The 88,682-nt window shown below is 69.4% G+C and carries 82 protein-coding genes and 2 pseudogenes; 42 read left to right on the plus strand and 42 right to left on the minus strand.

Going from position 1 to position 88,682, the window contains the following annotated elements:
• From Acor_RS10625 to Acor_RS10635, 3 genes are all read left to right on the plus strand, one after another.
• Nucleotides 1-951 (plus strand): thioesterase domain-containing protein (locus Acor_RS10625; protein WP_155336423.1); only part of this gene is annotated, 951 nt, incomplete at its 5' end.
• Nucleotides 952-1,041: 90 nt separating this feature from the next.
• Nucleotides 1,042-2,583: a tryptophan halogenase family protein gene (locus tag Acor_RS10630; protein WP_155336424.1), complete on the plus strand. Its 1,542-nt coding sequence runs from the start codon at nt 1,042-1,044 to the stop codon at nt 2,581-2,583.
• Between the two features lie 209 nt (nt 2,584-2,792).
• On the plus strand, nt 2,793-3,602 hold the full coding sequence (locus Acor_RS10635; protein WP_155336425.1) for an SAM-dependent methyltransferase: 810 nt from the start codon (nt 2,793-2,795) through the stop codon (nt 3,600-3,602).
• Between the two features lie 49 nt (nt 3,603-3,651).
• Here Acor_RS10635 and Acor_RS10640 read toward each other — a convergent pair whose 3' ends face one another.
• From Acor_RS10640 to Acor_RS10655, 4 genes are all read right to left on the minus strand, one after another.
• A complete protein-coding gene (locus Acor_RS10640; RefSeq protein ID WP_155336426.1) occupies nt 3,652-7,017 on the minus strand; it encodes an NACHT domain-containing protein in 3,366 nt (1,121 codons plus the stop codon).
• A 9-nt stretch (nt 7,018-7,026) separates the two neighbouring features.
• Nucleotides 7,027-7,842: an SAM-dependent methyltransferase gene (locus Acor_RS10645; RefSeq protein ID WP_155336427.1), complete on the minus strand. Its 816-nt coding sequence runs from the start codon at nt 7,840-7,842 to the stop codon at nt 7,027-7,029.
• A gap of 104 nt (nt 7,843-7,946) precedes the next feature.
• On the minus strand, nt 7,947-8,324 hold the full coding sequence (locus Acor_RS10650) for a VOC family protein (protein WP_155336428.1): 378 nt from the start codon (nt 8,322-8,324) through the stop codon (nt 7,947-7,949).
• Between the two features lie 616 nt (nt 8,325-8,940).
• Entirely contained in the window at nt 8,941-9,582 is a 642-nt protein-coding gene (locus tag Acor_RS10655) for a MerR family transcriptional regulator (RefSeq protein ID WP_155336429.1), read from the minus strand.
• Nucleotides 9,583-9,827: 245 nt separating this feature from the next.
• On the opposite strand from Acor_RS10655, the gene Acor_RS10660 reads away from it, so the two are divergent.
• Complete coding sequence (locus tag Acor_RS10660) at nt 9,828-10,868, plus strand: thiolase C-terminal domain-containing protein (RefSeq protein ID WP_155336430.1); 1,041 nt, start codon at nt 9,828-9,830, stop codon at nt 10,866-10,868.
• On the opposite strand, the gene Acor_RS10665 is transcribed toward Acor_RS10660, so the two are convergent.
• Entirely contained in the window at nt 10,852-11,814 is a 963-nt protein-coding gene (locus tag Acor_RS10665) for an SIS domain-containing protein (protein ID WP_155336431.1), read from the minus strand. The two genes, Acor_RS10660 and Acor_RS10665, sit on opposite strands and share 17 nt — an antisense overlap.
• Nucleotides 11,815-11,898: 84 nt before the next feature.
• Nucleotides 11,899-12,972, minus strand: a complete 1,074-nt coding sequence (locus tag Acor_RS10670) for an aminoglycoside phosphotransferase (protein WP_155336432.1) — start codon at nt 12,970-12,972, stop codon at nt 11,899-11,901.
• A 121-nt stretch (nt 12,973-13,093) separates the two neighbouring features.
• Between Acor_RS10670 and Acor_RS10675 the strand changes: the two genes are divergently transcribed.
• The 3 genes from Acor_RS10675 to Acor_RS10685 are packed head-to-tail and all read left to right on the plus strand — an operon-like array spanning nt 13,094 to nt 15,787.
• Nucleotides 13,094-13,987, plus strand: coding sequence for an ABC transporter permease (locus tag Acor_RS10675; protein ID WP_246238561.1), 894 nt, complete (start codon nt 13,094-13,096; stop codon nt 13,985-13,987).
• Entirely contained in the window at nt 13,980-14,756 is a 777-nt protein-coding gene (locus Acor_RS10680) for an ABC transporter permease (protein ID WP_155336433.1), read from the plus strand. Before Acor_RS10675 ends, Acor_RS10680 begins: the two co-directional genes overlap by 8 nt.
• On the plus strand, nt 14,753-15,787 hold the full coding sequence (locus Acor_RS10685; RefSeq protein WP_155336434.1) for an ABC transporter ATP-binding protein: 1,035 nt from the start codon (nt 14,753-14,755) through the stop codon (nt 15,785-15,787). Before Acor_RS10680 ends, Acor_RS10685 begins: the two co-directional genes overlap by 4 nt.
• A 6-nt stretch (nt 15,788-15,793) precedes the next feature.
• Here the strand turns inward: Acor_RS10685 and Acor_RS10690 are convergent, their stop codons facing one another.
• Nucleotides 15,794-16,462, minus strand: coding sequence for a TetR/AcrR family transcriptional regulator (locus Acor_RS10690; protein WP_155336435.1), 669 nt, complete (start codon nt 16,460-16,462; stop codon nt 15,794-15,796).
• Between the two features lie 111 nt (nt 16,463-16,573).
• On the opposite strand from Acor_RS10690, the gene Acor_RS10695 reads away from it, so the two are divergent.
• A complete protein-coding gene (locus tag Acor_RS10695) occupies nt 16,574-17,941 on the plus strand; it encodes an NAD(P)/FAD-dependent oxidoreductase (RefSeq protein ID WP_281353201.1) in 1,368 nt (455 codons plus the stop codon).
• A 20-nt stretch (nt 17,942-17,961) separates the two neighbouring features.
• A complete protein-coding gene (locus Acor_RS10700; protein WP_155336437.1) occupies nt 17,962-19,359 on the plus strand; it encodes an aminobutyraldehyde dehydrogenase in 1,398 nt (465 codons plus the stop codon).
• On the opposite strand, the gene Acor_RS10705 is transcribed toward Acor_RS10700, so the two are convergent.
• A complete protein-coding gene (locus Acor_RS10705; protein ID WP_155336438.1) occupies nt 19,313-20,506 on the minus strand; it encodes an acetyl-CoA C-acetyltransferase in 1,194 nt (397 codons plus the stop codon). The genes Acor_RS10700 and Acor_RS10705 overlap by 47 nt on opposite strands.
• 121 nt (nt 20,507-20,627) lie before the next feature.
• On the opposite strand from Acor_RS10705, the gene Acor_RS10710 reads away from it, so the two are divergent.
• Entirely contained in the window at nt 20,628-21,323 is a 696-nt protein-coding gene (locus tag Acor_RS10710) for a TetR/AcrR family transcriptional regulator (RefSeq protein ID WP_155336439.1), read from the plus strand.
• The gene (locus Acor_RS10715) at nt 21,320-22,012 is read left to right on the plus strand and encodes a DNA alkylation repair protein (protein WP_155336440.1); all 693 of its coding nucleotides are present in this window, start codon (nt 21,320-21,322) and stop codon (nt 22,010-22,012) included. The genes Acor_RS10710 and Acor_RS10715 overlap by 4 nt, the downstream gene beginning before the upstream one ends.
• A 45-nt stretch (nt 22,013-22,057) precedes the next feature.
• Here Acor_RS10715 and Acor_RS10720 read toward each other — a convergent pair whose 3' ends face one another.
• The 5 genes from Acor_RS10720 to Acor_RS10740 form a co-directional block, all read right to left on the minus strand.
• Entirely contained in the window at nt 22,058-23,479 is a 1,422-nt protein-coding gene (locus tag Acor_RS10720) for a cellulose binding domain-containing protein (RefSeq protein WP_155336441.1), read from the minus strand.
• A 32-nt stretch (nt 23,480-23,511) separates the two neighbouring features.
• Nucleotides 23,512-24,801: a beta-N-acetylhexosaminidase gene (locus Acor_RS10725; protein ID WP_155336442.1), complete on the minus strand. Its 1,290-nt coding sequence runs from the start codon at nt 24,799-24,801 to the stop codon at nt 23,512-23,514.
• 18 nt (nt 24,802-24,819) lie between these two features.
• Nucleotides 24,820-25,644 (minus strand): carbohydrate ABC transporter permease, encoded by an 825-nt coding sequence (locus Acor_RS10730; RefSeq protein WP_155336443.1) that lies wholly within the window; start codon nt 25,642-25,644, stop codon nt 24,820-24,822.
• Complete coding sequence (locus Acor_RS10735) at nt 25,641-26,528, minus strand: carbohydrate ABC transporter permease (RefSeq protein WP_155336444.1); 888 nt, start codon at nt 26,526-26,528, stop codon at nt 25,641-25,643. Before Acor_RS10735 ends, Acor_RS10730 begins: the two co-directional genes overlap by 4 nt.
• Before the next feature lie 148 nt (nt 26,529-26,676).
• Complete coding sequence (locus Acor_RS10740; protein ID WP_155336445.1) at nt 26,677-27,948, minus strand: extracellular solute-binding protein; 1,272 nt, start codon at nt 27,946-27,948, stop codon at nt 26,677-26,679.
• A 136-nt stretch (nt 27,949-28,084) separates the two neighbouring features.
• On the opposite strand from Acor_RS10740, the gene Acor_RS10745 reads away from it, so the two are divergent.
• Together Acor_RS10745 and Acor_RS10750 are read left to right on the plus strand one after the other, a co-directional pair.
• Nucleotides 28,085-28,819 carry a GntR family transcriptional regulator gene (locus Acor_RS10745; protein ID WP_246238564.1) on the plus strand — a complete coding sequence of 245 codons (735 nt, stop codon included), beginning with the start codon at nt 28,085-28,087 and terminating at the stop codon, nt 28,817-28,819.
• A gap of 97 nt (nt 28,820-28,916) precedes the next feature.
• A complete protein-coding gene (locus tag Acor_RS10750; protein WP_155336446.1) occupies nt 28,917-29,375 on the plus strand; it encodes a hypothetical protein in 459 nt (152 codons plus the stop codon).
• Here Acor_RS10750 and Acor_RS10755 read toward each other — a convergent pair.
• Nucleotides 29,372-29,728 carry a hypothetical protein gene (locus Acor_RS10755; protein WP_155336447.1) on the minus strand — a complete coding sequence of 119 codons (357 nt, stop codon included), beginning with the start codon at nt 29,726-29,728 and terminating at the stop codon, nt 29,372-29,374. The genes Acor_RS10750 and Acor_RS10755 overlap by 4 nt on opposite strands.
• Nucleotides 29,729-29,916: 188 nt before the next feature.
• On the opposite strand from Acor_RS10755, the gene Acor_RS10760 reads away from it, so the two are divergent.
• The gene (locus Acor_RS10760) at nt 29,917-31,482 is read left to right on the plus strand and encodes a glycosyl hydrolase family 18 protein (protein ID WP_218034214.1); all 1,566 of its coding nucleotides are present in this window, start codon (nt 29,917-29,919) and stop codon (nt 31,480-31,482) included.
• Between the two features lie 30 nt (nt 31,483-31,512).
• Here Acor_RS10760 and Acor_RS10765 read toward each other — a convergent pair whose 3' ends face one another.
• Nucleotides 31,513-33,684, minus strand: coding sequence for a helicase-associated domain-containing protein (locus Acor_RS10765; protein ID WP_155336449.1), 2,172 nt, complete (start codon nt 33,682-33,684; stop codon nt 31,513-31,515).
• Nucleotides 33,685-33,875: 191 nt separating this feature from the next.
• Between Acor_RS10765 and Acor_RS10770 the strand changes: the two genes are divergently transcribed.
• The gene (locus Acor_RS10770) at nt 33,876-34,751 is read left to right on the plus strand and encodes a LuxR C-terminal-related transcriptional regulator (RefSeq protein ID WP_155336450.1); all 876 of its coding nucleotides are present in this window, start codon (nt 33,876-33,878) and stop codon (nt 34,749-34,751) included.
• 522 nt (nt 34,752-35,273) lie between these two features.
• Here Acor_RS10770 and Acor_RS10775 read toward each other — a convergent pair.
• Nucleotides 35,274-35,645 carry a hypothetical protein gene (locus Acor_RS10775; protein WP_155336451.1) on the minus strand — a complete coding sequence of 124 codons (372 nt, stop codon included), beginning with the start codon at nt 35,643-35,645 and terminating at the stop codon, nt 35,274-35,276.
• Between Acor_RS10775 and Acor_RS10780 the strand changes: the two genes are divergently transcribed.
• Nucleotides 35,638-37,488 (plus strand): hypothetical protein, encoded by a 1,851-nt coding sequence (locus Acor_RS10780; RefSeq protein WP_155336452.1) that lies wholly within the window; start codon nt 35,638-35,640, stop codon nt 37,486-37,488. The genes Acor_RS10775 and Acor_RS10780 overlap by 8 nt on opposite strands.
• A gap of 196 nt (nt 37,489-37,684) precedes the next feature.
• Here the strand turns inward: Acor_RS10780 and Acor_RS10785 are convergent, their stop codons facing one another.
• On the minus strand, nt 37,685-39,961 hold the full coding sequence (locus Acor_RS10785; protein ID WP_155336453.1) for a peroxidase family protein: 2,277 nt from the start codon (nt 39,959-39,961) through the stop codon (nt 37,685-37,687).
• Nucleotides 39,962-40,238: 277 nt separating this feature from the next.
• A pseudogene (locus tag Acor_RS44200) lies at nt 40,239-40,391 on the minus strand (DUF397 domain-containing protein); the annotation flags it as partial.
• A 137-nt stretch (nt 40,392-40,528) separates the two neighbouring features.
• Between Acor_RS44200 and Acor_RS46215 the strand changes: the two are divergent.
• From Acor_RS46215 to Acor_RS10805, 4 genes and pseudogenes are all read left to right on the plus strand, one after another.
• Entirely contained in the window at nt 40,529-40,969 is a 441-nt protein-coding gene (locus tag Acor_RS46215; RefSeq protein ID WP_155336455.1) for a winged helix-turn-helix domain-containing protein, read from the plus strand.
• Nucleotides 40,970-41,053: 84 nt separating this feature from the next.
• Nucleotides 41,054-41,530 (plus strand): annotated as a pseudogene (locus Acor_RS46220) (radical SAM protein); the annotation flags it as partial.
• A gap of 52 nt (nt 41,531-41,582) precedes the next feature.
• Nucleotides 41,583-42,023: a hypothetical protein gene (locus Acor_RS44210; protein WP_246238566.1), complete on the plus strand. Its 441-nt coding sequence runs from the start codon at nt 41,583-41,585 to the stop codon at nt 42,021-42,023.
• Between the two features lie 124 nt (nt 42,024-42,147).
• Nucleotides 42,148-42,969, plus strand: a complete 822-nt coding sequence (locus Acor_RS10805; protein WP_246238567.1) for a hypothetical protein — start codon at nt 42,148-42,150, stop codon at nt 42,967-42,969.
• Here Acor_RS10805 and Acor_RS10810 read toward each other — a convergent pair.
• From Acor_RS10810 to Acor_RS10820, 3 genes are read right to left on the minus strand one after another with little or no spacing between them, the layout of a single operon-like run.
• Nucleotides 42,966-43,499, minus strand: coding sequence for a class IV adenylate cyclase (locus tag Acor_RS10810; protein ID WP_155336457.1), 534 nt, complete (start codon nt 43,497-43,499; stop codon nt 42,966-42,968). The genes Acor_RS10805 and Acor_RS10810 overlap by 4 nt on opposite strands.
• A gap of 57 nt (nt 43,500-43,556) precedes the next feature.
• On the minus strand, nt 43,557-44,225 hold the full coding sequence (locus tag Acor_RS10815; protein WP_155336458.1) for a response regulator: 669 nt from the start codon (nt 44,223-44,225) through the stop codon (nt 43,557-43,559).
• Nucleotides 44,226-44,268: 43 nt separating this feature from the next.
• The gene (locus Acor_RS10820; RefSeq protein WP_218034216.1) at nt 44,269-45,852 is read right to left on the minus strand and encodes an ATP-binding protein; all 1,584 of its coding nucleotides are present in this window, start codon (nt 45,850-45,852) and stop codon (nt 44,269-44,271) included.
• Between the two features lie 178 nt (nt 45,853-46,030).
• Between Acor_RS10820 and Acor_RS10825 the strand changes: the two genes are divergently transcribed.
• The 5 genes from Acor_RS10825 to Acor_RS10845 all read left to right on the plus strand — a co-directional run bounded on the left by Acor_RS10825 (nt 46,031) and on the right by Acor_RS10845 (nt 51,976).
• Entirely contained in the window at nt 46,031-47,008 is a 978-nt protein-coding gene (locus Acor_RS10825) for a Bug family tripartite tricarboxylate transporter substrate binding protein (protein WP_155336459.1), read from the plus strand.
• Nucleotides 47,008-47,520, plus strand: a complete 513-nt coding sequence (locus Acor_RS10830) for a tripartite tricarboxylate transporter TctB family protein (RefSeq protein WP_155336460.1) — start codon at nt 47,008-47,010, stop codon at nt 47,518-47,520. Before Acor_RS10825 ends, Acor_RS10830 begins: the two co-directional genes overlap by 1 nt.
• Nucleotides 47,521-49,017, plus strand: coding sequence for a tripartite tricarboxylate transporter permease (locus Acor_RS10835; RefSeq protein ID WP_155336461.1), 1,497 nt, complete (start codon nt 47,521-47,523; stop codon nt 49,015-49,017).
• A 45-nt stretch (nt 49,018-49,062) separates the two neighbouring features.
• Nucleotides 49,063-50,409: an alkaline phosphatase D family protein gene (locus tag Acor_RS10840; protein ID WP_155336462.1), complete on the plus strand. Its 1,347-nt coding sequence runs from the start codon at nt 49,063-49,065 to the stop codon at nt 50,407-50,409.
• An 85-nt stretch (nt 50,410-50,494) separates the two neighbouring features.
• Nucleotides 50,495-51,976 carry a glycoside hydrolase family 3 protein gene (locus Acor_RS10845; RefSeq protein WP_246238568.1) on the plus strand — a complete coding sequence of 494 codons (1,482 nt, stop codon included), beginning with the start codon at nt 50,495-50,497 and terminating at the stop codon, nt 51,974-51,976.
• Here Acor_RS10845 and Acor_RS10850 read toward each other — a convergent pair.
• The 4 genes from Acor_RS10850 to Acor_RS10865 are packed head-to-tail and all read right to left on the minus strand — an operon-like array spanning nt 51,955 to nt 55,293.
• Nucleotides 51,955-52,995 (minus strand): NAD(P)H-dependent flavin oxidoreductase, encoded by a 1,041-nt coding sequence (locus Acor_RS10850; protein WP_155336585.1) that lies wholly within the window; start codon nt 52,993-52,995, stop codon nt 51,955-51,957. The two genes, Acor_RS10845 and Acor_RS10850, sit on opposite strands and share 22 nt — an antisense overlap.
• Nucleotides 52,995-53,726 (minus strand): CoA-transferase subunit beta, encoded by a 732-nt coding sequence (locus tag Acor_RS10855; protein WP_155336464.1) that lies wholly within the window; start codon nt 53,724-53,726, stop codon nt 52,995-52,997. The genes Acor_RS10850 and Acor_RS10855 overlap by 1 nt, the downstream gene beginning before the upstream one ends.
• The gene (locus Acor_RS10860; protein WP_246238584.1) at nt 53,723-54,505 is read right to left on the minus strand and encodes a CoA transferase subunit A; all 783 of its coding nucleotides are present in this window, start codon (nt 54,503-54,505) and stop codon (nt 53,723-53,725) included. The genes Acor_RS10855 and Acor_RS10860 overlap by 4 nt, the downstream gene beginning before the upstream one ends.
• 47 nt (nt 54,506-54,552) lie before the next feature.
• On the minus strand, nt 54,553-55,293 hold the full coding sequence (locus Acor_RS10865) for an enoyl-CoA hydratase family protein (protein ID WP_155336466.1): 741 nt from the start codon (nt 55,291-55,293) through the stop codon (nt 54,553-54,555).
• Between the two features lie 36 nt (nt 55,294-55,329).
• Between Acor_RS10865 and Acor_RS10870 the strand changes: the two genes are divergently transcribed.
• The 4 genes from Acor_RS10870 to Acor_RS10885 all read left to right on the plus strand — a co-directional run bounded on the left by Acor_RS10870 (nt 55,330) and on the right by Acor_RS10885 (nt 57,704).
• Nucleotides 55,330-56,055 (plus strand): SDR family oxidoreductase, encoded by a 726-nt coding sequence (locus Acor_RS10870; protein WP_155336467.1) that lies wholly within the window; start codon nt 55,330-55,332, stop codon nt 56,053-56,055.
• Nucleotides 56,056-56,222: 167 nt separating this feature from the next.
• Nucleotides 56,223-56,480: a hypothetical protein gene (locus tag Acor_RS10875; RefSeq protein WP_155336468.1), complete on the plus strand. Its 258-nt coding sequence runs from the start codon at nt 56,223-56,225 to the stop codon at nt 56,478-56,480.
• 56 nt (nt 56,481-56,536) lie between these two features.
• Complete coding sequence (locus Acor_RS10880) at nt 56,537-56,797, plus strand: hypothetical protein (protein ID WP_155336469.1); 261 nt, start codon at nt 56,537-56,539, stop codon at nt 56,795-56,797.
• Between the two features lie 88 nt (nt 56,798-56,885).
• The gene (locus tag Acor_RS10885; protein WP_155336470.1) at nt 56,886-57,704 is read left to right on the plus strand and encodes an ATP-grasp domain-containing protein; all 819 of its coding nucleotides are present in this window, start codon (nt 56,886-56,888) and stop codon (nt 57,702-57,704) included.
• Here the strand turns inward: Acor_RS10885 and Acor_RS10890 are convergent.
• The 4 genes from Acor_RS10890 to Acor_RS10905 are packed head-to-tail and all read right to left on the minus strand — an operon-like array spanning nt 57,690 to nt 61,003.
• Nucleotides 57,690-58,451, minus strand: a complete 762-nt coding sequence (locus Acor_RS10890; RefSeq protein ID WP_218034217.1) for an SDR family oxidoreductase — start codon at nt 58,449-58,451, stop codon at nt 57,690-57,692. The two genes, Acor_RS10885 and Acor_RS10890, sit on opposite strands and share 15 nt — an antisense overlap.
• Before the next feature lie 25 nt (nt 58,452-58,476).
• Complete coding sequence (locus Acor_RS10895; protein ID WP_155336472.1) at nt 58,477-59,250, minus strand: SDR family oxidoreductase; 774 nt, start codon at nt 59,248-59,250, stop codon at nt 58,477-58,479.
• Nucleotides 59,247-60,356, minus strand: a complete 1,110-nt coding sequence (locus tag Acor_RS10900; protein WP_155336473.1) for an acyl-CoA dehydrogenase family protein — start codon at nt 60,354-60,356, stop codon at nt 59,247-59,249. The genes Acor_RS10895 and Acor_RS10900 overlap by 4 nt, the downstream gene beginning before the upstream one ends.
• Nucleotides 60,353-61,003 (minus strand): flavin reductase family protein, encoded by a 651-nt coding sequence (locus Acor_RS10905; RefSeq protein WP_246238569.1) that lies wholly within the window; start codon nt 61,001-61,003, stop codon nt 60,353-60,355. Before Acor_RS10905 ends, Acor_RS10900 begins: the two co-directional genes overlap by 4 nt.
• A gap of 114 nt (nt 61,004-61,117) precedes the next feature.
• On the opposite strand from Acor_RS10905, the gene Acor_RS10910 reads away from it, so the two are divergent.
• From Acor_RS10910 to Acor_RS10940, 7 genes are all read left to right on the plus strand, one after another.
• Entirely contained in the window at nt 61,118-62,254 is a 1,137-nt protein-coding gene (locus tag Acor_RS10910) for a thiolase C-terminal domain-containing protein (protein ID WP_246238570.1), read from the plus strand.
• Entirely contained in the window at nt 62,254-62,628 is a 375-nt protein-coding gene (locus tag Acor_RS10915) for a Zn-ribbon domain-containing OB-fold protein (protein WP_155336474.1), read from the plus strand. The genes Acor_RS10910 and Acor_RS10915 overlap by 1 nt, the downstream gene beginning before the upstream one ends.
• Before the next feature lie 131 nt (nt 62,629-62,759).
• Nucleotides 62,760-63,998, plus strand: a complete 1,239-nt coding sequence (gene thrS, locus Acor_RS10920) for a threonine--tRNA ligase (protein ID WP_281353203.1) — start codon at nt 62,760-62,762, stop codon at nt 63,996-63,998.
• Between the two features lie 53 nt (nt 63,999-64,051).
• Nucleotides 64,052-65,287 (plus strand): aspartate aminotransferase type Ic, encoded by a 1,236-nt coding sequence (locus Acor_RS10925; RefSeq protein WP_246238571.1) that lies wholly within the window; start codon nt 64,052-64,054, stop codon nt 65,285-65,287.
• Between the two features lie 492 nt (nt 65,288-65,779).
• Nucleotides 65,780-66,535, plus strand: coding sequence for a GntR family transcriptional regulator (locus tag Acor_RS10930; protein WP_155336476.1), 756 nt, complete (start codon nt 65,780-65,782; stop codon nt 66,533-66,535).
• Nucleotides 66,536-66,801: 266 nt separating this feature from the next.
• Nucleotides 66,802-67,407, plus strand: coding sequence for a GNAT family N-acetyltransferase (locus Acor_RS10935; RefSeq protein ID WP_155336477.1), 606 nt, complete (start codon nt 66,802-66,804; stop codon nt 67,405-67,407).
• Nucleotides 67,408-67,469: 62 nt separating this feature from the next.
• Nucleotides 67,470-68,147: a copper homeostasis protein CutC gene (locus tag Acor_RS10940; protein ID WP_155336478.1), complete on the plus strand. Its 678-nt coding sequence runs from the start codon at nt 67,470-67,472 to the stop codon at nt 68,145-68,147.
• Here Acor_RS10940 and Acor_RS10945 read toward each other — a convergent pair.
• From Acor_RS10945 to Acor_RS10980, 8 genes are all read right to left on the minus strand, one after another.
• Nucleotides 68,133-69,275: a DUF6986 family protein gene (locus Acor_RS10945; protein ID WP_155336479.1), complete on the minus strand. Its 1,143-nt coding sequence runs from the start codon at nt 69,273-69,275 to the stop codon at nt 68,133-68,135. The genes Acor_RS10940 and Acor_RS10945 overlap by 15 nt on opposite strands.
• A 38-nt stretch (nt 69,276-69,313) precedes the next feature.
• A complete protein-coding gene (locus Acor_RS10950; RefSeq protein ID WP_155336480.1) occupies nt 69,314-70,408 on the minus strand; it encodes a helix-turn-helix transcriptional regulator in 1,095 nt (364 codons plus the stop codon).
• Nucleotides 70,405-70,842 carry a hypothetical protein gene (locus tag Acor_RS10955; protein WP_155336481.1) on the minus strand — a complete coding sequence of 146 codons (438 nt, stop codon included), beginning with the start codon at nt 70,840-70,842 and terminating at the stop codon, nt 70,405-70,407. The genes Acor_RS10950 and Acor_RS10955 overlap by 4 nt, the downstream gene beginning before the upstream one ends.
• Nucleotides 70,843-70,909: 67 nt before the next feature.
• On the minus strand, nt 70,910-74,845 hold the full coding sequence (locus Acor_RS10960) for an nSTAND1 domain-containing NTPase (protein ID WP_170316872.1): 3,936 nt from the start codon (nt 74,843-74,845) through the stop codon (nt 70,910-70,912).
• Between the two features lie 2 nt (nt 74,846-74,847).
• Nucleotides 74,848-76,164, minus strand: a complete 1,317-nt coding sequence (locus tag Acor_RS10965; RefSeq protein WP_155336483.1) for an FAD-dependent oxidoreductase — start codon at nt 76,162-76,164, stop codon at nt 74,848-74,850.
• A 32-nt stretch (nt 76,165-76,196) separates the two neighbouring features.
• Nucleotides 76,197-77,903 (minus strand): AMP-binding protein, encoded by a 1,707-nt coding sequence (locus Acor_RS10970; RefSeq protein WP_308805642.1) that lies wholly within the window; start codon nt 77,901-77,903, stop codon nt 76,197-76,199.
• 1 nt (nt 77,904) lies between these two features.
• On the minus strand, nt 77,905-78,924 hold the full coding sequence (locus tag Acor_RS10975; RefSeq protein ID WP_155336484.1) for a phenylacetate--CoA ligase family protein: 1,020 nt from the start codon (nt 78,922-78,924) through the stop codon (nt 77,905-77,907).
• Nucleotides 78,921-79,988, minus strand: a complete 1,068-nt coding sequence (locus tag Acor_RS10980) for an LLM class flavin-dependent oxidoreductase (protein ID WP_155336485.1) — start codon at nt 79,986-79,988, stop codon at nt 78,921-78,923. Before Acor_RS10980 ends, Acor_RS10975 begins: the two co-directional genes overlap by 4 nt.
• Nucleotides 79,989-80,228: 240 nt before the next feature.
• Between Acor_RS10980 and Acor_RS10985 the strand changes: the two genes are divergently transcribed.
• Nucleotides 80,229-80,606, plus strand: coding sequence for a hypothetical protein (locus Acor_RS10985; RefSeq protein ID WP_246238572.1), 378 nt, complete (start codon nt 80,229-80,231; stop codon nt 80,604-80,606).
• On the opposite strand, the gene Acor_RS10990 is transcribed toward Acor_RS10985, so the two are convergent.
• Nucleotides 80,603-81,541 carry an acyl-CoA dehydrogenase family protein gene (locus Acor_RS10990; protein ID WP_246238573.1) on the minus strand — a complete coding sequence of 313 codons (939 nt, stop codon included), beginning with the start codon at nt 81,539-81,541 and terminating at the stop codon, nt 80,603-80,605. The genes Acor_RS10985 and Acor_RS10990 overlap by 4 nt on opposite strands.
• A gap of 123 nt (nt 81,542-81,664) precedes the next feature.
• Here Acor_RS10990 and Acor_RS10995 point away from each other — a divergent pair, with 123 nt between their 5' ends.
• Nucleotides 81,665-82,348, plus strand: a complete 684-nt coding sequence (locus Acor_RS10995) for a hypothetical protein (protein ID WP_155336487.1) — start codon at nt 81,665-81,667, stop codon at nt 82,346-82,348.
• A 61-nt stretch (nt 82,349-82,409) separates the two neighbouring features.
• A complete protein-coding gene (locus Acor_RS11000; RefSeq protein ID WP_155336488.1) occupies nt 82,410-84,149 on the plus strand; it encodes a proline--tRNA ligase in 1,740 nt (579 codons plus the stop codon).
• On the opposite strand, the gene Acor_RS11005 is transcribed toward Acor_RS11000, so the two are convergent.
• From Acor_RS11005 to Acor_RS11015, 3 genes are read right to left on the minus strand one after another with little or no spacing between them, the layout of a single operon-like run.
• Complete coding sequence (locus Acor_RS11005) at nt 84,146-84,331, minus strand: DUF4236 domain-containing protein (protein ID WP_155336489.1); 186 nt, start codon at nt 84,329-84,331, stop codon at nt 84,146-84,148. The two genes, Acor_RS11000 and Acor_RS11005, sit on opposite strands and share 4 nt — an antisense overlap.
• Before the next feature lie 37 nt (nt 84,332-84,368).
• The gene (locus tag Acor_RS11010) at nt 84,369-84,875 is read right to left on the minus strand and encodes a ferritin-like domain-containing protein (RefSeq protein ID WP_155336490.1); all 507 of its coding nucleotides are present in this window, start codon (nt 84,873-84,875) and stop codon (nt 84,369-84,371) included.
• On the minus strand, nt 84,872-85,402 hold the full coding sequence (locus tag Acor_RS11015; protein WP_155336491.1) for a hypothetical protein: 531 nt from the start codon (nt 85,400-85,402) through the stop codon (nt 84,872-84,874). The genes Acor_RS11010 and Acor_RS11015 overlap by 4 nt, the downstream gene beginning before the upstream one ends.
• A gap of 106 nt (nt 85,403-85,508) precedes the next feature.
• Between Acor_RS11015 and rimP the strand changes: the two genes are divergently transcribed.
• From rimP to Acor_RS11030, 3 genes are read left to right on the plus strand one after another with little or no spacing between them, the layout of a single operon-like run.
• On the plus strand, nt 85,509-86,075 hold the full coding sequence (gene rimP, locus Acor_RS11020) for a ribosome maturation factor RimP (protein WP_155336492.1): 567 nt from the start codon (nt 85,509-85,511) through the stop codon (nt 86,073-86,075).
• 23 nt (nt 86,076-86,098) lie between these two features.
• Nucleotides 86,099-87,088, plus strand: a complete 990-nt coding sequence (gene nusA, locus Acor_RS11025) for a transcription termination factor NusA (RefSeq protein WP_218034218.1) — start codon at nt 86,099-86,101, stop codon at nt 87,086-87,088.
• Complete coding sequence (locus Acor_RS11030; protein WP_155336494.1) at nt 87,072-87,359, plus strand: YlxR family protein; 288 nt, start codon at nt 87,072-87,074, stop codon at nt 87,357-87,359. The genes nusA and Acor_RS11030 overlap by 17 nt, the downstream gene beginning before the upstream one ends.
• 268 nt (nt 87,360-87,627) lie before the next feature.
• On the opposite strand, the gene Acor_RS44220 is transcribed toward Acor_RS11030, so the two are convergent.
• Nucleotides 87,628-88,682, minus strand: a 1,055-nt coding sequence (locus Acor_RS44220) for a hypothetical protein (protein WP_246238574.1), incomplete at its 5' end; no start/stop codon positions are given.

Consider the following 88,682-nt stretch of genomic DNA (forward strand, 5'->3'; position numbering starts at 1 on the left):
GGCATCGGCGGGCACTCCCTCCAGGTGGTGCAGGTGGTGGGCAGGCTCAGAAAACTGGGGGTCACAGTAACCGCCCGGGAACTTCTGCAAACTCAGACGGTGGCCGGCGTGGCCGCACGCTCGGCAGCGCCGACGGCCTCGCAGTCGTCTCTCGTGGTGGAGCTGAACCCGGGCAAACTCTCCGAGTCGGCGAAATCGGTGTTCTGCCTACATCCCGGTGGCGGAAGCGCCCGCTGGTACATCCCACTCGCCGAGCAGATAGGCGCGGACGTCCGGATTTTCGGCGTGGAGGCAGTCGGCCTGCATGGCGAGGAGCCGCCGTTGCACGAGATCGGGGAAATGGCCGATCGATACTGGCGAGAAATACGGGCGGTCCAGCCTGACGGGCCGTACTTTGTCGTCGGATGGTCCTACGGGGCTATCGTCGCGCAAGAGATGGCGCGTCGGCACGGGGACCAGATGCAAGTCGTCATCCTGATCGAACCGCCGGTTCTTGAGGGTCACATTCTGCATCGCATGCACCAGATCATGGATGGCTACCAATCATCCATCGATCTGTGGGAGCGAGGCCAGACGACCATCGGGGCGGAACGTCACGAGATAGAGGAGAAGCTGCGCAGCCTGGCTGACAGGCTGGAAGTGCCACGGGAAGCCGTCACTTTGGACGAGTGGCTTCCGTACCAGACCTTGTGGCTTCTGTACAAGGCAGCGGTGGAGCACCGTCCCCGCCCTTCGAAGGCGAAGACTCTTTTGCTGGTCGGTGACGAGGTCCGTGGCTCCTCCGATGGTTCCGATTACAATCTCGGCACCTATCAGGATTACCTCGAGTACTGGGGCGACCTGTGCGTCGGCGAGTTCCGGGTGGTCGACGCGCCTGGCCCGCACCTGGAAATGCTCGCGTCCGGCCGTTCACTCGATGTCCTGATCCAGGAGATTCTCGACCTGCTGTGATCGATACCGGATCAATGGCGGTATCCGCGACTGTCGTCTTGCCAACAACCGTGGCTCACACGGACGAAGCGGCTGGAGCAAGGAGACCGAGTGATTACATCAGTGGTAATCGTGGGAGGCGGCACCGCCGGCTGGATGACCGCGACGTACCTCAAGGCGGCTTTCGGTGATCGAGTGACGGTCACGCTTGTCGAGTCGGACCGAGTGGCCACGATCGGAGTCGGCGAGGCGACGTTCAGCACCGTCCGCCACTTCTTCGACTATCTCGGCCTCGATGAGCGCGACTGGATGCCCCAGTGCTCCGGCTCCTACAAGCTGGGGATCCGGTTCGAGAACTGGAAATCCGTCGGGCATCATTTCTATCATCCCTTCGAAAGACTGCGGGCCGCAGACGGCTTCAGCCTTGCCGAATGGTGGCTCAAGCTCGATGAGTCCGGCACTGAGGAATTCGACCGTAGCTGCTTCGTCACTCCGTACCTGTGCGAGGCCAAGCGTTCGCCGCGAAACCTGGACGGGTCGTTGTTCGTGAGCAACCTCGACGGGTCGCTGGGGCGCTCGACGCTGGAAGAGCAACGTGCGCAATTCCCTTACGCCTATCATTTCGACGCCGCGCTCCTCGCTCGCTACCTCACGAAGCACGGCACGGCGCAGGGTGTGCGGCACGTGGTCGACGACGTGGTCAATGTCGGCCGGGACGAGAAGGGCTGGATCAGTCATATCTCGACTCGCGAGCACGGCCAGATCCAAGGAGATCTGTTCGTGGACTGCACCGGGTTCCGGGGTCTTCTGATCAATCAGACGCTGGGCGAGAAGTTCCAGTCATTCGAGGACGTTCTCCCCAACAACCGAGCCGTCGCGCTCCGGGTGCCTCGTGACCCGGAGCATTTTGAGATCGATCCCTATACGACTGCGGCCGCCATGGATGCCGGCTGGATCTGGACGATCCCGCTGTACGGGCGGAACGGAAACGGTTACGTCTACTCTGACGCGTTCTGCAGTCCGGAGCAGGCCGAGCGAACGCTACGCGATCACGTTGCTCCGGGGATGGACGACCTCGAAGCCAATCACATCAGGATGCGCATCGGCCGCAACAACCGATCATGGGTGAACAACTGTGTCGCGATCGGCCTGTCGAGCGCTTTCGTCGAGCCGCTGGAGTCGACCGGAATCTTCTTCATCCAGCACGCCATCGAACAATTGGTGAAGTACTTCCCCGACGATCAGTGGGACCGGACGCTCATCGACAGCTACAACGAACGCGTCGCGAATGTCGTCGATGGCGTCAAGGAGTTCCTGGTGCTGCACTACCGGGCGGCCGGCCGCGACGACACGCCCTACTGGAAGGAGGCCAAGGTACGCGCGATCCCCGACGGTCTCGCCCCGCGTCTCACGACCGCCACATCGGTGCTGCTGGATGACAACAGCATCTACCCGTCCTACCACGGGTTCGAGGTCTATTCGTGGAATACCATGCTGCTCGGTCTCGGCTACCAGCCGCGCGGCGCGAGACCGGCCCTCGCCCACATCGATCCGACGCGCGCGCGACTGGCCTTCTCAACGCTGAAGCGAGACGCCCGACAACTGGTTGATGGGCTGCCCTCCGTGCGTGAATACCTTAACTCCATCAACTGACACGCCCGCGAGTGATCGTTCGATCCCACCGCATCCGCTGACGGCCCCGTGGTTCAGAGGCCCAGCCCACGGCCCCAGGTCAGATCGCTGACCTGGGGCTTTGCCGCTGACCTGGGTTCCGGCCGGCGATAACTCTCTGGAAAGGCGATGAACCCTCACTTTCTTCGCTAAAGTTAAGATCGTCAACAAACGCCCAGGTAGGGGGATCGATGGAGTCCGAGCAGGCGCCAACTGGTATCGACCCGAACATTCCGAGCGTCGCCCGGATGTACGACTACCTGCTCGGCGGCAAGGACAACTTCGCCTCCGACCGCGCCGCCGCCCAGAAGATCATCGAACTCACGCCCAACGTGCGCGAGAGCGTCCAGGCCAACCGACGCTTCCTCAGCCGCGCCGTCAACTACCTCACCGACACCGGCGTCCGCCAGTTCCTGGACATCGGCGCGGGCCTCCCCACCCAGGAGAACGTGCACCAGGTCGCCCTCCGCGCCGCCTCCGACTCGCGCGTCGTCTACGTCGACAACGACCCGATCGTCCTCACCCACGGGCGCGCCCTGCTGGCCGACAACCGCCAGACCATCGTCCTCGACGGCGACCTCCGCGAACCCCTCGCCATCCTCAAGGACCCCCGCGCCACCGCCCACCTGGACCTGACCCGGCCCGTCGGCGTCCTCATGCTGGCCGTCCTGCACTTCATCCCCGAAGACGACCTGGCCGAGACCGTCGTCCACGCCCTCCGCGACCACCTCCCCGCCGGCAGCGCCATCGTCATCAGCCACCTCTCCTTCGGCGACCTGGACGACAACAGCCTCGCCGAAGGCACCGCCGTCTACACCCACACCACCGCCGGCGGCGTCCGCCCCCGCTCCCACGCCCAAATCCTCCGCTTCTTCGACGGCTTCACCCTCGTCAACCCCGGCCTCGTCTCCACCGACGACTGGCGCCCCGACCCCCGCACCCCCCGCCTCCCGGCCCTCCCCGGCGTAGACGGCTTCGTCGGCGTCGGCCTCCTCGACTGAGGCCGATCTCACCGTCGACAGGGTTTCGGTTCCGGCGAGCAGCGCCGGATCAGCCTGGCCAGACGAGCCGGTAGCGACCGCCGTCGGCGCGGATGATTCGTCGGGCACGGTGGAACAGATGAGGGTGGTCGTCTTCCATGTCGGCCATCTCGTCGGGGGACAGTCGGCGGACGACGTCGAAGGCTGTCACCGGGACTTCCGAGGGGTCGATCTCCAACTCCATGAGGGTTACCGCTGCCTCCAGGTATGAGGCCGGTGGCAGGTCCAGTTCGTACAGGACCCGGCCGAGAAGTTCCAGCTGTCCGCGATCACGGGCTACCAGGTCCAAAGCACAGGTGATCATCGCGTGGTGGAACAGATCCAAGCCGTTGCTTGCGTTGATGGCATTGAGGGCCCGATTGAGAAGCTGGGACACCTCCCAGGTAGTCAGGTTCGGCAGATGCGAGACGAGCCGATCCAGTGTCTCATCAAGGTATTCCCAAGGGAGTTCGTCGGGAAATGTGGCGAGCATATCGAACACTCGCTCGAAGGCTCTGATGAGCTGGGGGTGAGGGGATTCATCGATAGGGAGCCACAGATTGTTGAGGGCAGCGAGCAGAGAGGTTGAGTTCTCCTGTTCCGTGCTGGCGATGAATGTCGCCGCTGCCCCGACGTAGCCAAAGCCTGAGCCGAGGGCTTCGGTGAGCATCGCATGGTCGGCCCTGATGTCCAGGGACGTTTGCGCGGGCAAGGCCCGCCATTTCCGCTGACGTTCTGTCGGGGGCTGGTTGTACGCCCACGCGAGGGAGTCCTCGGCTTCCCAGATGATGGTGGCTCGACTGCCAAGGATGATCGCTAGATCGGATGTCCTGGTGCCCGGGTGGGCTCGATGGGAGCCCTTCCAGAACAAAGTCAACACTCGATCGTCGCCTCCCCAGGAGCGGGCGATTCCCAGCGTCGACACCAAACTGGACCATCCATCATGTTGTGTCCCGGCACGCCAGAGATCGACCAGGTGCTGCCACCGCCGGACTGCCTCTTCGCCCGCACCGAACAGCTCCGTGGCAGTCACCGGCCCGGCAAGGACTGTCGTCAGCAAGACGAGGTTGGCCGTCTGCCGGGCTATGCGCTCGACTGCAGACAAGGATTGCGGCTCATAGGCCGAGTTGATCGGCTCCGAGCCGAAGTAGATCTCCTGGAATCGGCGCAGGAGGAGGGGTTTGAGCTGGTGACCGGGTTCAGCGAGTTCATTGAGGAACTGCGGAATTGGCGCGCGGACCGATAGGACGGCGAAGGACAGGAGCGGAGCCAACGGGCCAGAATCCTGGCGGGTGGTGAGAATTCCACCCAGCAGGCCACCCCGGTCGAGTGCGTCACGCTCTGCCTCCCGTCTGAGGAGTTCGTGGACCAGGCGCGCGATCAGGTATTCGCCGAATGTGGCGTGCAGGAATTCGTAGGTGCTTAGCTCTTCGGAGTCCTGCAGAGCGCGGGCTTGATGGATGAAGAAGAATCGGCCGATCACGGTCTGTGCTGCGGTCAGCGGTCGCTGAAATCCGGTCCCGGCAGTGGGTGGGTCCGGGATCAGTGCGGTGAGATCACGGTCCAGGTCCTCACGGGTGACCCACTGCTGTCCCCGGTTGAACATGGCGAACGCGGCGACGGAGAGTCGGAGTAGCTCTCGTTGGATCGCTGCTTCACGCTGTTGTGGCGAAAGCCCGCGCTCGTGTTTGTCGACCTCCCGCGCGGCGAAGCGGTGCAGCAGCCGCTCGTACAATTCGCCGAGCCGAAGCGTGCTGGCTCCATGCAGCGCGCCATCGGTCGCGGGGTTCGACGGGAAGGCAGAGTCGGCGTCATACAGGGCGAGCATGAGGAGAAGCAGCGGCTGTTCGGCCAGGTCCTGGTGAGCGAGCACATCTTTGCTTGACAGAGGTGTGCGGCCCTGGCTGAGGAAATGAGCGGTGTTGGCCTTGTTCCAGATGTCGATCCACAGTTTTACCTGGGCGTTTGAGAATGGTTCCAGCCGGATTGCGATCGTTCCGGCGGGCAGGCGGCAGCGGTCGGATACTGCGGTCCGGGTGGTCACGATCACGACTACTGGGCGGCCGAGTTCGGCTTCGCGGGTCTGGAATTCGGCGGCCTGGATCAGGTAGTCAGCTCGGTTGACGCCGGTGGCCTGGAGGAGTTCGTCGAGGCCGTCGAGCATGATGACCGGGAGCGCGCCTTCGGTCGATCGGGCGAGGTCAGGCCACGTCATGGACTCGCCGGTGGTGACCCGGATGGCGGCCTCGATCTGTTCCTGGATGCCGGCGTCCGCCGGAACCTGACGCAGTGGGACGCGGACGGGGAGATAGTCGGCGGACGGGAGGCGGGCGGCGAGCATCTGGACGAGCACGGATTTGCCGACGCCCGGTTGCCCGAGTGCCAGCAAGGGCCATTTCGTCGCGGATATCGAGGTCACGAAGGCCGCCAGGAAGTGCTGCAGGTCGTCGCGGACGGGCTCGGCCGCCCATGATTCCTCCAGACTGAGATCGTTGCGGCGGTCCAGGAGCCGGAAACGCGGGTTTATGTATCCGTCGGCGAGGCTCGGCAGCGCTAGACCGTCAGGTAACTCGTCGCCAGGGCTGATCGTCCGGGCCAGGCAACCTTGGTTCAGGGCCAGAATGCTTCGCAGTTTGGCCGGTGGCACCCGCCCGGAGGCCACCGAGTCGAGCATGGCGGTCAGATCGGTCAGCCCGTGCTGGAGCTGGTGCTGAGTGGCGTGATGTTCGCCCTGATTCGTCCAGAAAGCGAATTCCGGGAACTCGACGGCCAGCTGACGGTAGAGCTCGTGGTAACGGCGGGCTGCGGCTTCGGGCAACACCTTGGTGATCTGGTCGCGGGCCTGATCCTTCTGCGTCGCGGTCAGTCCCTCCCAGACGGCCAGCCCCCGGACGAAGCGCAGAAGCGAGACGTTGGCCACGCGGTAGATCGATACCTTCGCGTGAAAAGGCGTGGGTGCCTGCGGAAGATCCGCGTCCGAGGAACTCGTGACGTCGCGGACTTCGAGCCGCGGGATGTCCGGGTTCAACTCCGGCAGGAGGGAGAGTTGCTCCGCGTAGGTGAGATCCAGGTCTTCGAGGCGGAAAGGGAGTTCGATGTCGTCGAGGGCCTCGAAGAACGCGGTCGCGGTGATGATCGCCTGGGCGGCGAGCAGGCGTTCTGTTCTGGTGTGGCGGGCGGTGCCGGTGACCTTCTCGCGGAGTGAGCCGATGAGGTGGTGGCCCAGTCGTACCGCCTCGGCTTTGGCGTCGAACAGGCTGAGAGCTAGCGCGCCCGCTCCTGGGAGGGCGGCGGCCCCGAGTAGCGCGCCGCCGAGGACCTTGTCGAGCGCTCGGAGCGTGCGGGTTTCGCCGCCGAGGATTCGTACCGCTTCCGCATAGCTGAACTGCTTGGCCACCGGAGCTCCTCAGCGGTCGACTGTGCCCACACCGCCCAGAACATAAGGCTTACCGGTGTCCATTCGCGGGGGAACCGGATGATCCGGTCGCCAGTCGTGTACGGGGACCAAGCCGGGCGGGAGCAGGGTCGTACCGGAGAAGAAGTCGGTGAGGCACTGGAGGGAGCGGTCGGCGACCGGGCCCGAGGAGGTGCGGGCGTAGATGGCACGGCCCGCGTCACGGTCGGCCTGTGACATCTCGCCGGCGTAGATGTGGCTGATCACGAGGTGGCTGCCGGGCGGGAGTGCGTCGCGGACGGCGGCCACCACGCTCAGGGCGTCGCGGTCGACGGTGATGAAGTGCAGGACGGAGAGCATCAGAACAGCCGTCGGGAGCTCTGGATCGAGGTGAACGGCCAGTTCAGGGTGGTCGAAGATGGATTTGGGCTCGCGCAGGTCGCCCTCGATCGCGATCGTCTGCGAATTCTCGACGAGTAGGGCGCGGGCGTGGGCCAGGACGACCGGGTCGTTGTCGACGTACACCACGCGGGCGTCGGCGGCGATCCGCTGGGCCACCTCGTGGGTGTTCTCCTGTGTGGGCAGCCCGGCCCCGATATCGATGAACTGGCGAATCCCGACCTTCGTCAGATGCTCCACGGCCCGGCGCAGGAAGGCCCGATTCTCTCTCGCGAGTTCCCGCACCCCCGGAACCAGGCGAATGACCTCTTCGGCCGCCTCCCGATCCGCGCCGAAGTTGTCCTTGCCCCCGAGCCAGTAGTCGTACATCCGCGCGACACTGGGAACAGCAGGATTGATCCCCGGTGATACCTCGTCCGATTCGCTCATATGCGCTCCTCGACCCCATGACGGAAGCCAATACTAGAGCGACATCGGCGATATGTGACGCGCCGATAGACCACAGGCGGAATGTACCTAACTACATCGCAGCATTAGTCGGTCAGGCGTCGGCGTAGCAGGCAGAACTCGTTGCCCTCTGGGTCGGCCAGGACGTGCCAGGATTCCTCGCCCGTCTGACCGACGTCGGCGGGCTTGGCGCCAATGGCCAGCAGGCGCTCAAGTTCGGCATCCTGGTCTCGATCGGTGGGACTCACGTCGATATGCAGCGGCAGTATGCCAGCCTTCGGCCTGTCGCTCGGACTGAAGACGATCGTCGGCTGGAGCCCGCCGAAGCCTTCGTCCTCAGGACCGATCTCGACGCTGCCCTCGACGCGACCGAGGACGACGTAGCCGAGCACGTCACACCAGAATGCGGCGAGGCGTTCGGGGTCTCGGCTGTCGATCACCAATTCACTGATACGGCACGCCATGCGGTTGTTGGTACCCGGCTCAACTCCCGCCATGCGCGCGTGGAGCGGCATCCGACACTGCGAGCCCGGCGTAGGTCTCCGGTCACAGCATCAGCAAAATATCCGTCGTCGGTCCAACACGCGTCGATGAACGAAACAGTCACCCTGAATGACGACGGCGACGGGTGATCGTGCCGGTCGAAAGCGGCGGACAGGAGGCGTCCTGACGTGCCCCGTCTCAGCAGCATTCCGCTGCAGTCGGTGGCTGAGCACTCCTTGAATTCGGTTGGGTCTTCCGACCAGCCCGCAGTCGCCAGACTTCGTGCGATATCGCGTTCCTTGGATTCGGGTGCCAGGACCACGTAGACCCAGGCGCCGCTGTTCGCGGAATCGCAGCCATTCGCCGAAGCAACCTCTACGACGGCTCCCGTCGGAAAAGCCGCGTCCGGAACCTCGGCACGTATCGCGGAGTTCTCCTTCTCGGCGGTAGCCAGACACCGCTCCATACGGGCCTGGCCGGACGACTCGGAGCATCCCGTGATCTGCGTCATCAGGATGGCGGCGAGCCCGGCGGCCAGAGGGCTGGGACTCAGCTTCTGCGTTCGCGGCCGTGGTCGTCGGCGGATCTGCTTCCACATCACGGGGTCTGGGGTGCCAGGATTCGGGCGGATTCTGATTCCTGGGCGAGGCGGCGGATGGTGTCCAGGACCCGGCCGTACATGACTGTGCCGATGATGTGGGCTTCCACGGTTGTTTCGCGTGGGGCGTCGAATGGGATTTTGTGGATTTCGTGGGTTTGGACCAGGGTTTGGGCGGCGGTGGCGTAGGGGGTTAGGTCGGCGAGGGTGGGGTCGGTGCCGAGGGTGCGGAGGGTGACGATGGTTTGGGCTAGTTCTTCGCGGGCGGGGGCTTTGGGCTCGATCTTCCAGTCGTAGTCGGCGATTAGTTGGTCGACCATTTCGCGGGCCTCTTGCCAGTCCGGGGATTCTTCGTGGGGTTCGACGCCGGGGCTGAGGGCGTAGTGGGCGGTGCCGAGCATCTGGTGCACGCCGAGGTTCTCGTCGTCCACGGCGTCGATCACTTTGCGGATGGAGGCCACGGGGAGGCGGCCGACTTCGAGCAGGGCGCGGATCAGGCGGAGGCGGCGGAGGTGGGCCTGGCCGTACTCGGCGCGGGTGGCGGAGGTCTGTTCGCCCTGGGGGAGGAGGCCTTCGCGCAGGTAGTACTTGATGGTCGGGATGGGCACCCCGGATTCGGCGCTGAGCTGGGAGATCCGCATGAGAAGAGGGTACTCGTTGGTTGGACAGTAATGCTATCCAACACATAACCGAGCAAGCGCTTGCCTAAGCATTTTGGGCGGGTTAGCGTGGCGAGCGTCCCGCCGGGTCGGATCGCGCCCCGTCCCGGCGGGTCTGGGAGGGCATTGCGGGACTTGACACGACACGATCGCGCTCCGTCCCGGCGGGTTTGGGAGGGGATGTGCGGCAGGAGTTGGGTGGGAGGGCTGCCGTCGCGGGGGTGGGGATGACCGCGTTGAGCAGGGGGTCGGGGCGGTCGGAGTTGGAGCTTGCCGTTGAAGCGTGTCGGGGGGCGCTGGCGGATGCGGGGGTGGGTACGGCCGATGCCGTTCTGAGCTACCACATGAACGATTCCGTGGGTGCGGTTCAGGTGGCCAGGGCGTTGCGGATTGAGCCGGTGGGGTGGCATAACGACATCAGCGGTGGGGGGACGCAGTGTGCGTCGATCCTGGGGGACGCGGCGATGTTGATTGCGTCGGGTGTTGCCCGGACTGTGTTGATTTATCGTGCGATGAACGGTCGGTCGGGGAAGCGGATGAACGTGGCTTCCATCGGGCCGCAGGAGGCTTTCACTGTTCCGTATGGGATGGCGGGGCCGATTCCGCTTTTTGCGTTGGCCGCGCAGCGGTACCTCTATGACACGGGGCTGACGGAGGAGCATCTGCACGCGGTTGTGGCGCAGTCGCGGGACAACGCGGCCGGCAATCCGCGGGCGCTCCGGCGCGAACCGCTCAGTCTGGAGGACTATCTGGCCGCGCCGTTCGTGTCCACGCCGCTGCGTAACGTCGACTGCTGCCAGGAGACGGACGGCGCGTGCGCTCTCGTCGTGACCGGCGTGTCCAGGGCGCCCGACGCGCCCCGGATCCACACCGTGGTCAGGGGTGGTGGTTCCGGGTGTTCGACGATGGACGTCGCCGACGATGTCACGCGGATCTTCTCCGGGTATGTCGCCCCGCGATTGTGGGATGAATCCGGAATGTCCCCTGGGCAGGTGGACGTGCCGGTGCTGTATGACGCGTACTCATGGTTGGTGCCCCGGCAGCTCGCGGACTTTGGGCTGGCCGAGCCCGGGGACATTGGTGATTATCTGCTCAAACGGGCGCACGCGCGGGTGAACCCCCATGGTGGGCTGCTCTCCGAGGGGTACGTGCACGGCCTGAACAATGTCGCCCAGGCCGTCCGTGAGCTAAGGCGAGCAGGCGGAGTCGCGCTCGTCACCGGGTTCGGCGGTTCCTACGGCAGTGCCGCGCTCATTGAGCGTTCTTGATCCAGAAGGACGCGGCGACCAGTTCGGCGACCAAGGTCTCGGTGAGCAGGGCCACGTCGGGGTCGTCGTCGTGGCGGTAGCGGATCGAAGCCGCCTGCCCGTCGAGTTCGCCGCCGACCGTGAGTACGGCGGAGTTCCGCTGCCGGATCCACTCCATCGCCTGCTCGTCGTATCGGGAACCGGGGAAGACGAGCGCGCGGTAGTCGTATGTTTTCGTGAGGTATACGTCCACGTGTGACCAGTCGCCGGTCTCGCAGGCGTCGGCCTGGCGGCGGGGGCCCTCCCGGAACATCAGCGCCGACTGCTGCGCCGACGACAACCGTCCGGCGGGCGCGATCGTGTACACGCCGTGCGGCCCGTCCAGCACCGAGATCGCCTGATCAAGCCACTCAGCGCGCCGATCGAGCAGATCCGCGCTCCCCTCAGCCGCCCGACGAACAAGTCCGGAAATATCCGCACCTGCTCCCGTGAGCCGATCGACCAGCCCCAGCAGCAGCACCAGTGTGTGCTGAAATGTCCGGCAAGCGACTCCGCCGGCCTCTTCCCCGGCCACCATGGGCACCACGAAATCCGCGCCCTCCGTGACCGCGGACCCCGGCTTGTTGGTCAGCGCCACCACCCGCGACCGGCCCCGATACCGCGCCACCGCGTCCAGCGTCTCCCGGCTACCCCCAGACGCCGAAATCGCCACCACCAACGTCGCCGGATCAGCCGGATACCCCACATCCGCCGACGCGTACTCCGCCACCGCGTCGATCCCCGCCGCCCGCAACCGCAGCGCCGCGACCCCGGCCGCGTACCGGGAACTCCCCATCCCCAGAAAAACGACCCGCCGCGCATCCACCGGCACACCACTCAGCAGCCCACCGGCCTCCCACGCGTCGGCGAGCGCCGCCAACGCCTCCGGTTTCGCTTCCAAATCAGCCAGATACCGCCCAGCGTCCATCAGAGACCTTCCACTCTCGAACCAGTCACACCGCCACCGCTGCGGACATCGGCCTGCCGCAGGCGCCGGGCGGCGTCTATCGATCTAAAACCAGCTACGCAGAACGCCCATCGGCGCGTACCGCCACCGCGGCAGATGCCGTGCCGCGTAGATGAGCTCCCGGCACTCCTGCTCGACCTCGAACGGCCGCACCAGCGACCGATCCAGCAACTCCGACCGCCCCGCCTCCGCCAATGTCGCGACATATGCCGTTTCGAGCGCCTCCCGCGTCATCCACGCCCACGCCACCATGGCCTGCGGATCGGCCTCCCGCCGCTTCACGGCCACCTGCGCCACATGCTCCAGACTGGTCGCCAGCTGGGCCAGATCCCGCGCCGCCGGCTGGTACGGCAAAGCCTCCGTAACCGTCGGATTCCCATCGAAGTCCACCACCGCGAACCCATCCCGCCACCGAAGCACCTGCCCCACATGCAGATCCCCGTGAATCCGCAACACCGGCGTCTCCCCAGCCACCGCCAGCGGCGCCAGCTCCCGCCGCAGATCCCCCTCATGCGCCGCCAGCCAGGCCGAATCCTCCGCGTCCTCGGTCACCCGCAACGCCTCGGCCAGCGCCTCCCCGGCCCGCCCGAACCAGGACCCCGCCGCCATCCGGACCGGCTCCGGCCACACCGGCGACGGCGTCGCCATCGCCACGTGCAGCTCGGCCGCGATCCGCCCCAGCTCCCCGGCGAAAGCCGTACCCCCGGAGACGGCCTCGTCGACGCACCACTCCCACCCGTCGGTGGCCTCCGGCAGATACGCGGTCACCAGCGCGAGCAGCGCCTCCCCGCAGAACACCGCCGCGTACGGCTCCGCGATCCGCCCGAACCCCACCACCGCCAGATGCGCGAACAACTCAGGTGCGGGCGAATCATCAGAAGGCCTCGCAAACCACTTAACCACTACGGTTTCACCTACGATCACCGAGTGGTTGGTCTGATCGGCCGGAATGACCCGCTCCCCGGCCGGGATGGGTGGAAGGGGCCGCATGAGCCGTACGGCGAAAGGCTCCGGCGCGTCGGACAGCGCGCCGAGCAGCCGCTCCGACAGCCCCGGTTCGATCGGGAGCCCCGGGATCAGGGTGGCCGCCGGCGCCAGCCGCCACTGGGGAGTGTCCACGTCTGCTCCTGAACGTCGCTTCAACTAGAAACACAAATGTAAAGCTCACCGTGCTCAGCAAAGTCTTGTCTAAGTTGAGTTCTCCTGCAACACTCGCGAATCATCAGGAAGGGAGCGCCGCTTGTCCGGAGATCTCACGAAGGCTGCTGAGACTTCGCGGAGGCCGCGCGGCTGGGGTAGAGCCGCCGCGTCGGTGTTCTTCCTCGCGCCGGGGCTGACCCTGCTGATCGTGCTGGCCATCGTGCCCATGATCCTGATGCTGACCTACATGTTCTTCCCGCGCGGGCGCTTCGGCGGGGTGGTGTACGAGTTCACCCTGGAGAACTTCGCCCGCCTCAACGACCCCCTCTACCTGGGCGTCATCGGCGACTCTTTCGTCATCGCGGGCACGGTCACCCTGCTCGCGCTGGTGATCGGCTACCCGACCGCGTACGCGATCGCGCAACTGCCGCAGCGCTGGAAGACCATCGCGCTGCTGGCGATCATGCTGCCGTTCTGGACCAACTTCCTGATCCGGATCTACGCCTGGATCGTGCTGCTGTCCGGGCCCGGCCTGGTCAACAGAGCGCTCATCGGCATCGGGCTGATCGACGAGCCGCTGGCGTTCCTCTACAACGAGGGCACCATCGTGCTCGGTCTGCTCTACGGCTACCTTTCGCTCATGATTCTGCCGATCTACTCGGCCGTGGAGCGGCTGGATCCCCGGCTGCGGGAGGCGTCCGCCAACCTGGGCGCGACGCCGGTCCGCACCTTCTTCAGCGTGACGCTGCCGCTGACCCTGCCCAGCGCGCTGATCGGCGCGGTGCTGGTGTTCGTGCCGAGCTTCGGCAACTACGTGGTGCCCGAGCTGCTCGGCGGCGGTAAGGCGATCATGCTGGGCAACATGATCAGGGACCAGTTCCTGAAGGCCAGGGACTGGCCGTTCGGCGCGACCCTGGCCCTGGTCATGATCCTGGTCACCTGCGTGCTGCTCATCGCGCAGGCCGTGGTCTCCCGGAGGGTGCGCAATGCGTAGGCGGAACCGCGCGGTCTACGCGCCGCTCTGGCTCACCTACCTGTTCTTCTACACGCCGATCGCGGTCATGGTGGTGATGTCGTTCAACTCCAGCGACGCGCCGTTCGTCTTCGAGGGCTTCAGCCTGAAGTGGTACGGCGCGCTGGCCGAGAACGAGAACGTCCTGCACGGCCTGGTCAACACGCTGATCGTGGCGGTGGGCACGACGGTCGTGGCCACCGTCGTCGGCACCATGCTCGCGGTCGGGCTGGCCCGCCACACCCGGTCCAAGGTGCTGGAGGCGCTCGGCACGCTGCCCGCCATCCTGCCGGAGCTGATGCTCGCGGTCGGGCTGATCATCTTCTACTCCGCGGTGCAGTTCACCCTCGGCCTGCACTCGATTCTGCTGGCGCACCTGACCTTCGGCATCCCGCTGGTCGCGGTCGTGGTGCGGGTCCGGCTGGCCTCCATGGACATGTCCCTGGAGGAGGCCTCCCGCGACCTGGGCGCGGGGGCGGTGCCCACCTTCCTGCGGATCACGCTGCCCGGCCTGATGCCGGGCGTCGCCGCGGGGGCGCTGCTGGCGTTCACCTTCTCGCTGGACGAGTTCGTGCTGGCCTTCTTCACCGCGGAGCCGACCGAGCCGACGCTGCCGATCGTGATCTACTCGATGATCCGGTTCGGCGTGACCCCCGACATCAACGCCCTGGCGACGATCCTGCTGGCGGTCAGCTGCACCGCCGTGATCGCCGTCCAGCGGATGACCAGACTGACGGAGTCCTTCAAATGACGCTGCTTTCCATCGAGGGAGTCTCCCGGAAGTTCGGGGACGTGATAGCTCTCGACGAGGTCAGCCTCGACATCCGGGCGGGCGAGTTCTTCGCCCTGCTCGGGCCGTCGGGCTGCGGCAAGACCACGCTGCTGCGCATCCTGGCCGGCTTCGAGTGGCCGGACCGGGGGGCGGTCCGGCTGGACGGCGCCGACCTGCTCCGGCAGCCGCCGCACCGGCGGCCGGTCAACCTGATGTTCCAGTCGTACGCGCTGTTCCCGCACATGACCGTGGCCAAGAACGTGGCCTACGGGCTGGAGCGGGAGGGCCTGCCCCGCGAGGAGATCAAGAAGCGGGTCGGCGAGGTGCTGGCGAAGGTCGGGCTGGACACGATGGCCGGGCGGCGGCCCAGCCAGCTGTCCGGCGGCCAGCAGCAGCGCGTCGCGCTGGCCCGCGCCATCGTGAAGCGCCCCCGCATGCTGCTGCTGGACGAGCCGCTGTCGGCGCTGGACAAGAAGGTCCGCGCGGAGATGCAGCTGGAGCTCAAGCGGCTGCAGGTCGAGGTCGGGATCACCTTCGTGGTGGTCACCCACGACCAGGAGGAGGCCATGTCGCTGGCCGACCGGATCGCGGTCATGGACAACGGCAGGATCGAGCAGGTGGACGCGCCGATCGCCCTCTACGACAGGCCGCGCACCCGCTTCGTCGCCGACTTCATCGGCGCCAACAACCTGTTCACCGGCACGATCACCGGCAACGGCTTCGAGGTCCCCGGCCTCGGCTACCTGCCCTGCAAGCCCGAGCTGCCGAACGGGCTCGCGGTGCTGGCCGTGCGTCCCGAGCGGGTACGGCTCGGCGATCCCGGCCGCGGGGCCGCCGACGGGATCGTGGCCGACGTGAGCTTCTTCGGCGGGATCTCGCACATCGCGGTGGACGTGTCGGGGCACGACCGTAAGGTGCTGGCGGCCACGCAGGGCGCGGCGCGGATCACGCCCGGGGCGGCCGTGGGGCTGTTCTGGAACCCGGACGACGCGGTGCTCGTGCCCGCCTGAGCGTGTTCAGGCGCTTTGGGCGCGTGGGGTGGCCGGGCGGCGGGCAGCCGTCGTCCGGTGCGGGGCCGCGGTCAGTTTTAGGGCGTGGCCGGTGGCCAGGCGGGCGTAGCCGAGGATGAGTTCCACGGCCTCGTCGGCGCCGATGCTGTGGTGGCGGGCGACGATGCGGTAGCCGTACGCGTCCTCCAGGGCGACCAGGTTGCGGCCGATGGTCTCGGAGTCCTGGGCCAGGGTGAAGGCGTTGTGCGCGGCGCCCACCTCCAGGATGGTCTGGTACATGGCGACCTGGCGGTCGTAGAGGGTGGTCAGCAGCGTGCCGTACACCCGGTTGCGGCCGGCCGCGCCGCCGAGTTCGCAGAGCAGGCGCACGCCCGCGTCGTCCGGGCCCTGGGGCAGGCCGGAGCGGATCGTGACGATGAGCTTCTGGGCGGGGTCGGCGATGCCGGTGATCTTCTTCATCCGCTGCTCGTAGAAGCGCTCCATGCCCGCGTGATGCGCCTCGATCAGCAGATCCCGCAGGTCCGGGTAGTGGTAGAGGACCGCGCCTGAGGTAAGGCCCGCCTCTTCGGCGATCTGGTTCAGATGCACCCCCTCCGCGCCGTGCTGGATCATGGCGCGCCGGGCCGCGTCGATCAGCTCGATCCGCCGATCTGCCTTGCTCTTGCGCTGCGTCATGACACCCGTCCCAGTCTGAACGATCTCACAACTAGTCTCGCAGGTCTTGACGTAGGAACTCGATGGGTATTTGAATCACGATTCAACAAACATGGGCGAGAAGGAGACGCGGTGCTCAAGGATGCGGCTCCCCGGGTCTTCTGGACGGCTGACCAAACTCTTCCGGCATACCCACCTTTGCACGGACGTACTACTGCGGATTTGCTCGTCGTTGGCGCGGGTTTTACGGGATTGTGGGCGGCCGTGCTCGCGAAGCGGGAGAACCCCGCGTGCGATGTCGTCCTGGTGGACGCGCACACCGTCGGGTTCGGGGCGACCGGGCGGAACGGGGGCTTCATCTCCGACTCGCTCACGCACGGGCTGACCCATGGCGTGCACCGCTGGCCTGGGGAGATGGAGCTGCTGCTGGCGCTGGGGCGGGAGAACCTGGCGGAGATCGCCGCGTTCGTGGCCGAGCACCGCATCGACGCCGATCTGCGGCTGGTCGGCAAGACCAATGTCGCGGTCGAGCCGTACCAGGTCGACGATCTGCGCAGAGCGGAAAAACTCCATCGGGAGTACGGCGAGGACGTCACCTTCCTCGGCCGGGACGAGATGCGCTCCGACGTGGACTCGCCCACCTATCTGGCGGGGCTGCGGATCCGGGGGACCGGCGGCGTGGTCGATCCGGCCAAGCTGGCCTGGGGGATGCTGCGGGTCGCGGGCGATCTGGGCATCCGGATCTACGAGAACACCACGGTCACCGGCCTGGACCGGGCCGGACCGGCAGTCAGGGTGACCACCGGGACGGGCGTCGTGCAGGCCCGCCAGGTCCTGCTGGCCACCAACGCCTTCCCCGCGCCGCTGCGGCGGCTGCGGCACTTCGTGCTGCCGGTGTGGGACTACGTGCTGGTCACCGAACCGCTGGACGCGGGACGGCGGGCGTCGCTGAACTGGCCGGAAGGGCAGGGGATCACCGACGCGGGCAACCAGTTCCACTACTACCGGCTCATCCGCGACCAGCGCGTCCTCTTCGGGGGGTACGACGCCGTCTACAACTTCGGCGGGGCCGGCAGCGACCAGCGCGCGGGTTCACACCGGCTGCTGGCCCGCCATTTCTACGAGACGTTCCCCCAGCTGGAGGGCGTGCGCTTCACCCACAGGTGGGGTGGCATGATCGACTCCACCAGCCGTTTCACCCCCTTCTTCGGCACCGCGATGGGAGGCCGGGTGGCGTACGCGCTCGGCTACACCGGTCTCGGCGTCGGCGCGTCCCGGTTCGGCGCTCTGGTCGGCCTGGACCTGCTCGCCCGCAGGAGCACCCCCAGAACCGGCCTGCGCATGGTCCGGCGGCACCCCGTGCCGTTCCCGCCGGAGCCGCTGCGCTGGCCGGTGGTCGAGTTCACCCGCCGCGCCCTGGCCCGCGCCGACGAGAACGAGGGCCGCCGAGGGCCCTGGCTGCGCGTCCTAGACCGATTCGGTATCGGTTTCGACAGTTGAACAGGTAAGGAACCACCCGGATGACCATCCTCATCAACCCCGCCACCGGAGAACCCGTCGACGAGGTACCTGACAGCACTCCCGAGGACGTCTCGGCGGCGGTACGCGCCGGGCGGGACGCCTTCGAGCAGTGGAAGGACACCACCCCCGCGGACCGGGCCCGGTTGCTGCTGCGCCTGGCCGACCTGGTCGAGGCCGACGCCGAGGAACTCACCCGCCTGGAGGTCGAGGAGACCGGCAAACCGGCCGCCGTCTTCCGGGACGGCGAGCTCCCCTTCGCCATCGACAACCTGCGCTTCTTCGCCGGCGCGGCCCGCTCCCTGGACGGCACCGGCGCCGGCGTGCTCAGCTCCGGTTACACCTCGGCGCTGATCCGCCGCCCGATCGGGGTGATCGGCTCGATCGCGCCGTGGAACTTCCCGTTCATCATGGGCGTCTGGAAGGTCGGCCCCGCGCTCGCCGCCGGCAACGCGGTGGTCATCAAACCGGCTCCCGCGACCCCGCGCAGCACGCTCCGCCTGGCCGCCCTGCTGGCCGAGGCGGGCGCTCCCGAAGGACTGCTCCAGGTCGTCACCGGCGGCGCCGACGTCGGCCAGGCTCTGGTCACCCACCCCGGCGTCGACATGGTCGGCGTCACCGGCTCCACCGCGACCGGCCGCGCCGTCATGAGGGGCGCCGTGGAGGGCCTCAAACGGGTGCATCTCGAACTGGGCGGCAAGGCGCCCGCCCTGGTGTTCGAGGACGCCTCCATCGAGGACATGGCCTTCGGGGTCACCATGGGCGCGACGTACAACACCGGGCAGGACTGCACCGCCGCCACCCGCGTCTACATCGCCAGATCCCGCTACGACGAGGCCGTGGAGGCCCTGCACGCCGCGATGGAGCAGGTCCGCCCGGGAGATCCCTGGTCCGAGGAGACCGACATCGGCCCGCTCATCTCGGCCGCGCACCGCGACCGGGTGCACGGGTTCGTCACCCGCGCCTCCGGCCGGGTCGTGTTGGGCGGCAAGCCGATCGAGGCGCCCGGCTTCTTCTACCCGCCGACGCTGATCGCCGACGCCGAGCAGGGCAGCGAGATCGTCCAGGGCGAGGTCTTCGGCCCCGTCCTGGTGGCGCTCCCGTTCGACGACGAGGACGAGGCGATCCGCCTGGCCAACGACACGCCCTACGGGCTGGCCTCCTCCATCTGGTCGACCGACGTGGCCCGCGCGCTGCGGGTGGCCCACCAGCTCGACGTGGGCGTCACCTGGATCAACGACCACCTGCCGATCGCTTCAGAAGCGCCGCACGGCGGCGTGAAGGGCAGCGGGTTCGGCAAGGACATGAGCCAGGAGGCCGTGCAGGAGTACTCCGTGGTCCGCCATCTGATGATCAAGCACGCGGCGCCCGAGGCGCGTGACTCGTTCCGGCCGGCCTGAGGTTCTCGATGATCGTCACGTTGGCCTGGCCGCCGCCCTCGCACATGGTCTGCAGGCCGTACCTGCCGCCGGTGGAGGTCAGTTCGTGGATGAGGGAGGTCATCAGGCGGGCTCCGGTCGCGCCGAGGGGGTGACCGAGGGCGATGGCCCCGCCGTTGGGGTTGACCCTGGCGGGGTCGGCGCCGGTCTCCTTGAGCCAGGCGAGGACGACGGGGGCGAAGGCTTCGTTGATCTCGACGACGTCGATGTCGCCGATCTTCAGGCCAGATTTGGCGAGGGCGCGGGCGGTGGCCGGGATGGGGGCCGAGAGCATCATGATCGGGTCGTCGGCGCGGACGGAGAGATGATGGATTCTGGCGAGCGGAGTGAGGCCGTGGGCGCGGAGCGCGGCGGGGGAGGCGATCAGCAGCGCGGCGGCGGCGTCGGAGAGCTGCGAGGAGACGGCGGCGGTGAGCCGGCCGCCTTCGACGAGCGGTTTCAGCGCGGCCATCCGGGCCGGCGAGGTGTCCCGGCGCGGGCCTTCGTCGATGGTGACAGCGTTATACGGGGATATTTCGTCATCGAAGCGGCCGGTGTCGATCGCGTGCAGAGCCCGGCGGTGGGATTCGCAGGCGTACGCCTCCATCTCCTCGCGGGTGATCTCCCAGCGGTCGGCCATCAGCTCCGCGCCGCGGAACTGCGAGACCTCCTGGTCGCCGTACCGGGCGGCCCATCCGGACGAGCCGTGGAACGGCGTCGCGAAGCCGAGCTGCTGCCCGGCCGTCATGGCGTATCCGATCGGGACCATGCTCATGTTCTGCACGCCCCCGGCCACCACCAGATCGGCGTTCCCGCTCTGTACGGCCATCGCCGCGAAGTGCACCGCCTGCTGCGAAGACCCGCACTGCCGATCCACGGTCACCCCGGGAACCTCCTGCGGCAACCCCGCCGCCAGCCAGCACGTACGGGCGATGTCCCCCGCCTGCGGCCCCAGCGCGTCCACACAACCGAAGACCACATCCTCGACCGCCGATGGATCGACCCCGGTGCGATCCATCAACGCCCGGAGCGCGTGCGCCCCCAGATCCGCCGGATGGACCCCGGCCAGCCCCCCGCCCCGCCGCCCCACCGGAGTGCGGACCGCCCCGACGATGAACGCCTCCGTCATGACCCCTCCGCCCAGAACCTTGTTCCGAAGAGTAGCAAGCGCTTGGTCGCACATGGAACATGGGATGAGCAGGCGACTCACCGCAGGGTTACGTGAACAAGCCATTGCTCGGAGGCTCATAATGGAGCATGTGAACACGCGAAAGAACTCCGGCACGACGACCCCGGTGAAGCGCCAGACCGGCGGCAAGCGGGGGACCAGCACGGCCGGCACCGCCTCGGAGCGCCGCGACCACCTGGTGAAACTCGCCGCGGAGCTCTTCGCGCGCAAGGGCTTCCAAGCCACCACCGTCCGCGAGATCGCGGAAGAGGCGGGCATTCTCTCCGGAAGTCTCTACCACCATTTCGACTCGAAGGAAACCATCGTCGACGAGGTGCTCCGCACCTTCCTCGAAGACCTGGTCGCCCGCTACCGCGGCGCGCTCCAGACCGAGAGCGACCCGCGCACGGTCCTGTCGGAGATGGTGCGGATCGGCTTCGGCACCCTCGAACCGCACCGTGCCGCGATCACCGTCATGCAGAACGACTGGAGCTACCTGCGCTCGCTGCCCGACAACCGGTTCGACTACCTGGTGAAGGCCGAGGACGAGGTCGAGCGCATGTGGGTCGAGCAGATCAAGCGCGGCCAGGCCCTCGGCCAGTTCCGCGGCGACGTCGACCCCAAGCTGACCTACCGGATGATCCGCGACACCATCTGGGTGGCCGTGCGCTGGTTCCGGCCCGGCGGCCGGCTCAACACCACCGGGCTGGCCGAGCACTACGTCACGGTTCTGTTCGACGGCCTCGCGACCGGAGAGCGGACCAGCCAGTCGGCATGAGCCACCAGGGCAAGAGCCTCGTCGAGGCCGTCAGGTCGGCGCTGGTCGAGGTCGCCGACCCGGCCAAGGCTCCGGCGATGCGCGCGTACATGAAGTCGGCGCTGCCGTTCCTCGGCGCGCAGTCGGGGCCACGCAAGACCGCGTTGCGCAAGGTGTTCGCCCAGCATCGGCTGGGGTCGGCGCCGGAGTGGCGCAAGGCCGTGCTGACGCTGTGGCGGGAGGCCGAGTACCGCGAGGAGCGGTATGCGGCGGTTGAGCTGACCGGGTCGCGGCTGTACCGCGACTGGCAGACGCTGTACACGCTGCCGATGTACGAGGAGATGATCGTCACCGGGGCCTGGTGGGACCTGGTGGACGAGTTGGCCGTGCACCGGATCGGCACGCTGCTGCGGCTGTTCCCGGAGACGATGAAGGTCACCATGCTGGAGTGGGCCCGCGACCCCGATCTGTGGAAGCGGCGGACCTCGATCCTGTGCCAGAACACCTTCAAGGACAGGACCGACCTCGGGCTGCTGTACGCGTGCGTCGAACCGAGCCTGTCCGACACCGACTTCTTCGCCAGGAAGGCGATCGGGTGGGCGCTGCGCGAATACGCCAAGACCGACCCGCGGGAGGTCGTGCGCTACGTGAACAACCACGGCATCAGCGGGCTGTCCCGGCGTGAGGCGCTCAAGAACGTGGCGGAATAGGAACGGCTCGCGCGCCCCGAATACGCGCGAGCCGTACCGGATGGATCAGGCGTTGGGCACGGTGTCGACCCAGCGGGTGGAGGCGGTCCGGTAGGAGTTGACCCGATTGAGGACCTCGGTGGGCGCGACGACCTCGTTCTTGGAGTGGTAGAACCAGTCGACCTGCTGCAGGTAGGTGCGGGGGGTCGAGCTGCCGAGCAGGCCGCCGCTGATGAACCACAGGTTGAAGTTCACCGACTGGACGGTCTCGGGATAGTAGATGTCACCGTGGGTGGCGAACAGGGCGCCGTCGATGTAGTACTTGATCTGGCCGCCGGAGACCTGGAGGACCAGGTCGTGCCAGCCGTCGTAGCTGATCCGGTTCTCGGTGTGCACGTTCACGGCCAGCCAGGGCTCGTTGCGGTAGGTCTCCCAGGATGTGGCGTACATGATGTTGGCTGGCTCGCCCCAGCCGCCGTTGGGCAGGTACTCGAAGTCCTGCTCGCTGTAGTTGGGGTCGAGGTCCTGGTTGAGCGGGGTGATCGTGAAGAAGGTCTGCACGATGTGGTCGCCGTCGGGGCCGCTGGTCGGGGCGTCGGAAAACTTGACCCTGGCCGCGTAGGTGCCCTCCAGGAACTTGCGCTGGTGCAGCACTTCGGACTGCTGGGTGCCGGCCGAGGTTCCGTCGGTGACCGACTTGAGCTGAAGCGCCTTGTTGGTGCCCGAGACGACGGGGAAGGAGATGTTGCCCTTCGGCCAGGTCGCGCCGGGGATGCCGGGGCCGCCCTGGTTGGTGCGGATCGTCCAGTTGTGTGAGGCGATGCTGGTGTCGTTGGCGTCGACGTAGCTGAAGTCGTCGAACACGACGCCGGAGCCGCCGGGCGGGGGGCCGCTCGGGGACGGCGACGGGGACCCGCCGGTCGGCGACGGCGACGGGGACGGGTTGCCGCCGGTCGGGGCGGTGCCCCAGAGCAGGGCGCCGTTCTGGTAGACGGTCACCTTCGTCCAGTCGGCGTAGGAGGTGCTGGTGCCGAAGGAGTAGTCGTCGCTCTGGGTGACGCGCTGCCAGTCGGCCCGGTAGAAGCGCAGCTGCATGTCACCCGACTGGGCGCCGGCGGCCAGGCTGCCGGCGGTGAAGCCGACCTCCAGGTAGCGGTCGGCGGTGGCGGTGCCGGGGGAGATGGCGCCGAAGGCGCCGGTGACCGTGGAGCAGGACACGACCGCCCAGGAGCAGGCGAAACGGTACTGCTGGGCGGCCGAGTCGGCCTTGAAGTAGTAGCGGATCTTGAGGCCGCTCAGCGGGATCGCGGTGGTGCCGTTGTTGATCAGGTTGAACCACGGTTCGGCCTGGTCGGCGGTGGCGCCGGAGGCACTGGTCTTGTACTGCAGCCGGACCGATGTCGCGGCGTTGGCCGGCAGGGCGACCAAGCCGATGAGGGCGAGGGCGGACACCAGTCCGCCGGCTAACCACTTCTTTCTGGACAACATTCTTCCTTTCGATGGAACGAGTCCCCCGAGGTCTAGGGAATGAGCGGCCCGATCCTGATCCCCTGGGCGGCGAGCCTGGACAGGTGGGGGGTGAGCCGCTGAAGGAAGTCGGGATAGTCCCGGGGCGAGCCCCAGGCCACTTCGGCGAAGGCGCAGAGCCGGGGGAAGGTCTGGCGCTCGACGTCGGCGGGGGTGGGCATGTACTCGGTCCAGAGCTGGGCCTGGACGCCGATGATCCGGCCGGTCGCCTGGGGTGGGGCGGGCGGGGGGTCGAAGTGGTACGTCTCGGCCAGCGGCAGCACCCGGTCGGGGGCGAAGGGGCCCGGTTCCGGCTCCACGGGGTAGTCGAGATATGTCCGCATATGTGGGGCTAGGACGACGTCGCGGCCCTCCAGGGCGGCCAGCGGGCCGCTCTGCTCGTCGAGCCAGGTCATCGTGGTCGCGCCGGGCGGGCCGTCGGCCTTCTCGTGCCAGTAGACGAGCCGGCGGCCCCGGCGGTGCAGGTGTTCGGCCATCCGAGCGGTGATCCAGGCGCGGGCCGCGTGCGCGCCGGGCAGTCCCAGTTCGCCGATCCGCTGCTGGGCGCGCGGGGTGCGCTCCCACTCGCCGGGACGGCATTCGTCCCCGCCCACGTGCACGCACTCGTCCGGAAATATCTCGATTACTTCGTCTAGGACCTCCTCGAAGAAGGCGATCGTGGACTCTTCCAGGTTGAGGGTGTGCGGGCTGATCCCCCAGGTGTCCCAGACGCCCAGCTGCCGGGTGGGATCGTTGCCCAGATGGGGGTACGCGGCGAGCGCGGCCTGCACATGCCCCGGCAGCCCGATCTCGGGAATGATCCGGACGTGCCGCTCCGCCGCGTACGCGACGATCTCCCGGATGTCGTCGTGCGTGTAGTGCTCGCCGGACACCTCGGTCAGCCGGGGATGACGCTTGATCTGCAACCGCCAGCCCTGGTCGTCGGTGAGATGCAGCTGCAGCACGTTCAGCTTGTGCAGGGCGAGCAGGTCGACCATCCGGAGGATGAATTCCTTCGGCATGAAATGCCGGGCCACATCCAGCATCAGCCCGCGCCACGGGAAGCGCGGCGCGTCCTCGATCGTGCCGAGGGGGAGCGCGTCGCCGTACAGGGCCAGGGTCTGCCGTCCGTAGAAGCGGCCCGCCTCGCCGCCGGCGGTGAGGTCGATGGCGTTGGGCGAAATGTCCAGCCGGTAGCCCTCCGGGCCGAGCGCCGGATCATGCGGGGCCAGCCGGACGAGCTCAGGGTCGTACGCGACAGTGCCCCCGAGGACGGCCAGTTTCCCGGGCCGCGGAATTATCACGTGAAGATCCCTTCAGGGTCAGCCCTTGATCGCGCCCGCGGTGAACCCGGAGGTCACCCGGCGCTGCAGGACGAGGAAGATGAGCAGGACGGGCAGCATGAAGAGGGTGGCGGCGGCCATCGTGGCGCCCCAGTCGGTGCCGAAGATGTTGCTGAAGGACGACAGCCAGACCGGCAGCGTGCGGTCGTCCTGGTTCTTGATGATCAGCGCGTTCGCGAACGCGAACTCGTTCCACGCGGTGATGAACCCGAACAGCGAGGTCGACATCAGGCCCGGCGCCAGCAGCGGGAAGACCACCCGGCGGAACGCCACCACCCGGCTCGCGCCGTCCATCTGGGCGGCCTCCTCCAGCTCCGGCGGGATGGCCGCCAGGAAGCCGCGCAGCGTGACGATCGTGAACGGCAGCGTCGTCATGAAGTAGATGAGGCTGAGCATGGACAGCTTGTCGAGCATGCCGGTGTCGCGGGCGATGATGAACATCGAGATCAGCAGCGCCTCCCAGGGCGCCATCTGGGCGATGAAGACCATCAGGATGAAGCCGCGCCGCCCCCGCCACCGCATCCGCGCCACCGCGAACGCGGCGAGCAGCGCCACGGCCATCGCGGCCAGCACGGCGCTGACCGTGACCAGCAGGCTGTTGCGCCAGAACAGGCCGAAGCCGTCGGCGCTGATGGCGGTGGCGAAATGGTCGAGAGTCGGATGACTGGGCCAGAACGTGGGGGTGTCGGCCTGGATGTCCCTGGTGGGCTTGAACGCGGTCAGCACCATCCAGTAGACGGGGAAGACCGAGACGATCAGGACAGACAGGGCGGCCAGGGTGAGCGGGAGGCGCCGGAGTCTCACAGCTGGTCTCCTTCGTGCCGGAGCATCCGCCGCAGGTGCGTGATCAGGGCGGCGACCAGGATCAGCACGGTCAGCGTGGAGATGGCCGCGCCCAGGTCGTATTTGTGCAGGGATTGGGCGACCTGGAAGGCGTACACCGGCAGGGTGGTGGTGGCGCCGTCCGGGCCGCCTCGGCTGATCGCCCAGATCTGGGCGAAGCACTTGAACACCCAGATCACCTCCAGCGAGGTGATCAGCCCGAACAGGGGCCGCAGGATGGGGAAGGTGACGTTCCTGAAGATCTGCCAGCCGGTCGCGCCGTCGATCCTGGCCGATTCGTAGAGCTCCGCCGGGATGGTGGTGAGCGCGGCGTAGAGGGTCAGGGCCGCGAACGGCACCGACTGCCAGACCACCAGCACGACCAGGATGACGAAGGTGGACGTGCCGTCCGCGAACCAGGTGTAACTCCGGAAGGACTCGAGACCGAGCGTGGCCAGCAGCCAGTTGACCACGCCCAGCCTCGACTGGAACAACCACTGGAAGATGGTGGTCGCCGCCAGGACCGGCGTCGCCCAGGTGAGCACCAGGCCACTCATCACGGCCAGCCGCAGGCGTTTCCGCAGCCGGGCGATCATCAACGCGACGAGGGTGGAGATCACCATGATCAGCACGACGTTGACGGCCGTCCACAGGAGGGTCCGCCACACCACCGACCAGAACTCGCCGCTGCCGAGGACCTCCTGGTAGTTCTCCAGACCGACGAAGGCCGCCCCGCCACGGATCAGCTCGCCGGTCCGGAAGTGCTGGAAGGAGATCACCACACTGCGCAGCAGCGGGTAGAGCAGGAGGTACGCGGCCCCGAGCACGGTGGGGGCGACGAGCAGGTACGGCCACAGCCCGGGCATGCGAGGACGTCCCTGCCGCCTGCGGGAAACGGGCGGCGCTGGACTTTCCTGGCGGGGAGCGACCACGGGAGGTGCGGACACGGGCTTCCTCGGGAGGTCGTGCGGAGGCCGGCCCGCCACGCTTCAGGGGCGGGCCGCGCTCCTACGGCTAGGACTTGGTGTTGAGGATGTCCGTGATGACCTGGGAGGCCGCGGTGGACTCGGCCGCCGCGTCGCCGCCGGTGAGAACCTTGGTCAGGTATTCCTTGATGACGTTCTTCGCCTCGACCGCCGCCCAGTTGGCGGAGTTCGGGGTGGCGTGCCCGTTGGTCGCGCCGATCGCCATCGCGGCCGCGCCCTCGCTGCCGCTCAGCACGCCGGCGAAGGACGCCTTGTTCGGGACGTACGACATCTCCTTGGCCATGTCGAGCTGGAACTTCTCGCCGGCCAGCGCCTTGATCACCTCGTACGCGGCGTCGGGGTTCCTGGACGCCTCCGGGATGATCAGGTCGGAGCCGCCGGTGAACACCGCGCCCGGCTTGTCGGCCGTCTTCCCGGGAATCGGGAAGAAGCCCAGCTTCCCGGCCAGTTCCGGATTGGCCTTCTCGATCGCGGTCGCGCCGCCCGGGGAGGAGATCAGCTGCGCCACGTCGCCCTTGGCGAACACGTCGGCCTGCGGCGGCTTGGCCTCGTCGGAGTCACGCGGCCCCTCGCCGAGCGCCTGCAACCGCTGGTAGAAGCCGATCCCGGCGATCGCCTGCGGTGTGTCGAGGGCGCCCTTCCACTGGTCGCCCTCCTTGACGGCCAGGTCGCCGCCCTCGTCCCAGATGAATCCGGCCAGGGTGTACCAGTTCTGGCCGGGCAGGTAGATGCCCTGGGTGCCGCCCTTGTTGAGCTTGGTGGTGACCTCGATCCACTCGTCCCGCGTCTTCGGCGCGGCCGTGACGCCGGCCTTCTCGAACAGGTCCTTGTTGTAGATGACGACCCGGTTGGCCGCGTACCACGGGATGCCGTACTGCCGTCCGTCGATCTTGCCCGGTTCGGCCAGGCCCGGGATCCAGTCGGTGCCGCCCAGTTCCGCGACCTTGTCGGTGAGGTCCTTCACGCCGCCGCTGGCCGCGTACTCGGCCACCTGGGTGTTGCCGACCTCGATCACGTCGGGGGCGTCGTTGCTGGCCAGGGCGCTGGTGACCTTCTGGCCGATGCCGTCCCACTCCTGGATCTGGATGTCCAGCGTGGTCCCCTGGTGGCTGGCCTCGAAGCCGGTCTTGAAGCGGCTGATGACCCCGTCGGTGAAGCTATCCCGCATGACCCAGACGGTCAGTTTGACCGGATCCGCGGCGGCGTTCGGAGTGGTCGTGGATTCTGGTGTGGACCCGCACGCGGTCAGCCCGGCGGCAAGCGCCAGCACCGCCGTCGCGGTAAGGAAGCGGGACGTCATCGGTACTCCCGGTGGTCAGATATTGGTAAGCAATCTGCCTGCTGCGAGTAGAGTGGTCTTAACCAGTTGGCCCGTCAAGAGCTGTTATCAACCGTTAACATGGGCGTACTGGTCAATAGCTGGTAAGGTCGAGGATGTGACTCTGAACATGCGGGCCGGGCTGAAACGCGACCGGGTGCGTGACTTCTTGCTCGACTTCATCGCCGACAAGAAGCCGGGCGAGGCCATCCCGTCAGAACGCGACCTGTGCAAGGAGTTGGGTGTCTCCCGTCCCACTCTCCGCGCCGCCATCGACGATCTGGTCCGCTCCGGCCACCTCGTCCGGGAGCACGGCCGCGGCACCTTCACCGGCCCCCAGCGCGTCACTCAGGCCCTCGCCGCCACCCCGAGTGGCTCGTTCTACGCTCCGCCCGCCGAAGGCCACTGGGCCAGCCGCATCCTGGAGTTCGGCTCCGCCCCCGCCGGCCCCCAGCTGGCCAGCCGCCTCCAGCTGGCCCCCGCCGCCCCGGTCCTCCGGGTGGTACGCCTCCGTGTCGTCGACGACGAGCCGATGGCCATCGAGCGCCTGCACCTGCCGCACGTGCTGGTCGACGGCCTGGTTCCCGAGGACATGGAGTCCGGCTCGTTCTACCGTTTCCTGCGCGAGCGTTTCGGCATCGACGTGCGCAGCGCCGTCCAGACCATCGAGGCGACGGTGACCGACGAGACGGAGGCCGAACTCCTGCACGTTCCCGAGCATTTCCCGGCATTGATGGTGGAGCGCACCACCAGAGATGTGAACCACAGAATCGTGGAGTTCACCCGGTCCATCTACCGGGGCGACCGCTACCGCGTCACGTCGGAACTGAACTTCGACGCCGATTCCGGCTGACCTTGTTTTGGTGAAACAGCCGTGAACGTGTCGTTACCCGGACATTATGGGGGGTCGATGTAAGGGCCGAATGCCGGAGGGGCAGATGACGCGTCGCGTGCCACGGATCTTGTCGATCGCTGTTTTCGTCGCATTCGTACTGTCCGGATGTGGGGATAACGCCCCTCCGTTACCGACCTCGACCGAGGCCGGCCAGGTACTCAAGAGCCACATCGACCGGACTTTCCGGTATGCGCTGGCCAAGGAGATAACGATCACTGACCCCGGCGGCAGGGACGTGCCCTGCGGCGACGGCAAGTACCGCCGCACCTACTCCGTCGAGGCCGTCGCCGGAGAGGGCCCCGGCGATTCCCAGAAAGTCGCCACCTCGCTCATCAGCGCGCTGAACGGGGTGGCCAAGTACCAAATGACCGAGGTGCCGGGCACCCTCGCCATGCGGGTGGCCGTGAGCACCCAGTTCCGGACGAGGATCGCGATTTACTCCCCGTCCAAAGGCCGGATGGCGGCACGAGGCGAGACGGAGTGCCTGGCCTTGAAATCGGATTCGGCCGTTTAGCCGTTCAGGTTGATCGGGCCGAACAAGTCACCGGCCTGAATGACGGTGCCCTGAATGCGGGCATTGCCGCTGATGGTGTTGGACACGTTGTGGCTCTGCTGGATGACGCGCGTGGTCGTGGCCGCCCACGACGTCAGCTCTTCGTCGAACCCGGCATCGGACTGGGCTCGCTCGGTCAGGACGGCCGTGATCTCCGGCGCCGACTCGCTGTCCAGCACCGCCAGCTCGGCGGAGTCCTTACCGAACCGCTGCCGCACCAGCGAGGTCAGCGAAGTCCAGGCCCCCTTGCCTGCTTCCCCTGCGGCCCCGCCCAGCACAGCGGAGATGAGCGCCACGAGCACGGTCGGATCCATTTCTGCGTCTCCTAAGTCGGGTCCTCGAATTATCCGCTGCCGGAGTTCGTTATGGACATTAACCATGATCTTGGAAGATAATCCGAGGAACTGTTGCTCGCGAGCCTCAGTCACCGTGGCCTCGCAACCTCATCGCGATGTCGATGCCCGGTGACTTGTCATGCCCCCGGGCGACAGAAGGGTTTCTCATGAAGCGAACCCCCCGGCTGCTGACGATGGCAGTCTCCTTACTCCTGGCGGCCTTGGGCGTCCTGGCGTCCCAGACGTCGGCCTACGCGGCCAACCTGCTGGCCAATCCGGGTTTCGAGACCGGATCCCTCTCGCCGTGGTCCTGCACCGGTGGGCTCGGGTCGGTGGTCAGCACGCCGGTGCGCACCGGCACCCGGGCGCTCTCGGGCGCGGCGAGCGCGTCGGACAACGCCAAGTGCACCCAGACGGTGAGCGTCCGGCCGAGCACCGCGTACACGGTCACCGCGTGGGTCCGCGGCAACTACGTCTACCTGGGCGTGAACGGAGGACCCGCCACCTGGACGTCGGCGGCGGCCTACCAGCAGCTGACGCTCTCCTTCACCACCGCGGCGGGTCAGACCACAGCGCAGGTCTACGTGCACGGCTGGTACGGCCAGGGCACCTACAACGCCGACGACATCAGCTTCGACGGCCCCGGCGGAACGGCATCGCCCTCTCCCTCCCCGTCCCCGTCGCGGTCCCCGTCTCCCTCGCCGTCCCCGCCCGTCTCGCCCTCGCCCTCTCCTTCGCCGTCCGTCTCCCCGTCGCCGTCGCCCTCCCCGACGGGCGGCACCTGCGCCGTGAAGTCCAGGCCGACCGGCAAGGTTCTCCAGGGTTACTGGGAGAACTGGGACGGCGCGTCGAACGGCGTGCACCCGCCGCTCGGCTGGATCCCGATCACCGACGCCCGGATCAAGGCGCACGGCTACAACGTGATCAACGCCGCGTTCCCGGTCATCCGCTCTGACGGCACCGCGCTCTGGCAGGACGGCATGGACGCCACCGTCAAGGTCGCCACCCCCGCCGAGATGTGCGCCGCCAAGGCCGCGGGCGCCACCATCCTGATGTCCATCGGCGGCGCGACCGCGGGCATCGACCTCAACTCCAGCACGGTCGCCGACCGCTTCATCGCCACCATCGTGCCGATCCTGCGCCAGTACAACTTCGACGGCATCGACATCGACATCGAGACCGGCCTGACCGGCAGCGGCAGCATCACCCAGCTGTCGGCGTCGCAGGCCAACCTTATCCGCATCATCGACGGCGTACTCGCCCAGATGCCCGCCAACTTCGGCCTGACTATGGCTCCCGAGACGGCGTACGTCACGGGCGGCAGCGTGGTCTACGGCTCCATCTGGGGCGCCTACCTGCCGATCATCAAGAAGTACGCCGACAACGGCCGCCTGTGGTGGCTGAACATGCAGTACTACAACGGCTCCATGTACGGCTGCGCGGGAGACTCCTACTCGGCCGGCACCGTGCAGGGCTTCACCGCCCAGACCACCTGCCTCAACAACGGCCTGGTCATCCAGGGCACCACGATCCGGGTCCCGTACGACAAGCAGGTGCCCGGCCTGCCCGCCCAGTCCGGCGCGGGCGGCGGCTACATGACGCCGTCCCTGGTGTCGCAGAGCTGGAACGCTTTCAACGGCAGCCTGAAGGGCCTGATGACCTGGTCCATCAACTGGGACGGTTCCAGGAACTGGACCTTCGGCGACAACGTCAAGGCGCTCCAGGGCCGGTGACGTCGCGCGGTGACCGCTCCGGGGGAGCGGTCACCGCCGGGCCGGGGCCCGCAGCCGGGCGGGCCGCTCGATGACCGTCGCGCCGGTCTCGGCCTCCAGGACCGGCGTGTAGCCGGCGCTCCGCAGTCCGGCGAGGGTCTCCTGCTCGCCGGCGGAGCTGATCAGAACCGTGGGCGCGATCTTGCGCAGGCCGAGTTTGGCCAGGACCCGGGTTCGCGCCAGTTCGTCGATGAGGGTCTCGTCGTCGGAGCGTACGCAGCAGCCGGAGCGGACCACCCGCATCCGGCCGTGGGTGCGGCCCACGTCCTTGATCAGGTATTCGAGCGGCTGCGGCAGCGCGGAACCGGACACCGCGGCGAGCCGGTCGAGCAGGTCGCCGGCCTCGCGCCCGTTGTCGAGCGCGCGGCGCACGGTCGCCGGGCCGAACCGCCAGACCACCGCGTGGCCCTCCGACTCCCGGTCGGCGCTCTCGTCCAGCAGGGCGGCCAGTTCGCCGGTCGGCAGGCCCCGCACGACCGCGGTCAGGTCGGCCTGGAACAGGACGGTGTTCTGCGGCGGCGGTAACGTCGCGGCCAGCGCGGCGGTCAGCGCGGCGTCCGGCGCCGTCCACGCCTGGCCGGATCTGAGCAACTCCAGGACGGCACGGCCGACCTCGGTGAGCGTGCCCCCGGCGACCGCCCCGAGCAGTTCCGCCTCCCGCAGGACGGCGGTGAGCTGCGCCTCCACCTCCGGATGGGCGCCGTGCGGTCGGTGCCAGTTCGCGCAGGCGATCAGGTACGGCATCGCCCGCGCGCCGCCGCCCTTGCCAGGCGGCAGCGCGGCCAGCGCCTCCAGCAGGGCGTAACGGGTGCCGACCGCGTACGGGTCGTCGGGTTCTGTGAGGGCGACGGGCGTCTCCTCGAAGGGCCAGTAGATGTAGGTCGCCGGGATGGTGGCCCAGGTGGCGATGATCGGGACCAGCCGCTCGGCCGGAGGCCGCTCCAGCCAGGTGTCGTACGCGCGGGTCGGGAGCAGGTTCACGATGGGGTCGGGCAGCTTGCCCCGGTGGCCTTTGGGGCGTTTGACGGCTTCCGCGTGCAGGCCGAGGAGCCGGGCCTGGGTGGCGAGATCCAGCCAGAACCTGGCAAGGTCCTCCGGTATTCCGGCGGCTTTGGCGGCGCGTTTGGTGTCCCGTACCGCCACGCCCCCGGACTTGCGCAGGGCGAGCGGCTGGTCGGCGCAGGCGGCGAGCAGCCGCTCGATCTGGGAGACCGCGGTGGTGGCGGCGGCCTGGGCGGAGCCGTCGGCCCGGGGCGCGTCGGCCAGGCCGGTCGGCGGCTGCGGCGGCCGGGGGTGGAACGGCACGCGCGGGCCGCCGAGCACGGCGGTGGCGACCTCGATCGGCACCTCGGCCAGGTCCTCCGTCCCGGCCGGAAGCAGCAGTCCCCGCACGGCCAGCCAGTCGGTGTCCGGGCTGCCCGAGCCGCCGTCCCGGAATCTGATCTTGGGATTCGGGAGGTAGCCGTAGGAGCCGTGATAGACGTGCGTGCGGACCCGCGATCCGTGCCGGATGATGTCGTTCAGGTGCGCCAGGACGGACGCGGGAGCTTCGTCGAGCAGGGCGCGCACCCGGACGGGATCGGCCAGCAGCCCGACGATGTCACGCTGGGCGTTGTCCCGCAGCGACGCCTTCGGGAAGCCCAGCGCGACAGCGATCCGGTGCACCTCGGGGGCGTTGAAGTGCGCCGTCAGGAGCTGGGCGGCCGGGCGGCCCAGGCCGGCCGCGTCGGCCAGGCTCAGCTGCACCCCGGCGGGCACGATCACCTGTTTCCCGTGCGGCGGGAGCACCAGCGCCAGCTCGGCCAGCGCGTCCAGCGTCGCCTCGGCTTCGGTCCGGAGCTCCCGATCGGCCCCGGCGAGCAGGTCGATCACCTCCGATCGCGGTACGGCGCGGTCGGCCGGGTCCCCGTCGTGCCAGTGATAGCCGCGCTGCGCGCCGTGATGGTGTTTGGCCAGCCAGGCCACGGCCGCCAGCGTCTGGGTCTGGGGCAGCGTGCAGAACCTGACCAGCGCGAGGGTCATATGGTGCTGGAGCAGCAACCGGGCGAGCTGGTTCGGGGTGACATCCGTCTCGCCGGGGAAACCGGCCCGGGTCAGGAACAGCCGGAGCTCGGCCGCGCTCTTCGCCTTCAGCCACGCGGCCAATCGGCGCTCTGTGCTCATCGCCGCAGCCTAGCCAATCCGCGTTGAGATCAAGGCCCTGTCCCGTTCCATGGTTTCGCGGACCTCTTGGTGACCATGAAGCGTTCATGGATCTTCGCAGGTCGATGTTGCGCAATGACCCCAGGACTTGACACGAGTCGGCATAGGCGTCAGTTTCCAGCTGGTCGCATCCCAGGGGTCGGGACGTGCACATGGACAGGACGTTGGAAAAACCGGGAACCGAGGTCGCGATGACCTCCTCGGAGCTGACGGTGCTCAACCTGCTCGGGTCGGGGCTGAGCACGGCGCGGATCGCGGCGTCGCTCGGCGTCACGACCTGCGCGGTGGAGGCGTGCAAGCGCGGGATCTACCGGAAACTCGGCGTGGTGAGCCAGGCGCACGCGGTCGCGAAGGCCATCTCGCTGGGGTTCTTCGATCATCATCGGCCACTGCCGGACAACGGCCGTACCCGGCCTGAGGTGGTGATCGTGCACGCGCGCCCCGGAGCCGGCCGGGATCGGGTGGCCGAGACGCTGGTCGGCTGCGGGCAGTCCTTCGCGGTGCTCCGGGACGCCGCGGGCGCGCACTGGCTGCAGTGGCGGCGGGGCACGCTGGCGGCGGTGCTGATCGACCCGGACCCCGGCGACTGGCGGCTGCCGGCCCAGCTGGGCGCGCCCACGCTGGTGGTCTGCTCGGCGCCGCCGGATCTGGCGGCGGTCGGGGAGGCGGTCCGGCACGGCGCGCGGGCGCTGGTGTGGCGGGAGGACGTGCCCGAGGATCTGTGCGGGATGTTGTCGCTCATGTGCCGGGGCTACTTCACGATGACCGCCCTCTGCCTGGACGCGTTCACGACCGGCATGCCCGCGCATCCGCCCGAGCTCACCGCCCGGGAGCGGGACGTGCTCAGCTCGATCGCGCTCGGCCACACGATCGGGCAGACCGCGCGGCGGCTGGGCATCACCGCGAAGACGGTGGAGAGCGTGCAGGCCCGCCTGTTCCTGCGGCTGGGGGCTCGGACCCGGTCGGAAGCGCTGATCATCTCGCATCGCCTCGGCCTGGTGGAGCGCCCCCGCGACGGAGCCTCCTGACCTGGGCGGCGGGTTCTCGGCGCGAACTATCACCACGGCAGTAGGTCCGTCGCCGTTCGGGCCGAAGACCATGGGGTGGATATCGGGGCCGTGAGTCACTGGGGGTTCGCGACATGTCGACGCCGTACGAGCCGCAGAAGAGAAAGCTGCTGGAGCCGGACTTCCTGGGAGGGCCGCTTTCGACCGGGCCCAAGAAGTCATCCCGATACGAGAAACGCAAGCCCGCGGAGGGTTCCGGACGACTGTCCAGCCTTTCCGAGTGGCCCGCCAGGCCGGGCCCGCCGGAGCCGTCCCCGCTTCGGGTGGAGTCGCCGCGTTCGTCGCGGCCGTTCGGGCTGGTGGCGCCGAAATACCGGACCCAGCCGACGAAGCAGCGCCAGAGGCGCAAATCGAAAGCGCCGACCGGCCGCTACACCCCCTTGACGCTGGTCCCCACCACCTCGGCACCGCCACCTCCGCCCTTGCCCCCCAGGCGCATGACCATGACGCCGACCTCCCGCAGCCGCTACGCCCCACTGCCACTCATCCCGGCCCCCAGCCTCCCAGCGCGAGAGGACCCCCCATCGCCCGTCTTCTCCCGAACGGCTGCCCCACGACCCCTTGGGACGACGACTTCGAGGTCATTCCCGAATCCCCACCCGACAAGTTCACGCCCGGGATACCCAGAGACTCCACGAGCGACTTCACGTTGCGCCCGTCCAGGAGCTCCAGGAGCGACTTCTCGATCGGTCCGCCTAGGAGTTCCACGACCGATTTGTCCATCGGTCCGTCCAGGGACGTCACGGCTGGCTTTGGCGAGGACTCCACGACCGATTTCACGTTGCGCCCGTCTAGGAGCTCCAGGAGCGACTTCTCGTTCGGTCCGCCTAGGAGTTCCACGACCGATTTGTCCATCCGTCCGTTCAGGGACTGCACTACCGGCCTTGGCGAGGACTTCACGACCGAGCCGGCCGGAGACGACGACGTGAGCCGGGACGGGCCGTTCCGTCTCGTGTCCGCAGGCCCCCGGCCATCCGCAGTCCGGCCCCGGTATCAAGCGCTGCGAGAGCATGGGCCGTTCGCGAATTTCGCCGACTTCGTGGATTTCACCACCCGAAACGAGGAGCTGACGGCGGATCTGCTGGAAGCGCCCGCGTCTCCGCACTCCCCGGACGCGCCGATGGCCCAGTACTGGCTCGCCCAGGCCCGCAGGGTCGCCTCCGACTCACTGGCCGACCTCGGCCCGCTGATATGGCAGTCCGCGACCCTGTGGCGGGCCATCGGCAGATCCCTGAACCTGACCGAGACCGACAGGGCCAACCTGCTGGCCGAGCTCTACTGGACGAAAGGCCGCGACAACGAGGCGTTCGACGAGGAACTGGTCCCATTGGACGCCCATCTGCGGAAGGCAGGCCTGTTCGAGGACTTCTACATGCAGCTCGCGATGCTCCGGGACGGGCAGGCATTGCCGGACACGGCGCCCATCGAGATGGCGACGACGAAAGCCGCCGGGTATCGCGACTACCGGCAGGCGGCCGCAGCGGCCACGAAATTCATGGAGAAGCGGGTGAGCGACCTGCAGACCAGGCTCCTGCGGGAACACCGCTCCCACCAAGAATGGCTGAGAGAGATGGCCGGACTGCCGGAGCTCGACTACGACCGCTCGCTCGACCGGCTGGCCGACGTGCTCACCTCGCTCAAGGGCGACCGAGTGTGCGTCGCGATACTCACAAAGGCCGCGAGATCGGGCATCACCGCCAACCGGCCGGACGGCCTCATGGCGGAGGACCTGGAGGCCCTGCTGCGCGCCTCCCGGGCCGTGGGCTCGGCCGCCGAGGCGCAACTGGCGGAACTGACGCGGCTGATGACGTCCCGCCTGAGCCCCGAAGCCCAGCCGACCAGCCGGGCGAAAGCCCGCTTCCAAGCCCGGCTGCGCAAAACCGTCGCCTTCCTCAGAACGCTGGAGCAGAGCCAGGGCCGAATCCGGGTCATCGGCTACAACAGCGCCCTGCCAGTGGCGGGGGACCAGGATCACGAGCAGGAGATGCATGCCGAAATGCAGGCGCTGGCCATCTCCCTCAACCACCCGAAAGGCGCCAAGCTGGGCGTCGCAAAGCTCTGCCGCATCAAATGCTGGATGGTCCTGCAGGACGTGTGGCCGGGAGTCTTCGACCGCATGCTGGCCACGCACATGACCACCTACCCATGGCCCCCGCCCCTGTTCCTGGCCAAGAAGGAGCCACTCACCCGGCTGTACGGCGGCAGCCTGACCGAGCGGCCGAAGGAGGTGGAGGCCGCGTTGGCCCACCCCGTCGGCCTGGGACCACTGATGAACGCCTTCGCCCACGTGAAGGGCCGCAAAATCACCGACGACACCGGATACGCGTCGAGCGGGGACGACGCGGAACCGCTCCCATCCTCACCCGTGCCGCCACCGGCCGGCCCAGACCAGGATTTCCAGGACTATCTAGGCACGGGCGTGCAACTGACATCGGCCGAAGAACTGGCGGCACAAGGCCCTGCGCGGCCGTCACCCATCTCCGGCGCCAGCGCTCGGAAGGTCACGGAGAGCCCGCTCACGAAGGTCAAGCGCAGCACTTCCGTCATCTCGCCCGTACCCGTCCCGACCCGCCCACGGTCCAGCACGACCACCACCACCTCGACCACGACCAGCACGACCCCACGCGTCCCCGACAAACCGCCGACCATTACCACGTCCAGACGCAGCAGCTCATCTCAGCGCAAAAAGTCCAGGTAACCGTGACTGCCGACTCAGCCCCCGTCCGCCTGGAGGTGCGAGAGGAGCAGGCGGCTCCGGGCCTCGTCTACGGCGACCACGGCACCTTCCCATGATCGGCGACTGGAGCGGCGACAACCTCGACACCCAGGGCGTCGTCGGCTGACCCGCTGACGAGACCGGTCACGCGTGTGAACCCGTGACCGGTCTCTCAGGTTCAGACGGTCGCGCAGCGGCGGTTGTTGAGGGTGAAGTTGGGTGGTTTCGCGTTGGTGAAGTTGTCGCGCTGGGCGTTGAAGCCGATGCCGTTCCGGCTGGCTCCCGGTGCGATCGTGCCGTTGGTGGCCGCGTTCGTGACGGTCACATTCCGGCCGCTCTGGCTGACCACCCCGTTCCACAGTTCACTGACGGTCTGCCCGTTGGCCCACTCCCAGCGCAGCGCCCATCCGTTGATCGGCGTCGTGCCGGTGTTGGTGATGGTCATATTGACCTGGAAGTTGCCGGGCCACTCGGTGGTCTGGGTGAAGCTCACCGTGCAAGTCGGCGCCGGCAGATCGGCTTCGGGGACGAGGAACACGTTGGGGGCCAGGTCGGCCGCGGTCAGGTCGGTGTTCAGATCGATGATCTGGCCGAGAGTGCGGCGGTAGTCGATCCCGTAGGTGTTCTTGATGTACGTGAGCCCCTGGTCGTTCCCGTAGAAGAACCGGTCACCATCACGGAGAGCCTGGAACTGCCGAGCCCACATGGCCAGCTGCAGCTCGCCGAACTCACTACCGGGCACATGCTGTTCGGCGACCATGCCGACGAACGCGTCGACATTGTTCACGTTGCCGTAGAGCGCGCGCAGCCGGGCGGCCAGCGTGGTCCGGCGGACCTCGCGGGTGCCGGTGCCCTCGACCGCGTCCTCGTCGTTCAGGTCGACCGGGTTGCCGTCGATGTCGAACAGCTGCAGGACGTCCAGACTGTCCGGATCGTTGATCTCGTTGCCCGCGGTCAGCTGCGGGTCGGCGGGGAAGAGCTCGGTCCCCTCACCGGTGATCGCGGTGAAGGAGGTCTTCACCGGCAACCCGAACGCCTGCCGCATCTGGTTGTACGTCGGCATGCCGTGGTCACGACCACGCTCGATGTCGATCGCACCCAGGTCCACCACTCCGTTGAAGCACGTCGGCAGCCCTTCGCCGTCCAGACATTCCGGGTTGCCGGAGACCGGGATCTGGAACAGCACGCTGCGCAGCTGGTTGTCGATCTGCTCGTCGTTCTTGTACTCCGACTCCAGGCCGAGCGCGAGCAGCATCGGGCCGAGCTGGACCTGCTCCAGCAGGTCGGGGTTGAAGAAGGCCAGGTTCAACGGGATCGCGATCTCGGCGTCGGCGCCGTCCACCACGACCTCGACACCCTGCGCGGTCATCGCGTTCAGCGTCGCCTGCGAGTACCGGGACGCGTTGGTCTCCAGCTCGAACTCGCCGTGGATCATGCTGTGCGCGCGGTACCCGACGGTCGCGAACTCGTTCCCGAGGTTGGCGTTGACCCCCGCGTTGTAGCCGGTGTAGCGCGGCAGCGCCACCCCGAGCGAGGGCAGGAACTCGTTGTAGGTGATGTACTGCTGCTCGGCCATGATCACCCGGCGGGCGATCTGGAACTTGTCCTCCTCGCTCAGCGAACCCGGCAACAGCCCGACGATCCGGTTGTGCTCACGCGCGAACAGGGTCTGGGTCGCGGTCAGTGACAGGTTCTCGTTCGCCCGCACGTCACCCGCCACCATCGCTCGCGCCGGCTGCCCGATCAGCCGGCCGTTGAGCTCCATCACCGGCGCGGCCCCCGCGTTGCCGCGAGCGTCCCGCCGCGGCAGATACCCGTTGGCCATCAGTAACGAGGCACTGTTGTTGGCCAGGTTCCCGTCCACAGGACCGGTACGCAGCCACTCCAGCCGGGTGTTGTCCGGCCCGTATACCGGGAACCCGTTGAGGTAGGAACTGTTGGTGTTGGTCTGCTGCCGCGGATTGCTGACCCCCGTCCCCGGCGCCGGATTCGACCGGACGAACGGAATCACCCCCAGCGTGCTGGTGAAACTCTCCAGCGGATCGGACGCCACGAACGGAATGTTCGCCGTCTCCCCCTGCGGATCACCCGGCTCCCGCCCGTCCCGCAGCCCGAAGGTGTGATCGATGAACTGCCCCCAGGTGAACCCCCACTGGGTCACCCGCCGCTCGGAGAACAGATTCTGGTTGACGTCGTTGTGAACCCGGTTGCTGATGTTCCGCACATTCGGCCCCCCGAACGGCTGACTCAGATTGTTGACGTACCGCGCCGGCCCGACCCGGCTGTACGCCGTCCCCGCCTGCCCCCACGTCGGATTGCCGACATTGTTGCCGCTCCCATTGAGACTCTGCACCGTGAATGGCACCACAGCATGGGCGGCCGGAGTCCCGGTCAACGTGACCGCACCAGCGACCACGAGCGCGACGCCCAGCCGCGCGGCTCGATGATATGACATCTTCTGCTCCCTAACCGCCGGACCGAAGACCGTGTACGTCCGGCGCGTGGCGCCAGACTCGTCCCGAGCCGAATTACCGTCAATGGAACAGATGAGACGTATACCCCTTAAGGGAAATAAACCCCTAAGGGTATTTGGAAGATGCATGCCATCGATGCGGCGAAACATCAGAAAATTTCATCCGGTTCACCGTCGCGATCGTTACCGGAATGAACTCATATTCCCTACATAGGGTATGGTGTCGCTGGTAGCGCAGCGATCTCGCATGCCAGCTGAGCTAGGCGGGAAGGTCGAACTCGCCCAACCTGACACCGCCAGCAAAAGCGCGCCACTCACCCGGAGCGAGATCAGCACAGGACCATCGGGATTTCTTACTGTCCCGCACCACGACTCGACCGCCGACAACGGCCACCTGCACACACTGCCCATTGGCACCACTAAACTACTGGTCCGCCACTAGGCGTCGGAGAGATCAAGTCCCTGTTTCATCATGCCTCACTACTTCTTATATTCTGCCAGCGCCCCGGAAATCAGGTCACGAGTCTGTAAAGAAGTCATCTCGTTGTTATGGTTGACCTGCTGGTATGCGAGCGTATCCAGTGCGTCTCGCGAAGAACTGCGAATAACGGCAGAAGTCTCTCCGCTCGATACCCACTCCACCGTGAGCTGCGCGACCGCGGCCTGGACCACACCGTCCCCGGCGAAGGCAGCTACGTCGGCCTTCCCGGCACCCCCCGCGCCGACCACCTCACGCCCGTCTACCAGCAGATCGCCGACGATCTCGCCACCGAGATCCGCACCGGAATCATCCTCACAAACCACCCCATCCCCAGCGAACGCACCCTCCTGGATCGGTACGGCGTCGCCAAGGCCACCATCCGCCAAGCCATCGGTCAACTCCGCGCCCAAGGCTGGGTATTCACCGTCCCTTACCGAGGCTCATACGCCGCGCCTTCCGGAAACTGGCCACCAATACACCGCCCCCAAGTTGATCCATCTGCCGAGTAGTAATCGGTTGCTTTTAGGGATTGCGAAGCTGATCAACGGGGAAGTGCAGATTCAGGGTTCGGGTCGCACGAGTGAGGAGCCATCGTGAAGCGTTCGCTCGTCATCGACAGTCACGCGAGTTCCTGCTATTTCAGGACCTCGGTTGAGGGAGCCGAGCGTAAGGCGCTCATTCAGATTACTGAGCGCTGCAATCTTCACTGCGCTCACTGTTTCGTCTCGTCTGGGGACTGGGGACACCATATGAGCCTGACCGATATTACGGGCGCGGTGATTCCCCGGCTCCTGCGGGCGCGAGTCGAGAGAGTGACGCTGACAGGGGGTGAACCGTTCGTCCAACCCGAGTTGATGGAGATCTGCGAGGCCATCGTCCGTGCCGGGTTGCCGGTCGGCATCTGCACGAATGCCACGCAGACCGTCCCAGGCCAGATAGAGACGCTGGCCAGGATCGGCAACGTGCATATCAACGTGAGCTTCGATGGGTTTCGGCCGGAAAGCCATGGCAAATTCCGGGGGAGTATCGCTTCGTTCGCCACCACGCTGGCCACCACCCGCGCGTTCGCACAGGCGGGGCTCCTGCAGGGTCTGCTGTCTACTCCGCAATGCGCTCACCGAAGTGGCGGAGTTCGCCGCGTTGTGCGAGTTCGCGGTCGAAGTCGGTGCCGAGTACGTCTTGATGAATCCACTGTCGCCCTTCGGTCGTGGCGTCAAGAGTCATGGCAGGTTGGCGGCCGATTCCGGGCGGATGCGCGCCATCGCCGAGGTCACCGCACGGTTCCGAGAGCAAGGTATCGATGTCGTGCATATCCGCTTCCCGAATGACGGCAAACCGCTGGCCGGATGCGACGCGGGCAAACTGATCTATGTGTTCGCCGACGGTCTGACCGCAGTGTCCCCTATCTGGTGTTCGCGGCTCGCACACCACAGTCACGGCACTCGGATCGAGAGTTCACCGTCGGCAACATTCTCCGCGAAGAGGTGGCTGGCGCCCTGGACGGCTACGACCTCGCCGGGAAGCTCGCCATGGGCGCCAATCCCACCTGTGGGGGTTGCCTGATGAACAGTGCCTGCGGGAAGGGATGCCCGGCGGCGGTGATCGCGGACGGCCGCCACGTGGGGGAGATAGACCTTGAACAATGTCCGGTCGTTCAGATCACCACCCGCCCTGCGGACGGATCCTGATGGATGGGTTGTTCATCGCCGTAGAGGGGCCCAATGGCGTGGGGAAGTCGACCACGGTGAACCGGCTGGCATCGAGGCTCCGGGGGCTTGGTATGGCCGCGCACCCCACCACCGAACCGACGGACACTCCGTTGGGGCGCCTGATCCGGACCAGTGAATCCACGCTGACCGGTCGTGCGATGGCCCTGGCGGTGGCCGCCGACCGTACGCAGCACGTCGACAAGGAGGTTGAGCCGGCGCTGGCCGCAGGGCAGGGGCGGCCACCGGCGCTCGACCAGGTGAGCATCCCCGGGCGGGTCGCCGTAGCGGTCCTGGACACTGATCCTCGGACCTGGTTTCTCAGCGTCTATGTGCCCAGCCGGGATCGTGGCGCGGACAAGACCACGCGCAAGGAGATGTTCGTCGGCTCGCTCCTCAAACTCCTGGCCGAACTCCCGGCGGGACCGCATGACCACCTGGTGATCGGTGGCGACTACAACGTGATCCCCGCCGATCACGACCCGCTCCACCCGGGATTCCTGCCGTTCGAGTTCGGCCTGCTCGACACGCTGCACGCCCGTGGCTTCGTGGACGCTCACCGGCACTGCGCCCCCGGAGTTCAGGCATACAGCTGGATCGGCAGGACCGGGGCCGGATACCGCTATGACTACTTCCACGTCGGGTCCGCTCTGAGCGGCCGCATTCAGGCTTGCGAATACCTGCATGAGCCTCGCGAGCTTGGACTGACCGACCACGCCGCCGTCCGCCTCGACCTCGATATTCGGGCCGTGCGGCTGTCCTGCCGGAACCCGGCCGAGCCGGACGCCATCTCCTTGTTCTAGGTGGCCCGGACCAGCGAGTCATAGGTTTCGGTGGTCCGTTCAAGGTCGAGACCCAGCGAACACGCGAACGCGTGGAGTTCCTCTTGTACGGCGAGGCCGTTCTCGTCGCCGTGGACGGTGCGTTCGATTTCCACGAAGGAGCCGGCGTGTTCGACCTCGTCGACGCAGATCGTCATGTTCTTGAGGGTGGAGGTGCGGCGGGTCTTGACGATGCGGACGGTGGGATAGAAACCCATGGCCACGATGGCGGAGTGCATTTCGGCCCGGTCGGTCACCTCGGTTTCGTGTTCGAAGCAGGCCATCGCGTTGTCGAGTGGTCTTTTCACGGTGAACAGGTGTCTGCCCTGCTGGGTGCGGAGCCGGGCGAAGGTGACGCCGAGTTTGCTCTGGCCGTAGGTCCAGCCTTGTTCGGCGTACGCCTGGTCGTCCTGGTGGGCGGGGGGCGAGAGGCGTACGCCGCGGTGGAGGAGGGCGGCCTCCAGGGCGGCGAGGTCGCGTACGCGGTATTTGACCTCGATCTCACGGGTCACAGTGGCCTCTCCAGTCTCCGGCGACTGGGGGAATCTACCTTGGGGCGGCGGGTGGCGTCAGCCGGTCCAGCGGTAGCGGTGTTCTGGGCGGCCGGCGGTGCCGTAGCGGGGGCGGAGTTCGGCGCGGCCGGAGGCGCAGAGGTATTCGAGGTAGCGGCGGGTGCTGACGCGGGAGAGGCCGGTGAGGTCGGCGGCTTCGGTGGCGGAGAGGTCGGTGCCGGTGCGGCGGAGGGTTTCGGCGACGAGGGCGCAGGTGGTCTGGGAGAGGCCCTTGGGGAGAGGTGAGGTGCCGCGGGTGGAGCCGAAGAGGCGGTCCACGTCTTCCTGGCGGGCTTCGACGCCCAGGGCGGTGAGGTGGCGGCCGGTGTCGGCGTAGCGGCGGAGGCGGTCGGCCAGGGCGGCGGCGGTGAAGGGTTTGATCAGGTAGTTGACGGCGCCGCCGCGGAGGGCGGCGCGGACGGTGCCGATGTCGCGGGCGGCGGTGACGACGAGGACGTCGACGGGGGAGGCCAGGCCGCGGAGGGCGCGGAGCACGTCGAGGCCGGACATGTCGGGTAGGTAGATGTCGAGGAGGACCAGGTCGGGGGTGTGCTCGGAGACGGCGGCGATGGCGGCTCGGCCGGTGTGGGCGGCGGCGACGACCGTGAAGCCGGGCGTCTTGGCGACGTAGCCGGCATTGACCCGGGCCACCATGAAGTCGTCGTCCACGACGAGCACGCGTTTCATCGGCGGGCCGCCAGGTGGTCGTCGTTCAGGACGAGAGCGTGTTTCATCGGCGGGCCGGTGCCGGGGGGAGGAGGGCGGTGAAGACGGCGCCGTTGGCGTTGTGGACGCGGACCCAGCCGCCGCGGCGGAGGCAGGTTTGGCGGGTGAGGGCGAGGCCGAGGCCGCGGGAGCCGGAGTGGGCGATTTTGGTGGTGAAGCCTTCGCGGAAGACCTCTTCCGCGAGTTCGGGGGTGACGCCGGGGCCGGAGTCGCGGACGCGGACGTGCAGGCCGGCGGGGTCGGTGCGGACGAGGACCTCGACCACGCCGCCGGTGCCCTCCAGGGCGTCGATCGCGTTGGCGACCAGGTTGCCGACGACGAGGACGGCGTCGCGCGGGTCTTCCAGGTCGCCGTCCACGTGGGAGTCGTCGGCGACCACCAGGGATGCGCCGCGTTCGGCCGCCTCGGCGGCCTTGGCCAGCAGGAGGGCGGCGAGGGTGGGGTCGGCGACGCGTTCGCGGATGCCCTGGGCGTACTGGCTGTAGGCCTCGGTGGTCTGGGTGATGTAGCGGACGGCGGCCTCGTGTTCGCCGAGTTCGAGCAGGCCGACGACGGTGTGCATGCGGTTGGCGAACTCGTGGGCCTGGGCTCGGAGGGCGTCGGTGGTGGTGCTGGCGTCGTCGAGTTCGCGGGCCAGCTGGACCAGTTCGGTGCGGTCCCGCAGGGTGACAACCCAGCCGCGGTGCTGGTCACGTACGGACACGGGGGTGCGGTTGAGCACCAGCACCCGGCCGCGGTGCAGCACGATGCGGTCCTCGCCGGGGTCGTCGCCGCCGAGCACGTCGCGGACCCGGTCGGAGAGCGGCATCTCGGTCAGATCGCGGCCGACGGTGTCGGAGGACAGGTCGAGCAGGTCCTTGGCGGCGTCGTTGGCCAGGGTCACCCTGCCGGCCAGGTCGAGGGCGAGCACGCCTTCCTTGACGCCGTGCAGGACGCCTTCGCGCTGCTCCAGCAGGGCGGCGATCTCGATGGGCTCCAGGCCGAAGGTCTGGCGGCGGACCCGGCGGGCGATGAGCGCGGCGGCCAATGAACCGGCGACGAAGACGGCCAGCACGGTCCAGATGAGCGGCGGGAGCGCCGCCCCGAGCTGGTCGGCGACGGTCTGCTCCAGCACGCCGACCGAGGTGAGGCCGATCACCTGGCCGGCCTCGTCGAAGATGGGGGCCTTGCCGCGGACCGAGCGGCCGAGGGTGCCGGTCTGGAAGCCGGTCCAGGTCTGGCCGGTCTCCAGCACCTCCGAGCCGTCGGTGGAGAGGCGTTTGCCGATGAGGTCGGTGTTGGGGTGGGCGTACCTGATCTGGTCGCGGTTGGCGATGACCACGTAGTCGGCGCCGGTGGCGAGCTGCACGCCCGCGGCGATGGGCTGGAGCAGCACTTCGGGGCGCGGGTACCTGAAGGCGTCGCGGACCTGGGGGAGCCCGGCCACGGACTGGGCGATGGCCAGGGCCCGCTGGCGGTACTGGTCGTCGAGCTGGTTGCGGGTGTGCTGGGCCCAGACGGTGGCGGTGCCGCCGACGGCGAGCAGGACGATCACCATCTGCAGCACGAACAGCTGGGTGCCGAGGGAGGCGGTTGTCACTCGTCGCACGGCCTCTCACCTCTCCCGGTTAACTGCCCCGAAATATAGTCATGGGCGGGTAACGCCCCGGTCGCGGAGGCTGTGACCAATACCACCAATACGACGGCAAGCACGGGAAGCATCGACACCGCGGGTGACCGGCGCTCACGATCCTCACCACATTCTTTCTCACGGTGTTGGAGTGATCATGCGTCTTCGCAGGCTCGCCGTACTGACGGCGGTGATCGCGTCGGTGACGGCCGCGACCGCGTGCGGTGCGGGATCGGATACGGCGTCAGGGACCAGCGCGCTGCGCATCATGGCCCCGGCCGCGCCCGGCGGTGGCTGGGACCAGACCTCGCGTACGGCGGAGCAGGCGATCAAGTCGATCGAGCCCGCCAGGAAGGTGGAGGTGTTCAACGTCCCCGGCGCGGGCGGCACGATCGGGCTGGCCCAGCTCGCGGGCGACAAGGGCAACGGCGGGGTGCTGATGACCATGGGCCTGGTCATGGTCGGCGCGGTCGAGCAGAACAAGTCCGCGGTGACGCTGGCCGAGGTCACCCCGATCGCCCGGCTGACCGAGGAGTACGAGATCGTCGTGGTCCCGGCCGAGTCCCCGCTCCAGACGCTGGCCGACCTGGTCGCGGCCTGGAAGGCGGACCCCACCAGGATCTCGGTGGCCGGCGGCTCCGCGGGCGGCACCGACCACATCGTGGCCGGCCTGATGGCCAAGGCCGCTGATATCGATCCCAAGCAGGTCAACTACATCGCCCACTCGGGCGGCGGCGAGGCGCTGAACGCGCTGCTCGGCAACAAGGTGTCGATCGGCATCTCCGGCATCGGCGAGTTCGCCGAGCACATCAAGTCCGGCAAGCTGCGCTCGCTCGGCATCACCGCTCCGGCCCGCATCCCGTCGATCGAGTCCCCGACCCTGAAGGAGGGCGGCCTGGACGTCGAGCTGGCCAACTGGCGTGGTTTCGTCGCGCCCCCCGGCCTCGACGAGGCCGCCACCAAGTCCCTCACCGACCTGGTCACCAAGATGCACGACGGCCAGGCGTGGAAGGACGCGGTCGCCAAGAACGGCTGGGTCGACTCGTTCCAGACCGGGCAGCTGTTCGCGGACTTCCTCACCTCTGAGCAGACGCGGGTGAAGGGCATCATCGCGGAAATGGGACTCGTCTCCTGATGTCCTCCACCGATGAGAGAGAGGGGGTCAAGCCCCGCCGGCGGCCGGAGCTCGCGCTCGCGCTGATCGTCCTCGGCCTCGGCGTCTTCGTGATCGCCGGGACCGCGGACGTGACGGCGGCGGCCTCCACGCTCGGGCTCGGCCCCCGTTTCTTCCCGCTGCTGGTGGGGTCGGCGATGATCGTCATCGGCGTCTGCTACGTGGTGGACGTGCTGCGCGGCGGGCACGGCGACCCGGAGGAGAGCGAGGACGTGGACGCCAGGGCCCCGGCGGACTGGCGCGGGGTCGGCGTGGTCAGCGTGATCTTCCTGGCCTTCGCCGGGCTGCTGGACCTGCTCGGCTGGGTGATCGCGGCCGCGCTGCTCTTCTTCGGCCTGGCCGTGGCGCTCGGCGCGCGGGACCGGCTCAGGGCGGGCGTGGTGGCGATCATCCTGGGGGTCGCGACCTACCTGGCGTTCGTCAAGGGGCTCGGGGTCACCCTCCCCGCCGGGCTGCTGTCCGGGGTGATCTGAGTGGATTCGCTGAACCTGCTGCTGGACGGCTTCGCCACCGCCCTCACCCCGGTCAACCTGCTGTACGCGCTGGTCGGCGTCACCCTCGGCACCCTCGTCGGGGTGCTCCCCGGCATCGGCCCGGCGATGACCGTGGCGCTGCTCCTGCCGATCACCTTCAACGTCCCCCCGGCCAGCGCCTTCATCATGTTCGCCGGGATCTACTACGGCGGCATGTACGGCGGCTCCACCACCTCCATCCTGCTCAACACCCCCGGCGAGAGCTCGTCGATGATCACCGCGCTGGAAGGCAACAAGATGGCCAGGCGCGGCCGGGCCGCCCAGGCCCTGGCCACGGCGGCGATCGGCTCGTTCGTGGCCGGCACGATCGCGACCGGCCTGCTGGTCGTGGCGGCCCCGCTGGTGGTGGAGTTCGCCATCTCGTTCGGACCGGAGGACTACTTCGCGCTGGCGATCCTGGCCTTCACGGCGGTGTCGTCGGTGCTGTCCCGCTCGGTGGTCCGGGGGCTGGCCTCGCTGGTCCTGGGCCTGGCCATCGGGCTGGTCGGGATCGACCAGCAGACCGGCCAGGCCAGGCTCACCCTGGGCATCCCGCAGCTGCTCGACGGCATCGACGTGGTGATCGTCGCGGTCGGCCTGTTCGCGCTCGGCGAGGCGCTCTACGTGGCGTCCCGGCTGCGGCACGCGCCGCCGGAGATCGTCCCCGTCGGCCGCGCCTGGATGGGCCGCGCGGACTGGCGCAGGTCCTGGCGTCCCTGGCTGCGCGGCACCGCGCTCGGCTTCCCGTTCGGCGCGCTGCCCGGCGGCGGCGCGGAGATCCCCACGTTCCTGTCGTACGCGGCGGAGAAGCGCCTGGCGCGCGGCACCGCCAAGGAGGAGTTCGGCAAGGGCGCGATCGAGGGCGTCGCCGGTCCTGAGGCGGCCAACAACGCCTCAGCGGCGGGGACGCTGGTGCCGCTGCTGACGCTGGGCCTGCCCACTTCGGCGACGGCCGCCATCATGCTGGCCGCCTTCCAGCAGTACGGCCTGCAGCCGGGCCCGCAGCTGTTCGACCACAACCCGGCCCTGGTGTGGGGGATGGTGGCGTCGCTGTTCATCGGCAACACGATGCTGCTGGTGCTCAACCTGCCGCTCGCCCCGGTGTGGGCGCGGGTGCTGCGGATCCCCCGGCCGTATCTGTACGCGGGAATCGTGCTGTTCGCGGCGCTGGGCGTGTACGCGCTGAACAACTCGTGGGTGGACCTGATCGTGCTCTACCTGCTGGGACTGCTCGGTTTCGCGATGCGCAGGTTCGGCCTCCCGGTGGCCCCCGCCGTGATCGGCCTGATCCTCGGGCCGATGGCGGAGATCCAGCTGCGCCGGGCCCTGGCCATCGGCGCGGGCGACGTCAGCACACTGGTCGCCAGCCCGGTCGCGGGCGTGCTCCTGGTGCTCTCCGCGCTCGCCCTGCTCACCCCACTGCTCAGGAAGCTGCTCAGAAAGGTGCTCGCCCGCTGACCAAATCGCTACGCAGTCGTCACTCAACTGGATAAAGATCCCCTTATGGCGAAATTAGGGTTTCCGTTCACCCTTGGGGTGGCTTCGGGGGAACCATCCGCTGACGGGGTGATCTTGTGGACGCGGCTCGCCGTCGAGCCGCTGCACGCGAGCAAGACGGGTGGCATGCCGAACCAGGCGTTCTCGGTCAAGTGGGAACTGGCCGAGGACGCGGCGTTCAGCCGGATCGTCCAGTCCGGCGCCGCGCCCGCCCAGCCGGACTGGGCGCACAGCGTGCACGTCCGGGTGAGCGGGCTGCGTGCCTGGACGGAGTACTTCTACCGGTTCAGCGTGGACGGGCACACCAGCCCCGTAGGGCGTACCAAAACAGCACCGGGCCCCGACTCGACCGAGCCGATCAGAATCGGCGTGATCTCCTGCCAGCGATACGAACACGGTTTCTTCACCGTGCTCAAACACCTGGCCGCGGAACGGCCGGACGTGATCTTCCACCTGGGCGACTACGTCTACGAGTACGGCAAGCCCGCCAACCCGCAGCCGGGCCGCTACCTCCGGCCGCTGGAGTCGACCGAGGAGTGCAAGACGCTGGCCGCCTACCGCCGCAGGTACGCGCGCTACCAGCTGGACAAGGACCTCCAGGCGGCGCACGCGGCGGCCCCGTGGATCGCGATGCCGGACGACCACGAGGTGCGCGACAACTACGCGGGACTGCTGCCGGGGGACGGTTCCAGCCAGGCGGCGTTCGTGAAACGGCGGAACGCCGCGTACAAGGCGTATTACGAGCATCTGCCGCTGCGGGTCCGGCCGGTCGGCAACAACCTGCAGTTCTACCGCTGGCGGCCGTACGGCAAGGTGGCGGATTTCCTGTTCGTGGACGCCCGGCAGTACCGGAGCGGCCGGAACATGCTCGGGACCGAGCAGCAGGAGTGGCTCACCACCCGGCTGACCGCCTCCACCGCGCGCTGGAAGGTGCTCGCGCAGCCGCTCTTCTTCGCGCCGCGCAAGTTCCCGCTGGAACCGCCGAGCGCCGACGCCTGGGACGGCTTCCCCGACTCGCGGGCCAAGGTGCTGGCCGCGGCCACCGGCGACCTGGTGGTGCTGAGCGGCGACGTGCACAACGCCTGGGCGGCCGAGCTGGGCAACGGGGTGGAGTTCGTGACCAGTTCGGTCACCAGCCGCCCGCCGAGCACGGACGGCAGCGCGACGCTCGCGCTCAACCCGCACCTCAAGTACTTCGACGGCAGGCGCGGCTACCTGATGGTCACGGCGAGCATGACCGACTTCACGGTGGACTACCGAGCCGTCGCGTTCGTGGACCAGCCCGGCGCACCGGTGGTGACAGCAGCGGGGTTTCGTGTCCTCAACAACAAACTGCAACGAACCGATCTGTGAAATAGGAGGTCAGCCCCCTAGCGAATAGGAAAGTTTCCTATTAGATTTCGGGCATGTCCAAGTGCGGTGCCGCATGACGCGAAGCATGGAGCTGTTGCGTCTGGCAGACACGGTCCTGTTCCCCGGCTTCGAGGGAACCACGCCCCCTGACTGGCTGCGGCGTCGCCTCGGCGACGGTCTCGCCGGGGCGGTCCTTTTTTCCCGCAACGTGGACACGCCCAGCCAACTGGCCGAGCTGACGGCCGCGCTGCGCGCGGAGAACCCGGACATCGTCCTGGGAATCGACGAGGAGGCCGGGGAGGTCACCCGGCTGGAAGCCAGGACCGGCAGTTCGCGGCCGGGCAACTTCGCGCTCGGGGTGGTGGACGACGAGGCGCTGACCGAGGCGGTCGCCCGGGACGTCGGGTGGGACCTGGCGGCGGCCGGGGTCACCATCGACTTCGCGCCGGCGGCGGACGTGAACTCCAACGCCGACAACCCGGTGATCGGGCTGCGCTCCTTCGGCGCGGATCCCGAGCTGGTGGCGCGGCACACCGCCGCGTGGGTGCGCGGGCTCCAGTCGGCCGGGGTGGCGGCGTGCGCCAAACACTTCCCCGGGCACGGCGACACCTCGGTGGACTCGCACTACAGCGTGCCGGTGGTGGCCGGCAGCCGCGCGGACCTGCACGAGGTCGAGCTGCGGCCGTTCCGGGCGGCCATCGCGGAGGGGGTGCGCTCGATCATGACCGGGCACCTGCTGGTGTCCGCCTACGACCGGGAGCTGCCCGCCACGCTGAGCCCCAGGATCCTGACCGAGCTGCTCCGCCACGAGCTCGGCTTCGAGGGGCTGATCGTCACCGACGGCATCGAGATGGCGGCGGTCTCCGGCCCGTACGGCATCGGCGGCGCCAGCGCGCGGGCCATCGCGGCCGGAGCCGACGCGATCTGCGTGGGCGGCGAGCACGCCGACGAGGCCATCGTGGAGCACATCAGGGACGCCATGGTGGACGCCGTGTTCGAGGGCTGGCTGCCCGAGGAACGCCTGGCCGACGCGGCGGAGCGGGTCAGGGCGCTGGCCGCCTGGCGGCCGTCGCGGGTGCCGCCGGCGACGCGCGAGCCGGTCGGGCTGGCCGCGGCCCGCCGGGCCATCCGGGTCAGCAGGGACGACGGCACGGTGCTGCCGCTGGTGGTCGCGCCGCACGTGGTGGAGCTCTCGCCGGTGATGAACCTGGCGATCGACAAGGGCATGCCGTGGGGGGTCGGGGAGCCGCTGGGCAAGCTGCTGCCGGGGACCACGGTGACCCGGCTGCACGAGCCGGAGCTGGCCGACGGGCTTCCCGGCGACGTGCTCGCCCAGGCCGCGGATCGGCCGCTGGTGATCGTGGTCCGGGACGCGCACCGGCACGCCTGGCAGATGGACGCGCTGGCGCACCTGCTGGCGCGGCGGCCCGACGGGGTCGTGGTGGAGATGGGGCTGCCGGGCCGTACCGACCTGGGCGCGGTGCACGTCGCCACGCACGGGGCGGCGCGGGTCTGCGGGCAGGCGGCGGCCGAGACGCTGACCGGTCAGGTCGCCGCGTTCTCCTGACCCAGCCGGGCCAGTACGGCGGTCGCCTCGGCCATGATCCGGTCGATGAGTTCGGCGCAGGACGGGAGGTCGCCCAGCGTGGCGACCACCTGGCCGGCGGCGAGCACGCCCAGGTCAGCACGCCCGTCGACCATCGCCGAGCGGAGCATCATCGGGGTGTTGGCGGCTTGCAGGACCTGGGCCCAGGTGAGGTCGCGGCCGTGGCGCATCCTGCGTCCTTCGCGGAGCATGGCCGCCCAGGACAGGCCGGAGAGGTCGCGGAGGCGGGCGGCGTTGAGGAGGGCGCGGAGCAGGCGGCCGCGTTCGAGCTTGTCGATGAACGGGGTGCGCAGGACGCGGTGGGGGACGCCGTCGACGCGGGTGGTGACGACGGTGTCGGTGGCGGCCTGGTACTCCTTCTTGACCTCGTCGGGGACGGGGGAGTCCGAGGTGAGCAGGAAGCGGGTGCCCATCGCGATTCCGGCCGCGCCGTAGGCGAGGGCGGCTACCAGGCCGCGGCCGTCGGAGAAGCCTCCGGCGGCGATGACCGGGATGTCTACCGCGTCGACGACCTGGGGGAGCAGGACGGTGGTGGGGATCGGGCCGGTGTGGCCGCCGCCCTCGCCGCCCTGGACGATCACCGCGTCCGCGCCCCAGGCGGCGACCTTCTCGGCGTGGCGGCGGGCGCCGACGGAGGGGATGGTGACGACTCCGGCGTCCTTGAGGCGGGCGATTAGTTCGGGGCGGGGGGCGAGGGCGAAGGAGGCGACGGGGACGCCTTCGCGGATCATGATCGTTACGCGGTCGGAGGCGTCGTCGGCGTCGGCGCGGATGTTGACGCCGAAAGGGGCGTCGGTGCGGTCGCGGACTTCGCGGATGGCGGTGGTCATCTCGTCGGTAGTGAGGGTGGCGGCAGCGATGATGCCGAGGCCGCCGGCTTTCGACGTGGCGGTGACCAGGCGGGCTCCGGCGACGTAGCCCATGCCGGTCTGGACGATCGGGTAACGGCAGCCGACCAGGTCCGTCAGGGCGGTTCTGATCACGAGGGGACCTCGCGGGCACGCTGGTTCCGCGGGTCGAGGCTGGTGAGCACGCGCAGTTCGTCCTCGGTCGGGAGCCTGGTCTGATGGACCTCGTCAGGGACGGTCAGCGGGAAGCCGGTGTTCTCCAGCACGTCGTTCACCGTCACGCCCGGATGCACTGAGGCCAGGCGCATCGAGTGGTCCGGGGTGGCGAAGTCGAGGACGGCGAGGTTCGTCACGACGCGGCGGAGGTCGTGGAAGCGGCCCCGGCCGGGGCGGTCATAGCCGACGCCGCTGACCATGTCGACGCGGGGGACGAAGACGCGGGGGGAGTGTTTGGGTATCCAGTAGCTGGTCGGGTTGTTGACCGTGTTCCCGGGGACTCCGCGTACCCCGAGGAGCTGGGATTTCGGGCGGGACCAGTCGCCGACGCAGGAGATGTTGCTGTTGCCGTACCGGTCGAGCTGGGAGGCGCCGAGCAGGACGTGGCGGCGGCCGTGCAGGACCAGCCAGAGGTGGTCGCGGAAGGGGAGCCATCCTTCGACGCCGCCGGGATCGGCGCCGAGAGCGGGCACGTCGGCGGTGAGCAGGCAGGTGCCGTCGGTGGTCAGCAGGTCGGGTGCGAAGGTGAGCCGGGCCAGCCGGGCGGCCAGGACCGTGATCGCGCCGCCGATGCCGGCCGCGAGGATCTCCCCGTCGCCGCGGAAGGTCTCCGCGCAGGCGACCACGCAGACGTCGGCGCGGCTCATCCGGCCACCGCCCGCTGGTAGTCCCCTTCATCACCGGACAAGTAGCGCTGGGCGAAATTTCGCCAGGAGTCGGCGGATGTGGTGGCTTCGAGGTAGGCGCGCTGAAACGCCTCGTCCCGGCCGTAGTCCGGCTCGCAGCTGGTGAAATGGGCTCCGCCGGGGGTTTCGACGACCCCGGTGACCATGGAACGGCTGATCAGCAACGACTGCACCGGGCCTTCCTTGAACTCGGTCACCAGGCGTTCGCAGGAGACGTAGCAGCGGGTGGCGGCCTTGGCGTACAGGTCGTCGAGGTAGGGGTCGGGGCCGAGGTACTGGGCGTTGCCGCGCTGGTCGGCGCGGTTGAGGTGGAGCAGCGCGACGTCCATGGTGAGCGCGGGGACCGCGACCAGTTCCTCCCCATCCGAGTACGGCGAACGCACGGTCCGCAGATCCGGATTTATCGTCATTACGTCGGACCCGAGCCCGGCCCTGGTCGGCAGGAACGGCAGCCGGTGCGCGGCGGCCAGCAGCCCGAACATGAACATGCCCTCGTCGTACTCGGTGAACTCGATCAGCCCGCGCTGCCGGGCGATCCGGAACCACGGCTCCAGCGGGATCGAGTCCAGCGTGACGAAGGGCGCGATCACCCGCCGGACCTTGCCGAAGGCGCACAGCAGCCCCACATCCGGGCCGCCGAACGAGATCACCGTCAGGTCCCGCAGGCTCGACCGGCAGATCGCCCGGACCAGGGCCATTGGCTTGCGCCGCGACCCCCAGCCGCCGATCCCGACGGTCATGCCGCTCTCCAGCCCTCCGACGACGTCCTCGATCGCCAGAACTTTGGTCACGAACCCTCCAGGAAACGATCGCGATGCGCGTCACCCGCGCCCATCAGGTTGAGCTCGAACGTGAACCCCTGCTCGAACCGGTAACTCCGCTTCACGTCGACGGGATCGATCCCGTTCAGCGACTCCTTGGCGCGCCGGATCACGTACGGATCCTTGGCGGCGATCACCCCCGCCACCCGGAGCGCGGCCTCCCTGAGCCCGTCACTCGGCACGACCTCCAGCACGGAACCGAACGCGTGCAACTCCGCCGCCGTGACATTCCGGCAGGTGTAGACCATCGCCCGCATCAGGTGCTGCGGCACCAGCCTGGCCAGATGCGTGGCCGCCCCCAGCGCCCCCCGATCCACCTCCGGCAGCCCGAAGTAGGCGTCCTCGCTCGCCACCACGATGTCCGCGTTCCCGGCCAGCCCCACCCCGCCCCCCAGGCAGAACCCGTGCACGGCCGCGATCACCGGCACCTCGCACTCGTAGACCGCCGCGAACGCCGCGTAACACCCGCGATTGGCGCCGACCAGCGCGGCGTGTCCCGGCGTCCGCTGCAACTCCTTGACGTCGACGCCGGCGTTGAACCCGCGCCCTTCTGCCCGCAGCACCACGACCCGCGTGGCCGGATCCCGCCCGGCCTCCTGGACGGCCGCCGCCAGGTCGAACCACCCCCGCACGCTGAGCGCGTTCACCGGCGGCGCGTCCACCACGACCTCCGCGATCCCGCCGTCCACCCGGGCCGAGACTCCCATATGGTTACCTAACGCTTGCTTGGTACGGTAGGCCCCATGGTAAGCCACGACTACGCGGGCCGAGTCGTCCTGGTCACCGGTGGGACCAAGGGCCTGGGGCTGGGGATCGCGACCGCGTTCCGGGACGCGGGGGCCCGGGTGGTCGTGTGCGCGCGGACGGAGCCCGATGGTGTCGTTCCCGGTGAGTTCGTGCCCGCAGACGTGCGCGAGGCCGCCGACGTGGATCGGTTGATCAGCGCGATCGAGGCCCGGCACGGGCGGCTGGACGTGCTGGTGAACAACGCGGGCGGCTCGCCGTACGCGCCGGTGGCGGGGACCTCGCCCCGGCTGCACGCCCGGGTGATCGAGCTGAACCTGCTCGCCCCGCTGCTCGTCACGCAGCGTGCCCATGCGCTGCTGGAGGCCGCAGCCGGGGCGGTCGTGATGATCGGCAGCGTCAGCGGCTCCCGTCCGTCGCCCGGCACCTCGGCCTACGGCGCGGCGAAGGCCGGGCTGCGTCACCTGGCCGCCTGCCTGGCGGCCGAGTGGGCGCCGCGCGTGCGGGTGAACACCGTGGTCGTCGGGCTGGCCGCCACCGAGGCCGGGGCCGGGCACTACGCCCAGGGCGCGCCCGCCACGATCCCCGCGGGCCGGCTGGCGAGCCCGGCGGACGTGGCCGCCGCCTGCCTCTGGCTGGGCGAGCCCGGCTATGTCACCGGCGCTGAGCTGCTGGTCCACGGGGGCGGCGAAACTCCGGCCTGGCGGACGCTGAAGTCCGGCTGAGGATCCAGAGCAAAGTTCTGATTACGCAGAGCTATCATTTGACCACGCTCAGCTATATGCTCGCTATTGCTTTGACCGGCCAGATCAACCGGGAGTCAGTGAACGTGGATGGCAGGGCCCGTCGTCCATGTTCCCGCTCACGGCTCTGGCGTACCCCAAGGAGCAAGATGTTCAAGAAGATCGCCGTGACCGGTGCCATCCTCACCGCCGCCTGCGGTGCGAGCCTGATCGCGGCCCCGGCACACGCCGACAGCTGGACCGACAACTGGAGTGTCAACCGGGACTCCGCACAGTCGGGCAACAACTTCGGCTGGGTGGTCGCCCGGAACGCCGGCTCCGGCCGCTCCACCAACGTCAACAACATCAACGGCATCGCCGCGACCGCCACGGGCGGCAGCGTCACGGTCACCTACATCTTCCACTAGGTCCGACGCACATCGCATGGCCGTACGACCCCCTCAGAACTGACGAAGGAGACGAGATGTTCAAGAAGATCGCCGTGACCGGTGCCGTTCTCGCCGCCACCTGTGGCGCCGTCCTGATGGCGGCCCCCGCGCAGGCCGACACCTGGACCAAGAACACCAGCCGGAACAGTGACTCCGCCCAGTCCGGCAACCACTTCGGCAACATCGCTGCGACCAACATCGCCAGCGGCCGCTCGACCAACGTGAACAACATCAACGGCATCGCGGCCACCGCGACCAGCGGGGGCACCATCGGCCTCTCCTACCGGTTCGACTAACCGGAGGAACGCGCGCGCCGGGACCCGGAAGGGCCCGGCGCGCGCCGCTGTTGTATTCATGGGCATCGTGAGTACAACGAGGAGATCGATGAAGGTCGCTTACGTCACCTGGAACGGCCCCGACGACGAGCGTGAGGTGATGCTCACGGCGTGGCTCGGGCTCGACATCGAGGGCACCCCGGTGCGCTGGGACGACCCGGAGGTGGACTGGTCCTCCTTCGACGCGGCCGTGGTCCGCTCCACCTGGGACTACATCCACCGCCGGGACGAGTTCACCGCGTGGGCCCAGCGGGCGGGGGCGGCGACCAGGCTGCTCAACCCGGCCACCGTGCTGACCTGGAACACCGACAAGACCTACCTGCGGGATCTCGGCGTGCCGACCGTGCCGACCCACTGGAGCTCGATCGGCATCCCGGTCTGGGACGACTACGTGATCAAGCCGGCGATCTCGGCCGGCGCCAGGGACACGATCAGGACCCGGGACCGGCAGCAGGCCGAGGCGTTCGCGGTCGAACTCGAAAGCCAGGGCCGGACCGTCATGGCGCAGCCCTACCTGGAGACGGTCGAGCACGAGGGCGAGCTCTCACTGATCTACTTCGGCGGCCAGTTCAGCCACGCGGTGCGGCGGAACCCGATGCTGGCGCACGGCACCGGCGAGCTCATCTCGGAGAACGCGAAGTTCAGCCTGCGCGACCCCGACGACGACCAGTTCGAACTGGCCGAACGCGTGCTCGGCCAGGTGGCGGAAGAGCTGCTCTACGCCAGGGTCGACCTGGTCCGGATGCCCGACGGCGAGCCGGTGCTGATCGAGTTGGAAGTGACCGAGCCGTATCTGTATCTGAAGGCCGAGTTCGACGCCCCCGACATGTTCGCCAAGGCGCTGGCCGACGCGCTAGCCGTGGGTTGAGATGCCGCCGTCCACCGGGATGACCGCGCCGGTGAGGTAGGCGCCCGCCCGGGAGGCCAGGTAGATCGCGGCCCCGGCCATGTCGTCGGGGCGGCCGATCCGGCCGAGCGGCACCTGGCCTTCGATGGCGGACCGCAGGGCCGGGTCGCCGAGGGCGAAGGCCATCATCTTCGACTCGAACGGGCCGGGCGCGATCGCGTTGACGGTGATCGATTCGGCGGCGAGCCGGTGCGCGAGGTGGCGGGTCATCATGTGGACCCCCGCTTTCGCTGCCGAGTATGCATAGTTCTCCACCTCGGGCACCCGCAGGCCGTCGACCGAGCCGATGTTGATCACCCGTGCCGGATTCTCCGGGCTGGCTGAGGCCCGCAGCAGCGGCAGGAACCGCTGGGTGAGGTAGAAGACGCCCTTCACGTTGATGTTCCAGAGCTTGTCGAAGGCGTGCTCGGGGTAGTCGGCCAGCGGCGCGCCCCAGGTCGCGCCCGCGTTGTTGACCAGCACGTCCAGCCGCGACTCCCGGGCGGTCACCGCCTCGACCAGCGCGCCGACGCCGTCAGCGGTGGAAAGGTCGGCCTGGACTGCGACGCAGCCCAGCTCGGCCGCCGCCGCGTCGAGCTCGTCCTTCTTCCGCGCCGAGATGTAGACCGTCGCCCCCGCGTCCACGAACCCGGACGCGATCATGCGGCCGATCCCGCGCGAACCCCCGGTCACCACGACCGTCTTCCCTGCCACCGAGAACAGACTCATGGCCGACAGCATACCGACCAGTCGGTCAGGGGTGCTGGCTGGACACGGACACCACCTCGCCGGTCATGTACGAGGCGTACTCACTCGCCAGGAAGACGATCACGTTGGCCACCTCCCAGGGCTCGGCCGAGCGGCCGAACGCCTCCCGGGCGGTCAGCTCGGCGAGCAGGTCGTCGGTGGTGACCTTGGCCAGGAACGGGTGCATGGCCAGCGAGGGGGCGACCGCGTTCACCCGGATGCCGTGCGGCGCGGCCTCCATGGCCACACACCTGGTCAGCGCCATCACCCCGGCCTTGGCGGCGGCGTAGTGGGCCTGGCCCCGCTGGGCCCGCCAGCCGATCACCGAGGCATTGTTGACGATCACTCCGGTCCGGCGCGGGATCATGTGCCGGAGCGCCGCCCGGGTGCAGCGCATGGTCCCGTTCAGGGTCACGTCCAGCACCGTGGACCACTGCTCGTCGGTCATCTCGGCGAGCTCCGCGGTGCCGCCGAGCCCGGCGTTGTTGACCACCACATCGATCCTGCCGTACGCCTCCAGGGCGGCGTCGAACAGGGCGAGGACCTGGGACTCCGAGGTGACGTCGCAGGGGACGGCGAGCGGTTTGACGCCGGTGATCGAGGTCAGCGCGTCGGCGGCCGCCCCCAGCCGTGGTTCGTGCCGGTCGGAGATGACCACCGTGGCGCCCTCCTCGGCGCAGCGTTTGGCGGTCGCGAAGCCGATTCCGGCCCCGGCGGCGGCCGTGACCAGGGTGACCTTTCCGTTGAGCAGACCGTGCGCAGGTGGATACGACGGTGTCATCTGGGCAGCCCCAAGGTGCGCTCGGCGATGATGTTGCGCTGGATCTCGCTCGATCCGGCGTAGATCGTGTCGGCTCTGCTGAACAGGTACAAGCGTTGCAGATCCGACAGCCCACCGTCCGTCACCAGACCGTTTCTGCCCTGTACGGCCATGGCCAGCTCACCCAGCCGCCGATGCCACTCCGACCAGTACAGCTTCATGATGGACAGTTCCGGCCCGGGGCTGTCCAGCAGCCGGAGCGCGTTCATGCGCATGATCTCCAGCTCCAGCCAGGACCGGGTCAGCCGGTCCCGCAGCAGCGGATCGTCGATGGCTCCGCTGCGCCGGGCGGCTTCGAGCACGGCGGCCAGCTCGCGCCGGAACGAAAGCTGCTGGCCGAGCGTGGACGCGCCGCGCTCGTACCCGAGGGTGGCCATGGCGATCCGCCAGCCGTCGCCGGGCGAACCGACGATGTTGCCGGCGGCCGTGCGGGCGTCGTCGAAGAAGACCTCGTTGAACTCGCTGGTGCCGGTCAGCTGGACGATCGGCCGGACCTCGACGCCGGGCTGCCGCATCGGGATGAGTAGATAGGAGAGCCCTTGGTGGCGCCGCGAGCCCGGTTCGGTCCGGCACAGCGCGAAACACCAGTCGGCCACGTGGGCGAGCGACGTCCACACCTTCTGGCCGGTCACCACCCACTCGCCGTCGGCCAGGCGGGCCCGGGTCCGCACCCCGGCCAGGTCGGAGCCGGCGTCGGGTTCGGAGTAGCCCTGGCACCAGAGTTCCTCGCCGCGCTGGATCGGGGGGAGGAAGCGGGCGCGCTGCCCGGGGGTGCCGTGTTCCAGGATGGTCGGGCCGATCAGGCCCTCGCCGATCAGGCCGACCCGGGCGGGGGCGTCGGCTTCGGCGTACTCCTCGTGGCAGGCGACCTGGTCGGGCAGGGTGGCGGCGCGTCCGCCGTACTCGGCCGGCCAGGCCAGGCAGGTCCAGCCGGCCGCGCCCAGGCGGCGTTCCCAGGCCGCGCGCAGGTCGTGGCCCTGGTGTTCGCGGCCGGGGCCGCCGAGGCCGCGCAGGTCGTCGGTGAGGTTGGCGGCCAGCCAGGCGCGCAGCTCGGCGCGCAGGCTCACGGCTGGAAGCGGCCGTACCCGCCGCGGAAGAAGACCAGCGGGCCGCCGTCCTCGTGCTTGTCGAGGCCGAGGACCCGGGCGACGATGATCATGTGGTCGCCCGCCGGGTGCTCCGCCTCCAGCACGCAGTCGATCCAGGCCAGCGCGCCGTCCAGGACCGGGCTGCCGCCGGGGGAGCGCTGCCAGGCCAGGCCCGCGAACTTGTCGCCGCCGCGGGCCGCGAGCTGGGCGCAGACCTCGCGCTGGTCCTCGGCCAGCACGTTGACGCAGAGCGTGGGGGCGGCGCGCAGCAGGGGCCAGCTGGTGCTGGTGTGCGCGACGCAGAACGCGACCAGCGGCGGGTCCAGGCTGACCGAGGTGAAGGAGTTGGCGGCCAGGCCGCGGGGGTCGCCGGTCTCCGGGTCGATCGCGGTGACCGCCACCACGCCGGTGGCGAACCTGCCCAGGATGGCGCGGAAGTGGGCCGGGCCGACCGCACCGGGCAGGGCTGGGAACTCGGCGCCGTTGACGGCATCACGGTTGACGGCATCACGGTTGACGACATCACGGTCGACGGCGTCGCGGTGCATGGCGGCTCCGGTTACCAGGCCGATCCGGGGGACGGGGGCGTCACGACCCGCGATCGATCGAGCCGCGTGGCTGCCCATCGTGCGCCGCCTCCTCCGTGCTGCTTTACCAAGCGCTTGCTTGGACGATACGGGGGCGCGGGAATCGGTGTCAATTGTTTGACACTCGTGTTCACCGAGGTCTAGCGTCGAGTTGTGACCAAGCGCTTGCTGGGTTTCCGTGATCGCACGGCCGTCGCCGGGGTCGGGTACACGGCATTCAGCAAGAACTCGGGCGTGAGCACGCTGACCCTCGCCTGCGAGGCGGTGCTGGCCGCCCTGGCCGACGCGGGCCTGACCGCCGACGACGTGGACGGCCTGGCCACCCATCGGGTCGGGGATTCGGCCGCGCCCTCGCTGGTCGGTCCCGCGCTCGGGCTGAGGGCTCCGGCCTGGTATCTGGACCAGTTCGGCGGCGGCAGCGTCTCCCACTCGGTGCTCGGCCAGGCGGCGCTGGCGGTCGCCGCCGGGCTCGCGGAGACCGTGGTCTGCTACCGGGCCATCAACGCCCGCTCCGAGTTCCGGATGGGCCAGGCCCCGAACCCGTCCCCGGAGGCGCAGTACCAGGTGCCCTACGGGTATGCCGCCCCCGTCCAGATGTACGCCATGTACGCCCGAGCCCACATGCTGAAATATGGCACCAAAGCGGAGCATTTCGGGGAGCTCGCGGTGGCGCAGCGGGCCTACGCGGTCAAGAATCCGCGCGCGATGATGCGGACGCCGATCACGCTGGACGACTACCTGGCCAGCCGGTGGATCGCCGAACCGCTCCGGCTCTTCGACTGCTGCCTGGAGACCGACGGCGCGTGCGCCCTGGTCGTCACCACGGCGGAACGCGCCCGCGACCTTCGTCACCCGGCCGTCCTGATCTCCGCCGCGGCCTGGGGCGGCGGCGAATCCCCGCTCTCCTCCACCGACGTCACCACCACGGCCGCCGCCGAACTCGCCCCCCGCCTGTACGCCCAGGCCGGCCTCGGCCCCGCGGACATCGACGTCGCCGAACTCTACGACTGCTTCACCTACTCGGTGATCGTGCAACTGGAGGACTACGGCTTCTGCGCCAAAGGCGACGGCGGCCCCTTCGCCGCAGCGGGAACGCTTCCGGTCAACACCCACGGCGGCTTCCTCTCCGAGGGCTACGTGCACGGCATCAACCACATCGCAGAAGCCGTCTCCCAGCTGCGCGGCACGGCGGCCGACCGCCAGGTCCCCGGGGCCCAGGTCGCCCTCTCCACCGCCCAGCCCGGCTACGTCCTGCCAGCCACCTCGGCGCTGATCCTGCGGCGGTCCTGATGGCCGACCGGGACTCGGCGCAATGGTGGGAGGCGCTCCGGCGGCACGAGTTCGTCGTCCAGGGCTGCGCGGACTGCGGCCGGCTGCGGTTTCCGTCCCGCGCGTACTGCGCCGGTTGCCGGTCGCGCTCCTGGCGCTGGCAGGCCGTCGAGCCGCTGGCCAGGATCGAGAGCTGGATCGTCACGCGGGGACACACGGTGGTGATGGTCCGCCTCGAAGCCGCCGCCGACTGCGTCCTGTACGGACACTGGCGGCAACCGCGCGCCCCCCGGCCCGGCGAGCAGGTCCATGTCGCCTACGAGGACGCCGACGACGTCACGGTCATCGAGTGGCGTCCCGGAAATACGCTCGCGGGTGGCCGGGGTTGGAACTAAGGTGAGCCACATGATCAAGCGTGCCGCTGTGACGACGACGCCGGAGGTTGTCCCGGCGCGCTGATTCCTGATCTGCAGAAAGCCCGGGGCGACGCCCCGGGCTTTCGTGTTCCCCGGTCGCCTCGCCCCTTTTGATCCCCAGCGAGGAGACCGTCATGTACGACCACCGCAAACTCGGCCGCGAACTCGACCTGTTCGACACCGACCCCCTGATCGGCTCCGGGCTGCCGTACTGGCTGCCCGACGGCGCAAGCATCCGGCTGGCGCTGGAGGAGTACATCCGCGACGTCGAACGCCGGGCCGGATACCGGCACGTCTACTCCCCGGTCCTCGGCAAACGCGAGCTGTACGAGATGTCCGGGCACTGGGCGCACTACCACGAGGACATGTTCCCGCCCATGGACCTCGGCGCGGAGCAGGTGGTGCTGCGGCCCAGCCTGTGCCCGCACCACGCGCTGATGTTCCGCGCCCGCGGCCACAGCTACCGCGAGCTGCCGCTGCGGATGGCCGAGATAGGCGGCATGTACCGGGCCGAACTCTCCGGCGTGCTCGGCGGGCTCACCCGGGTGCGCGCGATCCAGCTCAACGACGCCCACATCTTCTGCACCCCCGGCCAGGCCGTGGACGAGGCCCGCTCGGCGCTCGGCCTGATCGCCGCCGCCTACGACGCGCTGGGCATCGAGCCGGTGCGCTACCGCCTGTCCCTGCCGGGGCCCGGCGGCAAGTACGTGGCCGACCCGGAGCTGTGGGAACGGGCGAGCGCGCTGCTGGTGGAGGTGCTGAAGGAGGCCGGCGTGCCGTACCAGGCGGAGGAGGGCGAAGCCGCCTTCTACGGGCCCAAGATCGACGTCCAGATCGCCGACCACGCCGGGCGCGAGTCCACCCTGTCCACCGTGCAGATCGACTTCTACCAGCCGTCCCGCTTCGACCTGCACTACACCGGCGCGGACGGCGGGCGCCACCGCCCGGTCATGGTGCACCGCAGCATCATCGGCAGCGTCGAACGCGCGGTCGCGCACCTGATCGAGGTCCACGGCGGCGCGTTCCCGGCCTGGCTGGCCCCCCGCCAGCTGGTCGTCCTGCCGATCTCCGAGGCCGAGCTTCCGGCCGCCGAAGCCGTGGCCGCCCGGGGCCGGGAACTCGGCCTGCGCGCCGACGTCGCCGATCAGGGCTCGCTGTCGGCGCGGATCCGCGCCGCCCACCTGACCCCGTACCAGGCCATCGTCGGCGCCCGCGAAGCCGCCGCCGGCACTCTCTCGCTCCGGCTGCGCGACTCCCGCACCCTTCCGCCGCTCCCCGCCGCCGAGGCGCTGGGCCGGATCGCCGCCCTGGTCGGCGCGCACCGGGTGGACTTGTGGGATCAGAGCTGAGCCCGGCGGACTATCCTCTGGTACGAATCAGCGGCTACGGGCGGAGGCAACCGGTGGAGATCGAGCGGGCGCGGCGGGAGTACGAGGAGCTTCGGGGCAGAAACCTCAAGCTGGACCTCACCCGGGGGAAGCCGTCGTCGGCGCAGCTGGATCTGTCGGCTGAGCTGCTGCGGCTGCCGGGGGACGACTACACGGCGGCGGACGGGACCGACACCCGCAACTACGGCGGCCTGCAGGGGCTCCCGGAGCTGCGGTCGCTGTTCAGCGAGGCGCTCCAGGTCCCGCCGGGGCAGCTGATCGTCGGCGGGAACTCCAGCCTGGCGGTGATGCACGACTCGATCGTGTACTGCCTGCTCGGCGTCCCGGTCGGCGGCGAGCGCCGGTGGACGGACGAGGAGCGGGTCGCCTTCCTCTGCCCGGTGCCCGGCTACGACCGGCACTTCGCGCTCTGCGAGCGGTTCGGGATCGAGCTCATCCCGGTCCCGATGACCCCTGCCGGGCCGGACATGGACGAGGTCGAGCGGCTGGCCGCGGCGGACCCAGGGATCAAGGGCATCTGGTGCGTGCCCAAGTACAGCAACCCGGACGGGGTCAGCTACAGCGCCGAGACCGTGGCCCGGCTGGCGTCGATGCCGACGGCCGCGCCGGACTTCCGGATCTTCTGGGACAACGCGTACGCGGTGCACCACCTCACCGACGAGCCGGTGGAGATCGCCGACGTGCTCGCGCTGGCCGCCGAGGCGGGCAACCCGGACCGGGTCTTCGTGTTCGGGTCGACCTCGAAGGTGACGCTGGCCGGGAGCGGGGTGTCGTTCTTCGGCTCCTCGCCCGCCAACGTGGCCTGGTTCCTCGGCTTCCTGAGCAAGGGCACGATCGGCGCGGACAAGGTCAACCAGCTGCGGCACGTGCGCTTCCTCCGCGACGAGCGGGGCCTGCGGGAGCACATGCGCAAGCACGCCGAGCTGATCCGGCCGAAGTTCGAGGCGGTGGACCGGATCCTGGGCAAGGAGCTCGGCGGGACCGGGCTGGCCAGCTGGTCGAGCCCGGCGGGCGGCTACTTCATCACCTTCGAGGTGCCGGCGGGGTGCGCCAAGGAGGTCGTCAGGAAGGCGGCCGAGGCCGGGATCGCGCTGACGCCGGCGGGGGCCACTCATCCGTACGGGGACGACCCGGCCGACCGGACGATCCGGATCGCGCCGACGTTCCCGGAGCTGGACGAGCTGGAGGTGGCGATCAGCGGTCTGGCCACCTGCGTGCGGCTGGTCGGCGCGGAGCGCGGGCTCGGCTGACCCTGACCTGAACTTGATACGACGACGGCTCCTCTCCCAGTGCACGGGAGGGGAGCCGCCGTCATTTGTGCTAACGGACACGTGTCCTGGCGGGCGTGGGGGACCCGCCAGGACACGCACCGCCCCGGCGTGGCGCGTACGACCCCGGCGAGGGATGGGGTCGTCCGAACCGTTGGTCGCGCGGAGTCAGCGGGGTCGGATCGGCCTCGGCAGACACGATCTGACCTCGGATGTGGCATTGGTCTTGGTGGTGGCAGTGTTGGTGAGCCTGGCGATGTAACGCGTAGCGCAGTAAACGCGTTGCCTCTCCGGGATCGCGCGACGGCAGGCCGCACCTGCCCGCACGGACCGCCAACACGGCCCCACCCCCATTGGATGGATTTGTACCAACGTTTGGATAATGCGCGGATCGCACCGTCAGGTCAAGTGGTTGTTCCAAGTCAGACCGAGATCGTCTAGATTTGTTGGCACAAAAGGGTGGATTGAGGGAAAATGGCACGATCGTCGCTCTACCAGCAGGTAGCCTCCGAACTCCGGCGGGCGATCTACTCGGGCGAATTCGGGCCCGGCGATCAGATCCCCACCGAGGCCGAGCTGATGGAGGGCCATCAGGTCAGCCGCAACACGGTACGGCTGGCCCTGGGCGAGCTCGAGAACGAGGGTCTCATCCTCCGTATGCGCCGGCGCGGGACCTTCGTCCGGGAACGCCGTCCGCTGCTCATGCGCCCGCAGGACGAACTGTTGCCCCGTGGCGACAGCCGTCCCCGATTCGACTCGTTCGTGTACGCGGTCACGTCCGAGGGCCGCCAGGCCGACCAGAACATCGAGGTTCAGATCGTCCAGCCGCCGGAGGACATCGCCACCCGGCTGGAGCTCGTCGAGGACCGGGCGCTGGCCGTGGTACGCCGGCGGCTGCGGTTCGTGGACGGGCAGCCGTACAACACCAACGACTCCTACTTCCCGCTGAAGCTGGTGAGCGACTCCGAGATCGTCCGGCCCGGCGACATCAAGCGGGGCGCGAACCGGGTGCTGGAGGAGCTCGGGCACCCCCAGGTGCGCGTTGTCGACGATATTTCGGCGCGCATGCCGACCCCCGATGAATCCGCGCGCCTGCAACTGGAACCTGGAACCCCAGTTGTGGTCTACGTCCGAGTCGGATACGACGAGGAGGACGTGCCCGTCCGCGTCGCCGTGTCCGTGTTGCCCGCCGACAAACACCTGATCAGGTACGAGCTGGAACGTCATTGACGGAACACGGGCCGCTTCGATACGGCGGCCCAACACGTGGTGCCGCCGCGAGCGACCCCCTGGCCGCGCTCGGGGCAGCGGTGACGTGTGCCAGAAACGGCGTCATCGCCGTTACCATGCCCGCCTTCTCGCCCGCGGGCGCTCTTTCCGGTCGCCCCTAACGACCCGCTGAACCCCCTCTCGCCGCCGTCGGCTGGAAGCCGTGCGGCGTCAAATGGTGACTCTCCGTAATCACAACGACACCCGTAGCAACGAAAGGACCTGTCATGCGCTCTGACACCCTCAACCTCTCTGCAGAACTCACGCTCCGCAGGGCAACCCTGGGCGACCTTTCGGGCGTGCTCGCACTGCTGGCCAGTGCCGCCGGCTGGCTGAACGGGCTCGGCGTGCGGCAGTGGCCGGTCGGCGGCTTCCCCGCCGCCAGGATCGAGCCGCTGATCAGCGACGGGGTCCTCTACCTGCTCGAAGCAGAGGACGTCACGGCGGGCGTGATGGCATTGGACGACAACGCCGACGCCGAGTTCTGGACCCCGGCCGACCGTCCCGAGGCGGCGATGTACGTGCACAAGCTGGCCGTCAACCGGGCCTACTCCGGCCTGGGCGTGGGCGAGGCGCTGCTGGACTGGGCGGGCCTGCGGGCGCTGGCCGCCGGCTGCCGCTTCGTCCGGCTGGACTGCTCCAAGGACAACGCCCGGCTCCAGCGCTACTACCTGGGACAGCGCTTTCGGCACGTCCGGACCGTCGACCTGCCGCACCGGGCCTCCGGCGCCTTATTCGAACGTCCCTCCGGTGTGCGCGGGGGCTTCATGCCGGCTCGTGTGCACGATATGACCACGTATGTCCCGAAGCAAAAGGCTCTGCTATCACACTGACTCGGTGCTGAACAGGGCGGATGCCGTACGGCCCCGCAAACGGACCCGATAATGTTCGGTCCATGACCGGATCGCTGCTTGAAGTGATCGCGCTGGACGTGCGCGATGCCGTGGCCGCCGAGGAGGGCGGCGCGGACCGCTTGGAGATCGTGGCGGACATGTCCGCCGACGGGCTCACGCCGGCCCCGGAAACGGTCGCCGCGATCTCCAAGGAGTGCACGCTCCCGCAGATGGTGATGCTGCGGGCCAACGCCGGGTTCACGGTCGGTCCCGACGAACTCGACCGGCTGCGCCGCTCCGCCAAGGAGCTGTCCGAGGCGGGCGCCGCCGGATTCGTCTTCGGCTTCCTCGACGAGGAGGGCGCCGTGGACCGCAACGCCACCGAGGCGCTGATCCACGCGGTCGCGCCGCTGCCGTGGACGTTCCACCGCGCCGTGGACCACGCCGCCGACGTACAGGCCGGGTGGCGGGCGGTCCGGCTGCTGCCCAACCTGGCCACCGTGCTGTCGGCCGGCTCCCCGAAGGGCGTGGGCAGCGGGCTGCCGATCCTGCGCACCCGAGCCGAGGCCGGGGACGGCGCGCTGATCATGGCGGGCGGCGGGCTCCGCCGCGAGCACGTGCCGGTGCTGCACGACTACGGCGTCAAGGCGTTCCACGTCGGGGGCGCGGTGCGGGACTCCTGGCAGTCGCCGGTGCAGCGGGCCAGGGTCGCCGAGTGGCGGCGGCTACTCGACGCCTAGGCAGTGGTCGGCGCGTCTCAGCGCCGCGGTCATGGTCTTCACGGTGGCGGGTTCGTCCATGACACCGCCCTCCTGGCGTTTCTCCTGCCAGGCCAGGACGCGGGATTTGTACTCGTCGTAGTGGCGTAGGTGGAAGGCGTAAGTTGTGGCGTAGCGGCTGACCAGGTGGGATGGGTGCATGTCCCAGCCTTGGTAGAAGCCGTGGGCCAGTGAGTGCCTGACTAGTTCGGAGTGGCGTCGCCATAGGGCGCGCACGTCCGCGCCGTCGTCGGAGGCGGGGGAGGCGGCCAGCGAGCCGTCGGACAGCTCGATCCCCTCCGAAAGCAGCGTTGTCTGCATCAGATGCCGGGCGTGGTCACAGGCCGGATGGTCGAGCCGCTGCTCATGCGGCGGCAGCCCACAGGCGGCGGTGTAATCGAAAACCCCGAAATGCGCGGCCCGGAGCCGCCCCCCGGACAACCCCACGGCATCCCCGAGAAACAGCACAGTCTGCGGCGCCTCCACTTGCATCTCAAATCCCAGACTCTGATACGGCAAGCCAAGCCCCTGCTCAATTTCGTCCAGATATGTCGTGAATTGTCCGAGATAAGCAGACATAAGCACTTTTGGGAAGGTGACAGTGAAGCCCGCCGGGAGGTATCCGATATTTCGGATAACGCCCGTGAGGAAGCCGTCCAAGGTCCGGGTCGAGCGCCCCGGATCGCCGTCCGCGAAGGATTTCACCCGCAGCCCCCAGCGACGGGGCAGCGCGCCGTCCGCGTGCATGGCGGCGATGGCGGCGGCGGCGCGTTCGGTGTCGGCGTCCTCGTCGGGGCGCACTCCGTAGCCGTCCTCGAAGTCGACCCGCAGGTCCTCGATCGGCTCGCTGGCCAGCTTGGCCGCCACTCTCGGAAGGCCGTCATGGCCGAACACGGCGGCGAAAGCCTCAGGGGTGGTGATGTGGCGGTCCAGCAGCTCCGCGGCGGCCCGGCCCCAGTCGGCGGGCGTCGTCGAAGTCAGCCGGTCGGCGGGGACGTAGACGGTGTGCACGGGCTGCCAGGAGAGGTTCGGCGCCGGATAGCGGGCCTGCTGTTCGCCGTGGGTCTCGGCGAATCCCGCGATCTCCACCGGGCCCAGGGTGGTGTCCATCCGGCGATCCTGGCAGATCGGGGGCGAGCGGCGAAACGTCAGCGCGGGAACGTCAGCACCTCGGCGAGGTGCGTCCGGTCGTTGACGCCGACCTTGGCGTACAGGCGGTGCAGGTGGTTGCCGACGGTGCGGTGCGAGACGCCCAGCCAGTCGGCGATCTCGCGGTTGGTGAGGCCCCAGGAGGCCAGCTGCCCGACCTGCTGCTCCCGGTCGGTGGTCGATCCGGTGCCGGCGGGGGAGATGCGGTAGACGTGGTGGCGGGCGCGGAGCGGGCCCACCCATTCGCGGACCACGGCCTGGTACATCGGGTGCGCGAGCCGTACCAGCAGGGAGCCGGCGCGGGGCTGGGTGGCGATGAGGCCGCGGCGTTCGAGCCGGTGCACCGCGCCGGGGCGGCCGGAGGCGAGCAGCCGGTCGGCGTCGATGGACTCGTGCACGGCGACGAGTTCGAGCACGTCGCGCTCGTCATCGTCCAGGTCGCCGATCTCGGTCTCGACCAGCTCGCGCAGGTACGGGCTGAGCGGCAGCCGCCCGCGCGAGCACCAGACGCCGTCCAGCCGGGCCAGCGCGCCGGCGGCCTCGGCGGCGGTCACCAGTTCGCGCAGGAAGCGCAGGTCGCCGCCGGCGGCCCGCCAGAACCTGCGCACGGTGGCGCCGTCGACCCGGTCGCCGAGCGCGGCCGTGAGCAGGCGGGCGGCGTGCTCCTGCCGTAGCGGGGTCAGCTCCAGCCGGGCCAGGCCGAGCGCGCGGAGCGGCTCGGGGACCTCCGCCTCGGTTCTGGCCACCACCACGACCGCCGCCCCGGCGCGGGTCACCAGGTGGTGCAGCAGCGCGGCCGAGGTGTCGTCGAGCCGGTGCGCGTCGTCGGCGACCAGGGTCAGCCGGGGACCGAGCCGGTCGGCCGCCCAGGCGAGCAGGTTGGCGTGCGGCGGGTCGACCGGCAGCAGGTGCGCGAACGCGCCCAGCGGCACGCCCCGGCCGGTGCCGCGCAGCCGCACCCCGTCGGCCCGGTCGGCCAGGGCGGTCTTGCCGACGCCGTGCGGGCCGAGGAGCAGCAGCCCGCCGCCGGGCCGCAGCGCGGCGGTGACGGCGGCGTGCTCTTCGTCGCGGCCGGCGAAAGGCCATCTGATCATGAGCCCACCACGAACTTCCAGCTGCCGCAGCCCGGGCTGCTGGAGGTCTTCGGCTTGTCGCAGACACGGATCTTCACATACCGGGGGGAGCGGAACTTGGCGATCACGCGCTGGCTGCCGGGCACGCCGACCCGGTCGTCGCCCGGGTCGAAACCGAGCCAGCTGGAGCGCGGGCTCCAGGAGATATACAGGTAGGCGGAGGAGCCCTCGCCGTGGCGGTCCTTGAGTGTGCCGTCCAGGGTGCGCAGGCTGCCGTCCTTGGTCAGGGTGCCGGCGAAGTCGTCGCGCTTGAGCGGCGCCCCGGAGGTGAGGCGGACCCAGGCGGAGTACGCGGTGACGGAACGCTGCTGCGCCGAGTCGGCGTCGGAGGCGTGGGCGGGCTGGGCGGAGAACGTCAGTGATGCGGCCAGTAACAGGCCGAGAGTCGTTCGCATGGTCCCAGTGCACTCCGCCGGGCTTGCCAAACGCTCACCGGACGCTTGTCCCGCGCTTGCCCCCAGGTCAGGCGCACTGCCGCTGGTACGGATAGCCGCGCAGGAACGAATCCCACTCGGCCGGGTCGAGGTCCCGCCCGGCGACCGCGCAGACCCGCCGCCGCGCCGACTCCAGGTCCAGATCCCACCGGTGCACAGAACGGTCACTGGACACGCTCAGCAGCGCGCTCCCGCGAAAGGTGAGGAATCTGGAGGTGTTGTCGTAGGGCCCCGGCGTGGTGCCGATCAGCAGCCCGGTCGCCTGCTCGTGCAGCGCGATCCGCCCGTCCTCCTGGCTGCTGGCCACGAACCGGTTGTCGGGCGAGATCGCGATACTGCGGTACGGCCCCGGCCTGGTCCTGGTCAGCACCCGCCGGGCGGCCCAGGTGTCCGACGTCCACAGCGAGAGCTGCCCGTCGTCGGTGCCGAACGCGACCAGCCCGTCCCGCCCGAACGCGATCGCGGACACCTTGGACTCCCCCTTGGCCACCTGGAGCGGCGGCCGCACCGTCCGTCCCGCGGCGTCCAGCACGGCTACGGTGCCGTTCACCAGCCCGGCCAGCAGGACCCCGCCGTCCGGCGCGTACGCGAGGACGGACGCCCGCGCGGGCAGCGCCACCGTGGCCAGGGTCGCGTCCGCGTCGGTGTCGACGATCTCCACCTCCGGGCGGTCGGCGGTCGTGTCGGTGGGCTGGGTGGTGATGGCCAGCCGCCGCCCGTCGTCGGACAGGGCCGCCAGCGGGTTGAAGATCTTCCGGGTCAGGCCGCCGAGCACCTGGACGTCCTCGGTGGTGGTCACCGCGATCTTCCCCCCGCCCGCCCCGGCCACCACGCCGTCCTCGCCCTTGTATGGGTACAGGGCGCGCTCGGGTGAGCCGGGGGTCAGGCCGACCGTCCAGACCTGGCCGTCCCTGGCGTACACGGGGTCGGGGGTCCAGGCGGTCCGGAAGCCGTCGATGCGGGCCTCGGCGCCGCCGCCGATCCGGACGGGCGCGCCGAAGCCGCGCTCCCCCGTGAGGTCCCAGCTGAGGATGACGCCGTCCAGGGTGACGCTGACCAGGGTCCGGCCGCCTTCGGCGAGCTCCGCCAGGGCGACCCGGCCGGCGGCGGGGAAGTCCTGCAGGAGCTGGCGGGTGGCCGCGTCCCAGAGGCGGACCCGGCCCTGGCCGTCGCCGGAGACCAGCCGGGCGTCCCCGGCCGACCAGGAGGCCCAGGTGATGTCGGTGCCGTACCTGACCGGGCCTTCCGGCTCGCCGGTGGCCACGTCCCAGATGATGATCTGGTCGATCGCGGCGGTCAGCAGGGCGGTGCCGTCGCGGTTGAGCGCCTGGGTCTCCACGGCGGCGGTCGGCAGGTCGCCGAGCAGCCTGCCGTCCAGGTCGATGACGCGGGTCCGGCCGGACACCGTGGTCACGGCCAGGTGGGCCAGGTCGCCGCTGGTGATCAGGCCGCTGTTGGTCTCGGAGTTGGGCAGCGCCCGTTCCGACCGCTCGTCCCAGATCTCGACGTGCTCGCCGACCACGGCGGCGATCGCGTCGCCGGCCACGAAGACGGCCGTGTCGGGGACGTGGCCGGCCCGGGAGCGCAGGTCGCGGGGGGCGGCGGTGCGCACGTCCCAGATCCGGACGGGGGTGCCGGGGCGGTTCATGGTGATCAGCCGGTGGCCGTCCCGGTCCAGCGAGATGCGGCGGATCATGGTCGGCCCCGCGTCGATGGGCGGGCCGACGGGGGCGAGGGTGGCGATGTCGTACACCTGGATCCGGCCCAGCTCGGTGGCGATGGCCAGCCGCTCGCCGTCGCCGCTGAGGGTGGCCGCGCCGACCAGGTCGGGCAGGGCCGCGGTGCCGCGCAGCAGCCGGGGGTTGGCGAACAGCAGCGACAGCAGGTCGCGCTGGGCCAGCTGGGTCGGGTACAGCGCGACCGCCTGGACGGCGAGCAGGCCGCCGCGGGCCGGGTCAGGGTCGGTGACGGCCTGGGCGATCAGGCGTTCCGCGTCGGCGACCAGCCGGGCCTCGTCCGAGGCGGTCTTCTGGGTCCAGCCCATGGTGGCGATGATCACGACGGCCACCAGGGAGACGGCCATCGCGCGCAGCCGCCGGGTGGAGCGGGTGCGCGACTCCCGCTCGGCCTCGGCCGCCGAGGCGTCCAGGAACTCGCGCTCCACCGCCGTCAGCAGGTCGTGGTGGTCGGCGGCCCAGTCCAGCGCGCCGGACAGCCGCGCCCCCCGGTAGAGCTCCGCCGGGTCGCGGCCCCGGTCGGCCCAGTCCTTGGCGGCCGGGGACAGGTGGCGGCGGAGCGCCCGGCCGTCGGCGTCGGCCTCCAGCCAGCCACGCAGCCGGGGCCACTCGGTCAGCAGCGCCTCGTGGGCCACTTCCACGGTGTCGTGGTCGGTGATCAGCAGGCGGCGGTCGAGCAACTGATCGAGCACGGATCGCACGTCCGGGTCGGCCAGTTCACCGGTGGACACCCGCCGCCGGACGAACCGCTCGCCGCCGTCGGCCAGCCGGAGGAAGACCGAGCGGGCGATCTGCCGTTCCGCCTCGCTCAGCGCCGTGTACGCGCGTTCTGCCATCCGCTCGATCGCGCCGCGCGCCCCGCCGGAACGCTGGAAGGCCGCCAGGGTGAGAAGCCGGCCGTCGCGGTGCTCCCACAGGTCCAGCAGCGCCGTGGAGAGCAGCGGCAGCGCGCCCGGCTGGCCGCGCACGTCGGCCAGGAGCGCCTGAGCCAGACCGTCCTGAAGAGTGAGGCCGACCTGCCCTGCGGGCGCCTCGATGATCTCGGCGAGCTCGTCGGGGGTCATCGGCCCGACCAGGACCTGCGCGTCCACGACCAGCCTGGCCAGTTCGCGATGCCCGGCGCAGTCGCCGTAGTAGTCGGCCCGCAGGGCGAGCACCACCTTGTGCGGGCAGTTCACCAGCGTGTCCAGGAAGGTCTGCCGCCGCTCGGCCGTCAGAGTGGTGAAGACCTCCTCGAACTGGTCCACGAAGATGATCGCGCGGCCTTCCGGCAGGACGCTCGCCAGGTCCGGCGTCGTCGCGGGCGTCAGCACGACCTGCTGCCAGTGCCGGGACCCTGGCAGCGCCTCCTCGGCCAGCCGGGGCAGCAGCCCGGCCCGCACCGTGGACGACTTGCCGCTTCCGGACGGCCCGACCACGGCCACCAGCGGCGCGCGGGACAGATTCGCGACCAGTTTGGCCACCAGCTTGGTCCGGCCGTGGAAGTAGGGCGCGTCGTCCTTCTCGAACCGCGCCAGCCCTTTGTAGGGGCAGGTGTCGCTCTGGGTCAGCCGGGAATCCTGGGCGAGTACGTCCCGCTGGATCCGCGCCAGCTCAGGCCCCGGCTCCAGGCCCTCCTCCAGCAGTGCCGCCCGCGCCCGGTGGAACGCCTGCGCCGCCTCGGCCGCTCGCCCCGACCGGTACAGGGCCCGCATCAGCTGCCCCCACAATTTCTCCCTGGTCGGATGGAGCAGCGCGAGCTCCTCCAGATCCGCGACCAGCTCGGCGCCCTGCCCGGCGGCCAGCCGCGCCTCGTTGCGCCGCTCGACCGCCTCCCCGTGCAGCGCCGCCAGCCGGTTCCGCTCGGCCGCCAGGAAGCCGAAATCCGGGTACGGCTCCCCGCGCCACAGCGCCAGCGCCTCCGCCAGCAGCGAATCCGGATCCTCCGCCGTCCGCGACCGCGTCACCAGCGCCGCGAACCTGACCGCGTCCACGTCCGCCGTCAGCGCGTACCCGTGCGGCACGGTCCGCACCACCTCGCCGGGCAGCGCCCGCCGTAACCGGGACACCGACGACTGCAGATTGCCCTTCGAGGCGAAGTCCAGCCGCCGCAGGATCGTCTCGGTCCGCACCGGACGGCCCGCCTCCGCCGCCAGCAGCGCCAGCACCTCACGCGGCCTGCCGTCCAGCGGCACCGGAGTTCCGCCCGACAGGACCTCGAACGGGCCCAGCACGCGGATCTCCAGCACGGTCACCCCTGGTCGGCCTGCCTCTGACTGGAACCGCCGAACGCGTCCAGCATGGCGGCCCTGCCCACCAGTTTCACTTTCTCACCCCGGTCCAGCGTCCTGGCCAGCTTCTCCTCGGCCGCCTCGATCGCCAGCCAGTCCTGGTACGTCACGGGGGTGACCCCCCGGGCGGCCAGCAGCGCGTCCAGCGTGGGCCGGGACGGCTCCGCCGTGACCTCGGCCAGCAGGGTGCGCACGGTCTCCGCCGCGTCGGACTTGTTGGTGCCGATCACGCCGGTCGGGCCGCGCTTGAGCCAGCCCGCCACGTACTCGCGGTCGCGGATCCTGCCCGCCTCGTTGGGGACGGTCATGGACTGCTCGGAGAACGGCACGCCGGGCAGCGGGACGCTGCGGTAGCCGACCGAGCGCAGCACCAGGTCGGCCGGGATCGTCTCGAACTCGCCGGTGCCGACCACCCGGCCGCCGTCCAGCCTGGTCCGCTCCAGCCGGATGCCCTCCACCCGGGAGACGCCGAGGATCTCGACCGGGCGCAGCCAGAACCGGACCTCCAGGCGGCGCGGCCGGTCCTGCGGGGTGCGGGTGGACCAGGACTGCAGGACGTCCACGTTGCCGCGGATCTGGCGGGACAGGTCGGTCAGGTCCTCGACCGCCACCTCGTCCGGAAATGTCAGGATGTCGGCGTTCAGGAGTTCGCCGAGCTCGCGGAGCTCCTTGAGGGTGAACTTGGCGTGCGCGGCCCCGCGGCGGCCGATCATGTGGATGCGCTGCACCCGGGACTCGGCCAGCGCGGTCAGCACCTGGTCGGGGATGTCGGTGGCGCGCAGCTCTTCGGCGGTCTTGGCCAGGATCCTGACCACGTCCACGGCCACGTTGCCGACGCCGATGACCGCGACCTCCGCCACGTCCAGGGTGAAGTCGGGGGCGTCAGGATGGCCGCAATACCAGTTCACGAAGTCGGTGGCGGCGATGCTGCCGGGGAGGTCCTCGCCGGGGATGCCCATCGTGCGGTCGACCATCGCGCCGGTGCAGTAGACCACCGCGTCGTAGCAGGTCAGCAGGTCCTCGACGGAGAGGTGCTCGCCCAGTTCCACGCCGCCGAGGAACCGCACTCCGGGGGTCTCCAGCACGCGGCGCAGGTAGTTGGCGATCGACTTGATCGAGGTGTGGTCGGGGGCCACGCCGTACCGGACCAGGCCGTACGGGGTGGGCAGGCGTTCCAGCACGTCGACCTCGACCGGCCCGGCGACCTGTTTGGTCAGCGCCTCCGCGGTGTAGATCCCGGCCGGGCCCGAGCCCACGACCGCCACACGCAACGTCACTAGAGCCTCCAAGAGCGGATACCCCAGATTCTTCACCTATCCGAGGTCGCGGGGCCAGAGGCGTCTCGTCGTGGCGTGGCGGATCGTGCCCGCAAGAGCCGTTTGTCGATCTTTCCGTTGGGATTGGTGGGGAGCTCGGGGACGAGGACGACGGTGCGGGGGGCCTTGTGGGCGGACATGTTGGCGCGGGCCCAGGCGATCACCGTGCCGGGGTCGAGCGGGGCGTCCGGGACGATGTACGCCCAGCCGGTCTCGCCGGAGCGCTCGTCGGGGACGCCGACCACCGCCGCCTGGGCCACGCCGGGGCAGCGGAGCAGCAGGCTCTCGACCTCGGCGGGAGAGACGTTGAAGCCGTTGACGATGAAGAGTTCCTTCTTGCGGTCGACGATGGCGAGGTTGCCGGCCGGGTCGAGGGTGCCGATGTCGCCGGTGTGCAGCCAGCCGTCCCTGATGACCTCGCCGGTCCTGGCGGGGTCCTGCCAGTAGCCGCGCATGACGCCGTACCCGCGCATCAGGATCTCGCCGCGTTCACCGGCCGGCACCGCCGCGCCGTCGTCGGCGACGATCTTCACTTCGATGCCGGGTACGGCTCTGCCGGTGGAGGAGGCGATCACCTCGACCGGGTCGCCGGCCCTGGTCATCGAGACGACCGTGCCCTCCATCAGGCCGTAGGCGTTGATCATGCGGTCGACGTGGGCGAGCATGCGGCGGATCAGTGGCGCGGGCACGCTGGCGGCGCCGCAGATGGCGACCCGGAGGGCGGTGCCGGGGTCGCGGTCGAGTTCGTCCAGGAGGCGGTAGAACATCGGGGGCGCGCCTGCCAGGACGGTGATATTTCGGGATTTGATCAGGTCGAGGAGGAGGGCGGGGGCGAAGGCACGGATCGGGAGCATGGTCGCGGCGCGCAGCACACAGGCCAGCAGCCCGGCATTGAGACCGAATCCATGCGCGAAGGGCGCGATGATCGGATACGTGTCGCCCTCACGCAGGGTCACGATCTCCGACCAGTCCCAGTAGCCCCGCAGCACCTGCCCATGCTCCAGCATCACGCCCTTGGGAGTGCCGGTGGTGCCGGAGGTGGACATGATCTCGCACAGGTCATCCGGGCGGACGGCAGCGGCCCGCTCTTCGAGATCGGTTACGCGTACGCCCGCCGCGAGAAACGCCGCAAACCCATCCGGATCGACTACCCGAAGGACTTCGCCCCGCAGTGGGTCCGCGCCAGCCAGGTCGCGACCGGCCAGGAGATCCGCGCCAGCCAGGTCGCGATCGGTCAGGAGGTCCGCGAATGCGGGCGCGCCCGCCGTGTTCCGGCCTGTCAGCAGGACGCCGATGCCGGTAGCGGCGATCAGTTCGGCCGCTTCGAGGCCCTTGTACCTGGCCGAGAGCGGGACGAGCACCGCGCCCGCGTCCCAGACGCCGTAGGCGCAGACCACCCAGTGGGCGTCGTTGAGGCCCCACACCCCGACGCGATCACCGGGTGCCACGCCCAGGGCCAGCAGGCCGCGGGCGACGGCCGCCGCCTGGTCGCGGAGTTCGGCGAGGGTCAGGCGGGTCTCGCCGTCCACCACCACGACGCCGGGGTGGCTGGCTGCCTGGTCGCGCAGCATGCGGGGGATCGTGCCCCAGGCGGGAACCTCGGCGATGCCATCCGTGTTGTCGGCGGCGATGCCTTCCGCGATGCCCTTGGCGGTGCTTTCCGCGATGCCCGCGGTGTCCCCGGCCATTTCGTCCGCCATGTCAGTGCGCGATCGTGGTGCGGTCCCGGCCCAGGTGGTGGCCGCGGAGGTCGGTGAGCGTGCCGGGGCGGGGGGACTCCGCGATCTCGGGGGAGACCTGGACGGTGAGGGTGATCGGGGTGAGGGCGCGGAGGGCGTCCCGGAGGCGGGACTGCCACATCGGGTTCTTGATCAGGCTTTGCCGGGTGAAGGTCACGGTGAGCGTGGCCGCATCCAGGGTGCCCTGGCGGGTGACGGTCAGGTCCCAGGTCGCTACGCCGTCGATCTTGGCGAGGGCCTTCTCGATCCGGGGGAGTGACAGCCATACGCCTCTGACCAGGACGTGGTCGCCGACCGTGTGCGCCGGGGCCGGAGTCTCGCCGGGGGTGCCCACCCGCCCCACCAGTCCCGTCCTGACCCCGCCATTTCCCGAAATTTCCGTGATTTCGGCGAGGCCGGTCTCGACGGGGGCGTCCTTGTCGAGCGAAGCCAGCGCGATCTCGGCCAAGGGCGTCAAAGGCGCGGATTCGGAGGAACGCCAGCCGAGCGCGCCGCCGTGACACGGCGAGGCCAGCACCTCGCTGACCTCGGCCTCGAACTCGCTGGTCAGGTGGGCCATCGTGTGCGCCGACGCGATCTCGCCGGTCAGCACGACGCGCCGCAGCCCGAGATCCAGCGGATCCAGCAGAAACTCCAGATGCAGCCGGGACAGCAGGTCCATCGCGCCGGTCGGGGTGATCACGAGCGTGGTCGCGCCGAGCGTCCTGACGAGGTGCTGTAATCGCATCCGGCCCCGCGGGCCCACCGAGGCCGCCGCCTCCGCCACCCCGGCCGCCGCAGAAGCCCAGACGCCTCCGTACGGTTCGGCGAGCGCGATCACCACCCGGTCACGCGGCCCGACTCCGGCCGAGCGCAAGGCGTCGGCGGTAGCCGTACCGGCGGGGGAGGGACGCACGCTCACCCCGTCGGCGGAGACCATGAGCAGCCCGGTCGCCGTGCGCGCGGCCGCCGCCAGGTCGTCTCTGGTCAGCCATCGGGTCATCGCCCGCCTCCCATGACCTCGCCCATGAACAGCCGGATGGAGTCGCGGACCCGCTCGTGCGCCAGCCCGCCGACCTGGGCCTGCAGGATCAGGTCGGTCGCCCCGGCCTCCGCCAGCCGCGCCACCGCCTTGCGTGAGCCCTCGACGTCGTCCACCACCACCATCAGGTGCTCGCGCAGCGTGGCCATCGACTCGTCGGGGGGCAGCCCGGCCGCGAGCTGGCCGAGGACCTTGTGGGTGGCGTGGCGGGCGTCGTAGTAGTCCGGCGGGGTGACCAGGTTGACCTGCCGCCGGATGTACCAGAGCACGGGGTCTGCGGCGTACTCGATGGCCTGCTCGCGGGTGGGGGCGACGAACCAGGGGATCATCAGGGCGATCCGGCGGGTGGCGGGGTCGTGGCCGTGCTCGGCCAGGCACTCCTTGTATCTGGCGATGTCGGCGGCGACGTCGTCGATGCCCTTGAGCATCGTCATGCCGAGCAGGTGGTGCCCGTTCCTGGCGGCGGCCAGATACCCCTCCAGCGAGGTGGAGGCCACCCAGACCGGCGGGTGCGGCACCTGCGCGGGCCGCGGATACACCGAGACGTCCGGGATCTCGAAGAACTCGTTCGACCGGGAGATCGGCTCCCCGTCGGCGTTCCAGATCGCCAGCACGGCCTCCAGCGAGTCCTCCCAGATCTTCCTGGACTGCTCGAAGGGCCGCTGGAACGCCTGGTATTCCAGTGGCGAGGCGCCCCGGCCGGTGCCGAACTCCACCCGCCCGCCGCTGATCACGTCCAGCGTGGCCACCCGCTCCGCCGTACGGATCGGGGACTGAAAGGGCAGCAGCACCACGCCGAGACCCAGATGGATCCGGCTGGTCCGCGCCGCGATCGCGGCCAGGATCAGATCCGGCGCGGAACAGTGCGAGAACCCACGCGTGAAGTGGTGCTCCACGAACCACGCCGTGTCGTATCCGAGCTCGTCCCCGAGGACCACCTGGTCGATCACGTTCTGGAAAGCGCGCTGCTCGATCTCCCGAGTACGTCCGCGCACCTCCAACTCGTACCCCAAGCTGATCCTCATAGCTCCCCATTCGCCCGATTTAACCAAGCGCTCGCTTGGCTGAGGTTATCAGCTCCCGGTGGAGCGCAACAAGCGAGCGTTCGGCCGCCGGGGGAAAGCTGGGGGGAAACGGAGGGAATTGGGGGTTGCGTGGGGTACCGCGCGCGATCACAGTTGTCTCCCGTGAGCTCAGGGGCGAAGAGGCGACGGCAACCCTCCCGACACCCACGCGGCGGTCCGCCGGAAGCCGGCGGCGACGCCTTGCGCTACGAGGCCTTCGGCCGGGTGATGGCCGCGCTGGCCGCCGAGGCCGAAGCCATCGAGTCCTGCCGCGACCTCAGCTGGTGGCTCGGCGCCGACCACGCCTGGAACATCGAGTGGCGCGACGGCCCGTACGCGCACGAACTCGCCGCCCTGCTCCACGACCGCCTCGCCGACGCCGGTCTGGACGACCTGGCGCACCACTCCGGCGGCGGCACATTGCAGGTTCTGGGCATCCCGTTCGTGCTGCACGCCGTCGACCCGCTCGGCCTGGACCGGATGCGCAACCGCCCCGGGCTCTGGCGGCTCTCCCAGGCCCTGGACCCCCTCCAGCACACCGCCGCCCGCCGCCCGTGGGAAGAACTCCTCGGCGGTTAGAGGACCAGCGCGGCCAGCCGGGCCCGATGGGCCTGCGGGGTGCCGAAGAGCTGGGCGTCCGAGGTGGCGCGCTTGAAGTAGCGGTGGGCCGGGTGGTCCCAGGTGATGGCGGGGCCGCCGTGCAGCTGGATCTGCTCGGCCGCGGCGGCCAGGTAGGTCTCGGTGCAGTAGGAACCGGCGACGGCCGCGCGGACCGGGTCGCCGGGGGCGGCGGCCGCGGCCTGGGCGGCGGAGCGGGCGGACTCCACCTGGAGGTAAAGGTCGGCCAGACGGTGTTTGAGCGCCTGGAATGAGCCGATCGGGCGCTCGAACTGGTGGCGGGACTTCACGTGGGCGAGGGTGGATTCGAGGCAGCGGGCCGCGCCGCCGACCTGTTCCGCGGCCAGCCCGGCGATGGCGATCTCCCGTACCGGGGGGCCGGGAAGGCCCAGCGGGCGCGCGGGAGCCGCGTCGAAGCGCAGCGTGGCCAGCGGGCGGCTGTGGTCCAAAGTTGAATGCAGTTTGCGCTGTGTTGGAATGGCTTCGACCAGGACATTGTTGACATAAGCGAGGACGAGGTCGCCGTCGGCCACGTAGGGAGCTGTGCCGGTCAGCCGGTCGCGGTCCAGGTGGAGGTCGGCGTCTTCGGGGAAGACGACGGTTGCCGTGGTCTTTCCGGCGGCGATGTCCGGGAGCAGGCGCGCGTGCGCGTCCGCGTTCCCGGACTGGAGGATGGCACTGGTGGCCAGGACGACGGTGGCGAGGTAGGGCAGTGGGGACAACACCCGGCCCAATTCCTCCGAGACCACCGCGACTTCGATGAAGCCTGCTCCGGCGCCGCCGTACTCCTCGGGGATGCACAGCCCGGCGACACCGAGTTCGCCGGCGAAGCGGGACCAGGGGGCATCGGGTTCGGCGCTGAGGAACCGCCGGACGACCGCGCGCAGCGCATCCACCCGAACACCATAACCAAGCGATTGCTCGTATTCCATTACCAAAAACGAGTGCGTCGCTATTGGTAGCTATTTGGTGACCGAAATATAATTAATCTGCCATGTGTGCACTGATCGGGGGATCGAGTGACCTGGGCTTTCGGCAAGGCCAATCGCGAGGTCGGGACCGGCGAGACCGGTCCCGACCAGGAGTATGTCGCGCTCGATCGGCGCGAGCGGCGGATCCAGTGGTACATGCTGGCGTCGCTGATCATGGGCGCCATCCTGGGCGCGGCCGGCGGCGGCTTCGCCGACCAGGTGCCCGACTGGCTGCTGTCGATCTACGACCCGTACATCTTCATGGTGCTGGCCACGGTCGTCGGCTGGAACGCCGCCAGCTTCGGCTGGTCGCTGGTGAACGGCGCGCTGGCCGCGTTCGGCGGCATGGTCGGCCAGCTCATCGTGAGCGTGGCCGTGCACGGCATCGCCCCCTTCGAGGGGCTGGCCGGCGGCGCGACCGGGCTCAACATCCTGCTGTTCGCCCTGGTGGCGCTGGGCCCGCTGGCCTACCTGTCCACCCGCGAGGACCGGTGGGGGATCCTCGCCTCGGGGATCACCGCCGGGCTGATCCTGGGCGAAGGCGTCGAGGAACTGGTGCAGTTCGGATATGGCCAGCCGTACCCCGGCTGGCAGGTGGCGGTGACCACGTCGGCGCTGCTGGCGGCCGTGATCGTGCTGGTGTTCCGGCGGCGCACGCTGCACCGGCTGTGGGCACTGCTGGTGGCGGTCAGCTACTCCGGCTCGTACGGCGCGCTCGTGCTCGCGCTCTAACCCGCGCGGAAGTCGATAGCCTGTACGTCATCGAAGCCACCAGCCCAGCCGAGGAGTAGCCGTGCTACTGCGTATGTCGACCCTGTTCCTGCGCACCCTGCGTGAGGACCCGGCGGACGCGGAAGTGCCGAGCCACAAGCTGCTCGTGCGCGCCGGTTACGTCCGCAGGGTCGCGCCCGGGATCTACTCGTGGCTGCCGCTCGGCAAGATCGTCCTGGAGAACGTCGCCACGATCGTGCGCGAGGAGATGAACCGGATGGGCGCCCAGGAGGTGCTCTTCCCCGCGCTGCTGCCCCGCGAGTACTACCAGACGACCGGCCGCTGGACCGAATACGGGGACACCCTGTTCCGGCTCAAGGACCGCAAGGGCGCCGACTACCTGCTCGGCCCCACCCACGAGGAGATGTTCACCGACATGGTCAAGGGGGAGTACTCCTCCTACAAGGACTATCCGGTCACGCTCTACCAAATTCAGACCAAGTACCGGGATGAGGCCCGCCCCCGGGCGGGCATCCTGCGCGGCCGCGAGTTCGTGATGAAGGACTCCTACTCCTTCGACCTCGACGACGACGGCCTCAAGCGCTCCTACGAGCAGCACCGCGAGGCCTACATCCGGACCTTCGAGCGCCTCGGCATCGACGTCAAGATCTGCTTCGCCACCTCAGGCGCGATGGGCGGCTCCGCCTCCGAGGAGTTCCTCGCCCCCAGCCCCACCGGCGAGGACACCTTCGTGGCCTGCCACAACTGCGGCTACGCGGCCAACGCCGAGGCGGTCACCACGCCCGCGCCGGCCGCCCGCCCCGGCGACCGGCCCGCCCAGCAGGTGCTGGACACCCCGAACACGCCCACCATCGAGACCCTGGTCAACCACCTCAACCAGGCCCACGACCTGGGCATCACCGCCGCCGACACACTCAAGAACGTGGTCGTCAAGGTGATCACGCCCGGCGCCAAGGAGCCGGAGACCCTGATCATCGGGGTGCCCGGCGACCGCGAGATCGACTTCAAGCGCCTGGAGGCCGCGGTCGCGCCCGGCGAGCCCGCCATCTTCGAGGCCGAGGACTTCGCCAGGCACCCCGGCCTGGTCCGCGGCTACATCGGGCCGCAGGTGCTCAAGGAACTCGGCATCCGCTACCTGGTCGACCCCCGCGTCGTGGCCGGCACCGAGTGGGTGACCGGCGCCAACGAGCCCGGCAGGCACGCGGTGCACGTGGTCGCCGGGCGCGACTTCGTCGCCGACGGCACCATCGAGGCCGCCGAGATCAGGGCCGGGGACTCCTGCCCGGTCTGCGGCTCCGGCCTGTCCATCGACCGCGGCATCGAGATCGGCCACATCTTTCAGCTCGGCCGCAAGTACGCGGACGCCGCGGGCCTGGACGCCCTCGGCCCCGACGGCAAGCCGATCCGGATCACCATGGGCTCCTACGGCATCGGCGTCTCCCGCGCGGTGGCCGTGCTGGCCGAGCAGCGCCACGACGCGCTCGGCCTGGCCTGGCCGCGCGAGGTGGCCCCCGCCGACGTGCACATCGTCGGCACCGGCAAGGAGAACCAGATCGAGGTGGCCACCCGGCTCGCCGAGGAGCTGGAGGCCCAGGGCGTCCGGGTGCTCCTCGACGACCGCGCCGGAGTGTCGCCCGGCGTCAAGTTCAAGGACTCGGAACTGCTCGGCCTGCCGACCGTGCTGATCGTCGGCCGCGGCGTCTCCCAGGGCGTGGTCGAACTGCGCGACCGGGCCGCGGGGAGCAAGGACGAGATCCCGCTCGACGAGGCCGTCGCCCGGGTGCTCGCCGCCACCCGCTAGCGGCGGCGCAGCGCTCTGCGCCAGGAGAAGCCGCCCGGCAGGTCGACACTGACCTGCCGGCCGCCGTCGGCGCGTTTGGTGTACCGCACGCCGCCCTTGCCGACGCTGTGGCCGACGCCGCCGCGGGAGAAGTTGAGGTGGAACGGACCGATCTTTATGGTCTTGCGGAAGCCAAAACTCATGACGAGCTGAACTGCCCGCGACGCGGGATCCAAACTTCTACTGGCCGGTCGTCACCGGGGGCACCGGGGTCGGCTCGGTCAGGCCCGGCGTCGAACCCGCGCGCGTCTCGGGCATGCCGGGGAACGCGGTGACGGCCGGACTCCAGCCGTACCCGCGGACCGCGCACTCCTGCGCCAGCTGGGCGGCCAGCCGCCGCAGCCCGGGGTCGGGGTCGGCGGACAGCTCCAGATAGGCGGCCAGCACCCCCTCCTCGACCTGTACGGCCAGCCGGACCGCCTGCACGGGCGTGCTCACCTCGAAGGGCAGCTGATAGGTCGGGCCGGGCTCCTCGGGCTTCTGGCCGCGCTGCGCGATCAGGCCGCGGAGCTGGTCGCGGCGGGCCCGGTGGGCGTCGAACGCGGCGTTGGCGCGCTGGCGCAGCCCGCCGGAGGTCCTGGCGCCCACCACTCCGTAGGCGTACACGGCGGCGTGTTCGGCGGCCAGCGCCTTGGCCAGGGACTGGTTCTGGGGTTGGTTCTGGGGTTGGTTCTGGGACGGGTTCATCGCAGCCGCCCGAGGGCCGTGACGTGCAGCGCCTCACAGGCGCCGATGCTGCACAGCAGCTGGGACACCACCGGCGAGGCGTCGGCGAGCTGCCGGGGACGGCCGGCCGCGGCCTTGCGCTCGGCCTCCCGCAGGAACGCCACCGAGACGTCGGGCGCGGTGCTGGCCACCGGCGCGGGCGACCCCGGCGGAGCCGACGGCGCGTCCTCGGGCAGATGGCGGCGGAGCGCCGCCAGGTGGGCCAGGTGGCGCTGCTGGAACGGCTGCAGCGCGCCGGCCAGCGCGGCGTCCGACAGGGTCGCCTGCTGGTAGAGCGAGACCATCTGCTCCTTCGCCGCGATCACCCCGGTGAGCAGCACCAGCTGCGGATCCGGGGGTTCCGGGACGGCGGTCTCGGTCGCGGGCGCGCCCGCGCAGCCGACGAGCACCAGCCCGGCCGAAGCTCCGAGCAGGGCCCGCCGGGAAATCACCGGGGAATTCAACGGAAAGAACTCCGCTGCCCGGTCGCCGCCGCTCCTAGCCTTCACGAAGTCTCATCGTACGGCTCGGCGGGCAGTGCTGCTCTTTCCGTGCCCTTGTGTCGATAGGCTGTGGGCACGTTGGGCGAGGTACGCCCGTGAATGGGAGGTCGGCATGGGCATTGACGCTCGACGCGACCGCCTTGTGGAGCTTCTCAGCCCGGTGGTCACCGCCGAGGGGCTCGATCTGGAGGACGTGACGATCACCCCGGCGGGCAAACGCCGGCTGGTCCGCGTGGTGGTGGACCGGGACGGGGGCATCAGTCTCGACGACGTCTCCGAGGTGAGCCGGTCCGTCTCCGAGCAGCTGGACGCGACCGATCTGCTGGGCGGCAACCCGTATGTGCTGGAGGTCAGCTCGCCCGGGGTGGACCGCCCGCTCACCCAGCCCCGCCACTGGCGCCGGGCCAAGGGGCGGCTGGTCAAGGCCGAACTGCGGGACGGCGCCGCGGCCGAGGGCCGGATCCTGGTGGCGGACGAGACCGCCGTCGAGATCGAGGGCGCGGGGCGGTTCGAATACGCGGACCTGGTCAAGGGCAAGGTCCAGGTGGAGTTCCGTCGGCTGGACGACGAAGACGAAACCGACATAGAAGACGTAGAACTAGAAGAAGAGCTGGACGACATCGACGACGAGGACGACCTCGGAGCCGCCGATGACATCGCACACCGCGATGAGGGCTAAGGGGGAGCCTTGTGGACATTGACATGAGCGTCCTGCGCAGCCTGGAGCGGGAGAAGGACATCTCGTTCGACCTCGTCGTGAAGGCGATCGAGGACGCGCTGCTGATCGCCTACTTCCGGACCGAGGGCGCCGCGCAGAAGGCCCGCGCCGAGCTCGACCGGGCCTCGGGCCACGTCTCGATCCTGGCCGCCGAGCTGGACGAGGAGGGCACGGTCGTCCGGGAGTACGACGACACCCCGGGCAACTTCAGCCGCATCGCCGCGACCACCGCCAAGCAGGTCATCCTGCAGCAGCTGCGGGACGCCGAGGACGAGATCAACTTCGGCGAGTTCGCCAGCCGCGAGGGCGAGCTGGTGGCCGGGATCATCCAGCAGGGCAAGGACCCCAGGGTCGTCCTGGTGGACCTGGGCAAGATCGAGGCCATCCTGCCGCACAACGAGCAGGTGCCCGGCGAGGACTACGTGCACGGCGAGCGCCTCCGCTGCTTCGTGGTGCAGGTGAAGAAGGGCAACAAGGGGCCGTCCGTCACGCTCAGCCGTACTCACCCGAACCTGGTGAAGAAGCTGTTCGCGCTGGAGGTCCCGGAGATCGCCGACGGTTCGGTGGAGATCGCCGCCATCGCCAGGGAGGCCGGGCACCGCACGAAGATCGCGGTGCGCTCCCGGAAGAGCGGGGTCAACGCGAAGGGCGCCTGCATCGGCCCGATGGGCTCGCGGGTGCGCAACGTGATGACCGAACTGCACGGCGAGAAGATCGACATCATCGACTGGTCCGAGGACCCGGCCGAGTTCGTGGGGAATGCGCTGTCACCCGCACGCGTTTCCCGTGTCGAGGTCGTGGACGCCGACGGCCGGGTGGCGCGGGTGACCGTGCCCGACTACCAGCTCTCGCTGGCGATCGGCAAGGAAGGTCAGAACGCCCGGCTCGCCGCGCGGCTGACCGGGTGGCGTATCGATATCCGGCCGGACACTCAAGAGGCACCGGCCGATCCCGCAGATGCGTCGGCAAGGTAAGCTGGAATATGGTGGCCAGGCCGCCCCACTGAGAACATGTGTGGGCTGTCGGGTTCGCACGGCCAAGTCTGAGCTACTCCGACTGGTAGTGGTCGAGGGTGTTATTACCCCTGACCAGCAAGGACGGCTTCCGGGCCGGGGTGCGTCACTGCATCCGGCCGTGAGCTGTCTGGAGCTCGCAGAACGTCGCCGGGCGTTCGCTCGCGCTTTTCGCGCAGAGGGAACGCTCGATGTCACACGTCTGCGGGATCACCTGGCGGAACGGTCTTGACGCGGGAAAGCGGCCGGGTGAATGGTTACCAACTGTCATGTAGGACGCCGAGTTGATGGGCGGAGTCAGATTGCTATGAGCGCCTGATGAGCACGCGGCAATGAGTACGTCCAGGTAGCGACGGTCCGGCGGCACAGCCTCCCGGGCCGAGTTAGGGAGTGCAGTGGCGAAGGTCCGGGTATACGAACTCGCCAAGGAGTTCGGCGTTGAGAGCAAGGTCGTCATGGCCAAGCTCACCGAAATGGGCGAGTTCGTGCGATCGGCTTCTTCAACGATAGAAGCGCCGGTCGTCCGTAAACTGACGGAGGCGTTCGGTAAGGGCGACTCCAGGGGCGGCGGCAAGCCGACCCCCCGGCCGCAGCCGAGGCCCCAGCCCCGGCCGGCTGACAGCCAGGCGAGCCAGCTGGCGAGCCCGGCCGGAAACGGCGCCTCGACGGCGCCGGTTTCCTCGATTCCATCCGCTCCGGCTCAGGAGGGCGGCATCCGCCCCGGGCCGAAGCCAGGTCCGCGGCCCGCGCCGCGGCCCGTTCCGATGCCTCACCCGACGCCGCAGCCCGCGCCTCAGGTCGCGCCTCAGGCCGAAGCTCCGCGTCCGGCACCGGAACAGCCCCGCCCAGAAGTCCGTCCCGAGACGCCCCGCCCCGCGGCGGCGTCCTCGTCCGGCGGTTCCCGTCCCGATCGCGCCGGTGGTCCCGGTGGCGGCGGCCCGGGTGGCGGACCGAAGCCCGGCCCCCGGCCGGCTCCGGCGCAGCGTCCCGCCGTTCCGGGTGTTCCCTCCGGTGGCGGTCCCGGCGGCGGTCGTCCGTCCGGTCCCGGTGGCCCGAAGCCGGGCCCGCGTGGCCCGCGTCCGGGCAACAACCCGTTCTCGTCCAACGCCAGTGGCATGGGTCAGCGTCCGGCGCGTCCGGGCGGCCCCGGTGACCGTCCCGATCGTGGCGACCGTCCCGAGCGCGCCGGTGAGCACCGTGGTGACCGTCCCGATCGCGGGCCGCGTGAGGATCGTGGTCCCCGTGAGGACCGTGGTCCCCGCGAGCCGCGTCGCGACGGCGACCGCGGTCCGCGTCCCGGCGGTCCCCGTCCGGGTCCCGCGGGCGCCGGTGGCGGTACCCGTCCCGGCCCGGCCGGCGCGGGTGGCCCGCGTCCCGGTCCTGGTGCCGGTGGTCCCCGTCCGCCCGCAGGCGCGGGTGGTCCGCGTCCCGGTGGTCCGCGTCCCAACCCGTCGATGATGCCGCAGGGCCGGCCTTCCGGTCCCGGCGGCGGCGGCGGCGGTGGCGGCGGCGCTGGTCGTCCCGGTGGCGGTGGCGGCGGCGGCCGTCCCGGCGG

The organism is Acrocarpospora corrugata (assembly GCF_009687845.1).
In the GTDB taxonomy this organism is placed as follows: Bacteria; Actinomycetota; Actinomycetes; order Streptosporangiales; family Streptosporangiaceae; genus Acrocarpospora; species Acrocarpospora corrugata.

Excerpts from the sequence above, each read along its gene's own strand:
- Acor_RS10635 (WP_155336425.1), top strand. The coding sequence starts at position 2,793 with ATGGAGTCCGAGCAGGCGCCAACTGGTATCGACCCGAACATTCCGAGC.
- Acor_RS10645 (WP_155336427.1), bottom strand. The coding sequence starts at position 7,842 with ATGAGCGAATCGGACGAGGTATCACCGGGGATCAATCCTGCTGTTCCC.
- Acor_RS10650 (WP_155336428.1), bottom strand. The coding sequence starts at position 8,324 with ATGGCGTGCCGTATCAGTGAATTGGTGATCGACAGCCGAGACCCCGAA.
- Acor_RS10655 (WP_155336429.1), bottom strand. The coding sequence starts at position 9,582 with ATGCGGATCTCCCAGCTCAGCGCCGAATCCGGGGTGCCCATCCCGACC.
- Acor_RS10660 (WP_155336430.1), top strand. The coding sequence starts at position 9,828 with ATGACCGCGTTGAGCAGGGGGTCGGGGCGGTCGGAGTTGGAGCTTGCC.
- Acor_RS10665 (WP_155336431.1), bottom strand. The coding sequence starts at position 11,814 with ATGGACGCTGGGCGGTATCTGGCTGATTTGGAAGCGAAACCGGAGGCG.
- Acor_RS10680 (WP_155336433.1), top strand. The coding sequence starts at position 13,980 with ATGCGTAGGCGGAACCGCGCGGTCTACGCGCCGCTCTGGCTCACCTAC.
- Acor_RS10685 (WP_155336434.1), top strand. The coding sequence starts at position 14,753 with ATGACGCTGCTTTCCATCGAGGGAGTCTCCCGGAAGTTCGGGGACGTG.
- Acor_RS10690 (WP_155336435.1), bottom strand. The coding sequence starts at position 16,462 with ATGACGCAGCGCAAGAGCAAGGCAGATCGGCGGATCGAGCTGATCGAC.
- Acor_RS10700 (WP_155336437.1), top strand. The coding sequence starts at position 17,962 with ATGACCATCCTCATCAACCCCGCCACCGGAGAACCCGTCGACGAGGTA.
- Acor_RS10705 (WP_155336438.1), bottom strand. The coding sequence starts at position 20,506 with ATGACGGAGGCGTTCATCGTCGGGGCGGTCCGCACTCCGGTGGGGCGG.
- Acor_RS10710 (WP_155336439.1), top strand. The coding sequence starts at position 20,628 with ATGGAGCATGTGAACACGCGAAAGAACTCCGGCACGACGACCCCGGTG.
- Acor_RS10715 (WP_155336440.1), top strand. The coding sequence starts at position 21,320 with ATGAGCCACCAGGGCAAGAGCCTCGTCGAGGCCGTCAGGTCGGCGCTG.
- Acor_RS10720 (WP_155336441.1), bottom strand. The coding sequence starts at position 23,479 with ATGTTGTCCAGAAAGAAGTGGTTAGCCGGCGGACTGGTGTCCGCCCTC.
- Acor_RS10735 (WP_155336444.1), bottom strand. The coding sequence starts at position 26,528 with ATGCCCGGGCTGTGGCCGTACCTGCTCGTCGCCCCCACCGTGCTCGGG.
- Acor_RS10740 (WP_155336445.1), bottom strand. The coding sequence starts at position 27,948 with ATGACGTCCCGCTTCCTTACCGCGACGGCGGTGCTGGCGCTTGCCGCC.
- Acor_RS10755 (WP_155336447.1), bottom strand. The coding sequence starts at position 29,728 with ATGGATCCGACCGTGCTCGTGGCGCTCATCTCCGCTGTGCTGGGCGGG.
- Acor_RS10760 (WP_218034214.1), top strand. The coding sequence starts at position 29,917 with ATGAAGCGAACCCCCCGGCTGCTGACGATGGCAGTCTCCTTACTCCTG.
- Acor_RS10765 (WP_155336449.1), bottom strand. The coding sequence starts at position 33,684 with ATGAGCACAGAGCGCCGATTGGCCGCGTGGCTGAAGGCGAAGAGCGCG.
- Acor_RS10770 (WP_155336450.1), top strand. The coding sequence starts at position 33,876 with ATGGACAGGACGTTGGAAAAACCGGGAACCGAGGTCGCGATGACCTCC.
- Acor_RS10775 (WP_155336451.1), bottom strand. The coding sequence starts at position 35,645 with ATGGACAAATCGGTCGTGGAACTCCTAGGCGGACCGAACGAGAAGTCG.
- Acor_RS10785 (WP_155336453.1), bottom strand. The coding sequence starts at position 39,961 with ATGTCATATCATCGAGCCGCGCGGCTGGGCGTCGCGCTCGTGGTCGCT.
- Acor_RS46215 (WP_155336455.1), top strand. The coding sequence starts at position 40,529 with ATGGTTGACCTGCTGGTATGCGAGCGTATCCAGTGCGTCTCGCGAAGA.
- Acor_RS10805 (WP_246238567.1), top strand. The coding sequence starts at position 42,148 with ATGGATGGGTTGTTCATCGCCGTAGAGGGGCCCAATGGCGTGGGGAAG.
- Acor_RS10815 (WP_155336458.1), bottom strand. The coding sequence starts at position 44,225 with ATGAAACGCGTGCTCGTCGTGGACGACGACTTCATGGTGGCCCGGGTC.
- Acor_RS10825 (WP_155336459.1), top strand. The coding sequence starts at position 46,031 with ATGCGTCTTCGCAGGCTCGCCGTACTGACGGCGGTGATCGCGTCGGTG.
- Acor_RS10830 (WP_155336460.1), top strand. The coding sequence starts at position 47,008 with ATGTCCTCCACCGATGAGAGAGAGGGGGTCAAGCCCCGCCGGCGGCCG.
- Acor_RS10840 (WP_155336462.1), top strand. The coding sequence starts at position 49,063 with ATGGCGAAATTAGGGTTTCCGTTCACCCTTGGGGTGGCTTCGGGGGAA.
- Acor_RS10845 (WP_246238568.1), top strand. The coding sequence starts at position 50,495 with ATGGAGCTGTTGCGTCTGGCAGACACGGTCCTGTTCCCCGGCTTCGAG.
- Acor_RS10855 (WP_155336464.1), bottom strand. The coding sequence starts at position 53,726 with ATGAGCCGCGCCGACGTCTGCGTGGTCGCCTGCGCGGAGACCTTCCGC.
- Acor_RS10860 (WP_246238584.1), bottom strand. The coding sequence starts at position 54,505 with ATGACCGTCGGGATCGGCGGCTGGGGGTCGCGGCGCAAGCCAATGGCC.
- Acor_RS10865 (WP_155336466.1), bottom strand. The coding sequence starts at position 55,293 with ATGGGAGTCTCGGCCCGGGTGGACGGCGGGATCGCGGAGGTCGTGGTG.
- Acor_RS10870 (WP_155336467.1), top strand. The coding sequence starts at position 55,330 with ATGGTAAGCCACGACTACGCGGGCCGAGTCGTCCTGGTCACCGGTGGG.
- Acor_RS10875 (WP_155336468.1), top strand. The coding sequence starts at position 56,223 with ATGTTCAAGAAGATCGCCGTGACCGGTGCCATCCTCACCGCCGCCTGC.
- Acor_RS10880 (WP_155336469.1), top strand. The coding sequence starts at position 56,537 with ATGTTCAAGAAGATCGCCGTGACCGGTGCCGTTCTCGCCGCCACCTGT.
- Acor_RS10885 (WP_155336470.1), top strand. The coding sequence starts at position 56,886 with ATGAAGGTCGCTTACGTCACCTGGAACGGCCCCGACGACGAGCGTGAG.
- Acor_RS10890 (WP_218034217.1), bottom strand. The coding sequence starts at position 58,451 with ATGAGTCTGTTCTCGGTGGCAGGGAAGACGGTCGTGGTGACCGGGGGT.
- Acor_RS10895 (WP_155336472.1), bottom strand. The coding sequence starts at position 59,250 with ATGACACCGTCGTATCCACCTGCGCACGGTCTGCTCAACGGAAAGGTC.
- Acor_RS10905 (WP_246238569.1), bottom strand. The coding sequence starts at position 61,003 with ATGGGCAGCCACGCGGCTCGATCGATCGCGGGTCGTGACGCCCCCGTC.
- Acor_RS10915 (WP_155336474.1), top strand. The coding sequence starts at position 62,254 with ATGGCCGACCGGGACTCGGCGCAATGGTGGGAGGCGCTCCGGCGGCAC.
- Acor_RS10930 (WP_155336476.1), top strand. The coding sequence starts at position 65,780 with ATGGCACGATCGTCGCTCTACCAGCAGGTAGCCTCCGAACTCCGGCGG.
- Acor_RS10935 (WP_155336477.1), top strand. The coding sequence starts at position 66,802 with ATGCGCTCTGACACCCTCAACCTCTCTGCAGAACTCACGCTCCGCAGG.
- Acor_RS10940 (WP_155336478.1), top strand. The coding sequence starts at position 67,470 with ATGACCGGATCGCTGCTTGAAGTGATCGCGCTGGACGTGCGCGATGCC.
- Acor_RS10945 (WP_155336479.1), bottom strand. The coding sequence starts at position 69,275 with ATGGACACCACCCTGGGCCCGGTGGAGATCGCGGGATTCGCCGAGACC.
- Acor_RS10950 (WP_155336480.1), bottom strand. The coding sequence starts at position 70,408 with ATGATCAGATGGCCTTTCGCCGGCCGCGACGAAGAGCACGCCGCCGTC.
- Acor_RS10955 (WP_155336481.1), bottom strand. The coding sequence starts at position 70,842 with ATGCGAACGACTCTCGGCCTGTTACTGGCCGCATCACTGACGTTCTCC.
- Acor_RS10970 (WP_308805642.1), bottom strand. The coding sequence starts at position 77,903 with ATGGCGGACGAAATGGCCGGGGACACCGCGGGCATCGCGGAAAGCACC.
- Acor_RS10975 (WP_155336484.1), bottom strand. The coding sequence starts at position 78,924 with ATGACCCGATGGCTGACCAGAGACGACCTGGCGGCGGCCGCGCGCACG.
- Acor_RS10980 (WP_155336485.1), bottom strand. The coding sequence starts at position 79,988 with ATGAGGATCAGCTTGGGGTACGAGTTGGAGGTGCGCGGACGTACTCGG.
- Acor_RS11005 (WP_155336489.1), bottom strand. The coding sequence starts at position 84,331 with ATGAGTTTTGGCTTCCGCAAGACCATAAAGATCGGTCCGTTCCACCTC.
- Acor_RS11010 (WP_155336490.1), bottom strand. The coding sequence starts at position 84,875 with ATGAACCCGTCCCAGAACCAACCCCAGAACCAACCCCAGAACCAGTCC.
- rimP (WP_155336492.1), top strand. The coding sequence starts at position 85,509 with ATGGGCATTGACGCTCGACGCGACCGCCTTGTGGAGCTTCTCAGCCCG.
- nusA (WP_218034218.1), top strand. The coding sequence starts at position 86,099 with ATGAGCGTCCTGCGCAGCCTGGAGCGGGAGAAGGACATCTCGTTCGAC.
- Acor_RS11030 (WP_155336494.1), top strand. The coding sequence starts at position 87,072 with ATGCGTCGGCAAGGTAAGCTGGAATATGGTGGCCAGGCCGCCCCACTG.